Origin of the sequence: Pseudomonas sp. H1h (assembly GCF_000633255.1) — a bacterium.
In the GTDB taxonomy this organism is placed as follows: Bacteria; Pseudomonadota; Gammaproteobacteria; order Pseudomonadales; family Pseudomonadaceae; genus Aquipseudomonas.
This window is the reverse complement of sequence record NZ_AYMJ01000018.1, coordinates 56,115-167,881: the sequence shown is the minus strand read 5'-3', so window position 1 is coordinate 167,881 and position 111,767 is coordinate 56,115. Positions and strand designations below refer to the sequence as shown.

Annotated in this window: 111 protein-coding genes and 2 pseudogenes (2 of these 113 cut by a window edge); 57 read left to right on the top strand and 56 right to left on the bottom strand. The window is 60.9% G+C overall.

Translation table 11 applies throughout. The annotated features are described in order from the left end of the window. Positions 1-883, top strand: partial view of a nucleotide 5'-monophosphate nucleosidase PpnN gene (gene ppnN / locus U862_RS0116460; protein WP_025111399.1) — the 3' portion only. The gene continues 491 nt to the left of window position 1, outside the view; only the last 883 of its 1,374 coding nucleotides appear in the window; its start codon lies beyond the left edge, outside the window; it ends in the stop codon at positions 881-883. A 263-nt stretch (positions 884-1,146) separates the two neighbouring features. After that, positions 1,147-1,881 (top strand): ABC transporter substrate-binding protein, encoded by a 735-nt coding sequence (locus U862_RS0116455; protein ID WP_025111398.1) that lies wholly within the window; start codon positions 1,147-1,149, stop codon positions 1,879-1,881. 50 nt (positions 1,882-1,931) lie between these two features. Here the strand turns inward: U862_RS0116455 and U862_RS0116450 are convergent, their stop codons facing one another. Both U862_RS0116450 and U862_RS0116445 read right to left on the bottom strand, forming a co-directional pair. After that, positions 1,932-3,326: an FAD/NAD(P)-binding protein gene (locus U862_RS0116450; RefSeq protein WP_025111397.1), complete on the bottom strand. Its 1,395-nt coding sequence runs from the start codon at positions 3,324-3,326 to the stop codon at positions 1,932-1,934. Next, positions 3,327-3,890, bottom strand: coding sequence for a helix-turn-helix domain-containing protein (locus U862_RS0116445; protein WP_025111396.1), 564 nt, complete (start codon positions 3,888-3,890; stop codon positions 3,327-3,329). It abuts the gene before it with no gap. Positions 3,891-3,975: 85 nt separating this feature from the next. Between U862_RS0116445 and U862_RS0116440 the strand changes: the two genes are divergently transcribed. From U862_RS0116440 to U862_RS0116410, 7 genes are all read left to right on the top strand, one after another. Continuing rightward, a complete protein-coding gene (locus U862_RS0116440; RefSeq protein WP_025111395.1) occupies positions 3,976-4,911 on the top strand; it encodes a DMT family transporter in 936 nt (311 codons plus the stop codon). Positions 4,912-5,158: 247 nt separating this feature from the next. Continuing rightward, the gene (locus tag U862_RS0116435; protein WP_025111394.1) at positions 5,159-8,077 is read left to right on the top strand and encodes a monovalent cation/H+ antiporter subunit A; all 2,919 of its coding nucleotides are present in this window, start codon (positions 5,159-5,161) and stop codon (positions 8,075-8,077) included. After that, entirely contained in the window at positions 8,077-8,421 is a 345-nt protein-coding gene (locus U862_RS0116430; protein WP_025111393.1) for a Na+/H+ antiporter subunit C, read from the top strand. The genes U862_RS0116435 and U862_RS0116430 overlap by 1 nt, the downstream gene beginning before the upstream one ends. Beyond that, complete coding sequence (locus U862_RS0116425; protein ID WP_025111392.1) at positions 8,418-10,097, top strand: monovalent cation/H+ antiporter subunit D; 1,680 nt, start codon at positions 8,418-8,420, stop codon at positions 10,095-10,097. Before U862_RS0116430 ends, U862_RS0116425 begins: the two co-directional genes overlap by 4 nt. Then, positions 10,094-10,582, top strand: coding sequence for a Na+/H+ antiporter subunit E (locus U862_RS0116420; protein WP_025111391.1), 489 nt, complete (start codon positions 10,094-10,096; stop codon positions 10,580-10,582). The genes U862_RS0116425 and U862_RS0116420 overlap by 4 nt, the downstream gene beginning before the upstream one ends. Continuing rightward, entirely contained in the window at positions 10,579-10,857 is a 279-nt protein-coding gene (locus U862_RS0116415; protein ID WP_007910754.1) for a K+/H+ antiporter subunit F, read from the top strand. Before U862_RS0116420 ends, U862_RS0116415 begins: the two co-directional genes overlap by 4 nt. Further along, a complete protein-coding gene (locus tag U862_RS0116410) occupies positions 10,854-11,216 on the top strand; it encodes a Na+/H+ antiporter subunit G (protein WP_025111390.1) in 363 nt (120 codons plus the stop codon). The genes U862_RS0116415 and U862_RS0116410 overlap by 4 nt, the downstream gene beginning before the upstream one ends. Before the next feature lie 121 nt (positions 11,217-11,337). Here U862_RS0116410 and U862_RS0116405 read toward each other — a convergent pair whose 3' ends face one another. Further along, entirely contained in the window at positions 11,338-11,778 is a 441-nt protein-coding gene (locus U862_RS0116405) for a DUF3995 domain-containing protein (protein ID WP_025111389.1), read from the bottom strand. Positions 11,779-11,871: 93 nt separating this feature from the next. Between U862_RS0116405 and U862_RS0116400 the strand changes: the two genes are divergently transcribed. Both U862_RS0116400 and U862_RS0116395 read left to right on the top strand, forming a co-directional pair. After that, the gene (locus U862_RS0116400) at positions 11,872-12,261 is read left to right on the top strand and encodes a DUF2946 domain-containing protein (protein WP_025111388.1); all 390 of its coding nucleotides are present in this window, start codon (positions 11,872-11,874) and stop codon (positions 12,259-12,261) included. 92 nt (positions 12,262-12,353) lie between these two features. Beyond that, the gene (locus U862_RS0116395) at positions 12,354-14,486 is read left to right on the top strand and encodes a TonB-dependent siderophore receptor (protein ID WP_025111387.1); all 2,133 of its coding nucleotides are present in this window, start codon (positions 12,354-12,356) and stop codon (positions 14,484-14,486) included. Between the two features lie 94 nt (positions 14,487-14,580). Here U862_RS0116395 and U862_RS0116390 read toward each other — a convergent pair whose 3' ends face one another. The 3 genes from U862_RS0116390 to U862_RS0116380 form a co-directional block, all read right to left on the bottom strand. Continuing rightward, entirely contained in the window at positions 14,581-15,597 is a 1,017-nt protein-coding gene (locus U862_RS0116390) for an ABC transporter substrate-binding protein (protein WP_025111386.1), read from the bottom strand. Positions 15,598-15,726: 129 nt separating this feature from the next. Continuing rightward, the gene (locus U862_RS0116385; RefSeq protein WP_025111385.1) at positions 15,727-15,924 is read right to left on the bottom strand and encodes a hypothetical protein; all 198 of its coding nucleotides are present in this window, start codon (positions 15,922-15,924) and stop codon (positions 15,727-15,729) included. Between the two features lie 8 nt (positions 15,925-15,932). Beyond that, the gene (locus U862_RS0116380; protein ID WP_025111384.1) at positions 15,933-16,403 is read right to left on the bottom strand and encodes a hypothetical protein; all 471 of its coding nucleotides are present in this window, start codon (positions 16,401-16,403) and stop codon (positions 15,933-15,935) included. A gap of 403 nt (positions 16,404-16,806) precedes the next feature. Between U862_RS0116380 and U862_RS31180 the strand changes: the two genes are divergently transcribed. Further along, positions 16,807-17,082 carry a hypothetical protein gene (locus tag U862_RS31180; protein WP_081794893.1) on the top strand — a complete coding sequence of 92 codons (276 nt, stop codon included), beginning with the start codon at positions 16,807-16,809 and terminating at the stop codon, positions 17,080-17,082. Between the two features lie 46 nt (positions 17,083-17,128). Continuing rightward, positions 17,129-17,365 carry a DUF2789 family protein gene (locus U862_RS0116375; RefSeq protein WP_025111383.1) on the top strand — a complete coding sequence of 79 codons (237 nt, stop codon included), beginning with the start codon at positions 17,129-17,131 and terminating at the stop codon, positions 17,363-17,365. A 6-nt stretch (positions 17,366-17,371) separates the two neighbouring features. On the opposite strand, the gene U862_RS0116370 is transcribed toward U862_RS0116375, so the two are convergent. The 3 genes from U862_RS0116370 to U862_RS0116360 form a co-directional block, all read right to left on the bottom strand. Next, on the bottom strand, positions 17,372-17,575 hold the full coding sequence (locus tag U862_RS0116370) for a hypothetical protein (RefSeq protein ID WP_025111382.1): 204 nt from the start codon (positions 17,573-17,575) through the stop codon (positions 17,372-17,374). A gap of 112 nt (positions 17,576-17,687) precedes the next feature. After that, positions 17,688-18,911, bottom strand: a complete 1,224-nt coding sequence (locus tag U862_RS0116365; RefSeq protein ID WP_371262580.1) for a methyl-accepting chemotaxis protein — start codon at positions 18,909-18,911, stop codon at positions 17,688-17,690. 606 nt (positions 18,912-19,517) lie between these two features. Next, positions 19,518-19,922, bottom strand: a complete 405-nt coding sequence (locus U862_RS0116360; RefSeq protein WP_003225981.1) for a TraR/DksA family transcriptional regulator — start codon at positions 19,920-19,922, stop codon at positions 19,518-19,520. Positions 19,923-20,361: 439 nt separating this feature from the next. Between U862_RS0116360 and U862_RS0116355 the strand changes: the two genes are divergently transcribed. Continuing rightward, positions 20,362-21,270 (top strand): MurR/RpiR family transcriptional regulator, encoded by a 909-nt coding sequence (locus U862_RS0116355; protein WP_025111380.1) that lies wholly within the window; start codon positions 20,362-20,364, stop codon positions 21,268-21,270. Positions 21,271-21,318: 48 nt separating this feature from the next. On the opposite strand, the gene U862_RS0116350 is transcribed toward U862_RS0116355, so the two are convergent. Then, on the bottom strand, positions 21,319-22,566 hold the full coding sequence (locus U862_RS0116350) for a hypothetical protein (RefSeq protein ID WP_025111379.1): 1,248 nt from the start codon (positions 22,564-22,566) through the stop codon (positions 21,319-21,321). A gap of 356 nt (positions 22,567-22,922) precedes the next feature. Here U862_RS0116350 and U862_RS0116345 point away from each other — a divergent pair, with 356 nt between their 5' ends. From U862_RS0116345 to U862_RS0116335, 3 genes are all read left to right on the top strand, one after another. After that, positions 22,923-23,528: a glutathione S-transferase gene (locus U862_RS0116345; protein ID WP_025111378.1), complete on the top strand. Its 606-nt coding sequence runs from the start codon at positions 22,923-22,925 to the stop codon at positions 23,526-23,528. 2 nt (positions 23,529-23,530) lie between these two features. Further along, positions 23,531-24,637, top strand: coding sequence for a DNA alkylation repair protein (locus tag U862_RS0116340; RefSeq protein WP_025111377.1), 1,107 nt, complete (start codon positions 23,531-23,533; stop codon positions 24,635-24,637). Positions 24,638-24,787: 150 nt separating this feature from the next. Further along, positions 24,788-25,078: a hypothetical protein gene (locus U862_RS0116335; protein WP_025111376.1), complete on the top strand. Its 291-nt coding sequence runs from the start codon at positions 24,788-24,790 to the stop codon at positions 25,076-25,078. A gap of 14 nt (positions 25,079-25,092) precedes the next feature. Here U862_RS0116335 and U862_RS0116330 read toward each other — a convergent pair whose 3' ends face one another. From U862_RS0116330 to U862_RS0116315, 4 genes are all read right to left on the bottom strand, one after another. Then, a complete protein-coding gene (locus tag U862_RS0116330; RefSeq protein WP_025111375.1) occupies positions 25,093-25,746 on the bottom strand; it encodes a DUF2931 family protein in 654 nt (217 codons plus the stop codon). Beyond that, positions 25,746-27,287 (bottom strand): DUF2235 domain-containing protein, encoded by a 1,542-nt coding sequence (locus U862_RS0116325; protein WP_025111374.1) that lies wholly within the window; start codon positions 27,285-27,287, stop codon positions 25,746-25,748. Before U862_RS0116325 ends, U862_RS0116330 begins: the two co-directional genes overlap by 1 nt. A 139-nt stretch (positions 27,288-27,426) precedes the next feature. Continuing rightward, positions 27,427-27,789, bottom strand: coding sequence for a DUF6124 family protein (locus U862_RS0116320; RefSeq protein ID WP_025111373.1), 363 nt, complete (start codon positions 27,787-27,789; stop codon positions 27,427-27,429). Positions 27,790-28,362: 573 nt separating this feature from the next. Next, positions 28,363-28,884 carry a GNAT family N-acetyltransferase gene (locus U862_RS0116315; protein ID WP_025111372.1) on the bottom strand — a complete coding sequence of 174 codons (522 nt, stop codon included), beginning with the start codon at positions 28,882-28,884 and terminating at the stop codon, positions 28,363-28,365. A gap of 229 nt (positions 28,885-29,113) precedes the next feature. On the opposite strand from U862_RS0116315, the gene U862_RS0116310 reads away from it, so the two are divergent. After that, the gene (locus U862_RS0116310; RefSeq protein ID WP_025111371.1) at positions 29,114-29,509 is read left to right on the top strand and encodes a carbohydrate-binding module family 20 domain-containing protein; all 396 of its coding nucleotides are present in this window, start codon (positions 29,114-29,116) and stop codon (positions 29,507-29,509) included. A gap of 22 nt (positions 29,510-29,531) precedes the next feature. Here the strand turns inward: U862_RS0116310 and U862_RS0116305 are convergent, their stop codons facing one another. From U862_RS0116305 to U862_RS0116270, 8 genes and pseudogenes are all read right to left on the bottom strand, one after another. Continuing rightward, positions 29,532-30,026: a GNAT family N-acetyltransferase gene (locus U862_RS0116305; RefSeq protein ID WP_025111370.1), complete on the bottom strand. Its 495-nt coding sequence runs from the start codon at positions 30,024-30,026 to the stop codon at positions 29,532-29,534. Between the two features lie 13 nt (positions 30,027-30,039). Further along, the gene (locus U862_RS0116300) at positions 30,040-30,255 is read right to left on the bottom strand and encodes a DUF4287 domain-containing protein (RefSeq protein ID WP_025111369.1); all 216 of its coding nucleotides are present in this window, start codon (positions 30,253-30,255) and stop codon (positions 30,040-30,042) included. Between the two features lie 244 nt (positions 30,256-30,499). Next, positions 30,500-31,078: a LysE family translocator gene (locus tag U862_RS0116295; RefSeq protein ID WP_025111368.1), complete on the bottom strand. Its 579-nt coding sequence runs from the start codon at positions 31,076-31,078 to the stop codon at positions 30,500-30,502. A 68-nt stretch (positions 31,079-31,146) separates the two neighbouring features. Next, a complete protein-coding gene (locus tag U862_RS0116290; protein ID WP_025111367.1) occupies positions 31,147-31,986 on the bottom strand; it encodes an AraC family transcriptional regulator in 840 nt (279 codons plus the stop codon). Between the two features lie 102 nt (positions 31,987-32,088). Next, positions 32,089-32,784, bottom strand: a pseudogene (arsH, locus tag U862_RS0116285) (arsenical resistance protein ArsH). 9 nt (positions 32,785-32,793) lie between these two features. Next, entirely contained in the window at positions 32,794-33,264 is a 471-nt protein-coding gene (locus U862_RS0116280) for an arsenate reductase ArsC (RefSeq protein ID WP_025111366.1), read from the bottom strand. Between the two features lie 26 nt (positions 33,265-33,290). Next, complete coding sequence (locus U862_RS0116275; protein ID WP_025111365.1) at positions 33,291-33,638, bottom strand: metalloregulator ArsR/SmtB family transcription factor; 348 nt, start codon at positions 33,636-33,638, stop codon at positions 33,291-33,293. 196 nt (positions 33,639-33,834) lie between these two features. Next, on the bottom strand, positions 33,835-34,719 hold the full coding sequence (locus U862_RS0116270; protein ID WP_025111364.1) for a LysR family transcriptional regulator: 885 nt from the start codon (positions 34,717-34,719) through the stop codon (positions 33,835-33,837). 133 nt (positions 34,720-34,852) lie between these two features. On the opposite strand from U862_RS0116270, the gene U862_RS0116265 reads away from it, so the two are divergent. From U862_RS0116265 to U862_RS29205, 3 genes are all read left to right on the top strand, one after another. Further along, positions 34,853-36,502 carry a GMC family oxidoreductase gene (locus U862_RS0116265; protein WP_025111363.1) on the top strand — a complete coding sequence of 550 codons (1,650 nt, stop codon included), beginning with the start codon at positions 34,853-34,855 and terminating at the stop codon, positions 36,500-36,502. 146 nt (positions 36,503-36,648) lie between these two features. Continuing rightward, positions 36,649-38,271 (top strand): MFS transporter, encoded by a 1,623-nt coding sequence (locus U862_RS0116260; RefSeq protein ID WP_025111362.1) that lies wholly within the window; start codon positions 36,649-36,651, stop codon positions 38,269-38,271. 132 nt (positions 38,272-38,403) lie between these two features. Next, a complete protein-coding gene (locus U862_RS29205; protein ID WP_025111361.1) occupies positions 38,404-39,012 on the top strand; it encodes a hypothetical protein in 609 nt (202 codons plus the stop codon). 86 nt (positions 39,013-39,098) lie between these two features. Here U862_RS29205 and U862_RS0116250 read toward each other — a convergent pair whose 3' ends face one another. Further along, positions 39,099-39,467 carry a DUF427 domain-containing protein gene (locus U862_RS0116250; RefSeq protein ID WP_025111360.1) on the bottom strand — a complete coding sequence of 123 codons (369 nt, stop codon included), beginning with the start codon at positions 39,465-39,467 and terminating at the stop codon, positions 39,099-39,101. A gap of 125 nt (positions 39,468-39,592) precedes the next feature. Beyond that, positions 39,593-40,999: a serralysin family metalloprotease gene (locus U862_RS0116245; RefSeq protein WP_049828018.1), complete on the bottom strand. Its 1,407-nt coding sequence runs from the start codon at positions 40,997-40,999 to the stop codon at positions 39,593-39,595. A 280-nt stretch (positions 41,000-41,279) separates the two neighbouring features. Between U862_RS0116245 and U862_RS0116240 the strand changes: the two genes are divergently transcribed. The 3 genes from U862_RS0116240 to U862_RS0116230 all read left to right on the top strand — a co-directional run bounded on the left by U862_RS0116240 (position 41,280) and on the right by U862_RS0116230 (position 44,618). Then, positions 41,280-43,226 carry a DNA topoisomerase III gene (locus tag U862_RS0116240; protein WP_025111358.1) on the top strand — a complete coding sequence of 649 codons (1,947 nt, stop codon included), beginning with the start codon at positions 41,280-41,282 and terminating at the stop codon, positions 43,224-43,226. Between the two features lie 47 nt (positions 43,227-43,273). After that, positions 43,274-43,777 carry a GNAT family N-acetyltransferase gene (locus U862_RS0116235; protein WP_025111357.1) on the top strand — a complete coding sequence of 168 codons (504 nt, stop codon included), beginning with the start codon at positions 43,274-43,276 and terminating at the stop codon, positions 43,775-43,777. Between the two features lie 511 nt (positions 43,778-44,288). Beyond that, positions 44,289-44,618, top strand: coding sequence for a hypothetical protein (locus tag U862_RS0116230; protein WP_025111356.1), 330 nt, complete (start codon positions 44,289-44,291; stop codon positions 44,616-44,618). 269 nt (positions 44,619-44,887) lie between these two features. Here U862_RS0116230 and cynR read toward each other — a convergent pair whose 3' ends face one another. Then, positions 44,888-45,778, bottom strand: coding sequence for a transcriptional regulator CynR (cynR, locus tag U862_RS0116225; RefSeq protein ID WP_025111355.1), 891 nt, complete (start codon positions 45,776-45,778; stop codon positions 44,888-44,890). 120 nt (positions 45,779-45,898) lie between these two features. Between cynR and cynS the strand changes: the two genes are divergently transcribed. The 3 genes from cynS to U862_RS0116210 all read left to right on the top strand — a co-directional run bounded on the left by cynS (position 45,899) and on the right by U862_RS0116210 (position 47,356). Continuing rightward, entirely contained in the window at positions 45,899-46,366 is a 468-nt protein-coding gene (gene cynS, locus U862_RS0116220; RefSeq protein ID WP_025111354.1) for a cyanase, read from the top strand. Between the two features lie 81 nt (positions 46,367-46,447). After that, entirely contained in the window at positions 46,448-46,684 is a 237-nt protein-coding gene (locus U862_RS0116215) for a DUF2790 domain-containing protein (protein WP_025111353.1), read from the top strand. Positions 46,685-46,696: 12 nt separating this feature from the next. Next, entirely contained in the window at positions 46,697-47,356 is a 660-nt protein-coding gene (locus tag U862_RS0116210) for a carbonic anhydrase (RefSeq protein ID WP_025111352.1), read from the top strand. 63 nt (positions 47,357-47,419) lie between these two features. Here U862_RS0116210 and U862_RS0116205 read toward each other — a convergent pair whose 3' ends face one another. From U862_RS0116205 to U862_RS0116190, 3 genes are all read right to left on the bottom strand, one after another. After that, positions 47,420-48,922 (bottom strand): aldehyde dehydrogenase family protein, encoded by a 1,503-nt coding sequence (locus tag U862_RS0116205; protein ID WP_025111351.1) that lies wholly within the window; start codon positions 48,920-48,922, stop codon positions 47,420-47,422. 201 nt (positions 48,923-49,123) lie between these two features. After that, positions 49,124-50,032 carry a glutaminase B gene (glsB, locus tag U862_RS0116200; RefSeq protein ID WP_025111350.1) on the bottom strand — a complete coding sequence of 303 codons (909 nt, stop codon included), beginning with the start codon at positions 50,030-50,032 and terminating at the stop codon, positions 49,124-49,126. 440 nt (positions 50,033-50,472) lie between these two features. Then, the gene (locus tag U862_RS0116190; RefSeq protein WP_025111349.1) at positions 50,473-52,098 is read right to left on the bottom strand and encodes a murein L,D-transpeptidase; all 1,626 of its coding nucleotides are present in this window, start codon (positions 52,096-52,098) and stop codon (positions 50,473-50,475) included. Positions 52,099-52,247: 149 nt separating this feature from the next. Between U862_RS0116190 and U862_RS0116185 the strand changes: the two genes are divergently transcribed. Continuing rightward, complete coding sequence (locus U862_RS0116185; protein WP_025111348.1) at positions 52,248-52,961, top strand: murein L,D-transpeptidase catalytic domain family protein; 714 nt, start codon at positions 52,248-52,250, stop codon at positions 52,959-52,961. Positions 52,962-53,013: 52 nt separating this feature from the next. Here the strand turns inward: U862_RS0116185 and U862_RS0116180 are convergent, their stop codons facing one another. Beyond that, entirely contained in the window at positions 53,014-54,426 is a 1,413-nt protein-coding gene (locus tag U862_RS0116180) for an MFS transporter (RefSeq protein WP_025111347.1), read from the bottom strand. Positions 54,427-54,529: 103 nt separating this feature from the next. Between U862_RS0116180 and U862_RS0116175 the strand changes: the two genes are divergently transcribed. Continuing rightward, the gene (locus U862_RS0116175; protein WP_025111346.1) at positions 54,530-55,417 is read left to right on the top strand and encodes a LysR family transcriptional regulator; all 888 of its coding nucleotides are present in this window, start codon (positions 54,530-54,532) and stop codon (positions 55,415-55,417) included. Here the strand turns inward: U862_RS0116175 and U862_RS0116170 are convergent. Then, on the bottom strand, positions 55,414-56,034 hold the full coding sequence (locus U862_RS0116170) for a cell wall hydrolase (RefSeq protein ID WP_025111345.1): 621 nt from the start codon (positions 56,032-56,034) through the stop codon (positions 55,414-55,416). The two genes, U862_RS0116175 and U862_RS0116170, sit on opposite strands and share 4 nt — an antisense overlap. 199 nt (positions 56,035-56,233) lie before the next feature. Here U862_RS0116170 and U862_RS0116165 point away from each other — a divergent pair, with 199 nt between their 5' ends. Continuing rightward, positions 56,234-57,085 (top strand): CAP domain-containing protein, encoded by an 852-nt coding sequence (locus U862_RS0116165; protein WP_025111344.1) that lies wholly within the window; start codon positions 56,234-56,236, stop codon positions 57,083-57,085. A gap of 350 nt (positions 57,086-57,435) precedes the next feature. Here the strand turns inward: U862_RS0116165 and U862_RS0116155 are convergent, their stop codons facing one another. From U862_RS0116155 to U862_RS0116135, 5 genes are all read right to left on the bottom strand, one after another. Beyond that, the gene (locus U862_RS0116155) at positions 57,436-57,894 is read right to left on the bottom strand and encodes a transposase (RefSeq protein WP_025111342.1); all 459 of its coding nucleotides are present in this window, start codon (positions 57,892-57,894) and stop codon (positions 57,436-57,438) included. A 311-nt stretch (positions 57,895-58,205) separates the two neighbouring features. Continuing rightward, positions 58,206-58,361, bottom strand: a complete 156-nt coding sequence (locus U862_RS29670) for a DUF2474 domain-containing protein (protein WP_081794892.1) — start codon at positions 58,359-58,361, stop codon at positions 58,206-58,208. Beyond that, on the bottom strand, positions 58,348-59,364 hold the full coding sequence (gene cydB / locus U862_RS0116145) for a cytochrome d ubiquinol oxidase subunit II (RefSeq protein WP_025111341.1): 1,017 nt from the start codon (positions 59,362-59,364) through the stop codon (positions 58,348-58,350). Before cydB ends, U862_RS29670 begins: the two co-directional genes overlap by 14 nt. Positions 59,365-59,367: 3 nt before the next feature. Then, positions 59,368-60,771, bottom strand: a complete 1,404-nt coding sequence (locus tag U862_RS0116140) for a cytochrome ubiquinol oxidase subunit I (RefSeq protein ID WP_025111340.1) — start codon at positions 60,769-60,771, stop codon at positions 59,368-59,370. Positions 60,772-60,878: 107 nt separating this feature from the next. Next, the gene (locus tag U862_RS0116135; protein WP_025111339.1) at positions 60,879-63,203 is read right to left on the bottom strand and encodes an FdhF/YdeP family oxidoreductase; all 2,325 of its coding nucleotides are present in this window, start codon (positions 63,201-63,203) and stop codon (positions 60,879-60,881) included. A gap of 357 nt (positions 63,204-63,560) precedes the next feature. Here U862_RS0116135 and moaA point away from each other — a divergent pair, with 357 nt between their 5' ends. Together moaA and U862_RS0116125 are read left to right on the top strand one after the other, a co-directional pair. After that, on the top strand, positions 63,561-64,559 hold the full coding sequence (gene moaA / locus U862_RS0116130; RefSeq protein ID WP_025111338.1) for a GTP 3',8-cyclase MoaA: 999 nt from the start codon (positions 63,561-63,563) through the stop codon (positions 64,557-64,559). A gap of 36 nt (positions 64,560-64,595) precedes the next feature. Continuing rightward, on the top strand, positions 64,596-65,495 hold the full coding sequence (locus U862_RS0116125; RefSeq protein ID WP_025111337.1) for a bestrophin family protein: 900 nt from the start codon (positions 64,596-64,598) through the stop codon (positions 65,493-65,495). Between the two features lie 478 nt (positions 65,496-65,973). Here U862_RS0116125 and glp read toward each other — a convergent pair whose 3' ends face one another. Beyond that, the gene (glp, locus tag U862_RS0116120) at positions 65,974-67,179 is read right to left on the bottom strand and encodes a gephyrin-like molybdotransferase Glp (protein ID WP_025111336.1); all 1,206 of its coding nucleotides are present in this window, start codon (positions 67,177-67,179) and stop codon (positions 65,974-65,976) included. Then, positions 67,176-67,715 carry a molybdenum cofactor biosynthesis protein B gene (moaB, locus tag U862_RS0116115; RefSeq protein ID WP_025111335.1) on the bottom strand — a complete coding sequence of 180 codons (540 nt, stop codon included), beginning with the start codon at positions 67,713-67,715 and terminating at the stop codon, positions 67,176-67,178. Before moaB ends, glp begins: the two co-directional genes overlap by 4 nt. Positions 67,716-68,000: 285 nt before the next feature. Between moaB and U862_RS0116110 the strand changes: the two genes are divergently transcribed. The 8 genes from U862_RS0116110 to U862_RS0116075 all read left to right on the top strand — a co-directional run bounded on the left by U862_RS0116110 (position 68,001) and on the right by U862_RS0116075 (position 75,996). Further along, the gene (locus U862_RS0116110) at positions 68,001-68,900 is read left to right on the top strand and encodes a LysR family transcriptional regulator (protein ID WP_025111334.1); all 900 of its coding nucleotides are present in this window, start codon (positions 68,001-68,003) and stop codon (positions 68,898-68,900) included. Positions 68,901-69,144: 244 nt separating this feature from the next. After that, positions 69,145-69,987 (top strand): formate dehydrogenase accessory sulfurtransferase FdhD, encoded by an 843-nt coding sequence (fdhD, locus tag U862_RS0116105; RefSeq protein ID WP_025111333.1) that lies wholly within the window; start codon positions 69,145-69,147, stop codon positions 69,985-69,987. Continuing rightward, positions 69,984-70,469 (top strand): cyclic pyranopterin monophosphate synthase MoaC, encoded by a 486-nt coding sequence (gene moaC / locus U862_RS0116100; protein WP_025111332.1) that lies wholly within the window; start codon positions 69,984-69,986, stop codon positions 70,467-70,469. The genes fdhD and moaC overlap by 4 nt, the downstream gene beginning before the upstream one ends. Next, positions 70,466-70,717 carry a MoaD/ThiS family protein gene (locus U862_RS0116095; protein WP_025111331.1) on the top strand — a complete coding sequence of 84 codons (252 nt, stop codon included), beginning with the start codon at positions 70,466-70,468 and terminating at the stop codon, positions 70,715-70,717. Before moaC ends, U862_RS0116095 begins: the two co-directional genes overlap by 4 nt. Positions 70,718-70,719: 2 nt before the next feature. Continuing rightward, positions 70,720-71,181, top strand: a complete 462-nt coding sequence (gene moaE / locus U862_RS0116090; RefSeq protein WP_025111330.1) for a molybdopterin synthase catalytic subunit MoaE — start codon at positions 70,720-70,722, stop codon at positions 71,179-71,181. A gap of 239 nt (positions 71,182-71,420) precedes the next feature. Beyond that, complete coding sequence (gene chrA, locus U862_RS0116085; protein ID WP_025111329.1) at positions 71,421-72,764, top strand: chromate efflux transporter; 1,344 nt, start codon at positions 71,421-71,423, stop codon at positions 72,762-72,764. A gap of 420 nt (positions 72,765-73,184) precedes the next feature. After that, on the top strand, positions 73,185-74,549 hold the full coding sequence (locus tag U862_RS0116080; protein WP_025111328.1) for a glutamine synthetase family protein: 1,365 nt from the start codon (positions 73,185-73,187) through the stop codon (positions 74,547-74,549). A gap of 151 nt (positions 74,550-74,700) precedes the next feature. Further along, a complete protein-coding gene (locus tag U862_RS0116075; protein WP_025111327.1) occupies positions 74,701-75,996 on the top strand; it encodes an FAD-binding oxidoreductase in 1,296 nt (431 codons plus the stop codon). Positions 75,997-76,277: 281 nt separating this feature from the next. Here U862_RS0116075 and U862_RS0116070 read toward each other — a convergent pair whose 3' ends face one another. Beyond that, entirely contained in the window at positions 76,278-77,063 is a 786-nt protein-coding gene (locus U862_RS0116070) for a DeoR/GlpR family DNA-binding transcription regulator (protein ID WP_025111326.1), read from the bottom strand. A 252-nt stretch (positions 77,064-77,315) separates the two neighbouring features. Further along, positions 77,316-78,209, bottom strand: a complete 894-nt coding sequence (locus U862_RS0116065; RefSeq protein ID WP_025111325.1) for a LysR family transcriptional regulator — start codon at positions 78,207-78,209, stop codon at positions 77,316-77,318. A gap of 84 nt (positions 78,210-78,293) precedes the next feature. Here U862_RS0116065 and U862_RS0116060 point away from each other — a divergent pair, with 84 nt between their 5' ends. After that, a complete protein-coding gene (locus tag U862_RS0116060; protein WP_025111324.1) occupies positions 78,294-79,070 on the top strand; it encodes an NAD(P)H-dependent oxidoreductase in 777 nt (258 codons plus the stop codon). A gap of 47 nt (positions 79,071-79,117) precedes the next feature. On the opposite strand, the gene U862_RS0116055 is transcribed toward U862_RS0116060, so the two are convergent. Genes U862_RS0116055 through U862_RS0116045 form a run of 3 tightly spaced genes read right to left on the bottom strand, consistent with a single transcriptional unit; the run spans position 79,118 to position 81,009 of the window. Continuing rightward, positions 79,118-80,137, bottom strand: coding sequence for an AbrB family transcriptional regulator (locus tag U862_RS0116055; RefSeq protein ID WP_025111323.1), 1,020 nt, complete (start codon positions 80,135-80,137; stop codon positions 79,118-79,120). Positions 80,138-80,164: 27 nt separating this feature from the next. After that, a complete protein-coding gene (locus tag U862_RS0116050; RefSeq protein ID WP_025111322.1) occupies positions 80,165-80,587 on the bottom strand; it encodes an HD domain-containing protein in 423 nt (140 codons plus the stop codon). A gap of 14 nt (positions 80,588-80,601) precedes the next feature. After that, a complete protein-coding gene (locus U862_RS0116045; RefSeq protein ID WP_025111321.1) occupies positions 80,602-81,009 on the bottom strand; it encodes a hypothetical protein in 408 nt (135 codons plus the stop codon). A gap of 466 nt (positions 81,010-81,475) precedes the next feature. Here U862_RS0116045 and U862_RS0116040 point away from each other — a divergent pair, with 466 nt between their 5' ends. Next, positions 81,476-81,976, top strand: coding sequence for an Hcp family type VI secretion system effector (locus U862_RS0116040; RefSeq protein WP_025111320.1), 501 nt, complete (start codon positions 81,476-81,478; stop codon positions 81,974-81,976). Further along, entirely contained in the window at positions 81,969-82,664 is a 696-nt protein-coding gene (locus U862_RS0116035; RefSeq protein WP_025111319.1) for a DUF4225 domain-containing protein, read from the top strand. Before U862_RS0116040 ends, U862_RS0116035 begins: the two co-directional genes overlap by 8 nt. A 1-nt stretch (position 82,665) precedes the next feature. Here the strand turns inward: U862_RS0116035 and U862_RS0116030 are convergent, their stop codons facing one another. The 5 genes from U862_RS0116030 to U862_RS0116010 form a co-directional block, all read right to left on the bottom strand. Then, entirely contained in the window at positions 82,666-83,085 is a 420-nt protein-coding gene (locus U862_RS0116030) for a hypothetical protein (protein ID WP_025111318.1), read from the bottom strand. A gap of 417 nt (positions 83,086-83,502) precedes the next feature. Beyond that, a complete protein-coding gene (locus U862_RS0116025) occupies positions 83,503-84,051 on the bottom strand; it encodes a cupin domain-containing protein (RefSeq protein WP_003226097.1) in 549 nt (182 codons plus the stop codon). 418 nt (positions 84,052-84,469) lie between these two features. Continuing rightward, complete coding sequence (locus tag U862_RS0116020; RefSeq protein ID WP_025111317.1) at positions 84,470-85,753, bottom strand: FAD-binding oxidoreductase; 1,284 nt, start codon at positions 85,751-85,753, stop codon at positions 84,470-84,472. Positions 85,754-85,804: 51 nt separating this feature from the next. After that, positions 85,805-87,295: an aldehyde dehydrogenase gene (locus U862_RS0116015; protein ID WP_025111316.1), complete on the bottom strand. Its 1,491-nt coding sequence runs from the start codon at positions 87,293-87,295 to the stop codon at positions 85,805-85,807. A 183-nt stretch (positions 87,296-87,478) separates the two neighbouring features. Next, a complete protein-coding gene (locus U862_RS0116010) occupies positions 87,479-88,855 on the bottom strand; it encodes a glutamine synthetase family protein (RefSeq protein WP_025111315.1) in 1,377 nt (458 codons plus the stop codon). 282 nt (positions 88,856-89,137) lie between these two features. Here U862_RS0116010 and U862_RS0116005 point away from each other — a divergent pair, with 282 nt between their 5' ends. The 5 genes from U862_RS0116005 (at position 89,138) to U862_RS0115985 (ending at position 94,440) form a co-directional block, all read left to right on the top strand. Next, positions 89,138-89,899, top strand: coding sequence for a gamma-glutamyl-gamma-aminobutyrate hydrolase family protein (locus U862_RS0116005; RefSeq protein ID WP_025111314.1), 762 nt, complete (start codon positions 89,138-89,140; stop codon positions 89,897-89,899). 371 nt (positions 89,900-90,270) lie between these two features. Beyond that, positions 90,271-91,413 carry an ABC transporter ATP-binding protein gene (locus tag U862_RS0116000; RefSeq protein WP_025111313.1) on the top strand — a complete coding sequence of 381 codons (1,143 nt, stop codon included), beginning with the start codon at positions 90,271-90,273 and terminating at the stop codon, positions 91,411-91,413. Between the two features lie 29 nt (positions 91,414-91,442). After that, on the top strand, positions 91,443-92,324 hold the full coding sequence (locus U862_RS0115995) for an ABC transporter permease subunit (RefSeq protein WP_177327349.1): 882 nt from the start codon (positions 91,443-91,445) through the stop codon (positions 92,322-92,324). Then, positions 92,321-93,202: an ABC transporter permease subunit gene (locus U862_RS0115990; protein ID WP_025111311.1), complete on the top strand. Its 882-nt coding sequence runs from the start codon at positions 92,321-92,323 to the stop codon at positions 93,200-93,202. Before U862_RS0115995 ends, U862_RS0115990 begins: the two co-directional genes overlap by 4 nt. A 140-nt stretch (positions 93,203-93,342) precedes the next feature. Beyond that, entirely contained in the window at positions 93,343-94,440 is a 1,098-nt protein-coding gene (locus U862_RS0115985; protein ID WP_025111310.1) for a polyamine ABC transporter substrate-binding protein, read from the top strand. Between the two features lie 244 nt (positions 94,441-94,684). On the opposite strand, the gene thpR is transcribed toward U862_RS0115985, so the two are convergent. Then, positions 94,685-95,224, bottom strand: a complete 540-nt coding sequence (thpR, locus tag U862_RS0115980; protein ID WP_025111309.1) for an RNA 2',3'-cyclic phosphodiesterase — start codon at positions 95,222-95,224, stop codon at positions 94,685-94,687. 105 nt (positions 95,225-95,329) lie between these two features. Between thpR and U862_RS0115975 the strand changes: the two genes are divergently transcribed. Next, the gene (locus U862_RS0115975; protein WP_025111308.1) at positions 95,330-95,524 is read left to right on the top strand and encodes a hypothetical protein; all 195 of its coding nucleotides are present in this window, start codon (positions 95,330-95,332) and stop codon (positions 95,522-95,524) included. 116 nt (positions 95,525-95,640) lie between these two features. Here the strand turns inward: U862_RS0115975 and U862_RS0115970 are convergent, their stop codons facing one another. Continuing rightward, positions 95,641-95,994: a DUF1428 domain-containing protein gene (locus U862_RS0115970; RefSeq protein WP_025111307.1), complete on the bottom strand. Its 354-nt coding sequence runs from the start codon at positions 95,992-95,994 to the stop codon at positions 95,641-95,643. 2 nt (positions 95,995-95,996) lie between these two features. Further along, on the bottom strand, positions 95,997-97,076 hold the full coding sequence (locus U862_RS0115965; protein ID WP_025111306.1) for a hypothetical protein: 1,080 nt from the start codon (positions 97,074-97,076) through the stop codon (positions 95,997-95,999). A gap of 248 nt (positions 97,077-97,324) precedes the next feature. On the opposite strand from U862_RS0115965, the gene U862_RS0115960 reads away from it, so the two are divergent. Beyond that, the gene (locus U862_RS0115960) at positions 97,325-97,597 is read left to right on the top strand and encodes a hypothetical protein (RefSeq protein ID WP_025111305.1); all 273 of its coding nucleotides are present in this window, start codon (positions 97,325-97,327) and stop codon (positions 97,595-97,597) included. A 45-nt stretch (positions 97,598-97,642) separates the two neighbouring features. Here U862_RS0115960 and U862_RS29665 read toward each other — a convergent pair whose 3' ends face one another. Next, a complete protein-coding gene (locus U862_RS29665) occupies positions 97,643-97,849 on the bottom strand; it encodes a hypothetical protein (RefSeq protein ID WP_081794891.1) in 207 nt (68 codons plus the stop codon). 242 nt (positions 97,850-98,091) lie between these two features. On the opposite strand from U862_RS29665, the gene U862_RS0115950 reads away from it, so the two are divergent. From U862_RS0115950 to paoC, 4 genes and pseudogenes are all read left to right on the top strand, one after another. Then, positions 98,092-99,846, top strand: a complete 1,755-nt coding sequence (locus tag U862_RS0115950; protein WP_025111304.1) for an L-lactate permease — start codon at positions 98,092-98,094, stop codon at positions 99,844-99,846. A 331-nt stretch (positions 99,847-100,177) separates the two neighbouring features. Further along, on the top strand, positions 100,178-100,801 hold the full coding sequence (paoA, locus tag U862_RS0115945; protein WP_025111303.1) for an aldehyde dehydrogenase iron-sulfur subunit PaoA: 624 nt from the start codon (positions 100,178-100,180) through the stop codon (positions 100,799-100,801). Beyond that, complete coding sequence (locus U862_RS0115940) at positions 100,798-101,754, top strand: xanthine dehydrogenase family protein subunit M (protein ID WP_025111302.1); 957 nt, start codon at positions 100,798-100,800, stop codon at positions 101,752-101,754. Before paoA ends, U862_RS0115940 begins: the two co-directional genes overlap by 4 nt. Beyond that, positions 101,751-103,947: pseudogene (paoC, locus tag U862_RS0115935) on the top strand (aldehyde oxidoreductase molybdenum-binding subunit PaoC). The gene U862_RS0115940 and the pseudogene paoC overlap by 4 nt, the downstream one beginning before the upstream one ends. A gap of 49 nt (positions 103,948-103,996) precedes the next feature. On the opposite strand, the gene U862_RS0115930 reads toward paoC, so the two are convergent. The 4 genes from U862_RS0115930 to U862_RS0115915 form a co-directional block, all read right to left on the bottom strand. After that, entirely contained in the window at positions 103,997-106,411 is a 2,415-nt protein-coding gene (locus tag U862_RS0115930) for a TonB-dependent siderophore receptor (RefSeq protein WP_025111301.1), read from the bottom strand. Positions 106,412-106,546: 135 nt separating this feature from the next. Next, positions 106,547-107,512, bottom strand: a complete 966-nt coding sequence (locus U862_RS0115925) for a FecR family protein (protein ID WP_025111300.1) — start codon at positions 107,510-107,512, stop codon at positions 106,547-106,549. Beyond that, positions 107,509-108,042, bottom strand: coding sequence for a sigma-70 family RNA polymerase sigma factor (locus tag U862_RS0115920; RefSeq protein WP_025111299.1), 534 nt, complete (start codon positions 108,040-108,042; stop codon positions 107,509-107,511). Before U862_RS0115920 ends, U862_RS0115925 begins: the two co-directional genes overlap by 4 nt. 118 nt (positions 108,043-108,160) lie before the next feature. After that, positions 108,161-108,637: a cupin domain-containing protein gene (locus U862_RS0115915; RefSeq protein WP_025111298.1), complete on the bottom strand. Its 477-nt coding sequence runs from the start codon at positions 108,635-108,637 to the stop codon at positions 108,161-108,163. 97 nt (positions 108,638-108,734) lie between these two features. On the opposite strand from U862_RS0115915, the gene U862_RS0115910 reads away from it, so the two are divergent. Continuing rightward, the gene (locus U862_RS0115910) at positions 108,735-109,628 is read left to right on the top strand and encodes a LysR family transcriptional regulator (protein WP_025111297.1); all 894 of its coding nucleotides are present in this window, start codon (positions 108,735-108,737) and stop codon (positions 109,626-109,628) included. Positions 109,629-109,632: 4 nt separating this feature from the next. On the opposite strand, the gene U862_RS0115905 is transcribed toward U862_RS0115910, so the two are convergent. Continuing rightward, positions 109,633-110,577, bottom strand: coding sequence for an aldo/keto reductase (locus U862_RS0115905; RefSeq protein ID WP_025111296.1), 945 nt, complete (start codon positions 110,575-110,577; stop codon positions 109,633-109,635). Positions 110,578-110,689: 112 nt separating this feature from the next. Between U862_RS0115905 and U862_RS0115900 the strand changes: the two genes are divergently transcribed. Together U862_RS0115900 and U862_RS0115890 are read left to right on the top strand one after the other, a co-directional pair. Beyond that, positions 110,690-111,463, top strand: coding sequence for an alpha/beta hydrolase (locus U862_RS0115900; RefSeq protein WP_025111295.1), 774 nt, complete (start codon positions 110,690-110,692; stop codon positions 111,461-111,463). 272 nt (positions 111,464-111,735) lie between these two features. Continuing rightward, positions 111,736-111,767: the 5' portion of a CAP domain-containing protein gene (locus tag U862_RS0115890; RefSeq protein WP_025111293.1), read on the top strand. The gene runs 835 nt beyond the window's last position; the window shows 32 of its 867 coding nt (coding positions 1-32); its start codon is at positions 111,736-111,738; its stop codon lies beyond the right edge, outside the window.

The window sequence follows — 111,767 nt, the reverse complement described above, 5'->3', positions numbered from 1 at the left end:
AGAGTACAAATACACCAAGAAAGTCGGCCACGAACTGGGCCTGCGCAGCCTCGACATCTGCACCGGTTGCGGTCCCGGCGTAATGAAAGGCCCGATGAAGGGCGCGACCATCGCCCACGCCAAGCAGCGTATTCACGGTGGACGCTACCTCGGCCTGACCGAGCCGGGCATCATTGCCGCCGAAGCGCCGAACCCGATCGTCAATGAACTGGTGATCCTGCCGGACATCGAGAAACGTCTGGAAGCGTTCGTCCGTGTCGGCCACGGCATCATCATCTTCCCGGGCGGCGCCGGCACCGCCGAAGAGTTTCTGTACCTGCTGGGCATCCTGATGCACCCGGACAACGAAGGACTGCCGTTCCCGGTGATCCTGACCGGGCCGAAACATGCCGCGCCGTATCTGGAGCAACTCGATGCATTCGTTACCGCGACCCTCGGCGATGCGGCGAAGCAGCACTATCAGATCATCATCGACAACCCGGCCGAAGTCGCCCGGCAGATGACCGCCGGCCTCAAAGCGGTGAAGCAGTTCCGCCGCGAGCGCAACGATGCGTTCCACTTCAACTGGCTGCTGAAAATTGACGAAAGCTTCCAGCGTCCGTTCGATCCGACCCACGAAAACATGGCCAACCTCAAGTTGCACCGCGACCAGCCAGCCCACGAACTGGCGGCCAACCTGCGCCGCGCGTTCTCCGGGATCGTGGCCGGCAACGTCAAGGACAAGGGCATCCGCCTGATCGAAGAGCACGGGCCGTACCAGATCCGCGGTGACGCGGCGATCATGCAACCGCTCGATGCGCTGCTCAAAGCCTTCGTTGCCCAGCACCGGATGAAACTGCCGGGCGGCGCAGCATACGTGCCGTGCTACCGCGTGGTGGCGTAACCAGCCACCACATGCCCCCTGTGGGAGCGGGCTTGCTCCGGGCGGCGATCCGACGAAGGCGGTGTGCCAGTCAGCCGATCTGTTGCCTGACACACCACCTTCGTCGAGTCGCCGCCCGGAGCAAGCCCCCTCCCACAATTGTTTTGGGTGAACCCGGCGCTGCCAATCAGCCTTTGTTTCTGACACAAAAGCCCCGTACATTCCTCACGACAGCCACCCTCGGCCCGTACTAAGCTTCGCGATCTATTTTTCAGGGACGATTCATGAAACGGATTGCCGCGTGTCTGCTGTCACTTCTCGCCCTGGCGGCCAATGCGGCGGATCTGCAACTGCTCACTGACAACCACCCGCCCCTGCATTTTCAGCAAGGCGATCAACTGGTGGGTTACGGCGTGGATGTGGTGCGCGCGCTGGCCGAACAGGCCGGCGACCGGATCAGCCTGCAACAAGTGCCATTACTGCGTGCGCTGCGCACTGCCAGCGAAACCCCGAACACCGGCGTGTTTACCGTCCTGCGTACCGACGAGCGTGATGAACGCTACCAATGGGTCGGGCCGCTGATTGAAGTCGAAACCGCCCTCTACGGCCACGCCTACAACCAGCCACCGGTACGCTCACTGCAGGAAGCGGATCAGGCAGGACGCATCAGCGTGCCGCGCAAATGGCTGATCTATAGCTACCTGCAACAACAAAACCTGAAGAACCTCGACGGCGTCGAAACCCCTGAGCAGATGATGCGGCTGTTCAGCCTGGGCCGGACGGATTTCGTGGTGTCCGACACCCTGTCCACCGCTGCGCTGGCCCGCACCCAGGGCATGGAACCGCAGCGATTGCAGTATCAGATCCCGCTGACACATCAGGACACCTACATTGCCTTCTCGCTGCAGACCGATCCGCAGCAGGTTGCACGCTGGCAAAAGGCACTCGAAACCTTGCGCGCCGATGGTCGCCTTGAACAGATCCGCAAGCGCTGGCTGATGAATTCACTGCCGCGCTGACTGACCTGCCCCGCTCACTTCTGCAAGGATCTTTGCAAGGCGGCCTGCCTTCAACCCACCAGCCGCGCCGCCAACGCCTTCGCCTGCAAGGCCACATCCGTCACCGCGGTGCTCTCCCACCACATCCCGCGCAGCGGTGGCCCCATCGCGAACAGTCGGCTGCCGGCCTGCCCTTCAGCGTCCAGCACGGCACCGTCCACCGCCGCCGCAATTCCCAGCGCCAACGGCCCCGGCCGCACCAGTCCACGCGCGAGCAACTGCTGGGGCAACGCTCGCGCCACGCGGCGCCAGTCGTACTCGATGCCGCTGGAATTGATCAGCGCTGCGCCATGCACCACACCGGTAGCGGCTTCACCACGGCGACGAATTCGAATGCTCACGCCAGCGCCCGAGTGAGGCTCGAGCCCCTTGAACGACGCCGCCTGAATCCGCAAACGACCCTCGCTGCGCAAGCGTTCAACCAACGCCGCACTCAAGGGCGCAGAGCGGTGATGATGACTCTCCCACCACGGCCGCACATGCCGGACGAACTGTCGACGCTGCACGTCAGTGGCCTGGCTCCACAACCGTGCGATATGTGCTCGAACCGTGTCCAGCGGCGCCTGCCAGTCAATGCCCTGGGCGATGGCGTCACGACACTGCCTGCGTAATTCACGCAGCAATTGGCGCGGCGTGCGGATGCTGTGATCTTCAGCGAGAAAATCCGGCCACGCCGGTGGTTGCCGCCGTACATGGGGCAACAGTCCGTGACGGGAGAACACTTCAATCGGCCCGCGATGCCCGGCCTGTTCCAGTGAAACCACCGCATCGACCATGGTCAGACCGGAACCGATGATCAGCACGGTTGACTGCGGATCAAGCTGACGCATGGCCGCGACATCCCACGGATCAAGCGCAGCGGCATTGAGGCCACTGGACTCTTTCTGCGGCGTGCGGGCGGCGGGAAACATGCCCGTGGCGAGCACGGCGTAGGTGCTGCGTAACCGTCGCCCATCGTTCAAGCTCACTTGCACCGAATCGGCATCGCTTTGCAGATCGACGACTTCGGCGCAGATGTGCTCAACCGTCGAACCCTGCTGCGCGCCGGCCACCCGCGCCTCGGCCAGACGCTGCTGCACATATACGCCAAACAGCCCGCGCGGTGGGAACAGCTCGCTGATCGGTACAGCCTGCTCGGCCGACTCAGGCCAGCCACCGCCGGCAATGTGCGTGGTCAGCCATTGGGTCAGGTCATCGGGGTTGTCCGGATCGACACTCATCCGCGCCGCATTGCCATTGAGCGTATGGCCCAGTTCGACGGCGCTGTAGGCTTCGCCACGGCCGAGTTCGGCGCGTGGCTCGATGACGCTAATCCTGCGCTGGCCGGGCAGCCGCAACAATTGCACCGCCAGCATCGTGCCGCTGAGGCCACCGCCGATAATCAGAATGTCTGCGCTCTCACTCATTCAAATCACCACATTACGCACAAACCGTGTCGCCACATCGCCGTCGTTGCGATAACTGTGCGGCTGGTTGCTGGCAAACATGAAAAATTCACCGGTCGCGATCTGCTGCCGCTGCTCACCGAGCATCAGCGTCAGGCAGCCTTCGAACACGTAGATCTGCTCGCTCCAGCCATCGGCGTCCGGTTGTGACGGGTAGACCTCCCCCGGTTGCAGACACCATTCCCACTGCTCGACCTCACGGGTGGCGGTGGCCTTGGACAGCAGCACCGCTTTGCTCCCGGGCATGGCGCCGGCCCAAGCCACTTCGTTGATGCGGCTCGGGTCGCGGGCGTCCGGGGCCTGGATCAGGTCGCTGAAGGCTACGTCGAGGGCTTCGGCGACACGGTCAAGGGTGGTCAGGCTGACGTTCTTTTCCCCGGCCTCGATCGCCACCAGCATGCGCCGACTGACGCCGGACTTTTCGGCCAGCGCGGTCTGGCTCATGTCGGCGGCGTGGCGCAGGCGCCGAACGTTCAGGCTGACGTGTTGCAGGACGGACGCCCGCTGGCTGGAATCTTTGTGCACTATATTGCTCACTTGGTGGAGTTGGGCAGTATACTGCGCAACGTTGGGCGCATTGTGCGTCCTGCCTTTTATAGTGCGCAAGGTCATGACGTCAGCAAACGGTTCCTCCACGCCTCTCCGCTTCTCCCGCTTCAGCAAGGCCGAGTGCGTGCTGGTGCTGATCACCATGGTGTGGGGCGGCACGTTCCTGCTGGTGCAACACGCCATGACCGTCAGCGGCCCGATGTTCTTCGTCGGCCTGCGCTTCGCCGCTGCGGCGAGCATCGTCGCGCTGTTCTCCTGGCGCCATCTGCGCGAACTCACCCTGTTCGAACTCAAGGCCGGCGCCTTTATCGGCGTGGCGATCATGCTCGGTTACGGCTTGCAGACGGTGGGCCTGCAAACGATCCCGAGCAGCCAGTCGGCGTTCATCACCGCGCTATACGTGCCTTTCGTGCCGTTGCTGCAATGGCTGGTGCTGGGCCGTCGACCCGGGTTGATGCCGAGCATCGGCATCATGCTGGCCTTTACCGGCTTGATGCTGCTGTCCGGGCCGTCCGGCGCGTCGCTGAATTTCAGCCCCGGTGAAATTGCCACGCTGATCAGTGCGATCGCGATTGCCGCCGAGATCATTCTGATCAGCACCTATGCCGGCCAGGTCGATGTGCGGCGGGTGACCGTGGTGCAACTGGCCACGACGTCGGTGTTGTCGTTCCTGCTGGTCGTGCCGACGGGCGAGACGATTCCAGACTTTTCCTCGACGCTGCTGGTGACCGCACTGGGCCTGGGCGCGGCGAGTGCGGCGATTCAGGTGGCAATGAACTGGGCGCAGAAAAGCGTTTCGCCGACCCGGGCGACCTTGATCTATGCCGGTGAACCGGTGTGGGCCGGGATCGTCGGGCGGATCGCCGGGGAGCGCTTGCCGGCGATTGCCCTGGTCGGCGCCGGATTGATCGTGGCGGCGGTGATTGTCAGCGAGTTGAAGACCAAGGGTAAGGCTGTCGAAGTCGACGCTGAACTGGAGCGGGAAACCCAAGGTTAATCCGCCATATCTTGAGTGCCTGAGCCATAGCGATCGCGAGCAGGCGCACGCCTGTAATTGAAATGCGTTCCCCCTGTAGGAGTGTGCCTGCTCGCGATGAGGCCATCCCAAGCAACATCCATCTACCTGAAACAATGCCAAACAGAAAATTCCAGACTACTTTGTAGGATTCTGAGACATCCTGGCGTTTGGTAATCAGGGAGCTGGCACGTATGATGCTTCACAAACTTCCGCAGATTAGAAGCCTATGTCCCTGATAGTTCTACTGCTTCTGCCATTCATTGGCAGCTGTCTGGCAGCGGTGCTGCCACACAACGCGCGTAATACCGAATCCCTGCTGGCAGGTCTGGTCGCTCTGATCGGTACCGTGCAGGTCGCGCTGTTGTACCCGCAAATCGCCCACGGCGGCGTGATCCGCGAAGAATTCATGTGGCTGCCCAGCCTCGGCTTGAACTTCGTCCTGCGCATGGACGGTTTCGCCTGGCTGTTCTCGATGCTGGTGTTGGGCATTGGCACCCTGGTCTCTTTATACGCCCGCTACTACATGTCGCCGGACGACCCGGTGCCGCGTTTCTTCGCCTTCTTCCTGGCGTTCATGGGCGCCATGCTAGGCTTGGTGATCTCCGGCAACCTGATCCAGATCGTGTTCTTCTGGGAGCTGACCAGCCTCTTCTCGTTCCTGCTGATCGGCTACTGGCACCACCGCGCCGACGCGCGGCGTGGCGCCTACATGGCGCTGATGGTCACCGGCGCCGGGGGACTATGCCTGCTGGCGGGGGTCATGATCCTCGGCCATGTCGTCGGCAGCTATGACCTGGACAAGGTCCTGGCCGCCGGCGATCTGATTCGCGCACATGCCCTCTACCCTATCCTGCTTCCTCTCATCCTCATCGGCGCCCTCAGCAAAAGCGCCCAGTTCCCCTTTCATTTCTGGCTCCCGCACGCCATGGCGGCGCCCACCCCGGTTTCGGCTTACCTGCACTCGGCGACCATGGTCAAGGCTGGGGTGTTCCTGCTCGCACGCCTGTGGCCATCGCTGTCCGGCAGTGAAGAATGGTTCTACATCGTCAGCGGCACCGGCGCGTGTACGCTGCTGCTCGGCGCGTATTGCGCGATGTTCCAGAATGACCTCAAGGGCCTGCTGGCCTACTCGACCATCAGCCATCTGGGCCTGATCACTCTGCTGCTGGGCCTGAACAGCCCACTGGCGGCAGTCGCAGCGGTGTTCCACATCCTCAACCACGCCACCTTCAAGGCGTCGCTGTTCATGGCCGCCGGCATCATCGACCACGAAAGCGGCACCCGCGATATCCGCAAGCTCAGCGGCCTGATCAAGCTGATTCCGTTCACCGCGACACTGGCGATGGTGGCCAGTGCGTCGATGGCCGGGGTGCCGCTGCTCAACGGCTTCCTTTCAAAAGAGATGTTCTTCGCCGAAACCGTGTTCATCAACGCGACCGCGTGGGTCGAAGCGGCGCTGCCGATTGTCGCGACCATCGCGGGTACGTTCAGCGTCGCTTACTCGCTGCGCTTCACCGTCGATGTGTTCTTTGGCCCGCCGGCCACCGACCTGCCGCACACCCCGCACGAGCCGCCGCGCTGGATGCGCGCGCCGGTTGAGCTGCTGGTGTTCACCTGCCTGGTGGTCGGGATCTTTCCGGCGCAAGTGGTCGGCCCGCTGCTCGCAGCCGCCGCGTTGCCGGTGGTGGGCGGCACTCTGCCGGAGTACAGCCTGGCGATCTGGCACGGCCTCAACGCCCCGATGATCATGAGCCTGATCGCCATGTCCGGCGGCATCGTGGTCTATCTGCTGCTGCGCAACCAGCTCAAGCGTGGACGCTTCAAATACCCGCCGCTGGTGGGCCGCTTCAATGGCAAGCGGCTGTTCGAACGCAGTCTGGTGGTGATGATGCGCATGGCTCGCCGGGTAGAACGCCGACTCGGCACCCGTCGCCTGCAGATGCAACTGTTCCTGATGGTCTTGGCGGCAGTGCTCGCCGGCCTGATCCCGATGCTGCACAGCAGCCTGAGCTGGGGCGACCGGCCGAAAATTCCGGGCTCCATCGTGTTCGTCACCCTGTGGCTGCTGGCAATTGCCTGCGCTCTCGGTGCGGCGTGGCAGGCCAAGTATCACCGTCTCGCCGCCCTGACCATGGTCAGCGTCTGCGGCCTGATGACCTGTGTGACCTTCGTGTGGTTCTCGGCGCCGGACCTGGCGCTGACGCAGTTGGCGGTCGAAGTCGTCACCACGGTACTGATCCTGCTGGGCCTGCGCTGGTTGCCACGGCGGATCGAAGAAGTCTCGCCATTGCCGAGCAGCCTGCGCAAGGCGCGCATCCGCCGTCTGCGCGACTTGCTGCTGTCGATTGCCGTCGGCGCCGGCATGGCGCTGCTGTCTTACGCGATGCTGACGCGGCAGACGCCCAACGACATCTCGTCGTTCTACCTCAGTCGCGCCATGCCCGAGGGCGGTGGCAGCAACGTGGTCAACGTGATGCTGGTGGACTTCCGCGGTTTCGACACCCTCGGTGAAATCACCGTGCTGGTGGCCGTGGCCCTGACCGTGTTCGCCCTGCTGCGACGCTTCCGCCCGCCGAAAGAAAGCCTGCAACTGCCGGCCCAGCAACGCCTGCTCGCGCCGGACGTGGTCACCGATCTGGTCAATCCGCGTACCGCCAGCGACACCGCGCTCGGCTTCATGATGGTGCCGGCAGTACTGGTGCGCCTGCTGCTGCCGATTGCGCTGGTGGTGTCGTTCTACCTGTTCATGCGTGGGCACAATCAGCCAGGCGGCGGTTTTGTCGCCGGGCTGGTGATGTCGGTGGCGTTCATCCTGCAATACATGGTCGCCGGGACGCAGTGGGTCGAGGCGCAAATGAGCCTGCGACCACTGCGCTGGATGGGCACCGGTCTGCTGTTCGCCACCGCTACCGGCCTCGGTGCGATGGCGGCCGGTTATCCGTTCCTGACCACTCACACCTGGCATTTCGAATTGCCGCTGCTGGGCGACATCCACATTGCCAGTGCGCTGTTCTTTGATATCGGCGTGTACGCCGTGGTGGTCGGCTCGACGCTGCTGATCCTCACCGCCCTCGCCCACCAATCGGTGCGTGGTCACAAGACAGCGTCCCTACCCAAGTCCGTCGCCAGCAAAGGAGCCGTCTGATGGAAGAAGTCATCGCAATCGCCATCGGCGTACTCGCTGCGTCCGGCGTCTGGCTGGTACTGCGACCACGGACGTTCCAGGTGGTCATGGGCCTGTGCCTGCTGTCCTACGCGGTCAACCTGTTCATCTTCAGCATGGGCAGTCTGTTCATCGGCAAGGAGCCGGTGATCAAGGACGGCGTGGTCCAGGATCTGCTGCACTACACCGACCCGCTGCCGCAGGCCCTGGTGCTGACCGCTATCGTCATCAGCTTCGCCATGACCGCGCTGTTCCTGGTGGTGCTGCTCGCATCGCGGGGCCTGACCGGTACCGACCACGTCGACGGCCGGGAGCCTAAGGAATGATGGCGATGACTCACCTGATCGCCGCACCGATCCTGCTGCCGCTGCTGACCGCCGCCATCATGTTGATGCTCGGCGAGAAGCACCGACCGCTGAAGGCGAAAATCAACCTGTTCTCCAGCCTCGTCGGGCTGTTCATTTCGGTGATGCTGCTACAGTGGACGCAAACCACTGGTGTTCCCGGTTCCATCGGCGTGTACCTGCCGGGCAACTGGCAAGCGCCGTTCGGCATCGTGCTGGTGGTCGATCGCCTGTCGGCACTGATGCTGGTGCTGACCGGCATCATTGGCGTCAGCGCCCTGCTCTTCGCCATGGCACGCTGGGATGGCGCAGGTTCGAGCTTCCACGCGCTGTTCCAGATTCAACTGATGGGCCTCTATGGTGCGTTCCTCACCGCCGACCTGTTCAACCTGTTCGTGTTCTTCGAAGTACTGCTCGCCGCCTCTTACGGTCTTTTGCTGCACGGCTCGGGTCGGGCGCGGGTCTCGTCAGGGCTGCATTACATTTCGATCAACCTGCTGGCCTCGTCGCTGTTCCTGATTGGCGCGGCACTGATCTACGGCGTCACCGGCACGCTGAACATGGCCGATCTGGCGCTGAAGATTCCGCTGGTACCGGAAGCCGACCGTGGCTTGCTGCACGCCGGCGCAGGGATTCTCGCGGTGGCATTCCTGGCCAAGGCCGGCATGTGGCCGCTGAACTTCTGGCTGGTGCCGGCCTATTCCTCGGCCAGCGCGCCGGTCGCGGCAATGTTTGCGATCATGACCAAGGTCGGCGTCTACACCCTGCTGCGCCTGTGGACGCTGCTGTTCTCCGGGCAGGCCGGGGCTTCGGCCTTCTTCGGTGGCGACTGGCTGATCTACGGCGGTATGGCGACCATGGCCTGTGCGGCGCTGGCGATTCTTGCCGCACAGCGTCTGGAACGCATGGCCAGCCTGAGCATTCTGGTGTCGGCGGGGATCCTGCTGTCGGCCGTCGGTTTCGCCCAGCCGAACCTGATCGGCGCCGCACTGTTCTATCTGGTCAGCTCGACCCTGGCGTTGAGCGCGCTGTTCTTGCTGGCCGAGTTGATCGAGCGTTCGCGCTCGGCCAACGAAATTCCGCTGGAAGACGAAAGCGAGTTGCTGCCGCGCCCACAAGAATCCCTGCAACCGCCCAAGGGCATCAACCTCGACGACGAACAGAAAGCCGTGGTCGGTCAGGTCATTCCGTGGACCATGGCGTTTCTCGGCCTCAGCTTCATCGCCTGTGCGTTGCTGATCATCGGCATGCCGCCGCTGTCCGGCTTCATCGGCAAGCTCAGCCTGATCGGCGCCTTGCTCAATCCTTTGGGACTGGGTACCGACGCGCCGATCTCCTACGCGGCCTGGGCCTTGCTTGCGCTGCTGATCCTGTCGGGGCTGGCCTCGCTGATGGCGTTTTCGCGACTGGGCATCCAACGCTTCTGGACGCCAGAAGAGCGGCCTTCGCCACTGTTGCGCAAACTCGAATGCGCGCCGATTTTCCTGCTGCTGGGGTTGAGCATCGCCCTGACCTTCAAGGCCGAGCCGCTGCTGCGCTATACCCAGGCGACCGCCGAGGCCCTGAACAACCCGCAGCAATATGTCATGGCGGTGCTAGGCACCCGCGCCGTGCCAAGCCCTGAAGCCAAGGCGGCGATGCTGGAGGTGCAGCCATGAAGCGTGTCTTTCCTGCGCCATGGTTGTCGCTGGCACTGTGGGCTTTGTGGCTGACGCTGAACCTGTCGATCAGCCCGGGCAATCTGCTGCTCGGCGCGATACTGGGTTTCGCTGCCCCCTTGATGATGCGCAAGTTGCGCCCGAAACATGCACGCATTCGCCGGCCGGGGACGATTATCAAATTGTTCTTGCTCGTCGGGCGTGACGTAGTGATGTCCAATCTGATCGTTGCCTGGGGCGTGCTCAACGCCGGCCGCCGGCCTCCGCGCTCGCGCTTCGTCAAAGTACCGCTCGATCTGCGCGATGCGCATGGTCTGGCGACACTGGCAATGATCTGCACGGTGGTGCCGGGCACGGTATGGTCGGAGCTGGCGCTGGATCGCAGCATCCTGCTGCTGCACGTTTGGGATCTGGATGACGAAGCGCAATTCATCCACCACTTCAAGACTGCCTACGAGCGGCCGTTGATGGAGATTTTCGAATGAGCCCGTTGCTCTCGAACGCGATTCTGCTGACGCTGTTCCTGTTCTCGCTGGCGATGGTTCTGACCCTGGTTCGCCTGTTCAAGGGCCCATCGGCGCAGGATCGGGTACTCGCCCTGGATTATCTGTACATCGTCGCCATGCTGATGATGCTGACCCTGGGCATTCGTTATTCCAGTGACACTTATTTCGAGGCGGCGCTGCTGATCGCGCTGTTCGGCTTCGTCGGCTCGTTTGCCCTGGCGAAATTCCTGCTGCGTGGCGAGGTGATCGAATGAATGCTGAATTGTCGCTGTGGATCGAGATTCCGGTGGCGATCCTGCTGGTGCTCAGCGGCGTATTCGCCCTGATCGGCGCGACCGGATTACTGCGCATGAAGGACTACTTTCAGCGCATGCACCCACCGGCACTCGCCTCGACACTCGGCGCGTGGTGCGTGGCGCTGGCGTCGATCATTTGTTTTTCGGCATTGAAATCGGGGCCGGTGCTGCATGCCTGGCTGATCCCGATCCTGCTGGCGATTACCGTGCCGGTGACCACCCTGCTGCTGGCGCGGGCGGCGTTGTTCCGCAAGCGCATGGCGGGGGATGATGTGCCGGCTGAAGTGAGTAGCCGAAGGACCGAAAGCGGTAGCTAGTTCCACAGCTATGGTGTCTGGACTGGCCCTTTCGCGAGCAGGCTCGCTCCCACACGGGAAATGCATTCCAAATGTGGGAGCGAGCCTGCTCGCGAAAGCGACCTCAAATTCACCTCAAAGCTCAAACCCAAGCCACCGTCAACAACCCCGCCCCCAACACCAGACACAACGGCGAATACACCCAGGTATCCAGCCGCGCAAACCGCGAGCCCTTCACTTCCTTGAAAAACCCCACCAGATTCGAATCGCCGATCGCCCGGGCAAACATCAACAACGCAATCGCACTGATCACCCATTGCAACGCCGGATGATGCACCGCCGGCATTCCCCAGCCGACCCGCATGCACACCAGAACGGCAATCAGCAACAACGCTGCCGCCACCAGCAAAGTGATCCAGCCTGACGGTTTGAACGCCGGGCGCATCGTCGCCACCAAGCCTTGCACCGGCACTTGCGGCACTGCCGCGACCGCCGCCCATTGTCCACCCAACGCCCAATACACATGCACCAGGGCGATCATTGCAAAAATCGTCACCAGCCATTGAGCCATCACAAAGGTCATGGTTGAAATCCTTTCAAGGGATTTGAACAAATCATCCTAGTCGGCATTTTTTGAAGTGCACGACCGATCAGCGGTACGGTAAAGTGCCGCCCCATGAAATTCTCCCGTTCCGATCGCTCACAGCTGGCCTGGATGCTTTATTGCTGCGTCCTGTTCAACGTGTTCGCCTGCAGCATCGGTCACGGGCAAATGGTCGGGATGCAACTCAACGGCATCGGCGGCCAGTTCTGTACGGTCGACCCGGCCACTCAAGCGCCACTGACCAGCAATCCCGTCGAAGAAAAACTGCCGACCCTGTCCAAGGCGTTCGGCTGTCCGCTGTGTTCGGTCGGCGGCGGCATGGGGCCGGCGTTCAACTCCAGCCTGACCCTCGCGGTTCTGCCGGAACAACACAGCCCGCCGCTGGCGTCCATCGTCAGCGCCGATCTCCCTGCCCGCTTCACTTGGCCTTCGGCCAATCCTCGCGCCCCGCCGCTCGCCTGAGTGTCTTTGCCTTTTTGATTTTTCAGCCCACTGCGCCAACGCGCGGCGTTCGCCTGTGCGCTGATTCCTAGACAAGCATTCAGGATACAACGATGAAACATATTCCTCTGCTGGCGAGCCTGTGCGGCTGCCTGTCCCTTAACGCCTGGGCGCAATCCACCGTGGATCTGGCGCCGATCACCATCGACGGCGAATCTACAACCGAGCCGGGGCTGAGCCTCGACCAATCCAGCGGCATGGCCTCGCGCCTCGGCCTCAGCGTGCGTGATACGCCCGCCTCGGTGGCCATCGCCGACCGCAATGACATAGAGCGCCACGGCGCGCAGAACTTCCAGGACGCCGCCAACACCCTGCCCGGGGTCAATGCCAGCGCACCGCCAGGCTTTGGCGGATTCGTCTCCTATCGCGGTTTCACCAGCAGCCAGATCACCCAGATGTTCAACGGCATCAATGTCTCCGGCGGACTCGCCCGGCCGGTGGACGCGTGGATCTATGATCGGGTCGAACTGGTTGGCGGCCCGTCGTCGCTGATCAACGGCGCAGGCTCGGTGGGCGGCTCGCTGAACTACGTGACCAAACTGGCAACCCGCGAAGAGCAAGCCGTCGAAGGTCGCGTCAGCTACGGCACCTACGACACAACCGAAACCGCGTTCGGCCTCAACCACGCCCTCACCGACCCGAGCGCCGACGTGCAGCACTATGCGCGCCTGGACGTCAGCCACAACACCAGCAATGGCTACATCGACCGCCAGGAGCGTGATGCCTGGAGCGTGGCGTTCTCGCTGCTCAGCGACCTCACGCCGGATCTGTCACACACCCTGGCCGTGGAATATCAGGACGAACACGAAGACAGCCCGTACTGGGGCACCCCGGTGCTCAATCCCAAGGCTGGCGAGCTGAAGATCGACAAACACAACCGCTTCAACAACTACAACGTCGAGGATGGGCGCTACGAACAGCGCACGATCTGGCTGCGCTCGATCATCGACTACCGGATCAACGACAGCACCACCTTGCGCAACACGCTGTATCACCTCGACAGTCAGCGTGACTACCGCAACCTCGAGACCTATCAGTACAACGCCGACAACAGCGCGGTGAACCGCTCCACGGCCTATCAGGTGCGGCATCAAGGGGAGCAGAACGGCAACCAGCTCGAATTGCGCCACGACAACACCCTGTTCGGCCTCGACACCACCTGGTCCGGCGGCTTCGAATACAAGGTCAACCAGACCACCAACTCGCCGCTCAATGTCAAAGGCGCGAGTACGGTCGATCCGAACAACTACCGGCCGGGGCATTTCTACGACATTCCCGGCACCAACCCGGCGCTGATCAGCGACAAGACCAACGAGGTCACGACCAAGGCACTGTTCATGGAGAACCGGCTGGCACTGACCGACAAACTGGCGCTGCTGACCGGACTGCGTTACGACGACATCGACCTCGACGTGACTAACCATCGCACGGTAACGGCCGCCAATCCCAAGCACCTCAAGCGCAGTTGGGAGCCCGTCACCGGGCGTGTCGGCCTGACTTACCAGTTCATCCCGTCGGCCAACGTCTACGTGCAATACAGCACCGCCGCCGAGCAACCGAACGGCACTCAGGACTTCGACGTTTCGACTGGCAAGCAATGGGAAATCGGCAGCAAGTTCGACTATCTGAACGGCCGTGGCTCGGCGACAGTTGCCGCCTACACCATCGAACGCAAGGATTTTGCCGTAACTGATCCGCTGGACCCGACCAGCAGCATTCCGGTGGGCCAGCAAACCTCCAAAGGCATCGAGATCGCCAGCTCACTGCGCATCACTGACAAGCTGTTGGCCGAAGGCAACTTCGCCTGGGTCGATGCGCAATACGACGATTTCACCGAGAAGAATGCCGCCGGCGTGGTGGTGTCACGCAAGGGCAATACGCCAACCAACGTCCCGGACCGGGTGGGCAACCTGTGGCTGACTTATGACTTTTCACCGCAATGGCAAGGCGGGGTCGATGCGCGGTACGTGGCATCGGTGTATGCGGATACGGCGAACACCATGACCGTACCGTCATACACGCTGTTCGGCAGCTTCCTCAGCTACAAGGTCGACTCGCACACCACCGTCACCGGCCGGGTGCGTAACCTGACCAATGAGGTGTATGCCGAGTTCGCGCATGTTTCGCCGGCTTACTATCTGGGTACGCCGCGCACTTTTGAATTGGCGGTACAAACCAGATTCTAAAACCTGAAAGCTTCGCGAGCAGGCTCGCTCCCACATAGGATGCATTCCCCTGTGGGAGCGAGCCTGCTCGCGAAGAGGCCAGCCGACTCACTGCCTACTTCAGATCAGCCGCGACCTTATCCGCCACATCCTTCGGCACCCACGCCTGCCACACCTCCGGGTGCGCCTTCATGAACGCTTCCGCCGCCTCCCGTGGCACGGTGTGCTTCTCACTCATCTCGGCCAGAGCCTTGTTCAGCGGTGCAATCGGGAAATCCACTTTGCTGAAGAACTCGGCAATCTGCGGGTACTGCTTCTGGAAGGGCGCAGACACTCCAATCGACAGCTTCGAGGCCAGTGAACGGGTCGGTTTCGGATCAGGGTTGTCAGCATCGGTCAGCGTCTTCCACGCCTCGGCGTCAAATGGCGGTTCTTCCAGCTGCACCAGTTTGAATTTGCCCAGCAGCGGTGTCGGAGACCAGTAATAGAACAGCACCGGTTTGCCCCGGCGGATCGAAGAGCTGATCTCGGCATCCAGCGCTGCGCCGGAACCACTGCGGAAGTTGGTGTAGTCGTCCTGCAGGCCGTAGGCAGTCAGCTTCTGTTTGTTCACCACCTCCGAAGTCCAGCCGATCGGGCTGTTGAGGAACCGGCCCTTGCTCGGGTTTTCCGGGTCCTTGAACACATCCTTGTATTGCTTCAGGTCACTGACGCTGCGCAGATCCGGCGCCAGCGGCTTGATGCCCTTGGCCGGATCGCCCTTGATCACGTATTCCGGCACCCACCAGCCTTCAGTGGCGCCCTTGACCGTATCGCCGAGACTGGCGACCTTGCCTTCCGCTTCAGCCTTGACCCACACCGGACTGCGCCCGGCCCACTCCTCGCCAATGACCTGAATGTCATTGTTGGCCAGCGCGGTCTCAAGCGTAATGGTGGTGCCTGGCAACGTATCGGTCGGCAACTCGTAGCCCTTCTCGACGATGATCCGCAGGACATCAGTGATCAGGCTGCCGCTTTCCCAGTTCAGGTCGGCAAAATGGATCGGCGCCTGTGCCGCCGCTGCCGGTTGCGCGGACGTCAGTACACCGAGCGTGACTACGCTGGCGGCCAGTAACCATCGAAATCCTTTCATGCTTTTGCACCTCGTGCTGTTCACAGCAATAGCAGGATGGCCTGGCAGAAGACCGCAAGCCTCTGAATACTCAGTCAACTGACTGTAGCCGAGGTTCCTGCTTTTTCAGAGAGTCCATCCCCGACGAGGTTATGTTTCAGACTTTTCCTGCAAGCTTTGCAGCTCGCGTCTGACCATGCTGGCGTATTCGGCAGGCCGCAAGGCATAGATCTGCGCCGCTACCCAGTTCAACCAGGCGCCTTGCAACCCGGCCTTGGCGTTGAACAGCCGCAAGGCCTCTTCACGCGCGCGGTCGGAGTTCTGCGAATGGAAGTCGGCGCGACTCAAGCCACCAATCACTCGCTAGCCTTGAACGTGACCAGTTCGCCCTTGCGCCACTTCGCCGCTTTGCCGGTGACGGCTTTCAGGGTCTTGGTCAGACCTTCCTGCAATTGCTGATGCGCGGCAAACACCGTCACCACGCTGTGGCCTTCCTTGAACAGGATCGCGTGACCATCGGCGGTCTCGACAAAGGCGTAATCACCCAGGCCATACACCGTCAGTTTGATCTCGCGAAAGCGGATGTCCATCTTGCCGCCTTCACGACTGGGCAGGACCGAGGCGCTGAAATGATCGCCGACCTTGAGCTTGAGCCCCGGTTTGTCATCGACCACCAACGCGCTTTCGGTGTCGATCTCGGCCACGTAAATGCCTTCGGCGTTCTGTTCGGTGATGTAAACAAAACGCGATTGAAACTGCTTGACCAGCTTTGCACGCAAATCACCCAGCACGAACAAAGCATGCATATCGAGATTACTGACTGCCAAAGAAACATCCCCACATCTAAAAAAATACCCTGCGCCAAAACGCGCACGGCAAAAAAAACGGCCAGGCCGATGCTGTTACCAGATGACTCCAGTCAACCTGAATCAAGCAGAACGCTCATTCATCACGAGTTCGCAAGACTACTGGAAAGTCACGCGGGAAACTTGCTTCGACGTTCGCCAGGCCTTGAAGGAAAAGTCTTCATTGAAGCGCAACGAAGACGGACTACAAACTTTAGGGAAAAAGCTGACGAAAAAAAGCCCTTTTCCGACATATCGCCCGTAAAAAATTGCTTTAGATAGGCACCTGTCGCCAACAGGCACTGGCGATTCTAGAGCAGCGATGCTCCTTACGACTACCCGAACCGACCAGTAAACGTCGGCCAACTCATGAAAAGGACTTCATATGTGCACTCTGACTCACTTTGCCCGCCCCTCCAACGCCAGCATCGACGCCCCTTTCGTGTTGCACGGCAGCGCTATAGCAGAACTTGCGCAATACGCACAAAGCACCAGCGCCCCGCGTTTCCAGGTAGTTCCGGCGGGCAATGCGTTTTTTCATATCAAGGAATCATCTACCGGTCGTGTAAGAGGTTTCCGCGAAGATCACAACGCAGCGTGCGCCCTTGCCCGCTCGCTTGAATCAAGAATCGAACTCTTGCCCAACGGCTGCCTCAGATAAAGAGCGAGCGACAGCGCCATTCCGGCACACGCAAAAGGAGTACACGATGGAACTGCCTGCCTATGATCTGAAAACCCTGTTCGATCAACTTGGACTGCCATCGGAGGGCAGTGCAATCGACGACTTCATCGAAGCGCATCCGCTGGATGCCAATACCAAACTGATCGATGCCGACTTCTGGACGCCGCAACAGGCGCAACTCTTGAAGGAATGGCTGCGCGCCGACGGTGAAGAAGCAGTAATGGTCGACGAATTGAACGTACGTCTGCACGACGGCCGTTAATAAATGTCAGTGCAGGCTGTCGCCCGGCTCGGCTTGTAGCTGTGCGAGCCAGGCAGCCTTGCACTCCTCCGCCTCATCGCGACTGGCAAACGCGGTGCCGCGGCGCTCACCATTGAGCAACACCACCCAGCACACGCTCTGGCCCATCGCGCGCAATCCGGCGGGCACACCACTGCCAATCATCACCGCGACATCGACTCTGCTCTGCATGTTGACCTCCAGAACTCATTAGCTACCTAACTAGTAGAAATGTTAATGATTTATTCGTAGAGGAAACAGCAACGCCGGTGCACAGATTCATTGCACCAGCGGTAATAATCGATCAGCGCGCAGCCTCGGGTTTATAGCCCAGCCGCAACCCGCCCCAGTGCCGGCCCTTGACCATGATCGGCACCGACAAGTCATGCATCAGCTCCCCAGTGTCGCGGGTGTAGGTCTGCAGCAACACCGCCTGTTGATGACTGCCGCAGCGAATGCCGGTGCGGTCGGCGAACTTGCGTTTGGTGCGGTTGCCCACGGCGTCGACCCGCTCGTCACCGGTCAATGGCTGGCTGAACGCCAGATTGTGCGTCGGCACATAGCCCTGCTGCGTGCAGGCGATGGCGAACACCAACCCTTCGTGGCGCGGCAGCAACGGCTCCTGAATCGCCGGCAGAACCTGATCGGTATAGCGGTCGAAACGGGTTTGAAACTTCGCCGGTTGCGTCCCGGGAATCGGCTGATATTGGCGATCGAACAAATCCTCAAGGCTGATCCGCCCCTGCTCGACATCGGCTTCGAACCGCGCCGCAATCTGGCCCGCGCCCTCTCGCGCCAGGTCATAGACCCGCTGGTGATAGTCATCCAGACCGACTTCGGCCAGCCGCTCGCTGATGGTTTCCGCCTGACCTTCCATCTGCACCGCAGCCTCGGCCAGGCGTCGAGTCTGTTGATCGCTGATCGCCAGATCGCTGCGCATTTGCTCGATGGCCTTGAACAGACTGTCGAGTTGCTCACGATTGGTGTCCGCACCACGGGCAATTTCGCCGACCTGAGTTTCCACCCCGGCGGCCAACCGGGCGATGTTTTCCAGGTGCTGCCCGGTGTTTTCCACCTGTTCGACACCGGTCTGCAGATCGCTGGACAGCTCGCGGATCTGCTCCACCACTTGCGCCGTGCGCTGTTGAATGTCGGCGACCATCTCCCCGACCTCGCCGGTCGCCGACGCCGTGCGCGCCGCCAGACCGCGCACCTCATCCGCCACCACCGCAAAACCACGACCATGCTCGCCAGCCCGCGCCGCCTCAATCGCCGCGTTCAGAGCCAGCAGATTGGTCTGGCTGGCAATGGACTGAATCACCAGCGTAACGCGCTGAATGTCATCGCTGCGCAGGCTCAGGGCTTCGATCAGCTCACGGCTCGCATTCGCGCGCTGACTGAGTTGGTGCATGCGCGCAATCGAGTCCACCAGCTCGGTGCGCCCTACCGCGCTGCTGTGATGCGCTTCGCTGGCGGCGTCCAGCGCTTCGCGGCTGAGCTGCGAGGTGGCGTGTTCGGTGGCGATCATCACTTCGGCGTTGCTGACAATCTGCGCCGCCGCGTCGAGCTGCGATTCAAGTTTGCTCGCCAGTTGCTTGACGGAAAACGCCACGCCCGCGGCTGATAGCGCGTTATGACTGGTGGTGTAGGAAAGGTCGCGCGTGAGTTCGGACATGGCGCTGTCGGTATCGACAGGCGCGGCATCGGCGACGGCACGCGAGCGCAGACGTGGCAGCCAGACAATCAGCACCGCCAGCGGCAGGCCGATGTACAACGACCACTCACCCAGCGTCATGCCGACGAGCAACAGCATCAGGGCGATGCTTTGCAGGGTCGGAGCGATCCAGCGGTTTTTCGGCAACAGCACTGGTGCGGGCAAGGCCCCAACCAGAGATCCATCTCTCGTCATATCAACACCCCACGCTTGTTCTCATTGTTGTATCCGCATTAAACGCCACTACATGGCCATTATCCATGGTCCATTAGTCGTGGGCTTGCAGCAGGTCAATGGAACGGCGCGCGCAATATCGCAGACGAACAAATGCAAAGATCGCAGCCCCGTCAGCTCGTGTGGGAGCTGGCGAAGGCTGCGATCTTTTCGGGGCAACCCACATTCATGGGTTACCGCACAGAATCAGGCCTGACGCTGGTGCTTGTCGATCTGCTCGTGACGCTCTTGAGCTTCGATGCAGTACTTGGTGGTCGGGCTGATCAGCAGACGCTTCAGGCCGATGGCCTCGCCGCTGTCGTCGCACCAACCAAAACTGTCTTCCTTGATGCGCTCAAGGGCTTGTTCCAGTTGCGGCAGCATGCGCTGGTCGCGATCGATCGCGTTGACCAGCCAGGTGCGCTCTTCTTCAACCGAAGCCGCGTCCGCCGGGTCGGCCGGGGTGTCCAGGCTTTCGATGGCGATACGGTTTTGCTCAATGCGCTCGTGGGTTTCGACTTTCATGTTCTGCAGCAGCTCAGTGAAGAAAGCGTGCTGCTCGGCATTCATGTAGTCATCTGCCGGCATGGCCAGCAACTTGTCCTTTGTCATTGATATCTCTATAAAAAAACGTGCATTAAGGCGAATTAGGGAGCGTTCCGGCGAACCGTGTCCGGTCGACGAAAAGGCATCGTTTATTGCAAACGCCACCCGGCACTCAATTTACGAAGGGGCGGCAGTCTAAGGCCCGTTTGAGGCCTCAGCAACTGTAAATACTGGGAATTTGTCCGACAACACCCGTAAACAGCTCTGACACAGGCGTCATGGCGGTCATCGGAGTGCGTTTATAGCAAGAAATTCAGTCGAACGGCTGTATATAGAAGACAAACGGCTAACCCAGCGGCAGTTGGTCGCATTTTTTTCAGCCCAGTGGCCCGCGCAGTGCATCGTTTCAGCTGCGCAGACGCCGTAAATCTCGCCCGCAAACCCTCGCAGGCCCACCTATTATCAGCCCACCCACTGAGTGACCGATCAGCCAAAAGGACTCCCCATGCCCCGCCCCGATCTGCCGGCCAACGACGAGCGCCCCCTCGCCAGACCCCCGATCAATGCCGAGCGTCTGCTGCAACTGATCACCGACGAATACGACACCCTGCCGCGCCAACTCAAGCGCATCGCCAGTTACATGAGCCAGCAAAGCGACCGGATCATGGTCGATCGCATCAGCGACATCGCCCGGGAATGCGAGGTGCACCCCTCCGCCATCGTGCGCTTCTCGCAGCGCTTCGGTTTCAGCGGCTTCAGCGAAATGCAGGCGCTGTTCCGCACCGCCTACACCCACAAAGCCTCACCGGTGCAGAACTACCAGCAACGCATCCGCAGCATGATCGCCAACCAGTCGCAACACGCCAGCGACGGCGACCTCGCCCGCGAATGCATCGACGCCACCCGCTCCAGCATCGAACGCCTGGGCCGCGAACTCGACGACGTCGCGTTCGAAAAAGCCGTCGACCTGATCGTCAACGCCGACAACATCTATGTGGTCGGCGTGCGCCGCTCCTTCGCCGTCGCCGATTACCTCGTTTACAACTTGCAACACACTCACAAGCGCATTCACCTGGTGTCCGGCCTTGGCGGCAGTTATCGAGAGCAGATGCGCAGCGTGCGTAGCGGTGATTTGGTGGTCGCCATCAGCTTCACTCCCTACGCCAAGGAAACCCAACACTGCCTGCGCTACGCCCGCCAGCAACAGGCCAACACCCTGACCCTCACCGACAGCCACCTCTCGCCACTGGCGAGGAATGCCAACAGCCTGTTGCTGGTGAATGAGGGGAGCGCGCTGGCATTTCGTTCGTTGAGTGCAACGTTGTGTTTGTGTCAGGCGTTATTTGTGGCGGTGGCGTATCGGCTGGAATTGAATGTGGATGAGATTCACGAGCAAGCGGGGTTTGACGACTGAAAAGCCCGCGTATCGCCGACCTGCCCTGACAGGTCGGCGGTCAACCTGCTACTCCAGGTTGAACTTGATTTCTCTTTTCAATGGGTAGGTAACGATGTTTGGCACCTCGGCAACTTTCCCCGAAGCCAGAAACTCGTCGATGTTGATATTGATCCCCGAGAACCCGATAGCAACCGGATATTCGAATACCTGTCTCAACGTCACCCCTGTCGCAGACGACTTCACAATTGACCCGGTAACACCTGGCATGGCAGGAGTAACGGCTTCCACTCGCTGACGGATCTCCTCATTGACCGTATCAAGCTCAGCCTGCTTTTGATCAATAGCTTCTTGCTTGGCCGCAGGTACGGTGTCTGTCTGTTGAGCATCCGTCGCGGCGGGTTTAGTCTGCCCGGCGCCCTCCTTGGGCACGTCGGCCGCCGCGCCCGATTGCGATGTTCCCTTGCTACTGTCGGTTCCCTTCAGAGCTCTCACTTGCTTTTCCAACGCAGTTTTACGCTCATCCAGGTCAGTCAGTGCCCGTGTCACAGCAGAAAACTGTCCTCCTGCGCTCTCAGTCGATGAGATCACGACATCCAGCGAGCGAGCCAGGTAGACCTGAGTCACCAGAACCAAAACCGGGCTGGACGCATTTTTGTCGCGCTTGGTACTGCTGTTTTCCAGGGCCACTACTGCCTCCTGCAATTTTTCTCGCTGATTCTTGCGGTAATGACTGATGTAATCATCGACGGCCAGATGCGCGTCCGCATATTTCACACCGTAAGTTTCAGCGACCGGTACCGAGTACGAAACCGAATACGCCGACTTGCGTGCCCCTCCAAACAAGGCTGCAATCGAACTATTGGTCACACCCAGCCCCAACTGACTTTCGGCCAGCGAAGCAAACGTGAACCCGGGAAATGCAACAAGACTGTTGATTCTGGTTGTGGTGTCCGGAACAAAAAGGTCGGGAACACTCATTACCTTCGTCTTGCCCGAATCATCCGCAATGGTTTTAGCTGGCTTGATATGGGGGGCTGCTTTCTTCAATTCATTTTCCAACGACATTCGATCAAACCAGATCGAACTCATGTAGTAGTCGGCCGTTTTCAGCTCTGCTCCGGACTTGGCTGCCCTGACGACATACAGATCACCGACTTCAAAATTTGCACGCGGTGGAAAGATCGGCCTGATGCTCAACTGTTCGGTACTGCGTGACCACTCCTCAGCCACCGCGCCTTTCTCCAATCGATCGCTACTACATGCCACCAGTCCAAGAGACAACGTACAGACCGTTAACCGTTGAAACGCACGCATGGTGTGACCCTCCTGACTTTTCTGTGAGCCGATCCGTGCGCAACGCGCAACGATCAACACCTCAACGATCGGGGGGATGAACTGCAGGGAAGTAATACAACCGAGTACTGAATCAGAGGGCCTGAACTCGTTTACCTTTTCCGTCCCTGGTCGATGCTGGCATTTTGAATATAGAACCACCCAAACACCTCGCAAGGCCCGAAAAGCCTTTATTTACGGGTGTTTCATGGGCATTACAGGTTTTGTATCAGTGGCATTACGGTCACCTGACCGAGCCAACCCAGTAGTCAACCGACAACTTTTACCGCTACATTCGGTGTCCATCGCCGGCTTGTGACTTGCCAAAGGAGTTGCACATGAAACTGATCGGAATGCTCGACTCACCCTACGTGCGCCGCGTGGCGATCTCCGCCAAACGCTTGGGGATTGACCTCGAACACGAGTCGGTCTCGGTATTCCGCCACTTCGAGCAATTCCAGCAGATCAACCCGGTGGTCAAGGCGCCCACGCTGATCCTCGACGACGGCGTAGTCCTGATGGACTCCACCCTCATCCTCGACTACCTCGAGACCAGCGCCGGCCAAAGCCTGCTGCCCGCCGACCTCAAACAACGCGCCCACGCCCTGCGCCTGATCGGCCTCAGCCTCGCCGCCTGCGAAAAAGCCGTTCAGCTCTACTACGAACGCAACCTTCGCCCGGCCGACATTCAATACCAACCGTGGGTCGAGCGCGTCGAAGGCCAACTCGCCGCCGCCTTCACTGCCCTCGAACAGGAACTGGAAAAAACCGGCCTGCCCACCGACGGCACCCTCACGCAGGCCGGCATCAGCCTCGCCGTCGCCTGGAGCTTCACCGACCTCGTCGTCCCCGACCAGATCGACACCCGCCGCTACCCGCACATCGCCCAATACACCGCCTACGCCGAAACCCTCGAAGCGTTCGTCAGCACCCCGATGACCTGACCATGAGCACCACCGACACCGCCGCCCCGGCGCTAAAGGAAATCTTCAACGCCGAACGCCTGCAACACATCGCCACAGAAATGAGCGCCGTGTACCCGGCGTTCAAGGCCAAGGCGTTTCTCAAACATGCCAGCAACGGGCTTGCCGACCTGTCGGTGATGCAACGCATGGCCCGCGTCAGCGAAAGCCTGCACGCCGTGCTGCCACTGGACTACGAAGATTCCCTCGAAGTCCTGCGCGAACTCGCCCCCCGCCTCAACAGCGGATTCGTCAGCATGTGCCTGCCGCACTACGTCGCCAGCTACGGCGGCCACGCGTTCGATACCTCAATGGCAGCGCTGAAATACTTCACCACCTTCGGCTCCTCCGAATTCGCCATCCGCCACTTCCTGCGCAGCGACCTCGAACGCTCGCTGGAACTGATGCACGACTGGACCCAGGACGAAAACCACCACGTCCGCCGCCTGGCCAGCGAAGGCAGCCGCCCTCGCCTGCCGTGGTCGTTTCGCCTGGAAGCGATGCAGGCCAATCCACAACTCGCCGCCGGGATACTGGATCGGTTGAAGGCGGACGAGAGTTTGTACGTGCGCAAGTCCGTGGCGAATCATTTGAATGACGTGACCAAGGAGCATCCGGAGTGGGTGCTGAACACGATTGAAGCGTGGTCACTGGAGAACAAGCACACGGCGTGGATTGCCAAGCATGCGTTGCGCAGCTTGATCAAACAGGGAGATTTAAGGGCGCTGACGGTGATTGGCGCGGGGGCCAAGGCTGAGGTTGAGTTGTTGAATGTGCGAGTTGAGCCGGCGGCGGTGAGGTTGGGAGAAGCGATTACTTTGTCGTTTACGGTGAAGTCGACGGTGGCGCATGAGCAGCGGTTGGTGATTGATTATGCGATTGACTATGTGAAGGCGAATGGCGGGGTTTCGGGGAAGGTTTTCAAGTTGAAGACGGTGGTGTTGGCGGGGCTTGAGAGTGTGGTTGTGGGGAGGCGGCAGGTGATCAAGGACTTTACGACGCGGAAGCATTTTGTGGGGCGGCATGGGGTGCGGGTGATGGTGAATGGGGAGGTGTTGGGTAGTGCTGCGTTTGAGATCGTTGCTGGATGAGGTCTCGGGTGGATTCGTTGATCTGGTAGTACTCGGACTGATGGGGAATTACGGATGGGCCTGCTTTCGGCCAGAAGCAGGCATTCGAGAATCGTGCGCTCGCAGTCATGTTATGGTTAGAAACTGAAAGGTAACGTACGAAAATCAAACATGGATCTGGTTCAGCTCGCCCCTGCGACATATCACACTACGGACGACTACTGGGATCTTCTTCGCGCAGGAGATGGCTCAATCTATCTCCTCGTCAACTGCGAGGCGTCTTTTGTGAGTTACGAATGCCTGATTAAGCTCAACGATGAGGAATTACGCGACTACCGAGGCTTGGGCTGGCTATCCATTCAGCACCTGGCTAACCGAATCAATTACTTTGTCGATGATTACAATGGCCGCCGGATCACGGGCCCTTTGCTCGAAGCAGCCATTCAGGCTTCGAAGCTCTAAGCATCACCGACCGTTTACCAACTCCCATAAGGGATGCCGAATTTCTCGATATAGCGTTTGGATTTTTCGCTGACCGGATATGCGTACCGCCCTTGGTTCTTACCTTGACTAGGGCCTAGCGGTTCAACCTCTGCCTGTGCTCTGGCGACTTTGACAGGGTGGTGGCATGAGTCTCGAACCCAGACTTGCACAACGCCGCCGGGAGCCAGGCCCAAGTAGAGAGACGCGTTATAGCGCCCCTCTTGTTCAGGTGTTTTGGCGCAGCGCTTATTGACGGACGCAAGCATGAGTTGTCTGGCTTCCTCTGGGATATCTACCCAGGCCTTGTACGTTTGCGGTTCAACAATGGATTGCCAACGGACATAGATCCGTTTGGGAAGATCAGCACCAACAACACTTTTTCCGGTGCTTCCCACGCCGTGCCAACCACGAGCAGAGTCTGTGCCATCTTCCGGTTGGCCGCCTGAGGCGGATCCTCCGCCAGTGTGCAAGAACGTCTCGCCCTTGATGTCTTCCACAGCTGTGTCCTCTACCCAAACCTTCATGTAATGAGGCTCGGTGAACGCGAGTTCCCACCATGGAGACTTCGGATCATTTTTTGTTGAAAGCGGATCGGCATGACAGCCGGTCATGAGGACTGCACAGAGCAGGCTTGTTAGAAGTCTCATCAAAAAAGCGTCCAATCGGGTACGTGGGGATGTTGTACGCGTATGCCGTCAGGGGTGGGGGCGTTGATGTACACGGCTCTCACACCGCTTCCATCTCTCCTGCCTAGTGGATGGTTCCAGTTTGCGGACGTGTGAATGTACTTGAGTTTGAGCATTTGCTCCTCTTGTAGCGTAATGCGGTAGTCACCAGCGACAAATCGATCACACATAGCTTGCAGTTCTGAAGGAAGCGCCAGATCAGGTGTGTCTGAAATGTCGTTGAAACGAACGCCTTTATCTTTCGCCATTTTATGCATCACACGCAGATAGACTCGGGACAGCAAGCCCCTGACCGGACGCTTGAGCTGTACGGCGGCATAGACGTGTTTGACACGTGGGCTCATTCGATCTTGCGGACTGTTCGGCATCAACAGCGCAGGTGGCGTGACGATTTCCAGCATCTCAGATGGCCAGCCATCCGCTATCCACTGATTTCTTACTGTCACCGCATCGCGGTAAATCGAAGTGGTGAGAACATCGGTTTGTAGAGGGACTTCTAGTGCTTGCATAGGGCTGACAAGCACACACTCCTGCGCTTCGTCGAGGTAACTACCTCCGATATCGGAGTGAACACCTGGCAAAGTAATCTCCAGATGAGCAGGTTTTACACGGCTGAGGGCAAAGTTGCCTCGGCATTCATCACGCGCAACCAAATGGACGACGTCGGTGAAAAAACGACGATCCAGGTAAAGCTTGATACCCGTTGCAATGGGACTTTTCACGTTGCCGAAATTGGACCAACCAGCTATTGACGGAACTGTATCGAACAGCCCGATAAAGCCCATTCTGATATCGGCATTATATTGATCAATAAAGGTCTTGCTGAACGCCTCAGGGTTGCTCCGTAGCACTTCACCTAAAGGACCTTGCTTGCCACGCACGACTTCATTGGAAAAGTGCCGGGCAGCAGCTGCACCACGGCTGAATCCAAATGTGTCGAAGGTCAGCGAAGTCACTTCGCTACCCGGGTTATCGTTCAAGAGTTCTTTGATACGTAATTTGATCGATGCAAACGAAGACTGAACCCTACTTGCAACTCCGGTCTCACCTCGCCCGGTGCCACCCCCAAGGGAGCTATCTTCCTTACCCGCTTGGGTGCCAATACCCTCTACATAAATCATGCGGAAAGCTTTCTTTCGGAGCCCCTCACCTTCGGCCCCCTCTGGGGCATCGTAGAGCTCACTCAGTTTTTTAACATTGGTAGGGCCCGCGCCATAGCTACTGTCCGGATCCTTCATATAGGGCTGACAGCTAGCAGGAATATCCTGCGGCGCAATCGGATGCTGCGCACCGCACAGCAACCCCGCCGCCGTGTTATTCGCATTGTTGCCGGTACCATCAAAGAACACCCCAATCCTCAACGCAATGCCGATTTTCTCAGGCTCGCGCGCAGGTTCTTTCCCGTGTTTCTCATACTCGGCCCAACGCTGGGCATGAATGTCGACGGGTTTGGCTTCTTCGTAGCGGTGGTTTTTGGGCGGGTTGGGAACGTAGCCACTCAATCCTTGATTTCCTTGTTCTGATCCTTGAGAACGGGCCGAAGGGTGACAGCCGAGGCTTGGGGGCGCAAGGCGTGGCCGTGTGCCAGCGGGTTAGATGTCGCTGGGTGCGACGAGGGTTTGGGCTCGTCGCACCGGGTGGTTAGTGGGCGATTTCGACGTTGTCGAGTGCCTGGTTTACGGCGAGTTCGCCGAGCATCACGACTTGGGCGATCCCCAGTGCGGTTTTGCGGTGGGAGGTGTCGAGCATGGCGGCGAAGTTGTTGAGCATTTCGCTGGCGGAGCCGAGGGTTTCGCTGGCGTTGGCGAGCAGGGATTCGGTGTCGCACTTGGGGTTGGCGAGGTACATGGGTTCGGGTTTGTGGGTGCTGGCCATGATTTGGCTGGCCGGGGTGAGGTAGTGGTCGAGGGCGCGTTCTGCGGCTTCGTGGAGTTTTTTGGAATCGAGGGTTTCGTAGGGGGATGCGAGGTCGGTTTCTGGGGGATTGGGTGTTGGTTTGATCATGGTGAAACTCCTAGTTATTGAAGAGGAGCCTTCACCTTCGCTACCAAACGAAGGGTGGCGGCCACACGCGGGTTGGTAGACCGGTAACTAGGACCCGGCACACCCGAAGGTGTCCTGCGCATGGCCACCATTGAGCAGCGACCTGATGAGGTCTGCGAACGGTGCGCGATGCGACTAGTTATGGCGGGCTACCAAACCCGATCACTGTTTTTCAGTGACCGACAGACGATAGAACCCACGCCCTAGACGCACAAGCCGGCGGATTCTGGCTTAGTCGTAGCCGATGGCGCAAGGCGTTGTAGGGCGTAGGTGGTTACTGGAGGCTTCGTTTAAACAGTGGTGGTTTTACTGTTTATTTCGGTCAGGGGTTGATGGGGTGACTGGGTGGGCGTCTTCGCGAGCAAGCCTGCTCCCACAGGGGATTTTGGCTGGGTTTGGATTGGTGGTGGCTGGGCGTGTGCCATCGCTAGCAGGCTAGCTCCCACAGGTTTTTTTGGTTGGTTTGGGATTTGGGGGGCTGGGCTGGCGTTATCGCGAGCAGGCTCACTCCTACAAGGGAAGGATGTGATCGGATTAGCGGGCCTCTTGTTGGATTTTGAATACCAGGCTGGGGGCTTTGTTCGGGACGTCGTCCAGCAGGTCGAAACGACGCATGCCGATTTTCTCCAGGACGCGGATGGATGCGACATGATCGGGTCTGACCAGGCCGTATACCTCGAGCAATCCCAGGTGGTCGAAGGCATGGGTCAGCGCGGCTTGCGCGGCCTCTGTTGCGTAGCCCTGGCCCCATGCTTCAACGGCGAAGCGATAGCCGAGGTTAATCACCGATTTACCCAGGTAGTCATGGGCGGCGATGCCGGCGAATCCGAGGATGTGTTCAGGATCTTGTGCGCTGCTGATCGCCCACCATCCGTAGCCGTGGGTCGCCCAGTGTTGCAGCCAGCGGTCCAGCAATGCTTCGGCCTGGGCGATGTCGGTCATGGGGCCGGCGGGGTTGAACAGGTTGGTTTGCGAGTCGCCGAAGATTGCGAAAACGGTGGGCAGGTCTGCAGGCTGTGGGCGTCTGTAGGTCAGGCGTGAGGGTGTGTCCGACATGTTCAATACCTTGGGGTTTTGGGTGACTCAGCCAGTGATGGGCTGGCGGGACTGACGTCTTCGAGCAAGCCTGCTCCCACAGAAATTGTGCATGGCTTGGGCGCCTGTGGGAATAAGGCGCAACTGCCGGTATCGCAAAGGAGTCTGATGGACTGTCAGTTCTTACAGGTCTCTTTGGGTTTGCGCACGGCTAAGCTGGCTTGGCTGAAGCTGAACCAAGGAATTGATCATGAACCGCATTCGTTACTTGTTGCCACTGAGTGCCCTGCTGCTGGCCTTGCCGCCTATATACGGTTATGCCGGCGCCACCTGGACGTACATTTCGCTCGAGGCGAATTTTCGTTGTGATAACGGCGTGACGACGCAGGGCTATAGCGTTTATGCAGTGGGCGATCGGCCGGAGTTAGGGAACTGGGACGCGGCAAAGGCGGTTCGCCTCACTGCTTCCTCTCCCTCTTGGTCCGGCTTGATAAAGTTCAGCAACGCGAAACCCGGTGATGTCGTGGAGTGGAAATGCATCGTCCGCAATGACAGCAACCCCAGCGACGCGACCTGGCAAACAGCCCCCAACAATCGAGTTACGCTGGCTTTCAGCCCAACGCCTCTGACGACTGGAAGCTTCTGATGCGACTGCATGAGCACCGCGGTTACAAGCGCGAACTCTGGCTTCGATGGCGCGTCATGTTGATCAGTGCCACACGCCTGCCACCCGGCGCCGGGCGCTCTTCAATGGAGAACGGCACGAAGCCCAGTTTCGGGTAGAGCAGCAACCCGGCGGTGTTTTCGTTGAAGCAGGAAAGCTGCACTTCCCTGGCCTGATACTTTTCGAAGCCGACGGCGGTCATGGTTTCGACAATGTATCGAGCGACACCCTGGCCACGGGCGTAAGGCGCAACGATGACGTTGCCGATGCAGCAGACGCCGTTGTTTTCAGCACGGTAGAAGTTGGCGAAACCAACGAACTCGCCGTTGGCCAGAAACGCCGTGGAGTCGAAGCGCTGGCTGATCGCGCTGTGCATCTGTTCTTCCGTCAGCGGGTACTGGGCTTTTGGGAACATGAAGTACAGCTCTTGAACGCCCTGCGGAAAGCCGCACAAGGTTTTGACATCGTCGGCCGTCACCGGCCGGTGGGAGAAATTCATCGCTGCCCCACCCTCACTGTTTGCCATTGGCCAGGTGATGCGCGACCAGCGCGTTGGCATGGCCATGGCCCATGCCGTGTTCTTCCTTGAGCCACGCCACCAGTGCCATGTGTTTCTTGCCGGTGAGGCCGGCGAGCAGGTTCAGCCAGTGATCGATGGGCTGGCCGTACTTCTTTTCAATGGACGGGAAGTACGACGCCGGGCCTTTTACCTTGTTGTCTTCGCTCATGCTGCAAGCTCCCTTGGGTCACGACGGAGGGTCGGCGGACGCTCCTTGTCGGCATGCCATAGAGTGGACGCGAAGTGCGGTTCCGGCAACTGCCACCGTTCTGCCAGAAAACACAAAACCCTGTGGGAGCGGGCTTGCTCGCGAAGACGGTGTGTCAGTCAACATCTGTGTGAATGACACACCGCCTTCGCGAGCAAGCCCGCTCCCACAAGGGGGCGTGTCTGGACTGGAAGTTTGCGCCCGCTCAGCGGTGCAGCAACGCAGCCGCCGATGAAATCACCAGCAGCACCGCCAGAATCCGGTTCAACCACTGCAACTGCGCCGGGTTACTCAGCCAGCGCGCCGCGCCTCGGCCGAGCAGCGCCCAGAGCGCCAGACACGGCAACGACACCAGAAAAAACGCCAGGCACAACGCATTCAACCCCTGCCCTTGCGCGGTAAACACACTGATCACGGCAATCGCCATCATCCACGACTTGGGATTGACCCACTGCAACAGCGCAGCACCGACCAGCCCCAGTTCTGGTTTTTGCACGTCGGCGGCGGGATCGATGGCCGTGGCCGGCGCGGTGAAGATCTGCCACGCCAGCCACAGCATCCAGCACATTCCAAGCGCACTGATCACCGGGCGCACGCCGGGCAGCATCAGCGTACTGGCACCCGCACCGGCAACCCACACCAATGACGCCGCACCCGCCCCCGCGCCGAGAATGATCGGCAGGCATGGCCGCCAGCCACGTCGGGCACTGGTGCTGAGTACGATCAGGTTGGTCGGCCCCGGGGTGATCGAGGCAACGAAAGCAAAGAGGATGAATGCAAGCATGGCACGGCCCTGTAGAAAGTCAGGGCCTACTGTGGCGGTAGCGCAGGGTGGCGGTCTTGAACGTTTGTTCAGCGTCGACAGGTGCCGATGGCACGCTGTTGATAGGCACCCGGCGTGATGCCGTAGGCGCGCACGAACCAACGACCCAAGTGACTTTGATCGGCGAAACCGAGCCTGCTCGCCACTTCAACCGGTTGCACCCCGGCGGCGAGCAACTGCCGGCCACGGATCAGCCGCAACTGGATCAGCCACGCATGCGGCGCCAGGCCATAAGCCGCCTTGAAGGCGCGAGTCAGGCGAAAGCGATCGGTGCCGCAGACTTCGGCAAGGGTGTGCAGGCTGATGTCCTGCTCGTGATAGGCCATCAGGTAGTCCCGCGCCTGCCGGGCAATCAGCGGCGCCCGCAGCGTGGCGGCTGGCTGCGGGCGTCGATAGAGGTGCAGCGCCAGACGTTCGAGCAGCGCATCCAGCGCCACTTCGCGGACCATGCGCACGTCCTGTTTATGCAGGGCGTTGAAGGCAAACAAGGTGGCTCGGGCCAACTCGGGATCATCGTTGAGCACCGTGCCAATACCCGGCAAGCCGCCCGCGCAGCCGTCCAGTTGCAGGCCGTCCAGCGCCTGTTCCAGCCACGCCGGTTGCAGGTACAACATGCGATAGGTGAAGCCGTCCGGACTCGGCGCATCGCCGTCATGAATGTCCCCGGGTTCGAGCATGAAGACTTTGCCCGGGGTACTGTCATGCCGTGCCCGGCGGCTGTTGAAGCGCTGCACGCCTTGTTCGGTGAAGCCGATCAGGTAGGTCTCATGCCAGTGTGGATCGTAGGCGTGCGCGTGCCCGGCGAAATGCGCGTGCAGGGTTTCGATGCCGGTTTCCCGGTCGTGGGCAAGGTCGATCCAGTTGCTCATGGCTTGAATACGGTAATGGGCTGGCGCCAGTAATCCATAAATGCCTGTGAACGGCTAGAACGTTTGTGCACGGCCCGACCGACGAATGCGAGTCGCGGCGCTTCAGATCGAGCGCTGATTGACCCGGGCCATCAGTTGCTCGGCGCTCTCCTTGCGTTCGGAATAGCGGTCCACCAGATCGTCCTGGCGGTCGCGCAGCAGCACGGTGAACTTGACCAGTTCTTCCATCACATCGACCACGCGATCATAGAACGGCGACGGTTTCATCCGTCCCGCCTCGTCGAATTCCATGTAAGCCTTGGGCACCGAAGACTGATTGGGGATGGTGAACATGCGCATCCAGCGCCCCAACACGCGCAATTGGTTGACCACGTTGAATGATTGCGAACCGCCGCAGACCTGCATCACCGCGAGGGTTTTGCCCTGGGTCGGGCGGACCGCGCCGAGCTCCAGCGGAACCCAGTCGATCTGCGCCTTGAACACCGCCGACATCGCGCCGTGGCGTTCCGGCGAGCACCAGACCTGGCCTTCCGACCACAACACCAGATCACGCAGTTCCTGAACCTTGGGATGATCGACCGGTGCATCGTCCGGCAACGGCAAACCGGACGGATTGAACACCCGGGTTTCAGCACCGAAGTGCTCCAGCAAGCGCGCGGCCTCTTCCACCAGCAGACGGCTGAAGGAGCGTTCGCGGGTCGAGCTTTAGAGCAACAGGATGCGCGGTTTGTGCTGATCCGGCGCGGCTGTTCGACCTTCGAACAGGCTCAGGTCGAGGTTGGGCAGATGCTCTGACATAAATCCTCCTTACCGCGCGCCGATGCCATCAAGCGCGGTTTTCAATTGGTCGCGGCTGAGGCGATTGAATGGCAGGTCGAGGAAGGCTTTGCAGCGCCGCTCGATGTGCGCCAGCGTGGCGCGGAACGCTGCGTCTGTCGCCGCATCATCGCCCTGCACATCGGAGGGATCTTCCAGTCCCCAATGGCTTTTCAGCGCCGGGCCGAAGTACACCGGGCAGCTTTCCCCGGCGGCCTTGTCGCACACGGTGATGACGATGTCCGGTGGGCAACTTTCGAAGGCGTCGTTGCCATTGCTGTACAAGCCGTCAATCGAAATCCCGGCCTGCTGCAAGGTGCTCAGGCTGCGTGGCAACACCTGGCCCCTGGGGAAACTGCCGGAGCTCAGCGCCTCGAAACCGGGCGGCGCGAGGTGATTGAACAGGGCTTCGGAAAGAATGCTGCGGCAACTGTTGGCCGTGCACATGAATAGGACTCGCATGGATGGCTCCGGAAAATGTCAGGGGTTCAGCAGCAGGCGGTTTCGCGGGCAGGCCGGCCATCCATGTTGTGCAGGCGGCAGGCGTTGTCCTTGAGCCAGTCGGCGTTGGCCTTCGCGGTAACTTGCAGGATCTGCTGCACCCAACCCGGCAGCTGCGGATTGAGCCGGTAATACACCCACTGACCCTGACGGCGATCAAGCAACAAACCGTTGCTGCGCAGTTGCGCCAGATGGCGGCTGATTTTCGGCTGGCTGTCGTCGAGCGCCCACATCAGCTCGCACACACACAGCTCACCCTGTTCGGCAATCAGCAGAGTGGCGCGGACACGGGTTTCATCGGCCAGGCTTTTGAACAGCTCGGTGGGCGTGAGCATGGGGCGGACTCGAACATATGGAAAATCGAATATATGAATATCCATATATAAATCAATCCCGAATTTGACCGACACCGCAGAACCCTGTGGGAGCGGGCTTGCTCGCGAAGGCGTAGTGTCAGTCGATACCGATGTCACAGACATACCGCCTTCGCGAGCAAGCCCGCTCCCACAGGGGCATCTGTGCGGGGCCGGACTATCCGCGCAACATCCCCTGCTCCGCCTCGCACAACCCGACCACATAATCCCAGACCACCCGCAGCCGCACCGACTTGTGCAACTCGCGCCGGGTGCTGATCCAGTAACTGCGCTCGATGCTTTCATCCGGCAGCAATGGCACCAGATCCGGGTCGGACGCAGCCATGTAACAAGGCAACACTGCGATGCCCAATCCCGAACGCGCCGCCTCCTGCTGCGCAATAACGCTGGTGCTGTGGAACACAACGCGCGGGCTGCGGCAGAAGCTGTTGAGGAACATCAGCTCCTGGCTGAACAGCAGATCATCGACATAGCCAATCCACGCGTGCCGCCCGAGGTCTTCGCGGCTGCGCAAGGGTGGCGCGGTGTCGAGGTAGCGTTGGCTGGCATAGAGCGCGAGGCGGTAGTCGGTGAGTTTGCGGGTGACCAGCATGTCGGCGGCCGGGCGTTCGAGGTGGATACTGATTTCCGCCTCGCGATTAAGGATGCTGACGAAGCGCGGCACGGCGACCAGTTCCACTTCCAGCCCCGGGTAGCGCTCGAACAGGCCGATCATGCGGCTGGCGAGAAATTTTATGCCCAGACCTTCGGTGACGCCGACACGGATCTTGCCCAGCGGCGCGGTGGACTGGGTGATTTCTTCCTGCGCCAGCAGCGCGACGTTTTCCATGGCTTCGGCGTGCTTGAGCAGCGCCTCCCCCGCCGGGGTCATTTCGTAGCCTTGGGCGTGCTGCACGAACAGCGCAGTGCCGAGGCTTTTTTCGATGGCCTCGATGTGCCGGGCGACGGTGGCGTGGGTAGTGTTCAGGCGCCGGGCGGCGGTGAGCAGGCGGCCGCTGCGTTGCAGTTCGAGAAAAAACCGCAGGTCGTTCCAGTCGAACATGGCGGGTCCTTGTCAGCTATGGTCAGTTGAGGCTGTTTGAAAACGCACAGCGGCTGCGCAAAAACTAACATTCTTTTGACGAAAGCTAACAACTAGAGTGTCCGACAATAAAAACAAAAAGCGAGGTCAGGGAATGCAGACTTCCCTCAATGAATACGACTACATCGTGGTCGGCGCCGGTCCCGCCGGGTGCTTGCTGGCCAATCGACTGTCGGCGGATAAGCAACAGCGGGTGCTGCTGCTCGAAGCCGGTGGACGCGACAACTATGCGTGGATTCACATCCCCGTCGGTTACCTGTTCTGCATCGGCAACCCGCGCACCGACTGGTGCTTCAAGACCGAAGCGCAACCCGGCCTGCAGGGCCGCAGCCTGAGCTACCCGCGCGGCAAAGTGCTGGGTGGCTGCTCTTCCATCAACGGCATGATCTACATGCGCGGCCAGGCCGGCGACTATGACGGCTGGGCGGCCGAAGGCAATCCGGGCTGGGCCTGGAACGACGTGCTGCCCTTGTTCAAACAAAGCGAAAACCACTTTGCCGGCGCTGCCGAATTTCACGGTGCCCAAGGCGAATGGCGCGTCGAACAGCAGCGTCTGTCGTGGCCGATTCTTGATGCCTTCCGCAGCGCCGCCGAGCAGAGCGGCATCGCCAGCATCGACGACTTCAATCAGGGCGACAACGAGGGTTGCGGCTACTTCCAGGTCAACCAGAAGGCCGGGGTACGCTGGAACGCAGCCAAGGCCTTTCTCAAACCGATTCGTGACCGGGCCAATCTGGCAGTGCTGACCGGGGTCGAGGTGGATCGGGTGCTGCTGGAAAACGGCCGTGCGTCGAAGGTCAGTGCGCGTCATGACGGCCAGGTGCAAAGCTTCAAGGCGCGCAAGGAGATCATCCTCTGCGCCGGTGCTGTGGGGTCGCCGAGCATTCTGCAGCGCTCCGGAATCGGCCCGCGTCCATTGCTGGAGCGCCTCGGCATCGGCGTGATTCATGAGTTGCCGGGTGTCGGCGGCAACCTGCAGGATCACCTGCAACTGCGCCTGATCTACAAACTGCAAAACGCCCGCACGCTGAACCAGATCGCTGGCAGCGTGTGGGGCAAGATGGGCATGGGCCTGCGTTATCTGTATGACCGCAGCGGGCCGCTGTCGATGGCGCCGAGTCAACTCGGCGCGTTCGCCCGATCCGGGCCGGAGCAGACTTCGGCCAACCTCGAATACCATGTGCAGCCGCTGTCACTGGAGCGCTTTGGTGAGCCGTTGCACAGTTTCCCGGCGTTCACCGCATCGGTGTGCGATCTGCGCCCGCAGAGCCGTGGGCGGATCGAAATCCGCTCGACAGATCCGCAAGCCGCACCGCTGATCCAGCCCAATTACCTCAGCCATCCCGAAGATTTGCGCGTGGCTGCCGACGCGATCCGCCTGACCCGGCGCATCGTCAGCGCCCCGGCCCTGCAAGCGTTCAAACCGGTGGAGTACCTGCCCGGCGACAGCCTGCAAAGCGAAGCGCAACTGCACGAAGCCGCGGCGCGAATCGGCACGACGATTTTCCATCCGGTCGGCACCTGTCGCATGGGCAATGACGCTGAAGCGGTGGTCGATGCACAACTGCGCGTGCATGGCGTACCCGGCCTGCGCATTGCCGACGCATCGATCATGCCGCGCATCACCTCGGGCAACACCTGTTCGCCTACGCTGATGATTGCCGAGAAGGCCGCACAGCTGATTCTTGCTCCACCTGTAAACACCGCCCCTGTGGGAGCGAGCCTGCTCGCGATGACTGAATAACATTCAACATCTGCATTGGTGGATACACCGCTATCGCGAGCAGGCTCACTCCCACAAGGGGACCGCGTTCATTCAAGGCATCGCGCTTCATCCGGACACGCAACACCAGTGGAACAACAAAAACAATCACTGTGAGGGATATCGATATGTCGGAACACGCTCAGCCGCTGGACACCACGAGCGGTGCCAGCACCAGCAATGCCACGCAGAAAGTCATCTTCGCCTCGTCCCTGGGGACGGTGTTCGAGTGGTATGACTTCTTCCTTTACGGCGCTCTCGCGGCGGTGATCAGCAAGCAGTTTTTCGCCGGGGTCAACGACACTACAGCATTCATCTTCGCGCTGATGGCGTTCGCCGCCGGGTTTATCGTGCGGCCGTTCGGGGCGTTGGTGTTCGGTCGGTTGGGGGACATGATCGGACGCAAATACACCTTCCTCGCGACCATCATCCTGATGGGCATCGCGACCTTCTGCGTCGGCCTGCTGCCGACCTACGCCAGCATCGGCATCGCCGCTCCGATCATTCTGGTGGTGCTGCGCATGCTGCAGGGCCTGGCTTTGGGCGGTGAATACGGCGGCGCCGCGACTTACGTGGCGGAGCACGCGCCCATCGGCAAACGTGGTTTCCACACCAGCTGGATTCAGTCCACTGCGACGCTCGGCCTGCTGCTGTCGCTGCTGGTGGTGCTCGGCTGCCGCTACTTCACCGGCGATCAGTTTGAAGTCTGGGGCTGGCGCATACCGTTCCTGCTGTCGATTGTGCTGCTGGGCATTTCCACCTGGATCCGCCTGAGCCTGCACGAATCGCCGGCCTACCTGAAGATGAAAGAGGAAGGCAAAGCGTCCAAGGCACCGATCCGTGAATCCTTCGGTAAATGGGAAAACCTCAAGGTCGTGCTGATCGCCCTGTTCAGCATCAACGCCGGGCAAGCGGTGACCTTTTACGCGGCGCAATTCTACGTGCTGTTCTTCCTCACCCAGTTCCTGAAAATGGACCCGGCAGTCGCCAACAGTCTGCTGATCATCAGCGTAGTGATCGGCGCACCGTTCTTCATCATTTTCGGCTGGCTGTCGGACAAGGTCGGGCGTAAACCGGTGCTGATGCTCGGCCTGCTGCTGGCCACGGCACTGTACTTCCCGATTTTCAAATCCCTGGCCCACTACGCCAACCCGGCAATCGACCAGGCCAGCCGTCAGGCACCGATCACCGTGCTGGCGGACCCGGCAACCTGCACCTTCCAGTTCGACCCGGTGGGCAAAGCCAAATTCGACAGCCCGTGCGACAAGGTCAAAACCTTCCTGGTCAAACAGGGCCTGCCCTACTCCAGCGCCGCCGCCCCGGACGGCAGCGGGGTGCAGGTGAGCATCGGCGACATGAAGATCGACGGCTACGACGAAGCCGCCCTGCGCGGCGCAGTCACCCTCGCCGGCTACCCGCAACAGGCGGATCTGCAGCAGATCAACAAACCGATGATCGTGGCCCTGATCGTCGCGCTGATCATCATCTCGGCGATGTGCTACGGCCCGCTGGCCGCGCTGATGGTCGAGTTGTTCCCGACGCGTATCCGCTACACCTCGATGTCCCTGCCGTACCACATCGGCAACGGCTGGTTTGGCGGATTTCTGCCGACGGTGTCGTTCGCGCTGGTGGTGTACACCGGGGATATTTTCTATGGGCTGTGGTACCCGGTGCTGATTACCGGGGTGAGCCTGGTGGTGGGGATGATCTGTCTGCGCGAGACCAAAAATATCGATCTGGACAAGAACTGAGTGCTGCATCCAATCCGCTTCAGGGCAATCTGAAGCGGATTTCTTGTGTCGTCAGCCGGCGTCGACAGAGTGATGGCTTTTAAATATCATTCGTGCCCGTTCAACGCCGTCAGATGACAAGGATCAGTCTCAATGAACGATCAATACGTGCGCATTTCCTGCCCTACTCTGCTGCCCCTGCAACCGGTCATGCAGAGCTGGATAGCCTGCACCGAACGCTATATCCGCGTCTGGGACGCCGATGACCTGCCCTACTGGTACAACGAACAGGCCAACGTCAGCATTTTGGCCGGCGCCGCGTGGAAAGCCGACTGGACCGCCATCGAGGAATACCAGATCAGCAAGATCGCGACCGAGGCCAGTGAAAAAACCACCTCGATCGGCCGCAACGACTTGTACATCGCCAACGATGAATGGGGTTACTGCATTGAGGCCAAGGTCAGCTATGTCGCCATCGATGACCTGCTGAATGCGCAAAAGCGCATTCTGGAAAAATGCGCGTTGGCCAGCGACGATGCCCGCAGGCTCGACTATCACGAACCCCGTTTGGGAGCAGTGTTTATTGCCCCGCATTCGTTGGGCGTTCAGGCAAGCAGTGAGCAGATCCAGGCCTTCAAGGAAATGCTGCACGCCTTGCCCAGTGACGCGCTAGCCTGGGTTACCCCGGACAATGCGCAGAAAACCCGCAGCCATGACAACAAGTTTTACCCGCTGGTGGCTCTGCTGTTGCTGAGGGCCTGAGCAGGCAAGACATGGCCTGGCCGGTAAAAACGACAAGAGCAAAAGGGCACGGGCTTGTCGCTCAGGACGAGCCTGCGCCGATGACCTCAGATCTCCGGTTTGATCACCTCAAACTTCACCTGATCCGGATAAAACGCCACATAGTCCTTGATCTGCTGGACCGAGATTTTCGGCTTCTCGTACGTCCACACCGCATTCGCCCCCTCATGCCCCGGCACTTGCAGGCTGAAGTAATTGGCATCGCCCTTGTACGGGCAGTAACTGGTGTGGTCGGTGCGGGCGAAGTATTTCTCGTCGATGTCTTCGCGGGGGACGTAGTACACCGGCGGGTAATTGGCCTCGTTGAGGATCAGCACGTGGGAGGACGCAGCGACCTGAATGCCGTGGAATTTCACCAGCAGGCAACCGGGGAGTTCTTCGAGATTGATGACAGGGTTGAGGCCGGAGCTTTTCATTGGGGGTTCTCCTGAATACGGCGAAGAGACCGGTTCAGGTATAGCCCATAGGTTCAGGCCAGGGTGGTTTTGCAGCCGAACGGCCAACAGCCCTCTCCCACGGGGAGAGGGCTGCTCTTCAGGCATCAGGCAACAATATCAGTCGCCACCGCCTGCCCTACCACACCCACGGCAAAATCAACCTGCCCCTGCCCTGTCAGATCGATCAGCAGCCCGGTCTGACCGTTTTGCGCGTAGTACGTCAGGATCGCATCGCCCGCATGGCCGGTGAAATTGCTGACGAAGTTCAGTGAAGCTGCGCCCGTGGCAAAAGCGGCGATGCCCGAGAGGTCAATCTTGTCCAGGCCGCTCTTGAAATCCATGATCCAGTCCGTCTGGTTGTCGGTCGAGTCGCTGGCCGCGCCGAACACGAAGGTGTCTGCACCCTCGCCGCCCCACAGCACATCCGCGCCACCGCCGCCGTAAAGGATGTCGTTGCCGGCACCACCGAACAGGTGGTTGATCGCCGAATTACCGATCAGCAAATCATTGCCCGAACCGCCAACGGCGTTTTCCACGGTCACGCCGTAAGCGATCGACACGTTGCCAACCAGCCCGCCCACGTCAGAGAACGAACCCTCATTGAGGTTGATCTTCTGGTTCTGGGTGAAACCGGAGAAGTTCAGGGTGTCATCGCCGCCACCGTCCCACACCGAGAACACCAGTTTGGACGACGCTGACGTCGCGCTGTAGTAATCACGGCCGGCGTTGGAGCCGAAACCGTAGGTGGTGTTATCGGCACGGGTCTCGTAGTTGGCGCCGTAGAGTTTCTGCACCGCAACGATATCGTCCAGCAGTGGCGCCGAGGCGTAGGCGCCGCTGCCGTCCTTGCTGAAGTTCTGGTCGGTGTTGGCTTCGCTCCAGTAGCTCATCAGGCTATAGCCGCGGGTGTCTTCGGCGTACTTGGCGTCGTTGTAGGTCGGGTTGCCGTTACCAGCGTTGTAGGCGCCCGGGTGCGACAGGCCGAGGGTATGACCGATCTCGTGAGTCAGCGTCTGGCGCCCGTAGTTGTTGGTGTCCGGGGTCTTGTTGACCTGATACTGGTTGTTGATCAGGTACCACGACTGGCCGTCATAACTGCCGCCGCTCGGCAGGTAGGCGAACGCCGCGCCGCCCGTGCTGACGTCGTAGTTGCCGAAGGTCATGTGGCCGTCGCCGCCCTTGCCTTCGGTGAAAGTCACCTTCGCCACGTCGGCCCAGGATTGCATGGAGAGCACGGCCTGGGCCTTCTGCTGCGCACTGAACTGGCTGAAGTTGCCAAGGTTGGGGTTGTAGTTGGCCGGTTTTTCGGTCAGGAAGGTGTAGCTGAGGGAGATTTTGCCGTCGCCGTTCTTGTCGTGCCACGACAGGTTTTTGCGCAGGATTTCGTCCGCTGCCTGGTCGGCGGTAAACGACGGTTTGCCATTGACCAGACCGACACCGCGATCATACAAGTGGCTGAAGGCATTCACTTCGTCATAGGCGCTGCTGGTTTTTGCTTTGGCTTGAGCCATGGTGGGACTTCCTTGTTTCAGAGTGGTCAGTGCGTTCGGACCCTGGCGATCTTCTGGCGAGATCGTCCTGTCACTCGCGTTTCTTGAAAGGCCCGATGAACCTGCCATGCCTGGCAAGCGCCGCACCATTCGATTTCTCGATAGTGGTGCGCGGCGTCCCGGTAATACCGGTCATCCCCGGCAACGTTTTTATCTGTATATCCATACAGATAAAAGTTGCCCCGAACGCCAACTGCGGCCATTCTGTGCACCTTCAGTGAACTGATCGACGACGGTGGTTATGCGGCTGTACCTCTGTGAAAAACCTTCCCAGGCCAAAGACATTGCGGCCGTGCTCGGCGCAAAGCGTCGGGGCGACGGCTGCTGGCTGGGAACAGACGTCACGGTGACCTGGTGCATCGGCCACTTGCTGGAGACCGCGCCGCCGGATGCGTACGACGCCCGCTACAAGCGCTGGGTGCTGGCGGATCTGCCGATCATCCCGGACACGTGGAAGATGACCGTCAAGCCGCGCACGGCCAGCCAGTACAAAGCGGTCAAGCGCCTGCTCAGCGAGGCCAGCGAACTGATCATCGCCACCGACGCCGACCGCGAGGGCGAGATGATTGCCCGGGAACTGGTCGAGCACTGCCGCTATCGCGGGCCGATCCGCCGCTTGTGGCTGTCGGCGCTGGACGAGGCCTCGATCCGCAAGGCCCTCGCCGCACTGAAGCCGGGGGCGGAAACCTTCAGCCTGTATCACTCGGCGCTGGGGCGCTCGCGGGCCGACTGGCTGATCGGCATGAACATGAGCCGCCTGTTCACCTTACTTGGCCGCCAGTCCGGCTATCAGGGCGTGCTGCCGGTCGGTCGGGTGCAGACGCCGACGTTGCGGCTGGTGGTCGACCGCGACCGTAGCATCGCCGATTTCGTGCCGGTGCCGTATTGGGCGATTGATGTGCAACTGCTGCACAACGGCACGCCATTCACCGCGCAATGGCGTGCGCCCAGCGACGTTTGCGACGATCAGGATCGCTGCCTGAACCAGGCGCTGGCCCAACAGGCCGCCGCCGCCATCAACGGCGCCGCCAGTGCGCGGGTGGTCAAGCTGCGCACCGAACGCATGCGCGAAGTGGCGCCGCTGCCCTTCGACCTCGGCACCCTGCAGGAAGTCTGCTCGAAGAAACTCGGCCTCGGCGCCCAGGAAACCCTCGACATCGCCCAGGCGCTCTACGAAACCTACAAAGTTGTCACCTACCCGCGCAGCGACTGCGGCTTCCTGCCGCTGAGCCAGCACAGCGAGGCGCCGGGGATACTCGCGGCACTGCGTCAGGCCGATCCAGGCCTTGAAGCATTGAACGGCCACCTTGACCCTCAGCGCCGCTCTCGGGCATGGAACGACGCCAAGGTCAGCGCTCACCACGGCATCATTCCCACCGCTGCAGCGAAAAACCTTGAGCGCCTGAGCGGCAAACACCGGGCGGTGTACACCCTGATTCGCGCCCGCTATCTGGCGCAGTTTCTGCCCAACCATGAATACGATCGCACCCAGGCCGATTTCGATTGCGCCGGTGAAGCACTGCGCGCGGTTGGCAAGCAGATCATCGAACCAGGCTGGAAACGCGCCTTGCCCGAAGCCCTGGCGCCGGCCAAGGGCCGTGAAGCACCTGCACCGCAAACCCTGCCGACGCTAAGCCAGGGTGTCGATTGCGCCGTGGCGGGCGTGAACCTCAAGGACCTCTGGACCCAACCGCCCAAGCCCTACACCGAGGGCGATCTGATCAAGGCGATGAAGAACGTCGCCAGACTGGTGGAAGATCCGCTGCTCAAACAGAAACTCAAGGACACCACCGGCATCGGCACCGAAGCGACTCGCGCCTCGATCATTCAAGGCCTGCTGGACCGTGGTTATCTGATAAAGAACGGCAAGGCACTGGCCGCGACACCGGCCGCCTTCAGCCTGATCGACGCTGTGCCCCGGGCGATTGCCGACCCCGGCACCACCGCCATCTGGGAACAGGCGCTGGACATGGTGCAAAGCGGTGAAATGAGCCTGGAAGAGTTCGTCACCAAACAAGCGGCGTGGATGAGCAAGCAGGTCACACGCTGTTCTGCGCTGAGCCTGACCATCAGCGGCCCGCCACCTGCGGGCAAAGCGGCGGCACCGTGGAAGAAGAAACGTAAATCGACGCGTAGTAAAACCGCCGGCCCAGCCAAACGCACGGCGAAACCTGCGGCCAAAAAATAAAACCCGCTAAGGTTCCTGAAAGGTGCCCCCTTTCAGGAACCCTGTGCATGCCCACCCTCGAACTGCTTGCTGCCCACCGTGACGAACTGCAGACCATCGAAAACCTGATGCAGTTCTACATGCATGACTTCAGTGAATGGCTGCCACTGAAATTCGCCGAGCATGGCTTCTACAGCATCCACCTCAAAGAAGACTACTGGCGTAACCCTGCCACCCAGCCGTTCCTGATTCGTGTCGACGGTGAACTGGCCGGGTTCGTGATCATCGACAACGACACCCTCATCGACGGTGCCGAATACAACATCAGCTACTTCTTCCTCGCCCGACGCTTCCGTGGCCAAGGCGTCGCGCAGTTTGTCGTCTCTGCCCTCTTGAGTCGGTTGCCTGGTCAATGGCAGATTTTCCACATCGACGCCAACCTGCCTGCGCAGCGCTTCTGGGCCAGGTTGATCCCCGAATTGACTGCGGGCCAATTCACCCGCCAACAGCGCCACGTGGACGGTTATCCCTGCACCTTCTACGTCCTGCGCGCGCCCGTGCCCGTTGCCTGAACGGAACTTTTCTCATTCCAAAACAGCTTTGTCCGACAATATGTAGTGAGAAAAAATAATCACTACAAAACCGTTGACGGCGTCGTTTTGCTTTTGCATGATGAAGACGTTCCCCGATCGGGAACATCGGTAACACGCTTGAGCAAACTCGTCTGACCGCCGAGTTGTTTTTTCCGGATACACGCTGCCCACAAGGCAGATTGAAGAAGCTGACCTGGCCTGAACGTCCAGTACAAGGACGAGAAGCGCTGGCGAAAATTCTCAAGACGCTTGTGGTCGACCCTGAGAACGTCGTCAAGGAGCCTCCCGGTTTTCGCTGCTTCTCCTCGTTGTGACGCTATTGCGTAGCAGTTATTCAACACGACTACATGCAACAGACGCATGACCCCGTACTTCTCACGGGCGACCGCTGACGTCCTGGTTTCGGTGCCAGGGATCAACTAACCGATGGGCTACCTGTATTAGCGAATCAACTTTGAAAGATCACCAGACTGGTCAAGGGGCAAACATCATGAATCTGAACAATCAACCTACTGTCGAAGAACTGGCTCGTATGTTCGCTGCGCAAAAAGACAGCCACGACAGCCACATTCTCTGGATCAGCAAGTCGGGTCAGGTGCATATCGACTGCCTGTCGCCCCATACTGGTGAAGAAGAATTCGACCGCAGCAACCAGAACCTGCTGGCCCGCCTGAAGATGTACCGCCGCGGCCACGGTTATGTCGGCAAAAAAGCCGCGGCCGACAAAGACTTCATCGGCAATGTACTGCAGACGCTGAAACAGGCGTGGGACTCGATGCAGAACAACAATGAAGTTCGGGTGATTGACCGCTTCTACTGATTTACAACTTCAATAATAAAAAGGGCCTGCTCTCTGCTGCTTAACAAGCAGCAAGAGCAGGCCCTTTTTTATATTCAGCATTGCGGTAGGTCATTCAATACTGATGTGTCTGAACCAACGCGATCGCGAGCAGGCTCACTCCTACAGGGTTCAGTGGTGTGAAACCCACAACCGTGTGGGAGCGGGCTTGCTCGCGAATGGGCCGTGTCAGTCACCATCACATCAACTGACACACCGCTTTCGCGAGCAAGCCCGCCCCCACAGGGGGACTATGTCGTTGGTGCAGTTTTCGTTTGCAGCACCAACTCCACAAAGGCCAGCGCCGCTGCACTGTGATAATTGTTCCTGCGCCGCAACAACGCCGCCCCGCGCTGCGGTGCTTCGTTCTCGATTGGCAGCCGACGCAGCGCCCGGTCCTCGGTGGCAATCGCCTCCGGCAACATCGTCGCCATTGGCGAATGGCGCACCACTTCCAATAACGTACTCACCGAGTTCACCTCGATCCGCACCTGCGGGGTAATCCCCTGCTGACGGAAATACTCATCGATCGATAACCGCGTGATGAAGTCCGGCGCGAGCAAAGCGAAATCCAGTTGCGCAAGATCACTCGCAGTCAGCACCGAGGTACTGTCGTACAGCGGATGTTCGCGCCCGACCATGATCCCCAGGGTTTCGGTAAACGCCGGGATGCACTCGATGTCCGGGTTGCGCACCGGCGTAAAGGCAATGGCGATGTCCAGCGAGTCGTCCGCCAGCCCCGCTTCGATGTCGTCCATCGACAGCTCGAAAATCTGCAGATGAATCCCGGGAAACCGTGCCGCGTAATCACGCACCAAAGGCCCGACCAGATAGGCCATGAACGTCGGGGTCATGGCCAGGCGCACGTTGCCGCGCGACAAATCCCGCACGTCATGCAACGCCCGCTTGCCCGCCTCCAGCTCCACCAGCACCCGCCGCGCACATTCGATGTAGGCCTCGCCAGCATCGGTGGGCTTGACCGTGCGCGAAGTGCGGTCGAACAGGTTCACCCCCAGGGTTTCCTCCAGTTGGCGGATCTGTTGCGACAGGGTCGGCTGCGACACATGCAAGGCCTCCGCCGCCCGGGTGAAACCGCCGTGATCGGCCACGGCCAGCAGATAACGCAAATGTCGCAGCAACATGGAGCTCACCATCTATAGGCAGGACTTATGCGAAGTATTGTATATCGGTCTTGGACGCTATGGATAAATCGGCAGAAGATTGCTCCCACACAGCAAGCCAACCTTGAAAGGAGTGACACCATGCAACAGTCCCACGCCTACAACGATGCCAGCCTGGCCCTGACCACCCGCATTCTTGACATCAAGGCACGCAAAGGCCTGTCGTGGCAGGATCTGGCCGACGACACCGGTCTGAGCCTGGCCTACGTCACCGCTGCCCTGCTCGGCCAGCACCCGTTGCCGCAAGACGCCGCGCAAGTGGTCGGCGACAAACTTGAACTGGACGCCGACGCCATCGCCGCCCTGCAGATCATCCCGCTGCGCGGCAGCCTCGCCGGCGTGCCGACCGACCCGACCATCTACCGCTTCCACGAGATGATCCAGATCTACGGCACCACCCTCAAAGCCTTGGTGCACGAGCAGTTCGGCGACGGCATCATCAGCGCCATCAACTTCAAGCTCGACATCAAGAAAGTCGAAGACCCGGAAGGCGGCTCCCGCGCCGTTGTCACCCTCGACGGCAAGTTCCTGCCGCTGCGTCCCTTCTGATCCATCCCAGCCCGCACCCTCGGTGCGGGCCACCCCACACTTTCATTGCAACCCTTCCCCAATTCGTCTGGAGGCTGCCCCATGCAAAAAATTCTGCTGGCCCTTGCTCTGCTTGCCGGCCTGTCCGCTCAGGCCCACGCCGATGAAGACGCCGTCGCCTACCGCTACGGCATGCAACTGGACATCGCCCAAGTACTGAGCATCACCCCGGTTGCCGACGTCTGTGGCGTGGTGCCGGTGGAGATGACGTATCTGGACAGCAACGGTGGCAAGCACATTCTTCAATACAGCGAATTCGGCAACGGTTGCTCCAACTAAGAGGACTGCACCATGAAAAGCCTGATCGACGGTTTCCTGAAGTTCCAGAACGAAGCCTTCCCGCAACGCACTGAACTGTTCAAACACTTGGCGACCACCCAACAACCCGGAACCTTGTTCATCACCTGCTCCGACAGCCGTGTGGTACCGGAACTGCTGACTCAGCAAGAACCCGGCGAGCTGTTCGTGATCCGCAACGCAGGCAATATCGTGCCGTCCTACAGCCCGCATCCGGGCGGGGTTTCGGCAACGGTGGAATACGCAGTGGCGGTGCTGGGTGTGACTGACATCGTGATCTGCGGCCACTCCGACTGCGGCGCGATGACCGCGATTGCCAAGTGCAAATGCATGGATCACCTGCCAGCGGTCAGCGGCTGGCTGCAACACGCCGAGTCGGCGAAAGTGGTGAACGAGGCGCGCCCGCATGCCAATGACGCGGCCAAATTGAGTTCGATGGTGCGCGAGAATGTGATCGCGCAACTGGCGAACATCCAGACCCACCCGAGTGTGCGCCTGGCACAGGAGAAAGGCCTGTTGAACCTGCATGGCTGGGTGTATGACATCGAGACAGGCTCGATCGATGCACTGTCGGCAGACCGCCGCACATTCGTACCGCTGGCTGAGCAGCCAGCGACTTGCGCGGTGCAGGCAAACACCACCGCAGCGGCGTGAAGGAGAACACTGCAACTCTGTGGCGAGGGAGCGTGCTCCTTCGCCACAGCCATGGTGTTCACATCAGCGTTTTACGCTCAGATCAACTTGAGTCATGCGGCTGCGAACCGTGAACACCCCATCCCCCGACAGAATCGCACTGCGCGCAAACAAGCGCCCGCTCTCCCAGTTCGAAAGCCCCAGTTCCGGCTTGTTCAGCGCGTATTGACCGTCCACCCAACGGGTAATCCCGTTACCCACAAACGGCGCATTCACCGCGTTGTAAAAACGCTCCTGAACAGCAGCCTCCTCGCTGATCAGCGACACCGTGAATTGCGGGCTGTAGCGGTTGAACAGAGCAGTTGCCTGCTCCAGATCATCGACAATCATCAGGCTGACTTCCGGGGTTTCTTCCCATTCCCACTCGCGGCCCAGCTCGGACTCCGCCAGCGCTTCGGCCAGGGCTTCGGTCTGATAACCCTCGGCGCGATAGACCTCCACCGTCGCGTTCTGCCAGTCAGCCGGCAGATAACTTTCACTGCCGTCGACGATGTGCAATTTGCAGCCCTGCCCGCGCGCGGCACCGGCCTGTTGCAGGGCGTCGAGGAACAGCGGCAGCAGTTCGGCGGCACGATCACGTTGGATCAGGCAGACATTCAGCGTATTGCAGACTTTGCGATCCAGCGAGTTGCGCACCACGGCGGCGAAGCGGCTGGCGTCGGCGTCACGATCAGCAATTAGCCACGCGCCACCGGTGCCGTGCAGACTGACCGCCGTGCCCGCCTGCTGGGCGATGCTGCCCAACTGACTGACTGCACGGCCTGACCCCCGGGCCACCGCCAGCGACAAACGCCGGTCAGCGAACATCGCCCAACCGGCGGCGTGATTGACGCTTTCCACCAACGACACCGCACCGGCGGGCAAGCCAGCCTCTGCCAGCGCCGGGTTCAAAGCGTGAGTGACGATCGCTTGCGCCGTGCCCAACGCATCGCTGCCGATGCGCAACACCGCGGTATTGCCAGTGCGCAAGACCCCGGCGGCGTCGGCGAAGACGTTCGGCCGCCCTTCAAACACGAAGGCCACAATGCCCAGCGGCGACACCACTTGCTCGACCTTCCAGCCGTCGTGTTCGACGCTGCTGATGACCTTGCCGCGCGTGGCCGGCGCATCCCGCCAGGCACGCAGGCCGGCGATCATGTCGCGGCGCATGCGCTCGTCGGCGAGCAGTCGGGTGGTAGAGCGGCCACGGGCCTTGGCGCGCTCGATGTCGGCCAGGTTAGCCGCTTCGATCAAGGCCCAGCACGCCGGGGTTTGCAGGCGTTGCGCGAACAGATCGAAAAAGCGGCTGATGGCCTCGTCGGACACCGACGACAATGCAGTGAAGGCCGCTTCTGCACGTTCGATCGCCACCGCAGCGGCCTGTTGATCGATGACCGGAATCAGCAACAGTTCGCCACTGACCTGCTCGACCAGCAGGTGGTCACCAGGCTGAAACCGCGCCGCCAGTTCGGGGCTGACCACGGTCACGCGGTTACCAGCGAAAGGGATCGGCGTGCCAGCGACTAGACGTTCGAGCGCAAGAGACATGAAGCGGATTCACCATAGGAGGGGCGGCCGGAAAATGTAGCGGATTCTTCGCTGAAACACACCTACCTCAAACACCACAAGACCTAGTGGGAGCGGGCTTGCTCGCGAAGAGGCCGGTACATTCAATATTCATGTTGATTGTGCCGACGCCTTCGCGAGCAAGCCCGCTCCCACAGGGGTTTGTCGTGTTTGGCGGATCGGTCAGAACACCGACCAGCCAATCCGCGAACTGAGCATCTCCAGCGCCGCCATCCCCGCCAGCGAATTGCCGGCGGCGTTAAGCTCCGGCGACCACACGCACACCGTGAACTGCCCCGGCACCACCGCGACAATCCCGCCGCCGACCCCGCTCTTGCCCGGCAGACCGACGCGGTAAGCAAAGTTGCCCGCCTCGTCGTACAAACCACTGGTGGCCATGATCGAGTTGACTTGCTGGGTCTGGCGCCGGGTGAGGATCTGTTCGCCGCTGTGTTTGCAGAAACCGTCGTTGGCGAGGAAGCAGAACGCCCGCGCTAGGTCGATGCAGTTCATGCGCAACGCGCAGTGGCTGAAGTAACTGCGCAGCACCGCTTCGACGTCGTTGTGAAAGTTGCCGAACGATTGCATCAGGTACGCCATCGCTGCGTTGCGGGCGCGATGCTGATACTCGGACTCGGCAACCTTGCCGTCGACGATCACCTGCGGATTGCCCGACAGGCGCCGCACGAAGTCACGCATCGACAAGGCCGGCGCGGCGAAGCGCGATTGGTTGATGTCGCAGATCACCAGTGCCCCGGCGTTGATGAACGGGTTGCGCGGGCGCCCGCGCTCGAACTCCAGTTGCACCAGCGAGTTGAACGGCTGGCCGGACGGCTCGTGACCCAGACGGTCCCAGATGGCCTCGCCGGAGTGCTCGATGGCCTGCACCAGGCTGAACACTTTGGAAATACTCTGCACCGAGAACGGCGTCTCGGCGTCGCCGGCGCAATACATTTCGCCGTCGTTGCCATACACCGCAATGCCCAGTTGATCGGCCGGCACAGTGCCGAGGGCAGGAATGTAATCAGCCACTTTGCCCTGCCCGATCAGGGGCCGGACTGCGTCAAGAATCTCGTTCAACAGCGCTTGCATGCCGGGTTCCGAAGTCTCGCCCCATGGGATTGCGGGGACACTGGGGCTAGACGCTGCGCAACTGCAACGAATCACACTGGATGACACACTGAAAATCCAAATGCGCGAGTGATGGTGAATGAAGGATTTGCGGCTGGCCGAGATCGAAGGTGGGAGTGGGCTTGCTCACGAAAGCGCCGGCACAGCCAGCATCGATGTCGCCTGACCTGACGCCTTCGCGAGCAAGCCCGCTCCCACAGGGGATTGTGGGTGGATGAAGGATTTGCGGCTGGACGAGATCAAGGGTGGGAGTGGGCTTGCTCACGAAGGGGTCGGCACATTCGGCATTGATGTCGCCTGACCTGACGCCTTCGCGAGCAAGCCCGCTCCCACAGGGGATTGTGGGTGGATGAAGGTTTTGCGGCTGGCCGCTCCCACGGGGTTTCGTGCGTGAGCTGAACTCAGTGTGCCCCGTCCAGCCCCGCCAGCAGCGCGCTGTCTCGGCTGTAGATGTCCGGCGCATAGCGCACCTGCCCGTCACTGCCGACCTGCGCCGTCCAGTAGGTCATCAGGATCGGGACGGGGGCCGACAGGCGGAATTCGTGGGTGCTGCCGGTCGCGAGCAAGGTGTCGGTACGAGTCCGTTCCGCCGGGGTCAGCAACAGGTCACGCAGTTGCATCGGGTGTTCGACCCGCACACACCCGGAGCTGAACGCGCGCGGGCCTTTGTCGAACAGTGCCTTGCTCGGCGTGTCATGCAGGTACACCGCAAACGGGTTGGGGAAGCGAATGACCATCTGCCCTAGCGGGTTACGCGGTCCGGCGTCCTGGCGCAGCATGATGTTGCCGGGGTTGTCCCAGTCGATGTCCGCCGCAGCCAACGGCTGGCCGTGGGCGTCGAGCACTTGCAGGTTCTGGCGACTGAGGAAGGTCTGGTCTTTGCGGATTGCCGGCAGCTTGTCTTCTTTCCAGATGGTCGGCGGCACGGTCCAGGTCGGGTTCAGGGTCAGGCGCGTGACCCGGGATTTGAGCAATGGGGTCTGCCGTTCGGCGCGACCGACCTGGGTGCGGGTCTGCCAGACCGGCCGACCACCCTGATACAGGGTCAGCTCGGCAGCGGCGACGTTGACCAGCAAGCCATTGGGCTCCATGTCCTGGGCCAGCCAGCGGAAGCGTTCGAGGTTGACCCGCAACTGTTCGCGGCGCGTCAGCGGACTGATATTGAGCTCGGCGATCGTCCCCGGCCCGACCACCCCGTCGGCCTGCAACGAATGGTTGGCCTGGAAGCTTTTCACCGCCTCCACCAGCACACCGTCATAGGCATTGCCGGGGGTGCCGATGGCGTGGGTCAGGTAGCCTTCGTTGAACAGCCGCTGGGCCAGTTCCGGCACGCGCTTGTCTTCCATCGCCGGGCGCAGCAATGGGCCGTTGCCTACCGACTGCCAGTGCGGCAAGGCTTGTTGCCGCTGACTGGCGTAGAGATGACGCAGGCTTTGGTATTGCGCCAGACGCGGACGCGCCTGATCGAACGCGGCCTTGATGTCCTGCAGGCCAGGCACGGCGATGGCGAGCAGCTCGGCCTGACGATCGCGCGGGGTATCGTCGGCATGCCACAGCGGCTCGAAATGCGATTGCAGCAGACGACCGTAATGCAGGTCCTGCAAGGCTTGAAGGTAATAGCGGCTGATGTCGATATCGGCGCACAGCTCGCCGTCCTGCGGCGGATTGACCGCCACCGGGTAGCGTTTCGGATTGAGTCCATCATCGGCTAACAGCTGCAATTGTCCGCGCAAGGCCGGCAAACGCCCTGACTCGCTGGCCCACACCGGCAGCCAGTCCTGTTGCTGGTAGAACGCCTGCAGTTGCGCCAGCGCCGGGCCGCTCAGGTGCGCGGCAATCGCCGGGCACGCCTGCGGTAAACCGATCAATACCGCTTGCAGCGGACTTTGCGGTTCGACCGGCATTTGCGCCGGTGGCGTCGGCAGCGTCTGCAACGTCTGCAACGGCGGCAGCGCCTCGTCGGCACAAGCGACAAACGGCGCAGCGAGCAAACAAATGCTCAAGTAGCATGCGTACTTTTTGAACAACTGCTTTACTCCAATCCGTGGCCGTCTCAATGACGGCAACCTTACATCAGGTGCGCTGAACAGTCAGGCCCGAAACCGGGGTCTGTTGGGTATGACTGGGAGTCAGGAGCCAAAGTGCCAAATAAGTAGCAAGTGAGGACACTTTATAAATGTTGACGTTTTTGCGCCGACTTCTGCTGACCACCGCGACCCTCGTCGTGGTGAGCAGCCCAGCTTTCGCCGCCGGCAAGCCATCGCCGGTTCTCTTTACCAGCCTCGCGCACGCCGCGCCGGAACTCAATCCCCAGGCGCTGAAAGGTGCCTTGAACGCCATGCAATGCGCGGTCAACAACGGTGCGAAACCGTCCCGTCACCTGGCGATCATCGATTATTCGCAGCCGTCCACCGCGCGCCGGCTGTGGATTTTCGATTTAAGCAGACAGAAACTGGTGCTGCGCGACCTGGTCGCCCACGGCTCCAACTCCGGGGAAAATTTCGCCACCCAGTTCTCCAACCGAGAAGGCAGCTACCAGTCCAGCCTTGGCTTGTTCCGCACGCAGGAAAGCTACAAGGGAACCCACGGTTATTCGTTGCGCATGGACGGTCTGGAGCCGGGTTTCAATGACATGGCCCGCGACCGGGCCATCGTGATCCACGCCGCCGATTATGTGAATCCGTTATGGAGCAAGCGTCAGGGCCGGATCGGTCGCAGCCAGGGTTGCCCGGCGGTGCGTCCGCAAGTGGCACGGCAGGTGATCGATAAACTCAAGGACGGCCAGTTCATGTTTTCCTGGTACCCGGACCAGCGCTGGCTGAAATCCTCGCCGTACCTCAACTGCCAGCCGCAACAGGTGGCGAGCATCTTGAGTACCCACGCCAGCTGACAAACACGCCTCATCCAATTGTGGGAGCGAGCCTTCTCGCGAAGAGGTCCTGTCAGTCGACCTTTGTGTTGACTGACACGACGCTTTCGCGAGCAGGCTCGCTCCCACAGGTGATCCGGGTTCGGCTGACGATCAGGGCCATGACCATCAGCGCCGCCGCTACCCCGAATGTACAGTGCAAGCCGCTGCCGATGACTTCGGCCGGGGCTTGCGTCGGGTCTCCGGTAGCGAATGCGAACACCGCCCCCATGACCGCCGCGCCGGTGATCAAGCCCAGATTGCGCGCCAGCCCGAGCAGGGCCGAGACCACGCCGCGCTGAGCCTGACTGACCGTACTCATCAACCCGGTATTGTTCGCCGCCTGGAACATTGCGTAACTGCTGGCAATTACTGCCATCGGCAATAGATAAGCCGCCAGGCCGAAACGCGTCGGCAACAGCGCCAACAAAGCGCAACCGCCAGCCAACCCGAGCAACGCGCCGGGCACCACCCGCCGCGCACCAAAGCGATCCACCAGACGCCCGGCCGGCACACCGCCGCACGCTGCCAGCAGCGGCCCGACCGACAACGCCAGGCCAACCACGGTGCTGCCCAGTCCCAAGCCCCGGCTCAGGTAAAACGGCCCGACCACCAGCGTGGTCATCATCACCGTCGTCACCAGGAACGTCAGCGCCAGGCTGCTGCTCAGTCGCGGATCGGCGAACAGTGACAATCGAATCAGCGGTGCCTTGGCTTTCATCTCGACCCCGACAAACACCCCGGCGCCGCACAGGCTGATCAGCAGCAACATCAGCGTGTAGCCGTCGAGCGTCATCGCCAGCGCATAGGCCGCCAGCGTCAACACCAGCACCACGGTGCCGAGGCAGTCAAACGCGACAGCCGATTTCGCCGGCCGATCAGCCGGCAGATAGCGATAAACCAACCACGCATTGAGCAGGCCCAAGGGCACGTTGAGGACAAAGATCGACGGCCAGCCGACATTAGCAATCAGCAGCCCACCCAGCGATGGCCCGAGGCTGGTGCCGGTGGCCGACATGGTCGCCAGCAGGCCCATCGCACTGCCTGCCCGCGCCTTGGGTACCGCATCCGCCACTAGCGCGATCGTCAACGCAAACATGATCGCCGCGCCAAGGCCCTGCACCGCCCGGGCGCCGATCAACCAGCCCAGTCCCGGGGCCAGCGCGCAGCACAACGAAGCGCTGGTAAAAATACCGATCCCGATCAACAGCAGTCGCCGTCGACCGATCCCGTCCCCGAGCCGCCCGACGCTGACAATCAACGTAGTGACCGCCAGCAGGTACGCCAGCACGATCCACTGCACCTGTTGAAATGTCGCATCGAACGCTGCGGCCAGCGTCGGCAAGCCGGCATTGGCGATGCTGGTGTCCAGCGACGGCATCAACATCGACAACGCCAGACTGGTCAGCGCCCAGCGGGCTTGAGGGGGCAAGGCAGATTCGGACATCGGGCGCTCCTGATGCAAAGGTCAGACGGCATAGCCTGAGTCTCGACAACGCAAGGCGCAAGACGCATGCTTTGCACTTGATACCTGCATGGAACGCCACATCATGAGCACACCGGATCTGAACCTGTTGATCACCCTCGACGTGTTGTTGCGCGAAGGCAGCGTCGCACGCGCCGCGCAAATTCTGCGGCTGAGCCCATCGGCCATGAGCCGCGCCCTCGCCCGGCTGCGCGAAACTACCGGTGATCCGTTGCTGGTCAGGGCTGGTCGTGGCCTGGTGCCGACCCCGCGTGCGTTGGAGTTGCGCGAGCGGGTCAGTGGCCTGGTGCAGGAAGCCGAGGCGGCTTTGCGCCCCGCCGAGATACTCGATCCCGGCCAGTTGCAGCGCACCTTCACCCTGCGCAACACCGACGGCTTTGTTGAAACGTTCGCCGCCGCCCTGCTCGCCCGCATCGCAGACGAAGCGCCCGGCGTGCGCCTGCGGTTCGTGCAGAAAGCCGACAAGGACAGCACGCTGCTGCGTGAAGGCCGGGTGGACCTGGAGACCGGTGTGGTCGACGACAGCACCGACCCGGCGCTGCACAGTCGCATCCTGTTTCAGGATCACTGGATCGGCGTGGTCCGTGAAGGTCATCCGTTGAGTGCGGGCAAGATCAGCAGCAAACGCTTTGCCGGCGGCCAGCACATTCTCATTTCACGCCGCGGACGCAACAGCGGCCCGGTAGACGAAGCGTTGCTCGCCTCGGGACTCACGCGGGACATCGTCACCTCATTCGGCGGCTTCTCTGCAGCGCTGACGTTGGTCCGCGAATCGGACCTGATCGCCACCGTTCCCGAGCGTCACACCAGCAAACTGCGCACCGGCCTGCACAGTTTTTCCCTGCCCTTCAAAATGCCGCCGATCTGCGTGTCGATGCTCTGGCACCCGCGCGTGGACGCCGACCCGGCGCATCGCTGGTTGCGCAACTGTGTACGCGAAGTCTGCGTCTAGCGCGCATCACCGCCAACCGGTTTGTAGAACAGGAATTTGCCGACCTCGGCGGTCTTTTTGTATTCCTTGGCCCAGCTCGGATGCACGTTGCGATCATGAAAGTACAGCGCGCCATGCGTGCGATCCGGCAACTGGCGGTTGAGTGCCTTGCCGGCGATATCCTTGGCCAACGTGTATTCGGTGTCTTCCTTGACCTGATCCGCCTTGCCATCGCACCACCAGGAAAACTGGCAGCTCTTGGTTTCCGACCCCTGTTTGACCACTTCGCACACCGTACCGGGGAAGCCGTCGTGGCCCAGGCGGTTCATCACCACATTGGCCACTGCTTCCATTTCCGGCGTGTCGCGGCCCTTGGCTTCCCAGTAAATACTGCGCGCCAGGCAGGTGATCGGATCGTCCAGCGGCGCGGTGCCTGCCGGGTCTACGGCTTGCACTTCAGTCGGGGTGATCGCTTCGGATTTGGGTGCCGGCGCCGCGCTGACCTTGTCGGCGGCTTTCTCTTCCAGCACCTGAGCCTTCTCTTCGGCCTTCGCCTTGATGGGGGCCTGCTCGGTGGCGCCCACAACGCCGGTCAGCAGGATGAATGCAAAACAACCAGCCAACCCTTTCAATCGCATGGCAGTTCTTCCGGTAGCGCCCGATGCGGGCAAGGTGTTTCGTCGGTGAGACGCCCGGTTTCCGGGGGCCTCGGCTGAGTGTAGACGGCAAATGCCTACACGATGTTCCGCAGAAAAACCGCTCGATGAAGAAAAAGACATTGCACTGACCGGGGGCCTTTCGCGCATCATGAGCGCATTGCGCTCAAGGGAGATTTCCATGCGTTTCATGCCATCCGTCTTGCGTTTTGCCGCACTGTCCGTGGGCCTGGCCGTCGCCGCCTCAGCCATGGCCGCCGACGAGTCGCAACTGATCGAGTCAATCAATGCCTACCGCAGCCAACCGCAGCGTTGCGGCAGTCAGGCGTCCAACGAACTGCCACCGCTGTCGGCCGACCCACGACTGAGACTGCCGGCTACCGGTGCGGTCGATCTGCAACAAGCGATGGCCAGCGCCAGTTACCCGATGGTCAACGTACAGGCGATCACCCTCAACGGTCCGCGTGATGCGACGTCGGCGATGAAGGCGATTCAGGAGAGTTTCTGTCAGGTGGTGCTGGATCCGCAGTTCGTCGATGTCGGGGTCAGCCGCGCCGATCGCGACTGGCGCATTGTGCTGGCGCGACCGTTGCTGTCGGCGAAACTGGGCGATGCGCAGAGCGAAGGCCAGAAGTTGCTCGAACAGCTCAATGTTGCGCGCGCCCAGCCGCGTCAATGCGGTGGCCAGGCCTTTGCCGCCGCCGCACCGTTGGCCTGGAACACAAGCCTGGGCAGCATCTCTCAGGATCACAGCCGGGACATGGCCAACAACAATTACTTCGACCACAAGGACCGCGACGGCCGCACCCCGGGCGACCGCGCGGAACTGGCCGGCTACAGCGGCCAACTGGTCGGCGAAAACATCGCCGCCGGGCAAGACACCGTGCGCAAAGTCGTCGACGGCTGGCTCGCCAGCCCCGGCCATTGCGCCAACCTGATGAACCCGCAATACAAGGAACTCGGCGCCGCCTACGCAACCGATCCGAAAAGCAGTGCCGGGATCTACTGGACCGCGATGTTTGGTGCGCAATAACTCCCCCTCATAAAACACTGAAAACCCAATGTGGGATTGGTGGCGGATGAAGGATGCGGGGCTGGCCGAGATCAAAGGTGGGAGTGGGCTTGCTCACGAAAGCGCCGGCACAGCCGGGATTGATGTCGACTGGCCTGACGCCTTCGCGAGCAAGCCCGCTCCCACAGGGGATTGGTGGTGTATGAAGGATTCGGGGGCTGACCGAGATCAAAAGTGGGAGTGGGCTTGCTCACGAAAGCGCCGGCACAGCCGGCATTGATGTCGACTGGCCTGACGCCTTCGCGAGCAAGCCCGCTCCCACAGGAAATCGCATTTATTCTGGGGTAATCCGCTGGATGTGCATCCAGAGTTCAAACCCAGATTGCGTCCCATAATGGATAGTCACCGAGTTTTTTCACCAATCCGGCTCGCAGTGGATTAGCGACTACATAGCGCGCCAGTTTCACCAGGTCCTCCTCTCGACGTAAAGCATGGTCATGAAAACTTTGCTGCCAGAGGCTTCCAGTTCTACCGGCCGCCTCGTTGATTGTACGAGCACTCAAGGATTTGACCTGGCACATCAATTGACCGAGTGTTCCTTTTTGCAACTGAATCAGCCAATGAAAATGATCCGGCATGATCACCCATGCCAATGTGTCGGCAAACCCTTCCTCCTGCGCCATTCTGAACTGGTTCACGACCAACCGGCCTAGTCTGTAGTCCGTGAACACAGGCTCGCGTCCCAGGGTATTGGCGGTTAGAAGGTAGATTCGATTTTCTTCGCAATGACGACCAGTTCGCAGGCGATGTGATGAGTAATGTTCGGGCATTCCTTTGCCTTGTTGATGTTTGAATTCAGAAAGGCTAGATCAGCCAGCACCATGCGCCGCGCATGCTTATTGACGGGATGTGTCTGCGACCGAGATCAAGGGTGGGAGTGGGCTTGCTCACGAAAGCGCCGGCACAGCCAGCATCAATATCGACTGGCCTGACGCCTTCGCGAGCAAGCCCGCTCCCACAGGGGATTGGTGGTGGATGAAGGATTCGGGGTTGACCGTGATCAAGGGTGGGAGTGGGCATCGGTGATGTTCAGTATTGCGGCCACAAAAAAACCGGAGCCAATGGCTCCGGTTTTTTATTGTCAGTGGGTTCTCATTCCCGCTGCATACATCGCCAGTTTCAGCAGGCTCGCGACCACCGCCAGCGATACCACGCTGCCCAGCCAGATCAACAACAACCAGCCAAGGCGCTTGTACCAGCGGCTGGGTCCGGCCTCACGCGAATCAATGGTAGCCATCGCCAATCCTCACTTTTCCGCGGAATACGTAGTAGCTCCAGAAGGTGTACATCAGGATAACCGGCAGGATGAACAGTGCGCCGATCAGGGCGAACAACTGGCTCGATGGCGGTGACGCCGCGGCCCACAGGCTCACCGACGGCGGGATGATGTTCGGCCAGATGCTCAGCGCCAGGCCGATGTAACCCAGCAGCATCAACACCAAGGTGAACACGAACGGCCAGTGCGTGTGACGCTGACGCAAGGTGCGCAGCAGCCCGAACAACGCCAGCAGCGCCAGCACCACCAGCCCGGCGAACACCATCAAATGCCCATGGCTCGACCAGCGCATGGCCAGTTCCGGGTGCAGTTGCAGGGTCCACACGCCGATCACCACCACCATCGCCAGCAGCAACCACGCCAGTGGACGAGTGAACAGACGCATCCGCGATTCAAGCATGCCTTCGGTCTTGACCAGCAACCAGGTGCTGCCCAACAGCGCATAGGCCACCACCAGACCGACACCGCACACCAGCGGGAACGGCGCCAGCCAGTCGAGGCCACCACCGGCAAACTGCCGATCCACCACGGGAATGCCCGACACGTACGCGCCAATCACCACGCCTTGGGCGAACGTCGCCAGCAGCGAACCGCCGATGAACGCCTTGTCCCACCAATGGCGCTTCTGCGGCGAAGACTTGAAGCGAAACTCGAACGCCACGCCACGGAAAATCAGCCCGCAGAGCATCAGGATCAGCGGCAGGTACAGCGCCTCCAGAATCACCCCGTAGGCCAGCGGAAACGCGCCATACAACGCCGCGCCGCCGAGGACCAGCCAGGTTTCGTTGCCGTCCCACACCGGGGCGACGGTGTTCATCATCACGTCGCGCTCCTGCTCATCCGGGATCAGCGGAAACAGGATCCCCAGGCCCAGATCGAAGCCGTCCATGATCACGTACATCATCACCCCGAAGGCAATGATCACACCCCAGATCAACGAGAGATCGATACCTTGAATACCCATGACTCAATGCTCCTTCATCGGGACGGTGGCCGCCGACAGTGGCCGGCGCGGGGTCTGCAACTCATCGCCCTGCGGTGGATGTTCGTGATGCGGCTGCGGCCCCTTGCGCACCAGTTTCATCATGTAGCCGATGCCCACGGTGAATACCGTGCAGTAGATCACCACGAACAGCAGCAACGAGGTGCTCATCTGCGCCACCGAGTGGTGGGACGCCGCGTCATGGGTACGCATCAGGCCGTACACCACCCACGGCTGACGCCCGACTTCGGTAGTGATCCAGCCGGCCAGCAGCGCAATCAACCCGCTCGGCCCCATCAGCAATACCAGGCGCTGAAAGCCGCGATGCTGATAGAGCTTGCCGCCACGGCGCAGCGCCAGCCCCAGCACACCGACAAGGATCATCAACATGCCCAGCCCGGCCATCACCCGGAAGCTCCAGAAGATGATGGTCGAGTTCGGCCGATCCTCTTTCGGGAAGCTCTTGAGCGCCGGGATCTGCTTGTCGAGGCTGTGGGTCAGGATCAGGCTGCCCAGGTACGGGATTTCCAGCGCGTACTTGGTCTTCTCAGCCGCCATGTCCGGGATGCCGAACAGCACCAGCGGCGTCGGACCGTTGTCGGCGTTTTCCCAGTGGCCTTCGATGGCAGCGATTTTTGCCGGTTGATGCTCCAGGGTGTTCAAGCCATGGGCGTCACCGACCACCGCCTGAATCGGCGCAACAATCAGCGCCATCCACAACGCCATGGAAAACATCTTGCGCACCGGCGCCGTGTTGTTGCCGCGCAGCAAATGCCAGGCCGCCGACGCGCCGACGAAGAACGACGTCGCGACGAACGCGGCAATCGCCATGTGGGCCAGACGGAACGGGAACGAGGGGTTGAACACGATCGCCAGCCAGTCCAGCGGCATCACCCGACCGTCGACGATTTCGAAGCCCTGCGGCGTCTGCATCCAGCTGTTGGAGGCGAGAATCCAGAAGGTCGAAATCAACGTGCCGATGGCGACCATCACCGTGGCGAAGAAGTGCAAACCACGGCCGACGCGGTTCCAGCCGAACAGCATGACCCCAAGGAAGCCGGCCTCCAGGAAGAACGCCGTCAGCACTTCATAGGTCAGCAACGGCCCCGTGATGCTCCCGGCGAAGTCGGAAAACCCGCTCCAGTTGGTACCAAACTGATACGCCATGACCAGCCCCGAGACCACGCCCATGCCGAAGTTGACGGCAAAGATCTTCGACCAGAAGTGGTAGAGATCGCGGTAAGTGTCGTCATGGGTTTTCAGCCACAAGCCTTCGAGTACCGCAAGGAAACTCGCCAGGCCGATGGTGATCGCCGGGAAGATAATGTGGAACGAAACCGTGAACGCGAATTGGATTCGCGCCAGGTCCAGTGCCTCCATGTTGAGCATGATGATGTCCTCATCCAGGCTGAAAAGCGGCAGCACGTCGCCGGGCCACCGCCAGGCGTGAACGCCTGCAGCCAGTCAAATTGCTATGGTTTTTTATGAGTAGCGGGTCAGGCCACCAACGACGGGATCAGGTTGCTGACCTTGGCCGCTTCGAGACGAATCGCGACGAATTTCGAGGTCGGCGTGTAGGTCCGGTCGCCGTAGCTTTCCAGCGGTACCAGCGGATTGGTTTCCGGGTAGTACGCCGCCGCCTGGCCGGGCGGAATGTCGTAGGCGATCAGGGTAAAACCGCTGACCCGACGCTCGCGCTCGTCATCCCACAGCGCCACCAGATCGACCTTCTGCCCCGGTTCGAAACCGAGCCGCTGGATGTCCTGTTCGTTGGCGAAGATCACGTCGCGCATGCCGTAGACCCCGCGATAACGGTCGTCGAGGCCGTACAGCGTGGTGTTGTACTGATCGTGCGAACGCATGGTCTGCAGGATCAGGTGCGGCTTGACCGGCAGGTTGCGCACACCTTCGCTGATCAGGTGTTCCGGCAGCACGCACGGGGTGAACTGGGCTTTGCCGGACTCGGTGTTCCAGACCCGGTCCGAGGCGTCGTTGCCAAGGTGGAAGCCACCCGGGATCAACAGTTTCTCGTTGAAGTTCTCGAAGCCCGGAATCACGTCGGCGATCAGGTTGCGGATGCGCCCGTAATCGCCCACGGCCCACTCCCAGTCGATTGGATGTTTGCCCAACGTGGCGGCGGCAATCCCGGCAATGATCGCCGGCTCGGACTTCAAGTGCGCCGACTTCGGTTTCAGTTGACCGAACGACAGATGCACCATGCTGAAGGTGTCTTCCACCGTCACGCCTTGCGGACCTTCGGCCTGGATATCGATGTCGGTACGGCCCAGGCATGGCAGGATCAGCGCGTCACGCCCGGTGACCAGATGGCTGCGGTTGAGCTTGGTCGAAATGTGCACGGTCAGGTCGAGTTTGCGCATCGCTTCGTGGGTGCGCGGGGTGTCCGGTGTAGCTTGGGCAAAGTTGCCGCCCAGACCGATGAACACCTTGGCTTCGCCACGCTCCATGGCACCGATCGCCATCACTGTGTTGTGGCCGTGCATGCGCGGCACTTTGAAGTTGAAGCGGTTTTCCAGCGCGTCCATCAACTCCTTGGGTGCCAGTTCGTTGATGCCCATGGTGCGGTCGCCCTGCACGTTGCTGTGACCGCGCACCGGCGACAGACCGGCGCCCGGACGGCCGACATTGCCGCGCAGCAGTTGCAGGTTGATGACTTCCTGCAGGGTCGGCACCGAGTGCACGTGTTGGGTCAGGCCCATGGCCCAGCACATGATCACGCTCTTGGCGCGGCCATACATGCGCGCCGCCAGTTCGATGTCGTGCAACGGCACACCGGATTGCTCGACGATGTGCTCCCAGCTCGTGGCGTCGACTTCGGCCAGATAGCTGTCCAGGCCTGAGGTGTGCTCAGCAATGAACGCGTGGTCGAACACCGGTTCGCCGCCGCTGGCCTGAGCCTCGCGCTCCCACTGCAGGAGGAATTTGGCCATGCCGCGAATCATCGCCATGTCGCCACCCAGCGCTGGCCGGAAGTACGCGGTGTTGGTCGCTTCCCAGCCGTTGCTGAGCATCTCGATCGGGTTCTGCGGGTTCTGGAAACGCTCCAGGCCACGCTCCTTCAACGGGTTGATGCACACCACTTGCGCGCCGCGCTTCACCGCTTCACGCAGCGGTTCGAGCATGCGCGGGTGGTTGGTGCCGGGGTTCTGGCCGATGACGAAAATCGCGTCGGCGTGGTGCAAATCCTCGTAGACCACGGTGCCTTTACCGACGCCGAGGGTCTCGCCCATGCTCACCGCACTGGCTTCGTGGCACATGTTCGAACAGTCGGGGAAGTTGTTGGTGCCAAAGGCGCGGACGAACAACTGGTAGAGAAACGCCGCTTCATTGCTGGCCCGGCCCGAGGTGTAGAACTCAGCCTCGTGCGGCGATTTCAGGCCCTTGAGGTGTTCGGCAATCAGCGCGAACGCCTCTTCCCAGGTGGTTTCCACATAGCGGTCAACCCGCGCGTCGTAGCGCATCGGATGAGTCAGGCGGCCCTGATATTCCAGCCAGTAATCGCTCTGTTCAGCCAGGCTCGACACCGTGTACTTGTTGAAGAACGCCGGGTCGACCAGGCGCCCGGTGGCCTCCCAGTTCACCGCTTTGGCGCCGTTCTCGCAGAACTTGAGCATGCTCGCGCCGGGGGCTTCACCCCACGCACAGCCCGGGCAGTCGAAGCCGCCGTTCTGGTTGGTCTTGAGCATGGCGCGGATGTTTTTCAGGGCGTTTTCACTGCCCAGCCAGCTCTTGGTCAGGCTGATCACAGCCCCCCAACCGGCAGCGGCACCCTTGTAAGGTTTGTAACGGTCGACTTGTGACATGGGACATCTCCATGACGATGCACACAGGCATGAACCTGATCTTGGTTAAACAGCGACGGCCGACTTTGCACAGCAATAAAGCGGTCGTTTCAGTTGCCGGATCAAGGATATGAACCGCTACAAAATATTGTCTAATCGCTATTTATGACCACATTATCGAAACCGTCTATCACGGCGAAAAACCCTTTATTCACGGGAACTTGCGAAACTAAAGCAAAAACTTTAAATGAGAAATAATTCATCATCGATGCAATCAATCAGCCGTTCATTAACAGTGATTGGACGCCCTCTGAAGTTGCCCATAACCTGCGCCAACTTGTTCCGTTAATGCGGACTTCTCACTCCTGCGAGGCTGTCATGTCAGAGCGTGTCTTGATCGATGGTTACAACCGCCGCGTCGACTATCTGCGCATGTCGGTCACCGACCGCTGCGACTTCCGCTGCGTCTATTGCATGGCCGAAGACATGCAGTTTCTGCCGCGCCAGCAGGTACTGACGCTGGAAGAGATCTATCAGCTGGCGCAGAGCTTCGTGGCACTGGGCACCCGCAAAATTCGCCTGACTGGCGGCGAGCCGTTGATTCGCCCGGGCGTGGTCAAGCTGTGCGAGCAGATCGCCGCCCTGCCCGGCCTGCGCGAACTGTGCATGACCACCAATGGCTCGCAACTGGGCAAACTCGCTGCGCCGCTGTTCGACGCCGGGGTCAAGCGCCTGAATATCAGCCTCGACAGCCTAGACCCCGAGCGCTTCAGGCAAATGACCCGCACCGGTGATCTGGCGCAGGTGATCAGCGGCATCGATGCCGCGCGCAAGGCCGGTTTCACCCGAACTAAACTCAACGTCGTGGTGATGCAGGGGCGCAACGATCAGGAGATCAACGATCTGGTGAGCTTCGCCATCGACCGCCAGCTCGACATCTCCTTCATCGAGGAAATGCCGCTGGGGATCATCAGCGAACACAGCCGGGCGGAGTCGTTTTACTCCAGTGCCCAGGTGCGCGAGAAAATCGCCGAACGCTACACCCTGATCGACTCCGCCGAGTCGACCCAAGGCCCGTCGCGCTACTGGCGCGTGGCCGAGGCGCCGGACATTCGCCTGGGCTTTATCTCGCCGCACAGCCACAATTTCTGCGGCACCTGCAACCGCGTGCGGCTGACGGTGGAGGGGCGCCTGCTACTGTGTCTGGGTAACGAGCATTCGGTGGACCTCAAAGCTGTGCTGCGCGCTCATCCGGGGCAACCGCAACGGCTGGAAAAGGCCATTATCGAGGCGATGAAACTCAAGCCGTACCGCCACAATTTCGAAGTGAACGACGACGTCCAGGTCGTGCGCTTCATGAACATGACCGGCGGTTGAAACCGCCCTCACCCTGCGTAACCGGGATCGCCCAGCATGATCATCAGACCCAAGGTCAACCAATTCGCCATCCTCTTCACCCTCAAGGGTTCGATCGCCAAGCGCATCGCCCTGCGCACCCTGATGGTCACCTTGCTGGCCTCGGCCATCGTGCTGATTGAAATCCTCCACCCGAGCAACTTCACCAAGGTCAATGCCACGCCGTTCACCTTGCTCGGGCTGTCGCTGTCGATCTTCATGAATTTTCGCAACAACGCCTGCTACGACCGCTGGTACGAAGCGCGCAAGGCCTGGGGGGATGTGCTGGTGCACATTCGCTCGGTGATCCGCGAAACCCATGTCATCCGCGAATCGGTGCAGCGCAAGCCGTTGCTGCTCAATCTCTGCGGGTTTGCCCATGCGCTGAATGCGCGGTTGCGCCGGGAAAGCGAAGCGGCGGCCAGCCGTGCGTGGATCACGCCGCAACACGATATGCAGGTGCCGGATTACAGCGGGCGGATTCTGCAGCAGGTCGGCCAGCAGTGTTCCGACCTGCATCAGAGCGGTGAGTTGACCGAGTGGCGCTACATGCTCCTGGCCAATCACCTGACCAGCCTGACCCAGGCGCAAGCGGTGTGTGAACGGATCAAGAACACTCCGCTGCCCTTCCCCTACACCTTGCTGCTGCACCGCACGATCTACCTGTTCTGCATCCTGCTGCCGTTCGCCATGGCCGAGCCGCTGGGCTGGCTGACGCCGTTGTTCACGGCGATTGTCAGCTACACCTTCTTTGGTCTGGATGCGATTGCCGATGAACTGGAAGACCCATTCGGCCGCGACGAAAACGACCTGGCAACAGACTCGCTGGTGCGCACTATCGAGCGCGATATCCTCTCTGAGCTGGGTGTGGCAGATCTGCCGCCGATGCTGATGCCGGTCGACTACGTCCTGAGCTGAGCCTGCATCTGCGTTGACAGGACAACGGCGATCGCGAGCAGGCTCACTCCTACAGGTCTGAGGTACACCCGCAAAATGGTCGAACCCTCTAAATCAAAATGTGAGAGCGAGCCTGCTCGCGAAGAGGCCATGTCAGCCACCGCACATGCTGACTGACACACCGCTTTCGCGAGCAAGCCCGCTCCCACATGGGATGGCGCTGCACCAGTGGCCCAGACACCGCCCAACTAAAATTGTGGGAGCGGGCTTGCTCGCGAAGAGGCCATCTCAGGCACCACACATGCTGACTAACACACCGCTTTCGCGAGCAGGCTCGCTCCCACATGGGATGGCGCTGTGCCAGTGATTCTGGCACCACCCGATTAAAACGGTGGGAGCGGGCTTGCTCGCGAAGAGGCCATCTCAGGCACCACACATGCTGACTAATACACCGCTTTCGTGAGCAGGCTCGCTCCCACAGGTTTGATTGGTGTCGGGGTCAGAACAGTTCGCTGAAGGGAATGAAGCGCAGCGGGTCGCCAATGCTGTGAGTGCTGTTTTCCGGCACTTCCACCAGACCATCGGCCCAGGTTGCACCGAGCAGGACGCCAGAGCTTTGATTCGGATACAGCACCGCATTCCCCGCCTCCAGCCGTACACGCAGGTATTCACGACGACTGCCTGGTTTGTGCCAGTCGAAACCGGCATTCACCGAAAAGCTCAGCGGCATGACGTCTTCCACGCCCTGGATACGCAGCAGATACGGCCGCGCCAGCAGCCCGAAGGTCACCAGTGCCGAGGTCGGATTGCCCGGCAGGCCGATCACCGGCACCGTGCCGAAATGCCCCACGGTCAACGGTTTGCCTGGCTTGATCGCCAGTTTCCACAGCAGCGGTTTGCCATCCTCGCGCAGCACCTGCCCGAGGCAATCGGCATCGCCGGCAGACACGCCGCCCGTGGTCAGGATCAGGTCGGCCGCCACTTGCAGTTGCTCAAGCTTGAGCCGCGTCTGGGCCGGGCGATCCGGGAGTATTCCGGCATCGATCACTTCGCAGCCCAGCTCACGCAACCAGTGACCGAGCAACACACGATTGCTGTTGTAGATGCTGCCGGGGCGCAGTGGCTGGCCCGGTTCGACCAGTTCGTCACCGGTCGACAACAGTGCCACGCGCGGGCGACGCACCACGTGCAGTTGCGCCAGCCCTTGCCCGGCGGCGACCGCCAGTTCGAATGGCCCAAGGCGTTTGCCGGCACGCAGCAGGATGTCACCCACGCGATTTTCCTGACCTTGCGCGCGGATGTTCTGCCCCGCCTTCAGCGGCTGCAAGAAACGCACGCGGCCGTCCTCCAGCACCTCGACGTTCTCCTGCATCTCGACGCAGGTGGCGCCGGGCGGCAGCGGTGCACCGGTAAAAATCCGCGCGCAGGTGCCAGGCAACAGGGCGTCCGGCGCCAGCCCCGCGTAAACCTTTTGCGACACTTTGAGCGGCTGGCGATGCAGGTCGGCGAGATTGAGCGCGTAACCGTCCATGGCACTGTTCGGCCACGGTGGCAGATCGAGTGTCGCTACCAGATCACTGGCCAATACCCGTGCGCGAGCAGCATCGAGCGACAACAACTCGCTGTCGGCCAGACGTTGCTCATCGGCCATGCCCAGCAACTGGTCGAGGGCGTCCTCGACCGGCATCAAGGGTGCCTTACTCATCCGCGCGGCCCGCAGGCTTGCACTGCCTTGAGGTGTGGCACGAAGTTGCACGGGCGATGACGGTTATCCAGTTGCTCGGCGAGAATACCCTCCCATGCGGTACGACAGGCGCCGGTCGAGCCCGGCAGGCAGCACACCAGCGTGCCGTTGGACAGTCCGGCCAGCGCTCGGCTTTGCACGGTAGACGTGCCGATGTCGAGAATCGAAATCGCGCGGAACAACTCACCGAAACCATCAATCTGTTTGTCGAGCAAGCAGGCCACTGCTTCCGGTGTGCTGTCGCGACCGGTGAACCCGGTGCCGCCGGTGATCAGCACCACCTGAATATTGTCGTCGGCAATCCAGTGAGCAACCTGGGCGCGAATCTTGTACAGATCATCCTTGAGCAGATTGCGCTCACTCAGGGTATGGCCGGCCTCCAACAGACGACTGACCAGCAACTGGCCGGAGGTATCGCTGGCGTAATCGCGGGTATCGCTGACCGTCAGCACGGCAATGTTCAGGGGGACAAACAGGGCATCCGCTTTCGCGCTCATGGGACTCTCCGGCAGTAGTTGATCACATTGCCCAGCAGCCTAAGTGCCACTTATGAGTACTGTCTAATCACTCTAACCAACCACATTATCGACCCGCTCTATCGGTCCCGTTGACCTCGACCAACGCCTTTGAAATCATGCGCGATAGAGCTGATCGATAGGCTTTTCAATTCTTCCGATTGGACGCCAACACAGTCAGGTGAGATCGTCTCGCCTCGCGTTTTCCGTGCGCTGCGCGCATCTGCGTCAATACTCATTCCAATTTCTCAACGAGCAGGTGCCATCGTGGACATCAAACAACTCAAGTTCCTGATCGCACTGGACGAAACCCGCCACTTCGGCCAGGCCGCCGCCCGCTGCCACATCACCCAGCCAACCCTGTCGATGCGCCTGCGTAATCTGGAAGATGAACTGGATCTGGTGCTGGTCAATCGCGGTCAGCGCTTTGAAGGTTTCACTCAGGCCGGCGAACGGGTGCTGGCCTGGGCGCGCACGCTGCTGGCAGCCCACGACGGCCTGTTCGCCGAAGCGGCGGCGTGCCGCGGGCAACTGGTCGGTAGCCTGCGTCTGGGGCTGGTGCCGCTGAGCAGCTTCAATCCGGTCAATTACATTCAGGGTTTGTCCGCGACCTACCCCGAGCTGAAATTCAGTCTGTCATCGCTCAGTTCCAACGAGATCATCGAGGGGCTGGGCAACAACCAGCTCGATCTGGGCGTGTGCTATCTGGACCACGTCAACCCGAACTACTTCGAGTTTTTCGAGATCGGCGAAACCCGTGTCGGGCTGCTTTACGACAATCGTCACTACCATTTCGAAGGCTCGGAAATGAGCTGGGAAGACGCCGCCGAACTGCCGCTGGGGATGATCACTACCGGCATGCATTACCGCAAATCCATCGACCTGAGTTTCCGCAGCCGCGGGCTCAATCCGCAGCCGATTCTGGAAAGCGATTCGACCTATCAGCTGTTGCAGGCGATTCACCAGGGCTTCTGCTGCTCGATCATGCCGCTGGACAGCGGGCTGGAAGAGCCGATCGAACATTTGTCGTTCATGCAGTTGCCGGACGCCAGCGTGCTGGCGCCGCTGGGGCTGGTGATGCGCAAGACCGAACCGCGGTCGGCGATTGCCGAGAAGTGTTTTGCCGAGGCACGCAAGCTGTTCGGGGTTGAAGCACCGGTTGTTTGAGTGACCTGTCCAGACATTGATGTCGGATGTCAGGCCGTCTTCGCGAGCAAGCCCGCTCCCACAGTTGGAATGCATTTCAACTGTGGGAGCGGGCTTGCTCGCGAAGAGGCCAGCACAGCCAACACCAATTCCGGATATGACCGTAGTGATCGACCAACCCAATCACCAGATCGGAACAAGCGATTGGACGCATTTTTAACACCCCCGTAGCCTGATCCCACTTCAGCGCTTCGGGACTTTCAAGATGCTGTGCCAAGTTGATCCAACTGCCGAACCGGGCGATGCCAACGCCCCCGCGCCGCAACCGTCACAGGTCGCGTTTCGCGAATACCTCACGGACGCCCCGCTCTCGCACGCCGCCCTGGCCTCGGAAATCGCCCTGGCGATCACCTTCAATGGCCTGAGCCAGGCGGTGATGATGGTCTCGCCCGGCAACCTCGAAGATTTCATCCGCGGCTTCAGCCTGAGCAACGCGATCATCGACAGCGTCGACGAGATCTACGACATCCGCCTGAGCCATTTCGATCAGGCCTGTCAGGCTGATGTGCAGATCAGCAGCCGTGCCTTCTGGGCACTGAAAGATCATCGTCGGCAGATGGCCGGCACCAGCGGTTGCGGCCTGTGTGGCGTCGAAGCACTGGAGCAGGCACTGCCACGACTGGACATCCTGCAACCCTGCGCACTGCCACCGGCCGCGCATTTCGACGGCATCCGCCAACGCATCGAGCAGGCCCAACAACTGGCTCGCAGCAGTGGCGCCCTGCACGCGGCGCTGTACTTCGATGCCAGCGGTGAAGCGTTGCTGTGCCGTGAAGACATCGGCCGGCACAACGCCCTCGACAAACTGATCGGCGCGATGCACCTCGCCGAAATCGATGCGCGCCAGGGCTTCGTGGTGGTCACCAGCCGGTGCAGCCTGGAACTGATCCACAAAGCAGTGCGCGCCCGCCTCGGCACCCTCGTCAGCCTGTCCGCCCCCACGGCGTTGACCGTGCGCTGGGCGCTCAAGCACCGGCTCAATCTGATCCACGTCCCGCACCGCAATGCCCCCCGAATCTACAGCCCGATCCAGGAACTTTCGCCATGAGCAACACCCTCACCCACCTCGACGATCAGGGCCGCGCCAACATGGTTGACGTCAGCGACAAGGCGCCGACCCGCCGCGAAGCCACCGCACAAGCCTGGGTGCAGATGCGCCCGGAAACGCTGCAGATGATCCAGGCCAACGGCCACCCCAAGGGCGACGTCTTCGCCGTGGCGCGGATCGCCGCAATTCAAGCGGCCAAACGTACCCACGAGCTGATTCCACTGTGCCACGCACTGCTGCTCAGTTCGATTCACGTCGAGCTCAAGGCCTGCGAACCCGACCGCGTGCAGATCACCAGCACTTGTCGCCTCACCGGCCAGACCGGGGTCGAACTCGAAGCCCTGACCGCCGCCAGCGTCGCAGCGCTGACCATTTACGACATGTGCAAGGCTGTGGACCGGGCGATGGTCATCGGCGACATCCGCCTGCTCAGCAAACAGGGCGGTCGCTCCGGGCACTTTCAATGGGAGAACGCGCAATGATCCTGATCAACTACTTCGCCAGCTACCGTGATCGCCTCAATCTGGGCGGCGAGAAAATCCCGCTGACCGACAATCTGCGCAGCATCGAGGACGTGCGGCAGATGCTCATGGCCCGTGGTGAGGAGTGGCGCGAAGTGCTCGGTGCCGGCAACCTGATGTGTGCGTTGAATCAGGAGCTGTGCCAACCGAGCGCAGCCATCGAAGACTTCGACGAGATCGCGTTTTTTCCACCGGTCACCGGGGGCTGAACATGACGGTACGGGTACAGTACAAAAGTTTCGATGTCGGCCAGTTGACCGCCGACCTGCATGCGCGCAATCCACGGGTGGGCGCGGTGGTGAATTTCATCGGGTATGTGCGTGATCTGAACATCGGCCAGAGCGTGAGCGAGTTGTTCCTCGAACACTATCCGGGCATGACCGAAAAGGCCCTCGAACAGATCGCCGAGGAAGCACGCGAGCGCTGGCCGCTGCAGGGCGTGGAGATTGTGCATCGGGTCGGCGCACTGGCGATCAGCGAGCCGATCGTGTTCGTCGGCGTCAGCAGCAAACACCGGCACATGGCGTTCGAGGCCTGCGCGTTCATCATGGATGTGCTCAAGACTCGTGCGCCGTTCTGGAAGCGCGAGAGCACGCCGCAAGGCGCACACTGGGTCGAGGCGCGCAAGAGTGATCAGGATGCGGCGCTGCGCTGGAGCCTGGCGCATGCCTGAAGATCAAGAGCCCCTCACCCTAACCCTCTCCCGGTGGGAGAGGGGACTGATTGGGGGATATTGAAGAAATTCACCGAATCGAAAGATTGGCTCTGAATCCATAATCGACTCAATCTTCAGGTCGATGGATAACGCCAGATACCTCTGTCGGCCCCCTCTCCCTCTGGGAGAGGGCTGGGGTGAGGGTTGAAAGTCTGATTAGATAGCAACTCCGCCAGGATCAAACTCCGGAGTCTCGTTTGAGCACAGCGCCCAACAACCTGCCCCGCCCAGATCCCGTCACGCTGCGCCAGGCCTGGCGCTTCTGGCTCAAGCTCGGCTGCATCGGTTTCGGCGGCCCGGCCGGGCAGATCGCGATCATGCATCAGGAACTGGTCGAACGCCGGCGCTGGATCTCCGAGCGGCGGTTCCTGCATGCGCTCAACTACTGCATGTTGCTGCCCGGCCCCGAGGCCCAGCAACTGGCGACGTACATTGGCTGGTTGTTGCATCGCTCCTGGGGCGGGGTGATCGCCGGGGCGCTGTTCGTATTGCCGTCGTTGTTCATCCTGATTGCACTGTCGTGGGTGTACATCGCGTTCGTCGACGTGCCGGTGGTGGCCGGGATCTTCTACGGGATCAAACCGGCGGTGACCGCCATTGTGTTGCACGCGGCGCATCGTATCGGCTCGCGAGCACTCAAAAACAGTTGGCTGTGGGCCATCGCCGGGGCGTCGTTCGTGGTGATTTTTGCCTTCAATCTGCCGTTCCCGCTGATCGTGCTCGGTGCGGCGCTGATCGGTTACGTCGGCGGGCGACTGGCGCCGCAACGCTTCGACAATGGCGGCCAACGCACCCGTGGAAAATCCTTCGGCCCGGCGTTGATCGATGACGACACGCCGACACCCGAACATGCACGATTCAGCCTGCCGAAGCTGTGGCGCTTGCTGTTGGTCGGCGCGGCGCTGTGGTGCTTGCCGATGGGGCTGCTGACCGCGCTGTTCGGCTGGGACGGCACGTTCACGCAAATGGGCTGGTTTTTCACCAAGGCCGCGTTGCTGACGTTTGGCGGCGCTTACGCGGTGTTGCCGTATGTCTATCAGGGCGCCGTCGGGCATTATGGCTGGCTGACGCCGACACAGATGATCGATGGCCTCGCGCTTGGCGAAACCACGCCCGGGCCGCTGATCATGGTGGTGGCGTTTGTCGGTTTCATCGGCGCTTACGTGCAACCGGCGTTTGGCGCGGAGCACGCGTTCGCCGCGGGTGCACTGGCGGCGACGCTGGTGACCTGGTTCACCTTCCTGCCCTCGTTTCTGTTCATCCTCGCCGGCGGGCCGCTGGTGGAGTCGACCCACAACGCACTCAAGTTCACTGCACCGTTGACCGCCATCACCGCTGCGGTGGTCGGGGTGATTCTCAACCTGGCGTGTTTCTTCGCTTATCACGTGTTCTGGCCGACCGGTTTTGCCGGGCAAGCGGACGTGTTTTCGATTGTGCTGGCGTTGCTGGCCGCGTTGGCGCTGTTCATTTTCAAGCGTGGCGTGATTGCAGTGTTGATCGTTTGCGCCCTCGCCGGGCTGGGCTTCCACTTGCTGCGCTGAACGTTGGCCAACGGTACAAGGGCGCAATCACCGGTTTACACGCCCGCAGATTGCCCCTTACTATCCGGGCACACCGGTCGGCGGGTCTGCCCCGCCACCGACGTTTTCCGCCAACGGAAACACGCGTTATGAGTACGTCACCACAACAACCAGAAAGGTTGAACGTCTCCGCTGTGTGCGCCCTCTGTCACAGGGGCCGCGCATGAATCGCATCGTCAATCTCCCCATGGCCCTGCGCCGTTCCAAGCTGCGTCACTCCGCACGCCCGCCGGATATCGCCCTGCCTGTCTGATCGCGCCCGTTATAAACCGCGACAGCCCTCTATTACCTGATATCCCTGCCAGGACGCCCGCGCCTATTGCCGAACTGCGTCCGGCCCGAATCTGCGCGCCTGTGCGGCGCCATCGTGAGTGATTGACTATGAAATTCGCAGCCATCGAAGACGCACGCCTGTTCCTTGAACAGAACCCCGACATCGACATGATCGAGCTGTTCATCCTCGACGCCAACGGCGTGCCACGCGGCAAGCTGTTGCACCGCGAAGAATTGCTGGCGGTGTATGAAAGTGGTCGACCGTTACCCAGCACCATCCTCGGGCTGACCGTGCAGGGCGAGGACGTGGAAAACTCAGGTCTGGTGTGGGACGTCGGCGACATCGACTGCCGCGCCTACCCGCTCGAAGGCAGTCTGGTGCGCCTGCCATGGCGGCAGATTCCGACCGCTGCGGTGCAGGTCAGCATGCACCCGACCGAAGGCATGCCAGCGAGCATCGCCGACCCGCGTCACTTGCTGATCAAGGTGATCGATGCCCTCAAGGCCGAGGGTTATCACCCGGTCATGGCCTGCGAGCTGGAGTTCTACCTGCTCGATGCCAAGCGCGATCACAACGGGCGTCCGCAACCGGCGCTGGATGCCGACGGTGGCCGACCGCGACACACCCAGGTCTACGGTTTGCGCGAACTGGAACAGATCGAACCGTTCCTCGCCGACCTCTACAGCGCCTGCAAACTGCACGGTATTCCGGCGCGCACGGCGATCTCGGAATACGCCCCGGGCCAAGTGGAAATCACCCTTGAGCACGGCGATGCGCTGCAGGCGATGGATCAGGCAGTGCGCTACAAACGTCTGGTCAAAGCCGTGGCGCACAAGCACGGCATGCAGGCGACGTTCATGGCCAAGCCGTTCGATGATCTGGCAGGCACCGGCATGCACATGCACGTCAGCCTCGCCGATGGCGCGGGGCACAACCTGTTCGCCTCGCAAGATCCGGCCGGCACTCCGCTGCTGCGTACCGCGATTGGCGGCATGCTCGCCTCGCTGCTCGATTCGCTGCTGCTGTTCTGCCCCAATGCCAACTCGTACCGCCGTTTCCAGGCCAACAGCTACGCGCCATTGGCGCCGACCTGGGGCGTCGACAACCGCACCGTCAGCCTGCGCGTCCCCGGCGGCCCGGCCAACACCCGGCACATCGAACACCGCATCTGCGGCGCCGACGCCAACCCGTATCTGGCGGCGGCAGCGATCCTCGCCGGCATCCATCGCGGCATTCGCGAAAACCTTGATCCGGGCGCGCCGGTCGAGGGCAATGGCTACGCGCAAGCCAAGGAATTGCTGCCAACCGACTGGCTGACTTCGCTGCAGGCGCTGGAGAATTCCGCATGGGCGCGGGATGCCTTGGGGCAGGAATTTCTCGGGGTGTATCTGGCAGTGAAACGGGCGGAGTACCGGCAGTTCATGGCCGAGGTGGGTGAGCAGGACTGGCGCTGGTACCTGACCGAAGCCTGAAGCCTCACACCATCCGCCCCTGTGGGAGCGGGCTTGCTCGCGAAGGCGTGGTCACATTCAATATTTCAGTGACTGACCCACCGCATTCGCGAGCAAGCCCGCTCCCACAGGGGATTGCACTCCGACTTCCGAATTCTGTGTGGACACTGACATGACCGAACGCTGCAACTCCTACTACACCGCCACCCTCAACCAGGACACCGACTACCCGACCCTGCAAGGCCGGCATCAGGTTGATGTGGTGATCATCGGCGGTGGTTTCACCGGCGTTGCCACCGCTGTGGAACTCGCCGAAAAGGGCCTGAAAGTCGCTATCGTCGAGAGCCACAAGATCGGCTGGGGCGCCACCGGGCGCAATGGCGGACAAGTCACCGGCAGCCTTTCCGGCGACGGTGCGATGCGCAAACAGATGCGCCCGAAACTCGGCGATGAGGTCGACGATTTCATCTGGCACCTGCGCTGGCGTGGACACCAGATCATCCAGCAGCGGGTCGAAAAATATGGCATTCAGTGCGACCTCAAGCACGGCCATCTGCACGCCGCCTACAAGCCCAGCCACATGGACGGTTTGCGCCAGGACTACGACGAAGCCGTACGCCGCGGAATGGCCGCCGAGGTCAGCCTGCTCGACCGCAGTCAGGTGCGTGATCTGCTGCAAAGCGACCTCTATCACGGCGCAATCAAGAACACCCGCAACATGCACCTGCACCCACTCAACCTGTGCATTGGCGAGGCGCGGGCGGCGGAAAGTCTGGGGGCACTGATCTTTGAAAACAGTGAAGTGCTGGAGATCATTCACGGCACGGCTCCTCACAAAAGCCCGGGCGTGCGCACCGCTCACGGCCAGATCGATGCCAATCAAGTGATGCTCGCCGGTGACGTCTATCACAAGCTTGAACCGGGCCAGCTCAAGGGCAAGATATTCCCGGCCATGGGCGGCATCGTCACCACCGCGCCGCTGGGTGATCTGGCGCGGCAGATCAACCCTGAAGACCTGGCGGTGTACGACTGCCGCTTCGTCCTCGATTACTACCGCCTTACCGCCGATGGCCGTCTGCTGTTTGGCGGCGGCGCCAACTACAGCGGCAAGGATTCGCGGGACATCGCCGCCGAGCTGCGCCCGTGCATCGAGCAGACCTTCCCGGCGCTCAAAGGGGTGCAGATCGACTACCAGTGGAGCTGCGCGATGGGCATCGTGATCAACCGTATCCCGCAACTGGGCAAGCTCTCGGACAACGTCTGGTATTGCCAGGGCTACTCGGGACACGGCATCGCCACCACCCACATCATGGGCGAAATCATGAGCCGGGCGATCACCGGGCAGATGGAGCAGTTCGACACGTTTGCTGCATGCCAACACATTCGCGTGCCGATGGGGGATTTGCTGGGCAACCCGTTGCTGGCGGCGGGGATGTGGTATTACCAGATGCTCGAAAAACTGCGCTGACTGGACTGCCCCCTTCGCGAGCAAGCCCGCTCCCACATTCGAATCCATTCCAAATGTGGGAGCGAGCCTGCTCGCGAAGACGCCAGCAGCCGCAATACAAACCTCAAACCGACAACTGCTCCCACATTCGAATCCATTCCAAACGTGGGAGCGAGCCTGCTCGCGAAGACGCCAGCAGCCCCAATACAAACCTCAACCCGACAACTGCTCCCACATTCGAATCCATTCCAAACGAGGGAGCGAGCCTGCTCGCGAAGACGCCAGCAGCCGCAATACAACAATCAGTCCGGCAACTGCTCCACCACAATCCCCAACCGCCGATAATCCTCGACGCTGCCCGACGCTACATGCCGCTCGGTAATCAGCGTATGCAGCCGCGTACACGATGCCACCACAAACGGCTCCACCGCCCCAAGCTTGTCCGCCGTGGTCACCGCAATCACCCGTGCGGCACTGTCGAGCAGCGCCTGTTTGACCGGCACTTCATCGAAGTGCAGCGAGGTAATGCCCACCTCCGGGTGAATCGCGCAGACCCCGGTAAACGCCAGATCCGCCTTGATCGCGGCCAGCATCCGCACCGCCTCATGCCCGCCGGCCGACATTGTGCGGGGGTTCAGTTGCCCGCCGGCCAGAATCACCTTCACGCCCCTGTATTCGGACAAGGCAACCGCCGTCATCGGCGCCGCCGTCACCGCCGTGATCTGGATATCAGCACGCAACGAGCGCGCCACCTGCAACGTGGTCGAGCCGGAATCGAACAACACAATCTGCCCGTCCTCGACCTCTTGCGCCGCTCGCTGCGCCAGGCGCACCTTCACCTCGTCGCTCTCCTCCAGCCGGGTGAAGTAATCCTTACCGGTGTCCTTGGGTCGCGGCAGCGCCCCGCCGTGTACGCGTTGCACCAAGCCGGCGTGATCCAGTTCGGCAAGGTCGCGGCGGATGGTGTCTTCGGACACGGCGAAGTGCTGGCTCAACTCCGAAGCCATGACCTTGCCGTCACGTTCGAGGATCAGGAGAATTTTCTGCCGGCGCAGGGACGGCAGTTCGGTGATCGAATGATCGCGCATGGTTTTGCCTGTTTATGCTTGTAGTTGCAGGTTTTTCCGAGACTAGCGAAAGCCTCGGGCAAACACAAACCGGCCGATATCAATTGTTTCGATCATTGGAATCAACAAGCCGAATTTTTTCTTTGCCTGACGCCTGTTCAGAATGGCCTCACTTTAAAAAGGCTCAGGATGAATAGCTGATGAATCTCAATTTTGCGTTTGCGTGCATGATCGTCGTGTCTTTTGCGATAGCCCTGGGCCACGCCTGACGCGCTATACCGACGCCGCCAGATGCTCACGCAACCATTTGTGCGCCGGGTCGCGGTGCGAGCGTTCGCCCCAGAACATCGCCATTTCGTAGCCCGGCACCTGCAGCGGCGCGTCGACCACCTGCAACGCCGGGTTACCGCGCACCAGCCGTGACGGCAGCATCGCCACCAGATCGGTGCTGGTCAGCACCGACATCACCATCAGAAAGTGCGGCACCGACAGCACCACGTTGCGCGCCAGACCGACCTCGGCCAGCGCCTTGTCGGTCACCCCGAAAAAGCCCCCGCCCTCCCGTGACACCATCACGTGTTCCAGTGCGCAGAACTGTTCGCGGTTCGGCTTGCGCTTCAGGCGCGGATGGCCGACGCGACCGGCCAATACGTAGTGCTCGGTGAACAGCACCCGCTGATGCAGATCCAGCGGCGCGTCTTCGGTGATGTGCAACGCCAGGTCGAACACCCCCTGCTCCGCCTGCTTCACCAACTGCGCCGGCATCAGATCGAGCACCGCCAGACGCGTACCCGGCGCCTGAGTGCGCAAACCGCTGAGGGCCGGCAGCACCACCGTCGATTCACCGTAATCGGTCGCCGCGACTTTCCAGGTCTGGCTGGCCTGCGCCGGATCGAACGCACTGGCCGGCGCCACTGCCCGTTCCAGTGCTTGCAGCGCCTCGCGCAACGGCTCGCGCAATTCATCGGCCCGCGCGGTGGGGCGCATGCCCCGTGGTCCGGGCAGCAACAGCGGGTCGGCAAAGATGTCGCGCAGCTTGGCCAGGTGCACGCTCACCGACGGCTGCGACAGGTTCAACCGCTCTGCGGCGCGGGTTACGTTGTGTTCTGCCAATAACACGTCTAGGGTCAACAGCAAGTTTATGTCCAGACGTCGTAAATTATTCATGGCTATACCTGACATATCAGACATTCATTTCCAATATACCGATCAAGGATTGATCCTGCCTGCATTCAACCAAGGAGCTGCAATATGAATGTGCTACTGGTCTACGCCCACCCTGAACCCACCTCACTCAACGGCTCGCTCAAGGACTTCACCGTCCAGCGCCTGCAAGCCGCCGGTCACACCGTGCAGGTCTCCGACCTCTATGCGATGAACTGGAAGACCAACCTCGACGCCGACGACGCCCCCGGTCGCGACGACAGCCGCCCCTTCAACACCTCACGGGACTCGAAACTCGCCTACGCCCAAGGCACTCAGGCCGCCGATATCGCCGCCGAGCAAGCAAAACTGCTCTGGGCCGACGCACTGATCCTGCAATTTCCGCTGTGGTGGTTTTCCATGCCGGCAATCCTCAAGGGCTGGGTCGAGCGCGTGTACGCCTGCGGTTTTGCCTACGGCGTTGGCGAACACTCCGATTCGCGTTGGGGCGAGCGCTACGGCGAAGGCAAGATGAAAGGCAAACGGGCGATGCTGATGGTCACCACCGGCGGCTGGGACTCGCACTACAGCCCGCGCGGGATCAACGGCCCGATTGATGACGTGCTGTTTCCGATCAATCACGGCGTCCTCTACTACCCCGGTTTCGAGGTGGTACCGCCGTTCGTGGCCTATCGCGTCGGTCGAATGGATGAGGCGACATTTGCCGCGACTTGCAAAGAACTGGGCACGCGACTGGATGAATTGTGGAGCACGCGGCCGATTGCTTATCGGCAGCAGAATGGCGGGGATTACGAGATTCCGGCGTTGACGCTGAAGGATGGGATCGCACCGGGGATGGAAGGGTTCGACGCGCATATCCGCTGATCCAACCCTGTGCTGAGGGGATGAACCCCCTCAGCACAAAGGTACTTTCAGCTTTCTTCCCGCGCCCGTCGCACCTGCACCAGCAACGCCGGCGCGAAGTGCAGCAGCACCATCCGCGCCAGGTGGTGAGTGAGGATGAACACCACATTCAAGCCACCGGCAAACGCGACAATCGCAATCGTCTCGATCGCCCCCGGCATGTACGCCAGCCACAACGACAGCGGATCACTGCCCAGCCAGCGCGCCGCGACTTCGGCGAATGCCGCCGCGACCACGATCATCAAACCGACCGACACCAGCGCCGTCCGCCCATGCCGCCCCAACTCCGCGACGCCCAGCCCCTGAAAGCGTGAACCGATCCGCGCGCCGAGAATCAGCGCCGCCAGGTTCAGGCTCCAGTCCGGCATGTGGAAGCCGTGCAACCATCCCGATTCCACAAACACCGCAGTGAGCAGAATCGCCGTCAGCATGAACGGCGCCGGCACGCCGATCACCAGCAGCAATCGCCCGATGACGATGCTCAAGCCGATCAGCGCCAGCACCGTCAACGCCATGCCCGTGCTCAATGGGTCGCTTTCAACCACCGCCACCGAGGCCTGCCCGGGAATCAAAAAACTCACCAACACCGTGATCAACAGCAGCCGCATCAGGTGCACGATGATGACCTTGCTCGAGGCCTTTTCCGACTCCAGCAAATCGAACACTGCCGCCAGTGCGCCGGGGTACACCGCCAGCAGCGCGTCGGTGCGATTCCACCCCGCGCCGCGGGTCAGCCACCATCCAGCGAGCGCGATCTGTACAGCCAGGCATATCAGCAAAACGCCGAGGCTGGGCAACATGGCCGAAGCCGTCGCACTGTCCCACGCCTCGAACATCAACCCGGTGGCGATGCCTAGCGTGACCTGGATGTAGCCCAATCCATAAGGGGTTGCGGGGGCGAAACCGGTTCGCGTGGTGACCAGTGCGGTGACAAGAATCGCCCCCAGCAATAGGCCATGAGGAACACCGCTGACCTGCAACGCAGCGCCAACGGCGGCAGCGATCAACAAACACAGAATCGATTTCATATTCGCCTTCCTGGCTATTCAACTGAATTACGTGCGCAACCGTCCGATCGCCCGCCGATACTTCTCGACCCGCTCCAGATCCTCCCAACTGGGCGAGGCAATCCGCGACAGGTCGCTGTTCTCTTCCAGATCCGCCAGTTTCACCACCCGGCCAATCGGGTTCTGCGCCGCGCGCTCGACGAAATCCTCGTAGGACTCGCCCGGCACCTTAGTCACTGACTCAATCGCCGTCAGCACCTCTTCGCTGAAACCTTCCTTGCGCAAGTCATCGAGGCTGATACCGCAATCCTCGACCACATCGTGCAGCACGGCGACGATGCGTTCTTCCAGCGAACTCATGCGCAACATGACTTTCAGCGGATGCAGAATGTACGGCGAACCGCCCTTGTCCATCTGCCCGGCATGCGCGGTGGCAGCGAGGGCGATGGCGCGTTCGAGTGTCTGGGTCATGGGATTTCCTCGGGTTAGACGCCGTAACGGCCGCCGACGTGGATGTTGCGCTTGAGCCAGGCGGCAATCGCCTGCCATCGGCTGAGCGGTTTGGCGGGTGTGGGCGATATGGGAGATTCGGAATGTTTTTGCAGAATCAACGCCACCAGTGTCGCCTGATCTGCACTGTTATTCGCATCAATCAGCTCTGCGACCCACGCACAATCGGCTTTCTGCAGATGCTCACGCCACTCGCCGGGCCAGGCGTCCAATTCATCCAGCGCCAACCACCGCGCACCGCCCTGATTAGCGTGCCCGCCGCCAATCGATTGCTCGAAGCAAAACGGCGTCGCCGGTCGGGACGGGTCGATGCTGAAAATGTAGATGTCTTGAGTGGGGTGCTGCGGCGTGGGGGCGTTGTTGCGGCTGCCGATTTCGATCATGCGCGGTTCCATCCGTGGGTCAGGCGTTACAACTTGTTTCGCAGTCTACGTCGTGGTGTCGTTCGGCGAAACCTTCAGTGATGTACTGCGGGCTGGCAAATGAAAAAGCCGACCGCGTGGTCGGACAGGTATTTTCAGCGCCCAGATTTTGGAGTCTGAAAAGCTCTTAGGAAAACACCACTTGGGGTGAGGGGCTGTCGCTAACTAAATTAGCGATAGGAGCAGCTACGTTTCGACACGCTCGCCTCATAACCAACACATTGCCAACGTGCCAACGTTGTAGGCGCTCGGTCATCCAACCGACGATAACGTGGTTGGCACCTCAGAGCCTTCACCTCCTGACTTCCGCTGACCCTGTAAGAAGCGTCTGAACGTCATCATCGGTGATTCGGCGCTTCAGCACCCCGGCTTTGTTGGACGGTTACTCTTCAAACGAGAGTTATCCATTCAATAAAGCAGAGCTTCCATGGCCAACCACAGTTACATGAGCATTACCGGAAACCGACAAGGACTGATCTCCGCCGGCTGCTCCGACACAAACTCAATCGGCAACAAATGCCAACTGGGGCACCTCGATGAAATCATGGTCCTGGCCTACTCCCACAACATGACCACCGGCAATAACGGCGGCGTTACCGCAGACCGCGGCCAACACTTGCCGATCATGATCACCAAGAACATCGACAAATCCTCTCCCCTCCTCTGCGCCGCACTTCACGAACGCGAAGTGCTGGACTGCACCCTCTTCTTCTACCGAACCTCCGCCGCGGGTACACAAGAGAAATATTTCAAAATCCACATAGCCGGCGCAAAAATCGCCCACATCAACCTTCAGGTCCCCCACGCCATCCATTTGAATGACGCACAGCCACAGGAGTTGGTCTCATTCACTTACCGCGAAATCAGTTGGACCCATATCCACGCGGGCACAAGCGGCTTCAGCCGTTGGGGAAATGACGATGAATGAGGATTCGTGTGACATCAACGACGTCACACGGGCTGCCTCCGAGCTGGTTGCATTCGGATGCCAGATTGGCGCGACTCAGTTGTATGACAGTTTCAGCCAGCTTCGATTTAGCGAGATCGTTTCTTCTTACGCTAATGAGATTATTCGGGCGGTGGATGAGGGTGTCATGAGTGCCAAGCAAGGATTGAAGGAGCTCAGAGAGGAACACTCTGACTTATTGAACAAAGTATCGTTCTACGCTCAAAACGGCGTAGGTGTTGCGGCGGGAGTGATGCAACTGCAAATAGGCGCCATTCAATTCTCAAGCAAAAATCCGCAAGGTATATTTGCAGGAGCACTCTATTCGGCGCATGGATTCAATAACGTTCATGAAGGGGTAGTCAATATCTACAACGGCCCTGAAACCCAAAGCACAGTAGGCCCCATTCGTAAATTCTATCAATTCGCGGTGAATGATACTCATATAGGAAACACTGCCTACTACAGCGCAGATTTACTTCTTTCCGGGCTTGGCATGTTGCGACACGTGCGAAAACCAGGCTCAACGCAGTTATTCAATCATGACCCGATTAATTATGAGCGCTCTTACAACCAAATGGGGAGTCTGGCTTTGGCACTCGAACTACTGATCGATAGTATAACAGTTAAAAATATAGACAAAGAGATGGACTCGCGAACAAAAAAATAAACTACCATTTTACCCTGAAGTCCTCACCAGACATCATGTACGCGTAAACAGAAAAAAACACCACACCCCCTAACGACCTGTAAACAATTTCTGGCAAACTAACCAAATCCTTAATAATGTAATAAAAAACTTCCTCCACAAATAAGGCGCAATTAAAGAGAATATATTGTTTCACCCATACGGGGTAACGACAACTCCGGACATTTCGCCCCCGCAACTCCGCCACCTGATCAGGAAAGCAGTAACGAAAATTAACGTACAGAAGCAATGTAAAAACCAGACTGAACACAATTTCTTTTACATTGTTCAACCCTGAAAAAATCCCACTGAAAAAATTCACCTGCACTACCGCACCAATACCACTCAAAGCAACAGTCAAGAAAAACAAAAACGCTATTTGAGCCACAAACCTTAACGCCATGACTTCACCAACCTTAAGAAAACCCTATAACAACTTTATCGTTGAGGGTGAAATGAACACTGATAAAAACTCAAATAACAAAACAGCCCAACAAAAACGATCAAAAAAGATAACAAGCACCCTAATATAGAGCACACAAAGTTAAAAAGCCGCAAAGGAAAGCGCAACAATAAGACACATTCCCCAAACACTCATAATTCCAGCATACCCTTTGCCCTGAAAAATCACGCCAAGCAATGTAAACATGCAGGAAAAGCCCTTATATTATTAACCTTGCATCATCACGCGCTCATTCAGAACTCTCCTACAAATAAAAGCCATCAACCCTACAAACCTTTCCTCAACTCAAAAAAAATCCGACGCCCTTCAAAAGGCATCGGAATTACTTTTAACGTATGTTTTTATCTAAAGAGCCAATCAGAAGTTAGCCGGCGTATTCGCACTAATAATCTCAGCCTCATCCGCCCCGATATTCCGAAACTTATGCGGCAACGTCGTCGGGAAATAATAGCCATCCCCCGCATTCAACACACTCACTTGCCCATCCACGGTCAACTCCACCGTGCCACGGGTCACCAGACCACACTCCTCACCTTCCGCATGTACGATCGGCTCTTCACCGGAGCTCGCGCCCGGCGCGTATTGCTCGCGCAGTAAGCGCATCTGGCGGCTTGGGACCGAGGCGCCGATGAGCAGCAGGCGCAGGCCGTGGCGGCCGAGGTCGGGTTGTTCGTTGGCGCGGAACACGTATTGGTGTTCGCGCGGGGGTTGGTCGAAGGTGAAGAAGTCGGCCAGGGACATCGGGATGCCTTCGAGCAACTTTTTCAGGGAGCTGACGGAAGGACTGACGCGATTCTGTTCGATCAGGGAGATGGTGGCATTGGTCACGCCGCTACGCCGGGCCAGCTCGCGCTGGGAGAGTTTGTAGCTTTCGCGTACTAGTTTGAGTCGAGAACCCGTATCCATGACAGCCTTATGTGAGAACGACTTAAGGGCGATGGGGGTGGGTGGCGGGTGACGCGCCGAGGGCGCGGATCACGTTGCTCCCGTGTCCCGGAACCGTGAAAGGCGGCTATTAAATCACGTTTGGTGGTGTTGCTCAGCAGGTTCGATGGACGGTGGGATAAAAGTCCTTCTTGCCTTGGTAATACAGCAACTGTGGGAGCGGGCTTGCTCGCGAAAGCGGTGTGTCAGGCGACGGGGATGTTGGCTGATATGGCCCCTTCGCGAGCAAGCCCGCTCCCACAGTTTGATCTCTGGGTGCCAGCTCCATTGATGATGGTTGACGCGCCGCCACCGCTGGCAGGCCAGCTCGCACATTTGCAGCGTTAGTGTCTCAGGTAAAAAACCGGCGGGGTCTTGGGGCCGCCGCCGGGGAGGTAACTTAGATGCCGAAGCGGTCGCGCAGCGAGTAGTAGACGGCGCCGAGGGCGGTCAACGGGGCGGAGAAGGTGCGGCCGCCGATCATTGGCATGTGCGGTAGCGAGGCGAAGGCGTCGAAGCGTTCGGCGTCGCCACGGATCATTTCCGAGATCAGTTTGCCGGCCAGGTGCGAGCAGGTGACGCCGTGGCCGCTGTAGCCTTGCATGTAGTAGGCGTTTTTCTCGATCCGGCCGAATTGCGGCATGCGTGACATGGTCAGCAGGAAGTTGCCGGTCCAGCGGTAGTCGATTTTCACGTCCTTGAGCTGCGGGAAGGTCTTGAGGATCTTCGGCCGGATCAGTTGCTCGATGTCGTCCGGTTCACGCGCGCCGTACACCACGCCGCCGCCGTACAGCAGGCGGTTGTCGGCCGTCAGACGGTAGTAATCGAGCAGGTAGTTGCAGTCTTCGACGCAGTAGTTGTTGGTGATCAGGCTGCGCGCCTGCTTTTCGGTCAGCGGTTCAGTGACACAGATCTGCGAGCCGCACGGCATGCTTTTCGCGGTCACGCGGTTGTCCAGGCCTTGCGGCAGATACGCGTTGCCGGCGATCAGCAGGTACTTGGCGCGAACCTGGCCTTTGGCGGTACGCACGACGTTGGGCTCGCCGTATTTGATTTCGACGGCAGCCGATTGCTCGTAGATCTTGCCGCCCAGACGCACGATGGCTGCGGCTTCACCGAGGGCCAGGTTCAATGGGTGAACGTGGCCACCCTGCATGTCCAGCATGCCGCCAACGTAGGCGTCGGAGCCGACTTCGCGACGAATGTCAGCGGCGTCGAGCATCTTCAGGTTTTTGTTGCCGTAACGTTCCCAGCTGCGCTTTTGCTCGGCCAGGCCGTTGAGTTGTTTCTTGTTCATCGCTGCGAAAATGCCGCCCGGGCGGTAGTCGCATTTGATGTCGTATTCCTTGATCCGCGACCGGATGATGTCGGCGCCTTCAAAGATCATGCTGCCGAGGATTTCTGCGGTCTTGTCGCCGTAGCGCTCTTCGATCACATCGACATCGCGGCTGTAGGAGTTGACCAGTTGACCGCCGTTGCGACCGCTGGCGCCGTAGCCGACTTTCGCCGCTTCGAGCACGGTCACTTTGTACCCGGCCTCAGTCAGGAACAGCGCCGAGGACAGGCCGGTGTAGCCGGCGCCGATGATGCAGACATCGCACTCGACCGACTCTTCAAGAATCGGGAAGTCGATGACTTCGTTACGAGTGGCGGCGTAGTAGCTGTTGACGTGTTGTTGCTTCATTTTATTGTTCTCCGAGGGTCGCTCATCAGAAGCGACCACCGCTGTAGAAAATCAGAGCTTGATCCAGGTCGCTTTCAGCTCGGTGTACTTGTCGAACGCATGCAGCGATTTGTCGCGACCGTTGCCCGATTGTTTGAAGCCACCGAACGGCGCGGTCATGTCGCCGCCGTCGTACTGGTTGACCCAGACGCTGCCGGCACGCAGGCCACGGGCGAAGGTGTGCGCCTTGCTCAGGTTGCTGGTCCACACGCCGGCGGCGAGGCCGAAGATGCTGTCGTTGGCGATCTGCAGCGCTTCTTCAACGGTGTCAAAGGTGATCAGCGACAGCACCGGGCCGAAGATTTCTTCGCGGGCGATGGTCATGGCGTTGGTTACGCCGTCGAACAACGCCGGTTGCACGTAGAGGCCGCCGGTTTCTTCGAGGGTGCGCTGGCCGCCGGCAATCAGCTCGGCGCCCTGCTCGCGGCCGATGCTGATGTAGCGCAGCACGTTGTCGAGTTGGCGCTGATCGACCACGGCACCGACGGTGGTCGCCGGGTCAAGTGCATGCCCCGGCTTCCACGCTTGCAGCGCTTCGACCAGCAGCGGAATGAATTGCTCGCGGATCGAACGCTCGACCAGCAAGCGCGAACCGGCGGTGCACACTTCGCCCTGGTTGAAGGCAATGGCGCCGGCCGCCGCTTGTGCTGCCGCGCGCAAGTCCGGTGCGTCGGCAAACACCACGTTCGGACTCTTGCCCCCTGCTTCGAGCCAGACGCGTTTCATGTTGCTTTGGCCGGCATAAATCATCAGTTGCTTGGCAATCGCCGTGGAGCCGGTGAAGGCCAGCACGTCGACGTCCATGTGCAGCGCCAACGCCTTGCCGACGGTGTGACCGAAACCCGGCAGAACGTTGAACACGCCTTTCGGAATGCCCGCATCCAACGCCAGCTGAGCGATGCGGATGGCGGTCAGAGGCGATTTTTCCGAAGGCTTGAGGATGAACGAGTTACCCGCTGCCAGGGCTGGCGCGAACTTCCAGCTGGCCATTATCAGCGGAAAATTCCACGGCACGATGGCCGCCACGACGCCGGATGGCTCGCGGGTGACGAGGCCGAGTTGATCGTGCGGAGTGGCGGCGACTTCGTCGTAGATCTTGTCGATGGCTTCAGCGCTCCAGCGGATCGCGTTGGCGGTCGCCGGGATGTCGATGCTCATCGAGTCGCTGATCGGTTTACCCATGTCGAGGGTTTCCAGCAGCGCCAGCTCTTCCTGGTGTTGCAGGATCAGATCAGCGAAACGAATCAGGATACGTTTGCGCTCGGCCGGGGCCTTGTGCGCCCACACGCCGGAGTTGAAGGACTGGCGCGCGACCTCGACGGCGAGGTTGGCGTCAGCTTCATCGGTGCTGGCCACGGAGGCGAGGAAACGGCCATCGACGGGGCTCAGGCATTCGAAAGTGGCGCCGCTGATCGCCGGGCGATATTCACCGTTGATGAAGGCGCGGGATTCGATGGTCAGGGACTGGAAGCGTTGTTCCCAGTCGTTGCGGGTCGTTGTCATTGTTGTGGCTCGACAAGGGGAGTGGATGACGGGCGAACACCCGTCAATCAAATTTGGTAACCGAATCCCCTGTGGGAGCGGGCTTGCTCGCGAAGGCGTCGGTACGTCCAGCATCTTCACTGCGAGACACACCGCTTTCGCGAGCAAGCCCGCTCCCACAGGGGGTCGGTGTTGGTCTGCGAATCAGACCGTATGCAGATACCAGTTGTACTCAAGGTCGGAGATCGAGTTTTCGAACTCGGCCAGCTCGCTTTCCTTGCACGCGACAAATACGTCGATGTACATCGGGTCGATGTAGCGGGCCATGACTTCGCTGTCGTCCAGCTCACGCAATGCGTCGCGCAGGTTGTTCGGCAGGCTCTGTTCGTTCTGCTCGTAGCTGTTGCCTTCAACCGGCGCGCCTGGTTCGATCTGATTGGTCAGGCCGTGGTGAATACCGGCCAGCACCGAGGCCATCAGCAGGTACGGGTTGGCATCGGCACCCGCCACGCGGTGCTCGATGCGCACAGCGTCGGCCGAACCGGTCGGCACACGTACCGCCACGGTGCGGTTGTCGATGCCCCAGCTCGGCGAGTTCGGCACGTAGAACTGCGCGCCGAAGCGGCGGTACGAGTTGACGTTCGGGCAGAGGAAGGCCATTTGCGCAGGCAGGGTCTCCAGCACACCGCCGATCGCGTGTCGCAGCGCGGCGTTCTGCTCGGGATCCTCGCTGGCGAAGATGTTGTTGCCCTCTTTGTCCAGGATCGAAATGTGCACGTGCAGACCGTTGCCCGCCTGGCCCGGATACGGCTTGGCCATGAAGGTGGTGTCCATCTCGTGGTCGTAGGCGATGTTCTTCACCAGACGCTTGAGCAGGACCGCGTAGTCGCAGGCCTTGATCGGGTCGGAGACGTGATGCAGGTTGACTTCGAACTGCGCCGGGGCGCTTTCCTTGACGATGGCGTCAGCCGGGATGCCCTGCTCTTTCGCGCCTTCGAGGATGTCTTGCAGGCAGTCGACGTATTCATCGAGATCGTCGATCAGGTACACCTGAGTCGACACCGGACGCTTGCCGGACACTGGCGAACGTGGCGACTGCGGACGGCCGTTCACGTTGTCCTGGTCGATCAGGTAGAACTCGAGTTCGAACGCGGCGCAGATGGTCAGGCCCAGTTCGTCGAACTTGCGCACGACGTTGGCCAGCACTTCACGCGGGTCGGCGAAGAACGGCTCGCCTTCGATCTCGTGCATGGTCATCAACAGTTGCGCGGTAGGACGCTTCTGCCACGGCTCGATGCTCAGGGTGCCCGGGATCGGGTAGCAGATGCGGTCAGCGTCGCCGATGTCCAGACCCAGGCCGGTGCTTTCCACCGTGGAGCCATTGATGTCGAGAGCGAAGAGCGAGGCCGGCAGGTTGATGCCTTTCTCGTAAACCTTGTGAAGACTGGTGCGCTCGATGCGCTTGCCGCGCACCACACCGTTCATGTCTGCAATCAGAAGGTCGACGTACAAAACCTCAGGATGTTTCTTAAGGAATGCGTTTGCTTCGTTGAGTTGAACGGCACGCAGAGGGACCGACATGATGCACCTATTTAGCTGTTAATTATTATGTTCACTGCTCTTTCACGGAGCCAGTCAACCCGAACGGCAAAGTGAAGTCAATAGCGAACAGATGACCGCTCAGGGTTTATTTTTCGGGCTTTTTTTAACACTCACGTGCCAACACTGGCGCCAGATGCCCGAGAACCATGAAGATTTGATGAGCGGCGTTTAGAATTTTTTACATGGCAGTTGTTAATTAAAATCAACGAGGCTAAGCTCCGGAAAAGCTCGTTCAAGTGTCAAACTTCGAGGTGAATAAAAATGGCATTCAAGCCATTGATCGGCGTTACTGCGTGCGTCAAACAGATTGGCCTGCACCCCTATCACATCAGCGGCGACAAATACGTTCGCGCTGTCAGCGTCGCGGCGCTGGGGTTGCCGGTGGTCATTCCTTCCCTTGGCAAACTGACTGAAGTCGAAGACCTGCTCGGTCAACTCGACGGTCTGTTGCTGACCGGCTCGCCCTCGAATGTGGAACCCTTCCACTATCAAGGCCCGGCCAGCGCCCCCGGTACGGATCACGATCCGGCGCGGGACGCCACCACCCTTCCTTTATTACGTGCAGCCATCGCGGCGGGCGTTCCGGTGCTCGGCATCTGCCGTGGCTTCCAGGAAATGAACGTGGCCTTCGGCGGCAGCCTGCACCAGAAGGTCCACGAGCTGCCGGGTATGCTCGATCACCGTGAAGCCGACAGCCCGGACGTCGCCGTGCAATACGCACCGGCGCATGCCGTCACTGTGCTGGCCGGTGGGGTGTTCGAAGCGCTGGAGTTGCCGGGCGAGTTTCAGGTCAACTCGATTCACAGTCAGGGCATCGACCGCCTCGCTCCCGGCCTGCGTGCCGAAGCTGTGGCGCCGGATGGCCTGATCGAGGCGATCTCGGTCGAGCACAGCCCGACCTTCGCCCTCGGCGTGCAATGGCACCCTGAATGGCAAGTGCTGGACAACCCGAACTACCTGAAGATTTTCCAGGCGTTCGGCGAGGCTTGCCGGCAACGTGCGGCGCGACGCAACAAGCGCTGACACCCCCCAGGATTTCATCACTGTTTACTGCCCCCACGGGGTCGGCGGCTGTGCGTGTGCGCATCCGCCATCCGTGAAAACAACAAACAGTAATAACAACAAGTACGACCCAGGCAGCCAGGACGGCGGCGCCGACCAAGCCGGATCGGTATGAGCAGTGCCCGTCAGGACAACGCAAAACCCTATGGGAGCGGGCTTGCTCGCGAAAGCGGAGTGTCAGGCAACAACGACGTCGACTGACACGCCGCATTCGCGAGCAAGCCCGCTCCCACAGGGGATGTGATCCGACAGGAAATGCGCATATCGCTCTGCAATCCACTTTTAAGCCAGGCCACGTTGGCCCGGCGAACGAAACCTGTTGGGAGTTTCACATGGCAAACGCCTCCAGCACTTACAGGAAGGCACTTGAAGGCCACCAGCAACCGAAAAAGGTTCTGGTGAAAGTCGACCGTGTCACCAAGAAGTTCGACGAAACCACCGCTGTGGACGATGTGTCCCTGGAGATCCATCAGGGCGAGATCTTCGCGCTGCTGGGCGGCTCCGGTTCGGGCAAATCGACCCTGCTGCGCATGCTCGCCGGTTTCGAGCGCCCGACTGAAGGGCGGATTCTGCTCGACGGCGTGGACATCACCGACATGCCGCCGTACGAACGGCCGATCAACATGATGTTCCAGTCGTACGCGCTGTTCCCGCACATGACCGTGGCGCAGAACATTGCCTTCGGTTTGAAGCAGGACCGTTTGCCGGCCAGCGAAATCGACGCCCGCGTCGAAGAGATGCTGCGCCTGGTGCACATGACCCAATACGCCAAGCGCAAACCCCATCAGTTGTCCGGCGGTCAGCGTCAACGCGTCGCCCTCGCCCGCTCCCTGGCCAAACGTCCGAAGCTGTTGCTGCTGGACGAACCGATGGGCGCGCTGGATAAAAAACTGCGGTCGCAGATGCAGCTTGAGCTGGTGCAAATCATCGAGCGCGTCGGCGTGACCTGCGTGATGGTGACCCACGACCAGGAAGAGGCCATGACCATGGCCGAGCGCATCGCGATCATGCACCTGGGCTGGATCGCCCAGATCGGCAGCCCGGTCGACATCTATGAAGCACCGGTCAGCCGCATGGTCTGCGAATTCATCGGCAACGTGAACGCCTTCGACGGCACCGTGGTGGAAGACCTTGAAGGTCACGCGATCATCCACAGCCCGGACTTGCAGCAGAAGATCTACGTCGGCCACGGCGTCAGCACCTCGGTGCAGGACAAGTCGATCACCTACGCGATCCGCCCGGAAAAAATGCTCGTCAGCACCCTCAAGCCAGAGACCCGTTACAACTGGTCGGAAGGCAAGGTGCATGACATCGCCTACCTCGGCGGCCACTCGGTGTTCTACGTCGAGCTGCCTGGCGGCAAGATCGTCCAGTCGTTCATGGCCAACGCCGAACGCCGTGGCGCGCGTCCGACCTGGGACGACAAGGTCTACGTCTGGTGGGAAGACGACAGCGGCGTGGTACTGCGCTCATGAGAACCTTCAATCAGCAATTCCTGCGCCTGGTGCCCAGCGGGCGAAAATGGGTCATTGGCATACCGTTCATCTGGCTGTTCCTGTTCTTCATGCTGCCGTTCTTCCTGGTGATGAAGATCAGTTTCTCGGAAGCCGCGCTGTCGATCCCGCCATACACGGAGATCTACACCTACGCCGAACAGAAATTCCAGCTGATGCTCAACATCGGCAACTACACCATGCTCGGCGAAGACGAGCTGTACCTGTCGGCCTACCTCGGTTCGCTGAAGGTCGCGGCACTGAGCACACTGATGTGCCTGGTGATCGGCTTCCCGATGGCCTACGCAATCACCAAGGCGAGCAAGGAAGCGCAAAACGTCCTACTGCTGTTGATCATGATGCCGACCTGGACCGCGATCCTGATCCGCGTTTACGCATGGATGGGCATCCTCAGCAACAACGGTCTGCTCAATGCGTTTCTGATGTGGACGGGGCTGACCGATCACCCGATCGAGATCCTCAACACCAACACCGCTGTGTACATCGGTGTGGTCTACGCCTACCTGCCGTTCATGGTGCTGCCGCTGTACGCCAACCTGGTGAAGCACGATGGCAGCCTGCTGGAGGCCGCGTCGGACCTGGGTTCAAGCAACTTCAACAACTTCTGGAAAATCACCGTGCCGCTGGCCAAGAACGGGATAATCGCCGGCTGCATGCTGGTGTTCATTCCGGTGGTGGGTGAGTTCGTGATCCCGGAACTGCTGGGTGGCCCGGAGACGCTGATGATCGGTCGCGTGCTGTGGCAAGAGTTCTTCAATAACCGCGACTGGCCGGTGGCGTCTGCACTGGCGGTAGTGATGCTGTTGATCCTGATTGTGCCGATTCTGCTGTTCAACCGCAGTCAGGCCAAAGAGATGGAGGCACGGGGATGAAACGCTTCGGTTTTTCCAAGTTCATGTTGATCTTCGGCCTGATGTTCATTTATCTGCCGATGCTGATCCTGGTGATCTACTCGTTCAACGCCTCGAAACTGGTGACGGTGTGGGGCGGCTGGTCGGTGAAGTGGTACGTCGGCCTGCTCGACAACACGCAACTGATGGGCTCGGTAGTGCGCTCGCTGGAAATCGCCTGCTACACCGCGATTGCTGCCGTTGCGCTGGGCACCCTCGCCGCGTTCGTTCTGACTCGCGTCACACGCTTCAAGGGTCGCACGCTGTTCGGTGGTCTGGTGACCGCGCCGTTGGTGATGCCAGAGGTGATCACCGGTCTGTCGCTGTTGTTGCTGTTCGTGGCCATGGCGCAGTTGATCGGCTGGCCGCAGGAACGTGGCATCGTCACCATCTGGATCGCTCACACCACATTTTGTGCCGCTTATGTGGCAGTGGTAGTCTCTGCCCGCCTGCGTGAACTGGATCTGTCGATCGAAGAAGCCGCGATGGATCTGGGGGCCAAACCGTTCAAGGTGTTTTTCCTGATCACCATTCCGATGATCGCGCCGTCGCTGGCTGCGGGCGGCATGATGTCGTTCGCCCTGTCGCTGGATGACCTGGTGCTGGCGAGCTTCGTCTCCGGCCCGGGTTCGACCACGCTGCCGATGGAAGTGTTCTCGGCGGTGCGTCTGGGCGTGAAGCCTGAGATCAACGCCGTGGCCAGCCTGATTCTGCTGGCAGTGTCGCTGGTGACCTTCCTGGTCTGGTACTTCGGCCGCAAGGCAGAGGCCAACCGCAAGCGGGCGATTCAGGAAGCGATGGATCAGACGGCGAATGAGTCGTGGCAACAGCCGCAACGCGCCGCCACTGCCGCAGCCTGACAATGTGATGAGGAGCCAGTGTGGTGAGGGGGTTTATCCCCTCGCTACACAAGCTCCCTCGCCACAGGTCAGGTGTGCTGCTGTTTTGGTTTTGTGCTTTTGCTTAAAAGCTTTTGAATAAGAAGAATGGAGTTGTACCGATGAAAATGTTTGGCAGGACTCTGCTGACACTGTCCTTAATGGGCGCAATGGTCATGGGCGCCCAGGCCAACGACAAGGTGCTGCGTGTTTACAACTGGTCCGATTACATCGCGCCGGACACCGTCAAGAAGTTCGAAGACGAGACCGGCATCCGCGTGACCTATGACGTGTTCGACAGCAACGAGACCCTTGAGGCGCGCTTGCTGGCGGGCAAATCCGGTTATGACCTGGTCGTACCGTCCAACAGTTTCCTGGCCAAGCAGATCAAGGCCGGTGTCTATCAGACGCTGGACAAATCGAAGCTGCCGAACTGGAAGAATCTCAACCCGGTGCTGTTGAAAAACGCCGCTGCCAGTGATCCGGACAACGCCCATGCGTTCCCGTACATGTGGGGCTCGATCGGCATCGGTTTCAACCCGGCAAAGGTCAAGGAAGTGCTCGGCGCCAACGCCCCGACCGATTCCTGGGACTTGCTGTTCAACCCGCAAAATGCTGAAAAACTGAAAGCCTGCGGCATCAGCTTCCTCGACTCGCCGACCGAAATGATCCCGGCCGCCCTGCACTATCTGGGCTATCCGGTGAACGACAAGGACACCGCGCACATCAAGGAAGCCGAGGCGCTGCTCATGAAGATCCGCCCGTACGTGGCGTACTTCCATTCTTCGAAGTACATCTCGGACCTGGCCAACGGCAATATTTGCGTGGCGGTCGGGTACTCCGGTGACGTGCTGCAGGCCAAGGCCCGTGCCGTGGAAGCCGGCAACAAGGTGAAGATCGACTACAGCATTCCGAAGGAAGGCGCCGGCAGTTTCTACGACATGGTCGCGATCCCGCGTGATGCCGCCAACGTCGACAACGCTTACCTGTTCATGAACTTCCTGATGCGTCCGGACATCATTGCCGAGATCACCAACAGCAACGGCTACAGCAACGCCAACGCGGCGGCCACGCCACTGGTGGACGAAGCGATCCGCAACGACCCGGGCTCATACCCGTCGCAGGCGGTGATGGCGACGCTTTATGCGGTGCCGGATCAGCCGATTGCCACACAGCGGATCATGACCCGAGGCTGGACCCGGGTGAAACTCGGCAAGTAAAAACACCAGCGATCAAAAATGTGGGAGCGAGCCTGCTCGCGAAAGCGGTATGTCAGGCGATGAAGAGGCTGAAGGTGCCGACGCCTTCGCGAGCAGGCTCGCTCCCACAGTGAAGCAATGCAGTGCCGAAAAAGTTCCCGTTCACGCAGCGCCTTACCACCGCTGCACCCTGCATTGAACGGCCTCACCTGGCTCCCTCGGCTCAGGTGAATTCAGGCGCCCTTGGGCGCCTTTTTTTGTGCGCTCAATTCAGCGGCCATTCCTGCAGGATCCGGTAACGCCCCTTGTGCGATTCGAACAGGGCAAAGCGCTCGGCGCGCAGGAAGAATTCCGCCGGCGTGGCGGATTCCGGCTCCGCTGCACGGTAGTCACGGGCCAGGGTCAGGTGCGGGCGAAACTCGCGCGCAGACGCTTCGAAGCCAAACGGCAACATCGCCTGTTCCAGCGCATAGACCAGGCGCAACAATGCCGGTGGTGCCCGCTCGGGCGCCAACGACAGGATCCCGGCCCGATGCCAGACCTGCAGGCGATCCAGCGCAATCCTCAACGTTTCAGCCGGCGTGCGCACCTTGCCGGCGGCCTCGCAGACTTCATTGATCTGCGCCAGCGGCACGGCACCGAGGAACAGCAGCGTCAGGTGAAAGTTATCCGCCGGCACCGGTTTGCCGGTGCGCAGCCCAAGCTCGCCGCGCCATTGAGCAATGGCCTTGCGTTGTAATGGCGGACAGTCGAGGGCGAAAAACAGTCGCTTGGCGGGAAGATCCATTCGCACTTCATCGATCATGGCCCTGCTCCTTCGCTCGTCGATCAGGCGATTCTACACAGCCTTCTCTGACGACTCGCGACACCCGGCTATAGTTCAAGGATTGCCATCGAACCAGAGGCCGTCATGCGCGAGATTCTCAGCAAAGAGCCGTGGTGGGCCAGACCACCGAACCCCGGGCAGGATGAAGCCGAACTGGAGTGGGGCTGGCTGGTGCATTACAGCGAAGGTGAACCGCGTTTCGAATTCGTTTGCGAACGGCCTACGGACGAAGAAATCCGCAACCGCAAAAGCTGCCGGATTACCCCCTCATCTGAATGACCGCAAGCCCATGTGGGAACGGGCTTGCTCGCGAAGCGGTCGGCACAGCCAGCATCTTCAGCGACTGAACCACCGCCATCGCGAGCAGGCTCACTCCTGCACGGAACAGGTGAATTTCAGGATTCAAGAATGTTCTTGAAACCGCCAAAGATCATGCGCTGACCATCAAACCCCATCGGGTTGACGTCCGGTTGCATGCGCGGGTCCTCCATCATTTTGGCCATGCCGGCGTCGCGGGTGGCTTTGTCCGGCCAGATCAGCCAGCCGGAGGAAACTGTCTCGCCGTCCTTGAGTTTTACCGCCATCGGGAATGACGTGACTTTGCCCTCCGGCACGTCATCGCCCCAGCACTGAACGACATCCTTTGCGCCGTATTCCTTGAACAGTTTCGCGGCGATCTCACAGTGTTTTTTGTACCGCTCGCGATTGGCATTCGGTACAGGTGCTACAAAAATATCGATGTAAGCCATGATCACTCTCCTTGCACGTTGGGTTCGATCTGCTGAGTAGTCGATTCCGGCGGCCGCCATTCGACACGATTCACACCCAGCCCGACCGACGGTTGTTCTGCTCCGCCAAGGCTGCCCTCAACCTGACCGGCGATGTGCAACGTACCGGCCATGACCCCAGTGGTCGGGTTTTGCAGCAGTTTCGACCAGGCCTTGTCAAAGGTGCTGCCCAGGCTGCTGCGAATCAGCGCTTCGCTGTCGGGTCGATCACTGGCCTGGATGATCGCGCGGATGCCCGCCACGCCGATCGAAATCACCCCGCCCACCAACTTGCCCGCCGCAGCCGCCACCGCGCTGGCCGCACCGCGCGGGGCCATTTCCGCTTCCATTCGCTGGCTGGCGCGTTTGGCCACGGGCGCCATGCCGGCGTCGGTCGAGGCAATCCCCTTGCTGCCACCCTCGGTGTGGACCTTGTCGATCAGCGCGGCATACGCCGGCAGGGTGTTCAGCGGTTCGGTACTGATGACCTGATACAGCGAAGCATCGCGCGCCGGCGGCGGGCCAAGGGCGATGGCCGACACTTTCTGCAAGTGCCCGTTGAGCTGGGCCACCGGCACACCGTAACGCTGGGCGATGAGCGGCATCTGCTGGGCCATCAGTTGCGCATAGAACGCCGTGGCCTGACCGAGGATCGCATCCGGATCGATCTCCACCGCGACCGGCGCCAGCACCCTTTCCTGATACTGCTCAAGCAGATAGCTCGCCAGACGCTTGGCCGACGCATCCTGTTCGCCGCCGGCGCTGATCGTGTACCAACTGACCTTCATCGATAGCCATTCCTGGGTCCAATAGCTGCTGAACCACGGAATGAAATTTTCTTCAGTTTGTTCATAGACGCGAATACGCCAATGTTCCATCGAGCCCCGGGCAAATACCTTGACCTGCTCGGTGGACTGCTGCGAGGCGCTGACGATGTCGCGGTCGATCTGCTTCCAGGTCGCGGGCGACACCACCACGGCCGGTGGCGTCACCGGGGCCCGAGCCGAGGAGGCGCAGCCAGCCAGCAGCAACAGTGCGGCGACGAACAGCGCACGCAGGTTCACAGTGGTGGAGTCCTTGAATGGAGGAAAACAGATTTGAGTATAGGTGCGGGGGGTTGGGCCGTTTGTCGGTTGTGGCTGCATTGGCCCCATCGCGAGCAGGCTCGCTCTCACTTTGAAATACGTCCTCCTGTGGGGAGTGGCATCAACCATCAACGCCGTCGATATTCACCATCGCCACGATTGCCTTCCGCCCGCCGCCCGGCAAAGGCACGATTGACCCATCCGAGACGCAACGAGGAGTACACATCATGATTCGCACCATCGCACTCTCCGTGAGTTTCCCGGTATTCGGCAGCAACTATTACGAGCAGCACGTGGTGTCGCGCAAGGCGCAAGCACTGGTGTTCAACAAAGATTTCGACGATCTGCTGATGCCCGCCGCAAGCAATCACTTCACTAATGAAGTGGTCGGTATCAACGATCAGTTCCGCTTTCTGAGCGACATACTCGCCACCCATTTGCTGGATCTCGAGGCCTCTGCGCCTGCGCATTCCAGCGTCCGGGCGAGCGCTCATTTTTAATCGGCGAGGGCGTTCCCGTTGCGGGAACGCCCTCTTGATATTCAATCAGTCGTCGTCGCGATCACGGTAGTAGCGGCGTCCGTCGCGTCGACCGTCATCACGCTCATCCCAACGCCGATCATGGTCGTAATAGCGCCCGTGATCTCGGTCGTAATGCCGCCCATGGCGGTAGTCATCATCAAAATCCGCCACACAGCCTGCCAGCAAAACAGCGGCGGCCACGGTCAGCAGCATTGTTGTCGCGTGCTTCATTCAACTCTTCCCTAAAACCAAGGTCTTGACGACGGAACGGCTGTCACTGCCCACGCCTTCAGGACGCAGTGCGCGCAGCCGCTGATACGACCGGACAAACGGACTTTGATTCACTGCCCGACCACGACCATTGATCGGCGCGCCGCCCGCCCCCGGACAGCGGCGTAATGCCACCTATACTGCTGGTTATCGCCCCCCTCGCAACGGATCTGCGCCTCGATAACAACAAGCAGAGGTGGATCATGGTCTGGCAGCAAATCTACGACCCGTTCGGCAATCCGCTGATCTCTACACTCATGGCCGCCACCCCGGTGGTGGTGATGCTCGCAGCGTTGGCGTTCTTTCACGTCAAGGCGCATCTGGCCGCCCTGCTCGCCCTGGCTTCGGCGCTGCTGATTTCGATCTTCGCCTTCGGCATGCCGGCAAGCATGGCCGGTTCGGCGGCGTTGTTTGGTGCAGCCAATGGTTTGCTGCCGATCGGCTGGATCGTGCTCAACATCATCTTTCTGCACCGCCTGACCACCGAGAACGGCTCATTCAAAGTGCTGCAGGACTCCCTGGCGCGGATCACTGATGACCGCCGTTTGCAGTTGCTGCTGATCGCCTTCTGCTTCGGCGCGTTTTTCGAAGGCGCGGCCGGGTTCGGTACGCCAGTGGCTGTGACCGGAGCGATTCTGATCGGCCTCGGTTTTTCGCCGTTGGCCGCATCCGGGCTGGCGTTGATTGCCAACACCGCACCAGTGGCGTTCGGCGCGCTCGGCACGCCGATCATCACCCTGGCCAAAGTCACCGGGCTGGATGAGATGGAGCTGTCGATGATGGTCGGCCGGCAACTGCCGTTTTTCTCGGTGCTGGTGCCGTTCTGGCTGATCTGGGCGTTTGCCGGCTGGCGCAAGATGCTGGAGATCTGGCCGGCGATTCTGGTGGCCGGGGTCAGTTTCGCGGTGCCGCAGTTCCTGGTATCGAACTACCATGGGCCAATGCTGGTGGACGTGATCGCCGCACTGATCTCCATGGCCTGCCTGACTCTGTTTCTGCGGGTCTGGAAACCGGCGACTGTTTACACCTCCGCCGCCCTGTCCGGGCGAGTCGACAACTCCAGGGTCGAGGAAGAAAAAGTTACCGCCAGCGCCACCTTCAGCGATCAGGCACGCCCGGCGGTGATGCGCGCGTGGATGCCATGGATCATCCTCACCGTGTTCGTGTTTGCCTGGGGCACCCAGGGTTTCAAGAATATTTTCGACGTGCGCCCGGCGCTGGACCCGGTAACGCATTCCGTCAAACTCGATCCGCAAGGCAAACCGCTCAGCGAGGCCAACCCGATTTTCTCGCCGGCGCTGACCTTCACCACGCTGCACCTGCAAGTGCAGAAAGTCCCACCGGTGGTGCCGGCGCCGAAAGCCGAAGAAGCGATCTACAAGTTCACCTGGTTCACCGCCACTGGCAGCGGCATTCTGCTGGCGGCGATTGTCGGCGGGCTGCTGATGGGCTACTCGATCCCGCAATTGATCAAGCAGTACCTGCGCACGCTATGGGTGGTGCGGTTTTCGCTGATCACCATTGCGGCGATGCTCGCGCTGGGATTCCTTACGAGGTATTCCGGACTGGACGCGACCATGGGCCTGGCGTTTGCGGCGACCGGGGTGTTTTACCCGATGTTTGGCACCTTGCTCGGCTGGCTCGGCGTGGCGTTGACCGGTTCGGATACCGCCTCGAACGTACTGTTCGGCGGGCTGCAACGGGTGACCTCGGAACAGTTGGGCATCAGCCCCGTCCTGATGGCGGCGGCCAACAGCTCCGGCGGCGTGATGGGCAAGATGGTCGATGCACAATCAATCGTGGTCGCCTCCACCGCCACCCGCTGGTATGGGCATGAGGGTGAAATTCTGCGCTACGTGTTCTTCCACTCGATCGTACTGGCGATGCTGGTCGGTGGGCTGGTGACGCTGCAGGCGTATGTGGCGCCGTTTACGCACATGGTGGTTGGCGGACATTGAGGTCAATTCCGAAGACCTCTTCGCGAGCAGGCTCGCTCCCACAGGGGGCATGCATTCCAATGTGGGAGCGGGCTTGCTCGCGAAAGCGGCATGCCATTCAACCAAAAACTGCCTGACCCTCCGCCTTCGCGAGCAAGCCCCCTCCCACAATATGGCTCTGCGTCGTTTAGCAGATTGATGAGCCATGCGCATAACTCTATAGCGCAAATCCGCAAAAACCTTTTCCCTCTTGCGCAGGTCATTCCAAGAACGAGACCGGCAAGCATGCCGGCGCGCCCGAGCGGGCCTTTTCACCCCTGCCGTCCTGATTCAGCCAGAGAGGGATCGAAGCATGACGATTTCCCGACGTAGATTCCTGATCCTCGGTGCCGTGACCGCCACGGCCTTCGCGATGCCGCCGTTCATCAGCCTCAAGGCCTACGCGGCCAACCTGGAGCAACCGGCCATGAGCAAAGTGACGATTCAAGTCAACGGCAAGCCGCAAGCCCTTGAAGTCGACAACCGCACCACCCTGCTTGACGCCCTGCGCGAGCACCTGCACCTGACCGGCAGCAAAAAAGGCTGCGACCATGGCCAGTGTGGCGCCTGTACGGTGATCGCCGATGGCCGCCGGATCAATGCCTGCCTGACCCTGGCGGTGATGCACGAAGGCAGCGAAATCACCACCATCGAAGGCCTCGGCATGCCCGACAATCTGCACCCGATGCAGGCCGCGTTCATCAAGCACGACGGCTATCAGTGCGGTTATTGCACGCCGGGGCAGATCTGCTCGGCGGTGGCGGTGCTCAGGGAAATCCGCGACGGCATCCCCAGCCATGCCAGCCCCAGCCTGACCGATGCACCGCAACTGATTGCCGCTGAATTCCAGGAGCGCATGAGCGGCAACATCTGCCGCTGCGGTGCCTACTCGAACATCATCGAAGCGATCACTGAAGTTGCGGAGGTGCCGGCATGAGACCGTTCAACTACAGCCGCGCCGACTCCCCCGCCGCAGCGGCCGCACAAGCGGCACAGGTCGAAGGCGCGAAGTTCATCGCCGGCGGTACCAACCTGCTAGACCTGATGAAACTCGACATCGAAACCCCGCTGCACCTGATCGACATCAACCATCTGGGCCTTGATCAAATTGAAGCCACACCTGAAGGCGGATTACGCATCGGCGCACTGGTGCGCAACACCGATCTGGCCGCCGACAGCCGCGTGCGCAAGGACTACGCCCTGCTCTCGCGCGCCTTGCTCGCCGGCGCCTCGGGCCAGTTGCGCAACATGGCGAGCACCGCCGGCAACCTGCTGCAACGCACCCGCTGTGCCTACTTCTATGACGTCAATCAGGCCTGCAACAAACGCCAGCCCGGCAGTGGTTGCGCGGCGATTGGCGGGGTCAGTCGGCAACTGGGGCTGATCGGCGTCAGCGACGCCTGCATCGCCACCCACCCCAGCGACATGGCGATTGCCATGCGCGCACTCGATGCGCAGGTTGAAACGGTCAAGCCCGACGGCACGACCCGCCGCATCGCCATTGCCGACTTCCATCAACTCCCGGGCAACACGCCGAACATCGAAACCAGCCTCACGCCCGGCGAGTTCATCACCTCCGTGACCCTGCCCGCTCCGGTCGGCGGCACGCACCTTTATCACAAGGTGCGTGATCGCTCGTCGTACGCCTTTGCCTTGGTGTCGGTCGGGTTGATCCTGCAAAAAGACGGCAGCGGCCGCGTGGCGGTCGGTGGGATAGCGCCCAAACCGTGGCGCGTCGAAGACGCCGACGCGTTGCTGCCCAACGGCGCGAAAGCCGTGAGCGAACGCCTGCTCGACGGCGCAACACCGACCCACGACAACCAATTCAAACTGACCTTGGTCGAGCGCACGCTCGGCTCGGTGTTGGCGCAAGCGAGGGACGAAGCATGAAATTCGACACGCCCGCCACCACCAACCCGATCGATCAGTTGAAAGTCATCGGCAAACCCACCGACCGCGTCGAAGGCCCGCTGAAAACCAGCGGCCAGGCGCCATACGCCTACGAGCAACACCACGTGGTGGCGAATCAGGCCTACGGCTTCATGGTCGGCTCGGCCATCGCCAAAGGCCGCATCAACCACATCGATCTCGACGCCGCCGAAGCCGCGCCCGGCGTGCTGGCCATCGTCACCGCTGCCAATGCCGGCAAGCTCGGCAAGGGCAAATACAACTCGGCGCCACTGCTGGCCGGGCCCGACGTGCAGCACTATCACCAGGCCGTAGCGCTGGTGGTTGCCGAAACCTTCGAGCAGGCTCGCGCCGCTGCACAACTGGTCAAGGTCGACTATGTCACGACCAAGGGCGAATTCGACCTGGCCAGCGTGCGCGATCAGGGCGTGGAGCCGAAAGAAGAATTGCCCGACGTCAGACACGGCGATTTCGCCGGGGCGTTCGCCGCCGCTGCGGTGCAGTTCGACGACCTACACCACCCCCGATCAGTCCCACGCGATGATGGAGCCGCACGCAACATTGGCGGCATGGCAAGGCGATCAACTGACCCTGTGGACGTCCAACCAGATGATTGCCTGGAGTGTCGGCGACGTCGCCGCCACCCTTGGCCTGTCCAAGGACAAAGTGCGCCTGATCTCGCCGTACATTGGCGGCGGCTTTGGCGGCAAACTGTTCATCCGCGCCGACGCGATCCTCGCTGCCCTCGGGGCGCGTCTGACCAACCGCCCGGTAAAAGTCGCCCTCGCCCGGCCGCAGATCGCCAATAACACCACTCACCGCCCCGCGACCATCCAGCGGATTCGCATGGGTGCGACAGCGGACGGCAAGCTCACAGCCATCGCTCATGAAGGCTGGTCGGGCAACCTCAAGGACGGCAAGGTCGAAGTCGCGGCGCAGCCGAGTCAGTTGCTCTATGCCGCAGAAAACCGCCTGGTGAGCATGCGGCTCGCGCCGCTGGATCTGCCCGAAGGCAACGCCATGCGCGCCCCCGGGGAAACCCCGGGGCTGATGGCGCTGGAAATCGCCATGGACGAGATGGCCGAGCAGCTCAAGCTCGACCCCATCCAGTTTCGTATCCTCAACGACACCCAGGTCGATCCGGTGAAAACCGAGCGCCCGTTCTCCCAGCGACGGCTGATCGAATGCCTGCAGACCGGCGCCGAAAAGTTCGGCTGGGCCCAGCGCAGCGCTACCCCCGGCAGCCGTCGCGAAGGCCGCTGGCTGATCGGCATGGGCGTCGCGGCGGCGATCCGCAATAACCTGCTGCTCAAGTCCGGTGCGCGGGTGCGGCTGGAACGCGACGGCAAGGTCACGGTGGAAACCGACATGACTGACATCGGTACCGGCAGCTACACCATCATCGCCCAGACCGCCGCCGAGATGATGGGCGTCGGCCTTGCAGACGTCACCGTGCATCTGGGGGACTCGAACTTTCCGGTGTCGTCCGGCTCCGGCGGCCAGTTCGGCGCCAACTGCTCGACCGCCGGGGTCTACGCCGCGTGCATGAAACTGCGCGACGCAGTGGCAACCCGGCTGGGCATGACCGGCGCTGACGTCGAATTCGCCGACGGTCAGGTGCGCTCCGGCGGCAAGACGCTGGCGCTGCGTGATGCCGCAAAAAATGGCGTCGTCGAGGCTGAGGACAGCATCGAATTCGCCGACCTCGCCAAGCAGTATCAGCAGTCGACCTTCGGCGCGCACTTCGTCGAAGTGGCGGTGGACGCGGCGACCGGAGAAGTCCGTGTGCGACGCATGCTTGCGGTGTGCGCAGCGGGGCGGATTCTCAACCCCAAAGCCGCGCGCAGCCAGGTGATCGGCGCGATGACCATGGGCGTCGGCGCTGCATTGATGGAGGAGCTGGCGGTGGACAAACGGCTGGGCTTTTTCGTCAATCACGACCTGGCCGGGTACGAAGTGCCGGTGCATGCCGACATCCCGCATCAGGAGGTGATTTTCCTCGACGAGACCGACCCGGTTTCATCGCCAATGAAAGCCAAGGGTGTGGGGGAGCTGGGGATTTGCGGCGTGAGTGCCGCAGTGGCGAATGCGATCTACAACGCCACCGGGGCGCGGGTGCGCGAATATCCGATCACGCTGGACAAGATTCTTTCGTCGTTGCCGCCGATGATCTGAAGCAACCCCGCAGAATCGCCCCTCCCTGCGCAGAGAGGGGCGTTCACCGTTACCAGCGATACGTCGCCGAAGCCACCGCGGTGCGCGGATTGCCGTACAGGCAACGGGTCGCGTCGTAGCATCCGGAAATGTAGTCATCGTCGGTCAGGTTGGTGACGTTCAGTGCCAGTTTCCATGGCCCGGTCACGTAATGCGCCGAAGCATCGAACACAGTGTACGAGGGGATCTCCAGCGAGTTATCCGCCGCCCCCGGGTTACTGCCGACGTAGCGCACGCCCGCGCCCATGCCAAAGTTCTTCAGCCAGCCATCGTGGAAGGTGTAGTCAGCCCACAGCGACGCCATGTTGCGCGGCGTCGGGATGAACGTCGGGGTCTTGCCCTCGCTGACGTCGTTGGCCTTGGTGATCTTCACGTCCTGATAGGTGTAACTGGCGATCACGTCCAGCTCACGGCTCAGGCTTGCCGTGCCTTCCAGCTCGAAACCACGGGAGCGGATTTCGCCGGTCTGCACCGAGTAATTGGGATTGATCGGGCCTGGCGTCAACACGTTAGTCTGGGTGATCTGAAAGACCGCCGCAGTCACCGACGCGTTGCTGTCCTTGGGCGCGAATTTGATCCCGGCCTCGTACTGCCTAGCCTCGGTCGGATCGAACGGTTTACCGTTGGCATCCAGCCCGGCGTTGGGGGTGAATGCGGTGGAGTAGCTGACGTAGGGTGCCAGGCCGTTGTCCGCCAAGTACACCAGACCGGCTCGACCGCTGAAGGCCTCATCTTTCTGGTGGGTGGTGGTGTGCGCCAGGTGATCCTGGGTTTCGCTGCTGGCCCAGTCGTAGCGACCGCTCAGGGTCAGGCGCCAGTGCTCGTCGAACTTCAGCTGATCCTGCAGATACAGGCCGGTCTGATTCAGGGTCGAATCGATGTTACTCGGGTAACTCTTGTCCGGATCGTTGAAGATCGAGCGGTCGAACGGCACGAACACCGGGTGGTACGCGTTGACCGGCGCCGCGAGGGCATAGACCTCTTTGTCGGTGGCGTCCTGATGCTGATAATCCAGGCCCACGAGCACCGTGTGATCGACCCCGCCGGCACTGAAGTCGGCTTGCGCCTGGTTGTCCACGGTCCAGCGTTTGTAGGTGAAATCGGCGATGCCGGCCCAACGGTCGATGGTCGTCAACGAGCCTGCCTGGAAGCCACCGCCGTAGATCATGTTGTCGTTCAGGTCGAGGTGCGAGTAGCGCAGGTTCTGCCGCACTTGCCAGGTGTCACTCAGGCGTTTGGAGAACTCATAGCCGAACGAATACTGGCGCTTTTCGTACTTCTGAAAGTCTCGGTCGGCCTCGAAGATGTTGCGCTTGATGTGGCCGTTGGGGTTGTAGTCGATGGTGCCCGCCGACGGATAAAAACCATCGCCGGAATTGCTGTCGTCGTACAGATAACTCGCCAGCAACGTGAAGCGCGTGTCGTCATCCGGCGCAAAGGTAAGCGAGGGCGCCAGTGATTGGCGCTTGTCCTGCCACGGAGTGTCCTTGATGTTCTGGTCGCGCAGCACGCCGACCATGCGGTACGACCACACGCCCTGCTCGTCCAGCGGGCCGGTGCTGTCGAAGTTGACCTGGCGGCGCGCATCGGTGCCGTATTGCACGCCGACTTCGTTGGCCGCCACTGCACTCGGGCGCTTCGATACCTGATTGATCACACCACCGGGATCGCCCTGCCCGTACAACACACCGGCCGGACCGCGCAGTACTTCGACGCGCTCGAGCATGTACGGATCGACCATCCAGCTCGCCAGATTGATCGTGGTCGGCAGTTGCAGGCTATCGAGGTATGTGGTCGGGGAGAAACCGCGAATCACCGTGTACCAGTCCGAGCGATTGTTGGCGCCATAGCTCGACACGCCGGGGGTGTAGCGCAACGCTTCGTTGACCGACTGCACGCCTTGCGCATCCATGCGTTCACGGGTGATGACCGAAATCGATTGCGGGGTTTCGTGGATCGGCGTGCCGGTCTTGGTTGCGCTGATGCTGTTCTGCGCAACGTAACCGTCCACCGGCCCGAACGGCCCATCGACCGTCTCCGGCGCACTGATCGACAGGCTGTCGAGCTGTACCTGGCCGGTGCCGGAAGGCAACGCCTGCAAACGATAAGTCGAGCCAACCTGTACCGCTTCCAGGCCACTGCCGCTGAGCAGCCGCGCCAGCGCCATTTCCAGAGTGTAGCGCCCGCTCAGGCCCGGCGTCTGTTTGCCACGGGTCAGCGCCGGATCGAACGCCTGGGCCACGCCGGCCTGCTCGGCCAAAGTGCTCAAGGCTACGCTGAGGTCACCGGCCGGCACCGCGAAGGTCTGCACGCGGCTCTGGGCGACACTGGCCTCGTCAGCCGCCGCCGGCAGCACAGCACCGGCGAGAAAGATCGGAAACAGCGCGGCGGCAAGAGGGTGCAGCCGGACAACGGGGCGGGTCATGGGGTGGATTCCTGGAAGTTGTTTGGGGTTCTCAGGCCATGACGGGCGAGTTCGGGAAAGGGACAGTGAAGCGCTGAATTATTTTTCAGATCACCGCCCCCGGCAGGCGAAGGCCTGCAAAGTTTCGTGGTGAACTCAGGATTTGGGTTTGATCAGCACCAGCCAATCGGTAAAGCGCTGCACGCGAATCGGCAGGTTGGTCTGCAATGCCGCCAGCGCTGCGTTGCTGTCACCGAGCGGGAACGAGCCCGAGACCCGCAACCCGGCCAGCGCCTGCCGATCGAAGTGCACGACGCCGGAGCGGTAGCGCGCCAGCTCATCGAGCACCTCCACCAGTGGCCGGTCGTCGACCTTGAGCACGCCTCGGGTCCAGCTCGCCGGGTCGGCGTTGGCCAAGCCCATCGGGCTGTCGACATGATCGGCAAACACCGTCGCCTGCTGCCCGGCCGCCACCCGCACGGGACCCTCCGGGTGCTCGACCGGGCGCGCGGCAATCGCCGATTCCAGCACGGTGACACGGGTCTGGCCGTCCTCGCGGCGCACCAGGAACTGCGTGCCGAGTGCCGTCACGGTGCCGTGCTCGGTGCGCACCACGAAGGGCCGTTGCGGGTCCTTCGCCACCTCGACCCACAGCTCGCCGCGCTTGAGATCGATCAGCCGTTGCTGGCCGTCGAAATGCAGATCCACCGCCGTGTCGCTGTTGAGCTGCAAGTGGCTGTGATCGGCCAGCACCAGATCGCGCCGCTCGCCCACTGCCGTGCGTTGATCCGCCAGCCACACCGGCGCCTGGCGCACACCTTGCCACGCCACGCTCGCGGCGATCAGCAAGGCCAGACAAGTGCCGGTGCGCCGCAGGGTGCTGCCGCGCTTTGGCGTGAGGACACGGTCGAGGGTCTTGCGCGCGCGGCTCTTCGGCAAGCCGTCGAAACGTCCCCACAGCAGCGCCAGACGCGAAGCCGCCAAAGCATGGCTGGGGTCGGCATCGCGCCATTGGGCGAACGCCTGATGCTGATGATCACTGGCCTCACCGGAGTGCAGCAGCGCCAGCCATTGCGCCGCCGCGACCACCGTTTCATGGCTTGGCTCGGGCCCGTTGTTCACGCGGCACCGCCATACAGCGCGACATAGCAATGCACCATGACCTGAGCGATGTACTGCTTGATCATGCTTTTCGACACACCGAGGTGTTCGGCGATCTCGGCATGGCTCCAGCCGTCCAGGCGATTGAGCAGAAACGCCCGTCGTGGTTTCTCCGCAAGGCCGTCGAGCAGCCGGGCGATGGATTCGAGCAGTTCGATGATCTGATGGAAGTCCTGCGGGCTGATCGCCGCGGCGTCTGCGCTTTCATGCGCCAGCACCGCCAGGTATGCCCGCTCCAGCTTGCGCCGGCGCTCGCCATCGATCAGCAGGCGAATCGCCGTGGTCGTGAGAAACGCCCGCGGCTCCTGCAAGCGCTCGGGTTCAGCGAGGGTCAGTACGCGGATGAAGGTGTCCTGCGCCAGATCCGCCGCCCGCTGCGAACAGCCGAGTTTTTTACGCAACCAGTTCTGCAACCAGCCGTGATGGTCGCTGTAAAGCAACGTCAGCAGCTGATTGCGCGGGGATTGGGCGGAAGGCAAATGAGCGGGCACAACGGCATCCTGGGAGGGGGCAACCTACACGAATGCGAATATATTTCATTTGCCAACAAGTGTCACCCAGCGCAAAAAACGCTGGCGCACTCGCATGAGGTTCCAGCGGGCTGGTGCCTCATTCAGCCTTCGGATATTGCGCGTCGCTGACCTGCTCCATCCAGTCCACCACCTTGCCATCCAGCACTTCGGCAATGGCAATGTGGCTCATCGCCGTGTTCGGTGCAGCACCGTGCCAATGCTTGGTGCCGGGAGCGATCCACACGGTGTCGCCGGGGCGGATATCGCGAACGGGCTGGCCCCACTCCTGCACAAGACCGGCCCCGGCGGTGACGATCAACGTCTGCCCCAACGGATGGGTGTGCCATGCGGTGCGTGCGCCCGGCTCGAACGTCACCGTAGCGCCGCTGACGCGCGCCGCATCGCTGCCCTTGAACGGCGTGTCGACGCGCACGGTGCCGGTGAACCAGTCCGCCGGGCCCTTGGCCGAGGGTTGCGAGCCGTTGGGGGTGACAATGACGCGCAGGGGTTCGTTGGCCTGGGTCTCGCTCGCGAGTAAGGACAAGGTCAATGCGCAAGTGGCAATCGGGTTCATGGCGGTGGTCTCCGGTGAGCAATAACGGCACTTTACCGAGCTGAACTGTTCAGATAATCGACTAGAATTCGAAAAAACTTATGCAGGACACTCATCAATGCTTCGAGAAAACGCCAGTGACCTGCTCGCCTTCCTCGCCGTGGCCCGCGAGCGCAGTTTCACCAAAGCAGCGGCCAAGCTCGGCGTTTCGCAATCGGCGCTCAGCCACACCATCCGTGCGCTGGAAGCGCGCCTGGGCCTACGCCTGCTGACCCGCACCACCCGCAGCGTCTCGCCCACCGAGGCCGGCGAACATCTGCTGCAAACCATCGGCCCGCGTTTCGACGAGATCGAACTGGAACTGGCGGCCCTGAGCAACCTGCGCGAAACCCCGGCAGGCCGTATCCGTATCAGCGCCACCGACCATTCGCTGAACTGGCTGCTACGGCCGGTGCTTCAGGCGTTCCTGCCCAAATACCCGGACATTGCCGTGGAGGTGTGTTGCGACTACGGTTTCGTCGACATCGCCGGGCAAGGCTTTGACGCCGGCATACGCCTGGGCGAGGACGTCGCCCAAGGCATGATTGCCACCCGCATCGGCCCGGACATGCGCATGGCGGTGGTCGGCTCGCCCGCCTATTTCGCCAACCGCACGCGACCGGAAACACCGAGAGAGCTGACCGACCATGCCTGCAACAACCTGCGTCTGCCCACCAACGGCGGGTTGTACACCTGGGAGTTCGAAAAGAACGACGAAAGCCTCAAGGTGCGCGTGTCCGGGCAAATCACCCTGAATGGCGTGTACCCGCTAATCGACGCTGCACTCGACGGCTTCGGCCTGAGTTACATCCCGCAAAACATCGTCGCACCGCACCTGGCCGACGGGCGTCTGGTGCAAGTGCTGGCGGACTGGTGCCCGACGTTTGCCGGTTATCACCTGTACTACCCGAGCCGACGGCAGGCAGCGCCGGCGTTTTCGCTGTTGCTGGAGGCGTTGCGTTATCGCGGTTGAGCGCCTACCCCAGCAGCGCAATCAACTGATGACGCTGAGCATCCGTCAGCATCGGCCCGAACCCGGCGCCGGCGTTGTCGGCCATGTAGCGCGGATTACCGGTGCCGGGAATCACGCAGGTCACCGCCGGGTGCGACAGCAGAAACTTCAGCGCCAGTTGCGGCCAACTGTTGACCTGCACATCCGAGACCCAGGCTGGAAGCGGCTTGCCCTTGAGCCGCGCGAGCAACCCGCCACCGCCGAACGGCCGGTTGCAGATCACCGCCACACCGCGCTCGCGGCACATCGGAAGAATGCGCTTCTCGACGCCACGGTCATCGAGGGCGTAGTTGATTTGCAGGAAGTCGAGCGGTTCGGCCTTGAGCAGCGCTTCGACTTCGTCATAGGCCGACGGCGTGTAATGGGTGATGCCGATGTAGCGGATGCGCCCCTGTTCTTTCCATTCACGCAGGGTTGGCAGATGGGTCTGCCAGTCCAGCAGGTTATGAATCTGCATCAGGTCGATGCGTTCGGTACGCAGCAGGCGGAAGGATTGTTCCATCTGCGCGATGCCCTCCTCACGCCCGCGCGTCCATACCTTGGTCGCCAGAAATGCCGGCGAGTGCGGTTGGTGGATCGACAGCAACTCGCCGGTGGTTTGCTCGGCGCGGCCGTACATCGGTGAGCTGTCGATCAGCGTGCCACCCTTTCGGAATAGCTCGTCGAGCACGGCAGGCAGTTGTTTGTAAGCAGTTTCACCGGGCGCAACGTCGAAGCCGCGATAGGTGCCCAAGCCCACCAGGGGCAGCAGCTCGGAGCTTGAGGGGATGGCGCGGGTCTGCATGGTCTGGTCTCCTGAGGCGCTCGACGAAGTGGCGGTGGCCAACGCCCGGTGCAAGGTGAAAACCGCCGAAACCCCGGCAGCCAGCGTGAGCAGACGACGCCGCGAGTAACCCTCAGTGTGGCGCATGCCGGTGCTCCTGCTGCGTGGATCTGTTGCAGGGTATGTGGCATGGCAATCAGCAGACAACGCTGGTCTACACTGCCACGACGCACCTGCGCGTCCCGTTAAAGTTAGCCGAATGTCCCGAACCGTCCTGTCACTCGTCGCATTGATCGTCGCCCTGTACCTGGCGCTGTGCGCGGCGGCGTTCGTGTTTCAGCGCTCGCTGATCTATTTCCCCCGGCCTGACAGCGCCATCACCACCCCGGATTCGCGGCTGAAACTGGCGATGCCGGATGCCGATGTGTGGGTAAGCGTTCGCGAGCACACCGGCCCCAAGGCGCTGATCTACTTTGGCGGCAACGCCGAGGACGTGTCGCGCAATCTGCCTTCGTTCAGCCAGGCCTTTCCCGATTACGCCGTGTTTCTCATGAACTACCGGGGGTTTGGCGGCAGTGGCGGCGCGCCCTCGGAGGAAGCGATTGCCGAAGATGCGCTGGCACTGTTTGACCGGGTGTACGCCAGCCATCCGCAGATTGCCGTGGTCGGCCGCAGCCTGGGTTCCGGGGTGGCGGTGCGGCTGGCGAGTCAGCGTCCGGCGACCCGGTTGATTTTGGTGACGCCATACAACAGCCTCGAAGAAATCGCCGTGCGCCAATACCCGTGGCTACCGGTGCAGTGGTTGCTCAAGGATCGTTTCGAGTCAGGCCGCTATGCCGCGCACATTCAGGTGCCGACCTTGCTGCTGGCGGCCAGCGATGACGAGGTGATTCCACGGGACAGCACGCAGCGGCTGCTGGCGCATTTTCCCAAAGGCGTGGCGACGTTGCGGGTGGTGCCGGACGCAGGGCACAACTCGATTTCCGAGCGGGTGCAGTATCTGCAATGGATGGGGGATGTGCTTGATCGCTGATCGGATGATCAACCGATTTTGCGGTGGTGCAACTGGCCCTTTCGCGAGCAAGCCCGCTCCCACCTTGGCAATGCGTTCCACCGTGGGAGCGGGCTTGCTCGCGAAGGCGCCAGTGCGGACAACGCAAATCCAGGCTCGCCCTGCCCTTAATCACCCCACCCAAAAAAGCCTTATGGCCACCATGAACCAAGTCCAAAAACCCCAGTCCTAGTGGCGCCGCATTCCGCGGATCCGCACTTCAGCACTGTCCTTTTCCCAGAGCTTGCCGTCCCATGCGCCATGCCGTTCGCTCATCACGTTTTGT

Coding starts and splice junctions, on each gene's coding strand:
- U862_RS0116140 (WP_025111340.1), bottom strand. CDS start 60,771: ATGCTCAACATGGAGGCACTGGACCTGGCGCGAATCCAATTCGCGTTC.
- U862_RS0115975 (WP_025111308.1), top strand. CDS start 95,330: ATGCGCGAGATTCTCAGCAAAGAGCCGTGGTGGGCCAGACCACCGAAC.
- U862_RS0116425 (WP_025111392.1), top strand. CDS start 8,418: ATGATGGCGATGACTCACCTGATCGCCGCACCGATCCTGCTGCCGCTG.
- U862_RS0116415 (WP_007910754.1), top strand. CDS start 10,579: ATGAGCCCGTTGCTCTCGAACGCGATTCTGCTGACGCTGTTCCTGTTC.
- U862_RS0116010 (WP_025111315.1), bottom strand. CDS start 88,855: ATGTCGGTCCCTCTGCGTGCCGTTCAACTCAACGAAGCAAACGCATTC.
- U862_RS29205 (WP_025111361.1), top strand. CDS start 38,404: ATGAACGATCAATACGTGCGCATTTCCTGCCCTACTCTGCTGCCCCTG.
- U862_RS0116095 (WP_025111331.1), top strand. CDS start 70,466: ATGATCCTGATCAACTACTTCGCCAGCTACCGTGATCGCCTCAATCTG.
- U862_RS0115960 (WP_025111305.1), top strand. CDS start 97,325: ATGATTCGCACCATCGCACTCTCCGTGAGTTTCCCGGTATTCGGCAGC.
- U862_RS0116055 (WP_025111323.1), bottom strand. CDS start 80,137: ATGAAATCGATTCTGTGTTTGTTGATCGCTGCCGCCGTTGGCGCTGCG.
- U862_RS0116250 (WP_025111360.1), bottom strand. CDS start 39,467: ATGAAAAGCTCCGGCCTCAACCCTGTCATCAATCTCGAAGAACTCCCC.
- U862_RS0116185 (WP_025111348.1), top strand. CDS start 52,248: ATGTTGACGTTTTTGCGCCGACTTCTGCTGACCACCGCGACCCTCGTC.
- U862_RS0116015 (WP_025111316.1), bottom strand. CDS start 87,295: ATGACAACGACCCGCAACGACTGGGAACAACGCTTCCAGTCCCTGACC.
- cydB (WP_025111341.1), bottom strand. CDS start 59,364: ATGGGTATTCAAGGTATCGATCTCTCGTTGATCTGGGGTGTGATCATT.
- U862_RS0116065 (WP_025111325.1), bottom strand. CDS start 78,209: ATGAATAATTTACGACGTCTGGACATAAACTTGCTGTTGACCCTAGAC.
- U862_RS0116275 (WP_025111365.1), bottom strand. CDS start 33,638: ATGCTCACGCCCACCGAGCTGTTCAAAAGCCTGGCCGATGAAACCCGT.
- U862_RS0116395 (WP_025111387.1), top strand. CDS start 12,354: ATGAAACATATTCCTCTGCTGGCGAGCCTGTGCGGCTGCCTGTCCCTT.
- U862_RS0115915 (WP_025111298.1), bottom strand. CDS start 108,637: ATGAACCCGATTGCCACTTGCGCATTGACCTTGTCCTTACTCGCGAGC.
- U862_RS0116175 (WP_025111346.1), top strand. CDS start 54,530: ATGAGCACACCGGATCTGAACCTGTTGATCACCCTCGACGTGTTGTTG.
- U862_RS0116020 (WP_025111317.1), bottom strand. CDS start 85,753: ATGAAGCAACAACACGTCAACAGCTACTACGCCGCCACTCGTAACGAA.
- U862_RS0116315 (WP_025111372.1), bottom strand. CDS start 28,884: ATGTCGGACACACCCTCACGCCTGACCTACAGACGCCCACAGCCTGCA.
- U862_RS0116080 (WP_025111328.1), top strand. CDS start 73,185: ATGAAATTCGCAGCCATCGAAGACGCACGCCTGTTCCTTGAACAGAAC.
- U862_RS0115950 (WP_025111304.1), top strand. CDS start 98,092: ATGGTCTGGCAGCAAATCTACGACCCGTTCGGCAATCCGCTGATCTCT.
- cynR (WP_025111355.1), bottom strand. CDS start 45,778: ATGTTGCTGCGACATTTGCGTTATCTGCTGGCCGTGGCCGATCACGGC.
- U862_RS0116340 (WP_025111377.1), top strand. CDS start 23,531: ATGAGCACCACCGACACCGCCGCCCCGGCGCTAAAGGAAATCTTCAAC.
- U862_RS0116030 (WP_025111318.1), bottom strand. CDS start 83,085: ATGGCGTTAAGGTTTGTGGCTCAAATAGCGTTTTTGTTTTTCTTGACT.
- U862_RS0116035 (WP_025111319.1), top strand. CDS start 81,969: ATGAATGAGGATTCGTGTGACATCAACGACGTCACACGGGCTGCCTCC.
- U862_RS0116230 (WP_025111356.1), top strand. CDS start 44,289: ATGAATCTGAACAATCAACCTACTGTCGAAGAACTGGCTCGTATGTTC.
- U862_RS0116290 (WP_025111367.1), bottom strand. CDS start 31,986: ATGAGCAACTGGATCGACCTTGCCCACGACCGGGAAACCGGCATCGAA.
- U862_RS0116155 (WP_025111342.1), bottom strand. CDS start 57,894: ATGCCCGAACATTACTCATCACATCGCCTGCGAACTGGTCGTCATTGC.
- glsB (WP_025111350.1), bottom strand. CDS start 50,032: ATGCAAGCGCTGTTGAACGAGATTCTTGACGCAGTCCGGCCCCTGATC.
- U862_RS0116170 (WP_025111345.1), bottom strand. CDS start 56,034: ATGCGATTGAAAGGGTTGGCTGGTTGTTTTGCATTCATCCTGCTGACC.
- U862_RS0116040 (WP_025111320.1), top strand. CDS start 81,476: ATGGCCAACCACAGTTACATGAGCATTACCGGAAACCGACAAGGACTG.
- U862_RS0116125 (WP_025111337.1), top strand. CDS start 64,596: ATGATCATCAGACCCAAGGTCAACCAATTCGCCATCCTCTTCACCCTC.
- U862_RS0116270 (WP_025111364.1), bottom strand. CDS start 34,719: ATGTTCGACTGGAACGACCTGCGGTTTTTTCTCGAACTGCAACGCAGC.
- U862_RS0115970 (WP_025111307.1), bottom strand. CDS start 95,994: ATGGCTTACATCGATATTTTTGTAGCACCTGTACCGAATGCCAATCGC.
- moaB (WP_025111335.1), bottom strand. CDS start 67,715: ATGAGCGCGAAAGCGGATGCCCTGTTTGTCCCCCTGAACATTGCCGTG.
- U862_RS0116070 (WP_025111326.1), bottom strand. CDS start 77,063: ATGCGCGATCATTCGATCACCGAACTGCCGTCCCTGCGCCGGCAGAAA.
- U862_RS29670 (WP_081794892.1), bottom strand. CDS start 58,361: ATGGCTACCATTGATTCGCGTGAGGCCGGACCCAGCCGCTGGTACAAG.
- U862_RS0116210 (WP_025111352.1), top strand. CDS start 46,697: ATGAAAAGCCTGATCGACGGTTTCCTGAAGTTCCAGAACGAAGCCTTC.
- U862_RS0116280 (WP_025111366.1), bottom strand. CDS start 33,264: ATGCGAGTCCTATTCATGTGCACGGCCAACAGTTGCCGCAGCATTCTT.
- U862_RS0115900 (WP_025111295.1), top strand. CDS start 110,690: ATGTCCCGAACCGTCCTGTCACTCGTCGCATTGATCGTCGCCCTGTAC.
- U862_RS0116310 (WP_025111371.1), top strand. CDS start 29,114: ATGAACCGCATTCGTTACTTGTTGCCACTGAGTGCCCTGCTGCTGGCC.
- U862_RS0116360 (WP_003225981.1), bottom strand. CDS start 19,922: ATGACAAAGGACAAGTTGCTGGCCATGCCGGCAGATGACTACATGAAT.
- fdhD (WP_025111333.1), top strand. CDS start 69,145: ATGCTGTGCCAAGTTGATCCAACTGCCGAACCGGGCGATGCCAACGCC.
- U862_RS0116240 (WP_025111358.1), top strand. CDS start 41,280: ATGCGGCTGTACCTCTGTGAAAAACCTTCCCAGGCCAAAGACATTGCG.
- U862_RS0116370 (WP_025111382.1), bottom strand. CDS start 17,575: ATGCAGAGCAGAGTCGATGTCGCGGTGATGATTGGCAGTGGTGTGCCC.
- U862_RS0116135 (WP_025111339.1), bottom strand. CDS start 63,203: ATGTCACAAGTCGACCGTTACAAACCTTACAAGGGTGCCGCTGCCGGT.
- U862_RS0115930 (WP_025111301.1), bottom strand. CDS start 106,411: ATGACCCGCCCCGTTGTCCGGCTGCACCCTCTTGCCGCCGCGCTGTTT.
- U862_RS0115985 (WP_025111310.1), top strand. CDS start 93,343: ATGAAAATGTTTGGCAGGACTCTGCTGACACTGTCCTTAATGGGCGCA.
- U862_RS0116045 (WP_025111321.1), bottom strand. CDS start 81,009: ATGATCGAAATCGGCAGCCGCAACAACGCCCCCACGCCGCAGCACCCC.
- U862_RS0116345 (WP_025111378.1), top strand. CDS start 22,923: ATGAAACTGATCGGAATGCTCGACTCACCCTACGTGCGCCGCGTGGCG.
- U862_RS0116375 (WP_025111383.1), top strand. CDS start 17,129: ATGGAACTGCCTGCCTATGATCTGAAAACCCTGTTCGATCAACTTGGA.
- U862_RS0115910 (WP_025111297.1), top strand. CDS start 108,735: ATGCTTCGAGAAAACGCCAGTGACCTGCTCGCCTTCCTCGCCGTGGCC.
- U862_RS0116165 (WP_025111344.1), top strand. CDS start 56,234: ATGCGTTTCATGCCATCCGTCTTGCGTTTTGCCGCACTGTCCGTGGGC.
- U862_RS0116260 (WP_025111362.1), top strand. CDS start 36,649: ATGTCGGAACACGCTCAGCCGCTGGACACCACGAGCGGTGCCAGCACC.
- U862_RS0116350 (WP_025111379.1), bottom strand. CDS start 22,566: ATGCGTGCGTTTCAACGGTTAACGGTCTGTACGTTGTCTCTTGGACTG.
- glp (WP_025111336.1), bottom strand. CDS start 67,179: ATGAGTAAGGCACCCTTGATGCCGGTCGAGGACGCCCTCGACCAGTTG.
- cynS (WP_025111354.1), top strand. CDS start 45,899: ATGCAACAGTCCCACGCCTACAACGATGCCAGCCTGGCCCTGACCACC.
- U862_RS0116300 (WP_025111369.1), bottom strand. CDS start 30,255: ATGAGCGAAGACAACAAGGTAAAAGGCCCGGCGTCGTACTTCCCGTCC.
- U862_RS0116410 (WP_025111390.1), top strand. CDS start 10,854: ATGAATGCTGAATTGTCGCTGTGGATCGAGATTCCGGTGGCGATCCTG.
- U862_RS0116405 (WP_025111389.1), bottom strand. CDS start 11,778: ATGACCTTTGTGATGGCTCAATGGCTGGTGACGATTTTTGCAATGATC.
- U862_RS0116295 (WP_025111368.1), bottom strand. CDS start 31,078: ATGCTTGCATTCATCCTCTTTGCTTTCGTTGCCTCGATCACCCCGGGG.
- U862_RS0116435 (WP_025111394.1), top strand. CDS start 5,159: ATGTCCCTGATAGTTCTACTGCTTCTGCCATTCATTGGCAGCTGTCTG.
- U862_RS0116245 (WP_049828018.1), bottom strand. CDS start 40,999: ATGGCTCAAGCCAAAGCAAAAACCAGCAGCGCCTATGACGAAGTGAAT.
- U862_RS0116075 (WP_025111327.1), top strand. CDS start 74,701: ATGACCGAACGCTGCAACTCCTACTACACCGCCACCCTCAACCAGGAC.
- U862_RS0115905 (WP_025111296.1), bottom strand. CDS start 110,577: ATGCGCCACACTGAGGGTTACTCGCGGCGTCGTCTGCTCACGCTGGCT.
- U862_RS0116420 (WP_025111391.1), top strand. CDS start 10,094: ATGAAGCGTGTCTTTCCTGCGCCATGGTTGTCGCTGGCACTGTGGGCT.
- U862_RS0116050 (WP_025111322.1), bottom strand. CDS start 80,587: ATGACCCAGACACTCGAACGCGCCATCGCCCTCGCTGCCACCGCGCAT.
- U862_RS0115940 (WP_025111302.1), top strand. CDS start 100,798: ATGAGACCGTTCAACTACAGCCGCGCCGACTCCCCCGCCGCAGCGGCC.
- U862_RS0116450 (WP_025111397.1), bottom strand. CDS start 3,326: ATGAGTGAGAGCGCAGACATTCTGATTATCGGCGGTGGCCTCAGCGGC.
- U862_RS0116330 (WP_025111375.1), bottom strand. CDS start 25,746: ATGAGACTTCTAACAAGCCTGCTCTGTGCAGTCCTCATGACCGGCTGT.
- U862_RS0116005 (WP_025111314.1), top strand. CDS start 89,138: ATGGCATTCAAGCCATTGATCGGCGTTACTGCGTGCGTCAAACAGATT.
- thpR (WP_025111309.1), bottom strand. CDS start 95,224: ATGATCGATGAAGTGCGAATGGATCTTCCCGCCAAGCGACTGTTTTTC.
- U862_RS0116440 (WP_025111395.1), top strand. CDS start 3,976: ATGACGTCAGCAAACGGTTCCTCCACGCCTCTCCGCTTCTCCCGCTTC.
- U862_RS0116355 (WP_025111380.1), top strand. CDS start 20,362: ATGCCCCGCCCCGATCTGCCGGCCAACGACGAGCGCCCCCTCGCCAGA.
- U862_RS0116235 (WP_025111357.1), top strand. CDS start 43,274: ATGCCCACCCTCGAACTGCTTGCTGCCCACCGTGACGAACTGCAGACC.
- U862_RS31180 (WP_081794893.1), top strand. CDS start 16,807: ATGTGCACTCTGACTCACTTTGCCCGCCCCTCCAACGCCAGCATCGAC.
- U862_RS0116335 (WP_025111376.1), top strand. CDS start 24,788: ATGGATCTGGTTCAGCTCGCCCCTGCGACATATCACACTACGGACGAC.
- U862_RS0116320 (WP_025111373.1), bottom strand. CDS start 27,789: ATGATCAAACCAACACCCAATCCCCCAGAAACCGACCTCGCATCCCCC.
- U862_RS0116265 (WP_025111363.1), top strand. CDS start 34,853: ATGCAGACTTCCCTCAATGAATACGACTACATCGTGGTCGGCGCCGGT.
- moaC (WP_025111332.1), top strand. CDS start 69,984: ATGAGCAACACCCTCACCCACCTCGACGATCAGGGCCGCGCCAACATG.
- U862_RS0116060 (WP_025111324.1), top strand. CDS start 78,294: ATGAATGTGCTACTGGTCTACGCCCACCCTGAACCCACCTCACTCAAC.
- moaE (WP_025111330.1), top strand. CDS start 70,720: ATGACGGTACGGGTACAGTACAAAAGTTTCGATGTCGGCCAGTTGACC.
- U862_RS0116365 (WP_371262580.1), bottom strand. CDS start 18,911: ATGATCGCCACCGAACACGCCACCTCGCAGCTCAGCCGCGAAGCGCTG.
- U862_RS0116305 (WP_025111370.1), bottom strand. CDS start 30,026: ATGAATTTCTCCCACCGGCCGGTGACGGCCGACGATGTCAAAACCTTG.
- U862_RS0116180 (WP_025111347.1), bottom strand. CDS start 54,426: ATGTCCGAATCTGCCTTGCCCCCTCAAGCCCGCTGGGCGCTGACCAGT.
- U862_RS0116400 (WP_025111388.1), top strand. CDS start 11,872: ATGAAATTCTCCCGTTCCGATCGCTCACAGCTGGCCTGGATGCTTTAT.
- U862_RS0116025 (WP_003226097.1), bottom strand. CDS start 84,051: ATGGATACGGGTTCTCGACTCAAACTAGTACGCGAAAGCTACAAACTC.
- U862_RS0116455 (WP_025111398.1), top strand. CDS start 1,147: ATGAAACGGATTGCCGCGTGTCTGCTGTCACTTCTCGCCCTGGCGGCC.
- U862_RS0115990 (WP_025111311.1), top strand. CDS start 92,321: ATGAAACGCTTCGGTTTTTCCAAGTTCATGTTGATCTTCGGCCTGATG.
- U862_RS29665 (WP_081794891.1), bottom strand. CDS start 97,849: ATGAAGCACGCGACAACAATGCTGCTGACCGTGGCCGCCGCTGTTTTG.
- paoA (WP_025111303.1), top strand. CDS start 100,178: ATGACGATTTCCCGACGTAGATTCCTGATCCTCGGTGCCGTGACCGCC.
- U862_RS0116430 (WP_025111393.1), top strand. CDS start 8,077: ATGGAAGAAGTCATCGCAATCGCCATCGGCGTACTCGCTGCGTCCGGC.
- U862_RS0116215 (WP_025111353.1), top strand. CDS start 46,448: ATGCAAAAAATTCTGCTGGCCCTTGCTCTGCTTGCCGGCCTGTCCGCT.
- U862_RS0116000 (WP_025111313.1), top strand. CDS start 90,271: ATGGCAAACGCCTCCAGCACTTACAGGAAGGCACTTGAAGGCCACCAG.
- U862_RS0116390 (WP_025111386.1), bottom strand. CDS start 15,597: ATGAAAGGATTTCGATGGTTACTGGCCGCCAGCGTAGTCACGCTCGGT.
- U862_RS0116205 (WP_025111351.1), bottom strand. CDS start 48,922: ATGTCTCTTGCGCTCGAACGTCTAGTCGCTGGCACGCCGATCCCTTTC.
- moaA (WP_025111338.1), top strand. CDS start 63,561: ATGTCAGAGCGTGTCTTGATCGATGGTTACAACCGCCGCGTCGACTAT.